Source organism: Rhizorhabdus histidinilytica (genome assembly GCF_900167915.1).
Lineage (GTDB): Bacteria > Pseudomonadota > Alphaproteobacteria > Sphingomonadales > Sphingomonadaceae > Rhizorhabdus > Rhizorhabdus histidinilytica.
In genome coordinates this window covers 57672-169244 of record NZ_FUYM01000007.1, presented here as the reverse complement: position 1 = coordinate 169244, position 111573 = coordinate 57672, and the positions used below count along the sequence as shown (strand labels likewise).

105 protein-coding genes (2 of these 105 running past the window's edge) are annotated in these 111573 nt (G+C 67.9%); 46 read left to right on the top strand and 59 right to left on the bottom strand.

All coding sequences use genetic code 11. The annotated features are described in order from the left end of the window. Together B5X82_RS16380 and B5X82_RS16375 are read left to right on the top strand one after the other, a co-directional pair. A protein-coding gene (locus B5X82_RS16380) for an SDR family NAD(P)-dependent oxidoreductase (RefSeq protein WP_176152598.1) crosses the window boundary here: on the top strand, positions 1–114 show its final stretch. Its footprint begins 675 nt before the window's first position; the window shows 114 of its 789 coding nt (coding positions 676–789); the start codon falls outside the window, past its left edge; it ends in the stop codon at positions 112–114. A 130-nt stretch (positions 115–244) separates the two neighbouring features. Continuing rightward, the gene (locus B5X82_RS16375; RefSeq protein WP_079649252.1) at positions 245–754 is read left to right on the top strand and encodes a nuclear transport factor 2 family protein; all 510 of its coding nucleotides are present in this window, start codon (positions 245–247) and stop codon (positions 752–754) included. Between the two features lie 31 nt (positions 755–785). Here B5X82_RS16375 and B5X82_RS16370 read toward each other — a convergent pair whose 3' ends face one another. The 3 genes from B5X82_RS16370 to B5X82_RS16360 are packed head-to-tail and all read right to left on the bottom strand — an operon-like array spanning position 786 to position 2907. Continuing rightward, a complete protein-coding gene (locus B5X82_RS16370; protein WP_079649251.1) occupies positions 786–1598 on the bottom strand; it encodes an enoyl-CoA hydratase-related protein in 813 nt (270 codons plus the stop codon). Continuing rightward, positions 1595–2392 (bottom strand): enoyl-CoA hydratase/isomerase family protein, encoded by a 798-nt coding sequence (locus tag B5X82_RS16365; RefSeq protein ID WP_223811217.1) that lies wholly within the window; start codon positions 2390–2392, stop codon positions 1595–1597. The genes B5X82_RS16370 and B5X82_RS16365 overlap by 4 nt, the downstream gene beginning before the upstream one ends. A gap of 53 nt (positions 2393–2445) precedes the next feature. Then, complete coding sequence (locus B5X82_RS16360; protein ID WP_079649249.1) at positions 2446–2907, bottom strand: Zn-ribbon domain-containing OB-fold protein; 462 nt, start codon at positions 2905–2907, stop codon at positions 2446–2448. 201 nt (positions 2908–3108) lie between these two features. Between B5X82_RS16360 and B5X82_RS16355 the strand changes: the two genes are divergently transcribed. Beyond that, a complete protein-coding gene (locus B5X82_RS16355) occupies positions 3109–4299 on the top strand; it encodes a thiolase family protein (RefSeq protein ID WP_079649248.1) in 1191 nt (396 codons plus the stop codon). On the opposite strand, the gene B5X82_RS16350 is transcribed toward B5X82_RS16355, so the two are convergent. Beyond that, a complete protein-coding gene (locus tag B5X82_RS16350; RefSeq protein WP_079649247.1) occupies positions 4300–5310 on the bottom strand; it encodes an NADPH:quinone oxidoreductase family protein in 1011 nt (336 codons plus the stop codon). Positions 5311–5525: 215 nt separating this feature from the next. On the opposite strand from B5X82_RS16350, the gene B5X82_RS16345 reads away from it, so the two are divergent. From B5X82_RS16345 to B5X82_RS16300, 10 genes are all read left to right on the top strand, one after another. Beyond that, positions 5526–6308 carry an enoyl-CoA hydratase-related protein gene (locus tag B5X82_RS16345; protein ID WP_079649246.1) on the top strand — a complete coding sequence of 261 codons (783 nt, stop codon included), beginning with the start codon at positions 5526–5528 and terminating at the stop codon, positions 6306–6308. After that, the gene (locus B5X82_RS16340) at positions 6293–7102 is read left to right on the top strand and encodes an enoyl-CoA hydratase-related protein (RefSeq protein WP_079649245.1); all 810 of its coding nucleotides are present in this window, start codon (positions 6293–6295) and stop codon (positions 7100–7102) included. The genes B5X82_RS16345 and B5X82_RS16340 overlap by 16 nt, the downstream gene beginning before the upstream one ends. Continuing rightward, a complete protein-coding gene (locus tag B5X82_RS16335; RefSeq protein ID WP_139385119.1) occupies positions 7099–9282 on the top strand; it encodes a CaiB/BaiF CoA-transferase family protein in 2184 nt (727 codons plus the stop codon). The genes B5X82_RS16340 and B5X82_RS16335 overlap by 4 nt, the downstream gene beginning before the upstream one ends. Positions 9283–9292: 10 nt before the next feature. Beyond that, positions 9293–10093, top strand: coding sequence for an SDR family oxidoreductase (locus B5X82_RS16330; protein ID WP_079649243.1), 801 nt, complete (start codon positions 9293–9295; stop codon positions 10091–10093). A gap of 36 nt (positions 10094–10129) precedes the next feature. Then, complete coding sequence (locus tag B5X82_RS16325) at positions 10130–11605, top strand: aldehyde dehydrogenase family protein (RefSeq protein WP_079649242.1); 1476 nt, start codon at positions 10130–10132, stop codon at positions 11603–11605. Positions 11606–11670: 65 nt separating this feature from the next. Next, positions 11671–12972, top strand: a complete 1302-nt coding sequence (locus tag B5X82_RS16320; protein ID WP_176152597.1) for an aspartate aminotransferase family protein — start codon at positions 11671–11673, stop codon at positions 12970–12972. Continuing rightward, entirely contained in the window at positions 12972–13352 is a 381-nt protein-coding gene (locus B5X82_RS16315; protein WP_079649240.1) for a RidA family protein, read from the top strand. The genes B5X82_RS16320 and B5X82_RS16315 overlap by 1 nt, the downstream gene beginning before the upstream one ends. Next, positions 13346–14386 (top strand): phosphotransferase family protein, encoded by a 1041-nt coding sequence (locus B5X82_RS16310; RefSeq protein ID WP_079649239.1) that lies wholly within the window; start codon positions 13346–13348, stop codon positions 14384–14386. Before B5X82_RS16315 ends, B5X82_RS16310 begins: the two co-directional genes overlap by 7 nt. Before the next feature lie 17 nt (positions 14387–14403). Further along, positions 14404–15708, top strand: a complete 1305-nt coding sequence (locus B5X82_RS16305; protein WP_079649238.1) for an acyl-CoA dehydrogenase family protein — start codon at positions 14404–14406, stop codon at positions 15706–15708. After that, positions 15705–16526: an SDR family NAD(P)-dependent oxidoreductase gene (locus tag B5X82_RS16300; protein WP_079649237.1), complete on the top strand. Its 822-nt coding sequence runs from the start codon at positions 15705–15707 to the stop codon at positions 16524–16526. Before B5X82_RS16305 ends, B5X82_RS16300 begins: the two co-directional genes overlap by 4 nt. A 106-nt stretch (positions 16527–16632) precedes the next feature. On the opposite strand, the gene B5X82_RS16295 is transcribed toward B5X82_RS16300, so the two are convergent. Beyond that, positions 16633–17988, bottom strand: coding sequence for an amidohydrolase family protein (locus B5X82_RS16295; RefSeq protein WP_079649236.1), 1356 nt, complete (start codon positions 17986–17988; stop codon positions 16633–16635). A gap of 198 nt (positions 17989–18186) precedes the next feature. On the opposite strand from B5X82_RS16295, the gene B5X82_RS16290 reads away from it, so the two are divergent. Then, positions 18187–18993 carry an SDR family NAD(P)-dependent oxidoreductase gene (locus B5X82_RS16290; RefSeq protein ID WP_079649235.1) on the top strand — a complete coding sequence of 269 codons (807 nt, stop codon included), beginning with the start codon at positions 18187–18189 and terminating at the stop codon, positions 18991–18993. 22 nt (positions 18994–19015) lie between these two features. Here B5X82_RS16290 and B5X82_RS16285 read toward each other — a convergent pair whose 3' ends face one another. The 3 genes from B5X82_RS16285 to B5X82_RS16275 are packed head-to-tail and all read right to left on the bottom strand — an operon-like array spanning position 19016 to position 21194. Beyond that, a complete protein-coding gene (locus tag B5X82_RS16285; protein WP_079649234.1) occupies positions 19016–19438 on the bottom strand; it encodes a VOC family protein in 423 nt (140 codons plus the stop codon). A gap of 33 nt (positions 19439–19471) precedes the next feature. Then, positions 19472–20272, bottom strand: coding sequence for a crotonase/enoyl-CoA hydratase family protein (locus tag B5X82_RS16280; RefSeq protein WP_079649233.1), 801 nt, complete (start codon positions 20270–20272; stop codon positions 19472–19474). Between the two features lie 37 nt (positions 20273–20309). Next, positions 20310–21194: a crotonase/enoyl-CoA hydratase family protein gene (locus B5X82_RS16275; protein ID WP_079649232.1), complete on the bottom strand. Its 885-nt coding sequence runs from the start codon at positions 21192–21194 to the stop codon at positions 20310–20312. 62 nt (positions 21195–21256) lie between these two features. Here B5X82_RS16275 and B5X82_RS16270 point away from each other — a divergent pair, with 62 nt between their 5' ends. Beyond that, positions 21257–22219, top strand: coding sequence for an NAD(P)H-dependent flavin oxidoreductase (locus B5X82_RS16270; RefSeq protein WP_079649370.1), 963 nt, complete (start codon positions 21257–21259; stop codon positions 22217–22219). Positions 22220–22230: 11 nt separating this feature from the next. Here B5X82_RS16270 and B5X82_RS16265 read toward each other — a convergent pair whose 3' ends face one another. Continuing rightward, positions 22231–23109: an alpha/beta fold hydrolase gene (locus tag B5X82_RS16265; RefSeq protein WP_079649231.1), complete on the bottom strand. Its 879-nt coding sequence runs from the start codon at positions 23107–23109 to the stop codon at positions 22231–22233. A gap of 140 nt (positions 23110–23249) precedes the next feature. Between B5X82_RS16265 and B5X82_RS16260 the strand changes: the two genes are divergently transcribed. Continuing rightward, entirely contained in the window at positions 23250–24107 is an 858-nt protein-coding gene (locus tag B5X82_RS16260) for a VOC family protein (protein WP_079649230.1), read from the top strand. A gap of 6 nt (positions 24108–24113) precedes the next feature. Here B5X82_RS16260 and B5X82_RS16255 read toward each other — a convergent pair whose 3' ends face one another. Next, complete coding sequence (locus tag B5X82_RS16255) at positions 24114–25547, bottom strand: MFS transporter (protein WP_079649229.1); 1434 nt, start codon at positions 25545–25547, stop codon at positions 24114–24116. Between the two features lie 165 nt (positions 25548–25712). Between B5X82_RS16255 and B5X82_RS16250 the strand changes: the two genes are divergently transcribed. Further along, positions 25713–26648, top strand: a complete 936-nt coding sequence (locus B5X82_RS16250) for an SDR family NAD(P)-dependent oxidoreductase (protein WP_079649228.1) — start codon at positions 25713–25715, stop codon at positions 26646–26648. Between the two features lie 9 nt (positions 26649–26657). Here B5X82_RS16250 and B5X82_RS16245 read toward each other — a convergent pair whose 3' ends face one another. From B5X82_RS16245 to B5X82_RS16220, 6 genes are read right to left on the bottom strand one after another with little or no spacing between them, the layout of a single operon-like run. Further along, the gene (locus B5X82_RS16245; RefSeq protein WP_079649227.1) at positions 26658–27434 is read right to left on the bottom strand and encodes an SDR family NAD(P)-dependent oxidoreductase; all 777 of its coding nucleotides are present in this window, start codon (positions 27432–27434) and stop codon (positions 26658–26660) included. 27 nt (positions 27435–27461) lie between these two features. Then, positions 27462–28982 (bottom strand): class I adenylate-forming enzyme family protein, encoded by a 1521-nt coding sequence (locus tag B5X82_RS16240; protein WP_176152596.1) that lies wholly within the window; start codon positions 28980–28982, stop codon positions 27462–27464. Between the two features lie 49 nt (positions 28983–29031). Beyond that, positions 29032–30408: an MmgE/PrpD family protein gene (locus tag B5X82_RS16235; RefSeq protein WP_079649225.1), complete on the bottom strand. Its 1377-nt coding sequence runs from the start codon at positions 30406–30408 to the stop codon at positions 29032–29034. A gap of 11 nt (positions 30409–30419) precedes the next feature. Then, positions 30420–31307, bottom strand: a complete 888-nt coding sequence (locus tag B5X82_RS16230) for an alpha/beta fold hydrolase (protein WP_079649224.1) — start codon at positions 31305–31307, stop codon at positions 30420–30422. A gap of 3 nt (positions 31308–31310) precedes the next feature. Further along, on the bottom strand, positions 31311–31787 hold the full coding sequence (locus B5X82_RS16225) for a nuclear transport factor 2 family protein (protein ID WP_079649223.1): 477 nt from the start codon (positions 31785–31787) through the stop codon (positions 31311–31313). A gap of 10 nt (positions 31788–31797) precedes the next feature. Continuing rightward, a complete protein-coding gene (locus B5X82_RS16220; protein ID WP_079649222.1) occupies positions 31798–32592 on the bottom strand; it encodes an SDR family NAD(P)-dependent oxidoreductase in 795 nt (264 codons plus the stop codon). A gap of 170 nt (positions 32593–32762) precedes the next feature. Between B5X82_RS16220 and B5X82_RS16215 the strand changes: the two genes are divergently transcribed. Further along, positions 32763–34025, top strand: a complete 1263-nt coding sequence (locus B5X82_RS16215) for an MFS transporter (protein WP_176152595.1) — start codon at positions 32763–32765, stop codon at positions 34023–34025. Beyond that, the gene (locus B5X82_RS16210) at positions 34022–34936 is read left to right on the top strand and encodes an NAD(P)H-dependent flavin oxidoreductase (RefSeq protein ID WP_079649220.1); all 915 of its coding nucleotides are present in this window, start codon (positions 34022–34024) and stop codon (positions 34934–34936) included. Before B5X82_RS16215 ends, B5X82_RS16210 begins: the two co-directional genes overlap by 4 nt. Here B5X82_RS16210 and B5X82_RS26815 read toward each other — a convergent pair. From B5X82_RS26815 to B5X82_RS16175, 7 genes are all read right to left on the bottom strand, one after another. Continuing rightward, a complete protein-coding gene (locus tag B5X82_RS26815; RefSeq protein WP_079649219.1) occupies positions 34933–36009 on the bottom strand; it encodes a hypothetical protein in 1077 nt (358 codons plus the stop codon). The genes B5X82_RS16210 and B5X82_RS26815 overlap by 4 nt on opposite strands. 14 nt (positions 36010–36023) lie before the next feature. After that, positions 36024–36959, bottom strand: coding sequence for an SDR family NAD(P)-dependent oxidoreductase (locus tag B5X82_RS16200; protein ID WP_079649218.1), 936 nt, complete (start codon positions 36957–36959; stop codon positions 36024–36026). A gap of 30 nt (positions 36960–36989) precedes the next feature. Beyond that, entirely contained in the window at positions 36990–37973 is a 984-nt protein-coding gene (locus tag B5X82_RS16195; RefSeq protein ID WP_176152594.1) for an NAD-dependent epimerase/dehydratase family protein, read from the bottom strand. 13 nt (positions 37974–37986) lie between these two features. Beyond that, a complete protein-coding gene (locus tag B5X82_RS16190; protein ID WP_079649216.1) occupies positions 37987–39138 on the bottom strand; it encodes a sulfotransferase family protein in 1152 nt (383 codons plus the stop codon). A 33-nt stretch (positions 39139–39171) separates the two neighbouring features. Beyond that, positions 39172–39639, bottom strand: coding sequence for a VOC family protein (locus B5X82_RS16185; RefSeq protein WP_079649215.1), 468 nt, complete (start codon positions 39637–39639; stop codon positions 39172–39174). 19 nt (positions 39640–39658) lie between these two features. Beyond that, positions 39659–40594 carry an NAD-dependent epimerase/dehydratase family protein gene (locus B5X82_RS16180; protein WP_079649214.1) on the bottom strand — a complete coding sequence of 312 codons (936 nt, stop codon included), beginning with the start codon at positions 40592–40594 and terminating at the stop codon, positions 39659–39661. Positions 40595–40706: 112 nt separating this feature from the next. Beyond that, positions 40707–41987 (bottom strand): MFS transporter, encoded by a 1281-nt coding sequence (locus tag B5X82_RS16175; RefSeq protein ID WP_079649213.1) that lies wholly within the window; start codon positions 41985–41987, stop codon positions 40707–40709. Between the two features lie 136 nt (positions 41988–42123). Between B5X82_RS16175 and B5X82_RS16170 the strand changes: the two genes are divergently transcribed. Together B5X82_RS16170 and B5X82_RS16165 are read left to right on the top strand one after the other, a co-directional pair. Beyond that, positions 42124–42882, top strand: a complete 759-nt coding sequence (locus B5X82_RS16170; protein WP_079649212.1) for a FadR/GntR family transcriptional regulator — start codon at positions 42124–42126, stop codon at positions 42880–42882. A 105-nt stretch (positions 42883–42987) separates the two neighbouring features. Then, on the top strand, positions 42988–44016 hold the full coding sequence (locus tag B5X82_RS16165) for an LLM class flavin-dependent oxidoreductase (protein ID WP_079649211.1): 1029 nt from the start codon (positions 42988–42990) through the stop codon (positions 44014–44016). Between the two features lie 55 nt (positions 44017–44071). Here B5X82_RS16165 and B5X82_RS16160 read toward each other — a convergent pair whose 3' ends face one another. Further along, the gene (locus tag B5X82_RS16160; protein ID WP_079649210.1) at positions 44072–44539 is read right to left on the bottom strand and encodes a CoxG family protein; all 468 of its coding nucleotides are present in this window, start codon (positions 44537–44539) and stop codon (positions 44072–44074) included. 287 nt (positions 44540–44826) lie between these two features. Between B5X82_RS16160 and B5X82_RS16155 the strand changes: the two genes are divergently transcribed. Genes B5X82_RS16155 through B5X82_RS16145 form a run of 3 tightly spaced genes read left to right on the top strand, consistent with a single transcriptional unit; the run spans position 44827 to position 48515 of the window. Then, positions 44827–47172: a xanthine dehydrogenase family protein molybdopterin-binding subunit gene (locus tag B5X82_RS16155; RefSeq protein ID WP_079649209.1), complete on the top strand. Its 2346-nt coding sequence runs from the start codon at positions 44827–44829 to the stop codon at positions 47170–47172. Positions 47173–47206: 34 nt separating this feature from the next. Next, complete coding sequence (locus B5X82_RS16150; protein WP_079649208.1) at positions 47207–47689, top strand: (2Fe-2S)-binding protein; 483 nt, start codon at positions 47207–47209, stop codon at positions 47687–47689. Between the two features lie 16 nt (positions 47690–47705). Then, positions 47706–48515, top strand: a complete 810-nt coding sequence (locus tag B5X82_RS16145; RefSeq protein ID WP_079649207.1) for an FAD binding domain-containing protein — start codon at positions 47706–47708, stop codon at positions 48513–48515. Here the strand turns inward: B5X82_RS16145 and B5X82_RS16140 are convergent. From B5X82_RS16140 to B5X82_RS16115, 6 genes are all read right to left on the bottom strand, one after another. Beyond that, on the bottom strand, positions 48512–49876 hold the full coding sequence (locus B5X82_RS16140) for an MFS transporter (RefSeq protein ID WP_079649206.1): 1365 nt from the start codon (positions 49874–49876) through the stop codon (positions 48512–48514). The two genes, B5X82_RS16145 and B5X82_RS16140, sit on opposite strands and share 4 nt — an antisense overlap. Positions 49877–49940: 64 nt before the next feature. Beyond that, positions 49941–52340 carry a TonB-dependent receptor gene (locus tag B5X82_RS16135; RefSeq protein ID WP_176152593.1) on the bottom strand — a complete coding sequence of 800 codons (2400 nt, stop codon included), beginning with the start codon at positions 52338–52340 and terminating at the stop codon, positions 49941–49943. Between the two features lie 153 nt (positions 52341–52493). Further along, entirely contained in the window at positions 52494–52961 is a 468-nt protein-coding gene (locus B5X82_RS16130) for a nuclear transport factor 2 family protein (RefSeq protein ID WP_079649204.1), read from the bottom strand. Then, entirely contained in the window at positions 52958–53815 is an 858-nt protein-coding gene (locus B5X82_RS16125) for an SDR family NAD(P)-dependent oxidoreductase (RefSeq protein WP_176152592.1), read from the bottom strand. The genes B5X82_RS16130 and B5X82_RS16125 overlap by 4 nt, the downstream gene beginning before the upstream one ends. Positions 53816–53852: 37 nt before the next feature. Beyond that, on the bottom strand, positions 53853–54617 hold the full coding sequence (locus B5X82_RS16120) for an SDR family NAD(P)-dependent oxidoreductase (protein WP_176152591.1): 765 nt from the start codon (positions 54615–54617) through the stop codon (positions 53853–53855). A gap of 16 nt (positions 54618–54633) precedes the next feature. After that, complete coding sequence (locus tag B5X82_RS16115) at positions 54634–55500, bottom strand: SDR family NAD(P)-dependent oxidoreductase (RefSeq protein WP_125723868.1); 867 nt, start codon at positions 55498–55500, stop codon at positions 54634–54636. 147 nt (positions 55501–55647) lie between these two features. On the opposite strand from B5X82_RS16115, the gene B5X82_RS16110 reads away from it, so the two are divergent. Next, positions 55648–56334, top strand: coding sequence for a TetR family transcriptional regulator (locus B5X82_RS16110; RefSeq protein WP_176152590.1), 687 nt, complete (start codon positions 55648–55650; stop codon positions 56332–56334). Between the two features lie 23 nt (positions 56335–56357). Here B5X82_RS16110 and B5X82_RS16105 read toward each other — a convergent pair whose 3' ends face one another. Continuing rightward, positions 56358–57596, bottom strand: coding sequence for an acetyl-CoA hydrolase/transferase family protein (locus B5X82_RS16105; protein ID WP_079649200.1), 1239 nt, complete (start codon positions 57594–57596; stop codon positions 56358–56360). Positions 57597–57777: 181 nt separating this feature from the next. Between B5X82_RS16105 and B5X82_RS16100 the strand changes: the two genes are divergently transcribed. Beyond that, complete coding sequence (locus B5X82_RS16100; RefSeq protein WP_079649199.1) at positions 57778–59085, top strand: spinster family MFS transporter; 1308 nt, start codon at positions 57778–57780, stop codon at positions 59083–59085. Positions 59086–59088: 3 nt separating this feature from the next. Here B5X82_RS16100 and B5X82_RS16095 read toward each other — a convergent pair whose 3' ends face one another. The 3 genes from B5X82_RS16095 to B5X82_RS16085 are packed head-to-tail and all read right to left on the bottom strand — an operon-like array spanning position 59089 to position 62053. Then, on the bottom strand, positions 59089–59871 hold the full coding sequence (locus B5X82_RS16095; protein ID WP_079649198.1) for an SDR family NAD(P)-dependent oxidoreductase: 783 nt from the start codon (positions 59869–59871) through the stop codon (positions 59089–59091). Between the two features lie 23 nt (positions 59872–59894). Then, positions 59895–60644 (bottom strand): SDR family oxidoreductase, encoded by a 750-nt coding sequence (locus B5X82_RS16090; protein ID WP_079649197.1) that lies wholly within the window; start codon positions 60642–60644, stop codon positions 59895–59897. Positions 60645–60679: 35 nt separating this feature from the next. Next, positions 60680–62053, bottom strand: coding sequence for an MmgE/PrpD family protein (locus B5X82_RS16085; protein WP_079649196.1), 1374 nt, complete (start codon positions 62051–62053; stop codon positions 60680–60682). Between the two features lie 220 nt (positions 62054–62273). On the opposite strand from B5X82_RS16085, the gene B5X82_RS16080 reads away from it, so the two are divergent. Beyond that, on the top strand, positions 62274–63056 hold the full coding sequence (locus tag B5X82_RS16080) for a DUF2889 domain-containing protein (protein WP_079649195.1): 783 nt from the start codon (positions 62274–62276) through the stop codon (positions 63054–63056). An 8-nt stretch (positions 63057–63064) separates the two neighbouring features. On the opposite strand, the gene B5X82_RS16075 is transcribed toward B5X82_RS16080, so the two are convergent. After that, the gene (locus B5X82_RS16075) at positions 63065–64429 is read right to left on the bottom strand and encodes an MFS transporter (RefSeq protein ID WP_079649194.1); all 1365 of its coding nucleotides are present in this window, start codon (positions 64427–64429) and stop codon (positions 63065–63067) included. Beyond that, a complete protein-coding gene (locus B5X82_RS16070) occupies positions 64426–65298 on the bottom strand; it encodes an SDR family NAD(P)-dependent oxidoreductase (protein WP_176152589.1) in 873 nt (290 codons plus the stop codon). The genes B5X82_RS16075 and B5X82_RS16070 overlap by 4 nt, the downstream gene beginning before the upstream one ends. A gap of 184 nt (positions 65299–65482) precedes the next feature. Here B5X82_RS16070 and B5X82_RS16065 point away from each other — a divergent pair, with 184 nt between their 5' ends. Together B5X82_RS16065 and B5X82_RS16060 are read left to right on the top strand one after the other, a co-directional pair. After that, positions 65483–67162 (top strand): MFS transporter, encoded by a 1680-nt coding sequence (locus tag B5X82_RS16065; protein WP_217699583.1) that lies wholly within the window; start codon positions 65483–65485, stop codon positions 67160–67162. A 148-nt stretch (positions 67163–67310) separates the two neighbouring features. Then, complete coding sequence (locus tag B5X82_RS16060; protein WP_176152588.1) at positions 67311–68159, top strand: SDR family NAD(P)-dependent oxidoreductase; 849 nt, start codon at positions 67311–67313, stop codon at positions 68157–68159. A 58-nt stretch (positions 68160–68217) separates the two neighbouring features. Here B5X82_RS16060 and pldA read toward each other — a convergent pair whose 3' ends face one another. From pldA to B5X82_RS16045, 3 genes are all read right to left on the bottom strand, one after another. Further along, entirely contained in the window at positions 68218–69012 is a 795-nt protein-coding gene (gene pldA, locus B5X82_RS16055) for a 4-pyridoxolactonase (RefSeq protein WP_079649190.1), read from the bottom strand. A gap of 40 nt (positions 69013–69052) precedes the next feature. Next, positions 69053–71500 carry a TonB-dependent receptor gene (locus tag B5X82_RS16050; protein WP_139385118.1) on the bottom strand — a complete coding sequence of 816 codons (2448 nt, stop codon included), beginning with the start codon at positions 71498–71500 and terminating at the stop codon, positions 69053–69055. Between the two features lie 189 nt (positions 71501–71689). Next, positions 71690–73192, bottom strand: coding sequence for an aldehyde dehydrogenase (locus B5X82_RS16045; protein ID WP_079649188.1), 1503 nt, complete (start codon positions 73190–73192; stop codon positions 71690–71692). A gap of 235 nt (positions 73193–73427) precedes the next feature. Here B5X82_RS16045 and B5X82_RS16040 point away from each other — a divergent pair, with 235 nt between their 5' ends. Next, a complete protein-coding gene (locus tag B5X82_RS16040; protein ID WP_079649187.1) occupies positions 73428–74597 on the top strand; it encodes a cytochrome P450 in 1170 nt (389 codons plus the stop codon). A gap of 21 nt (positions 74598–74618) precedes the next feature. Here the strand turns inward: B5X82_RS16040 and B5X82_RS16035 are convergent, their stop codons facing one another. Beyond that, a complete protein-coding gene (locus B5X82_RS16035; protein ID WP_079649186.1) occupies positions 74619–75371 on the bottom strand; it encodes an SDR family NAD(P)-dependent oxidoreductase in 753 nt (250 codons plus the stop codon). Between the two features lie 215 nt (positions 75372–75586). Between B5X82_RS16035 and B5X82_RS16030 the strand changes: the two genes are divergently transcribed. From B5X82_RS16030 to B5X82_RS16005, 6 genes are all read left to right on the top strand, one after another. Then, positions 75587–77167, top strand: a complete 1581-nt coding sequence (locus B5X82_RS16030) for an AMP-binding protein (protein WP_217699582.1) — start codon at positions 75587–75589, stop codon at positions 77165–77167. Between the two features lie 66 nt (positions 77168–77233). Further along, on the top strand, positions 77234–78397 hold the full coding sequence (locus B5X82_RS16025) for an acyl-CoA dehydrogenase family protein (RefSeq protein ID WP_079649184.1): 1164 nt from the start codon (positions 77234–77236) through the stop codon (positions 78395–78397). Beyond that, on the top strand, positions 78397–79242 hold the full coding sequence (locus tag B5X82_RS16020; protein WP_079649183.1) for an FAS1-like dehydratase domain-containing protein: 846 nt from the start codon (positions 78397–78399) through the stop codon (positions 79240–79242). The genes B5X82_RS16025 and B5X82_RS16020 overlap by 1 nt, the downstream gene beginning before the upstream one ends. A gap of 333 nt (positions 79243–79575) precedes the next feature. Further along, positions 79576–80802, top strand: coding sequence for an MFS transporter (locus B5X82_RS16015; protein ID WP_079649182.1), 1227 nt, complete (start codon positions 79576–79578; stop codon positions 80800–80802). A 38-nt stretch (positions 80803–80840) separates the two neighbouring features. After that, entirely contained in the window at positions 80841–82043 is a 1203-nt protein-coding gene (locus B5X82_RS16010; RefSeq protein WP_176152587.1) for an alpha-hydroxy acid oxidase, read from the top strand. A gap of 60 nt (positions 82044–82103) precedes the next feature. Then, on the top strand, positions 82104–82823 hold the full coding sequence (locus B5X82_RS16005; protein WP_079649180.1) for a glutathione S-transferase family protein: 720 nt from the start codon (positions 82104–82106) through the stop codon (positions 82821–82823). An 18-nt stretch (positions 82824–82841) separates the two neighbouring features. On the opposite strand, the gene B5X82_RS16000 is transcribed toward B5X82_RS16005, so the two are convergent. The 5 genes from B5X82_RS16000 to B5X82_RS15980 all read right to left on the bottom strand — a co-directional run bounded on the left by B5X82_RS16000 (position 82842) and on the right by B5X82_RS15980 (position 87629). Beyond that, the gene (locus B5X82_RS16000; RefSeq protein WP_139385117.1) at positions 82842–83573 is read right to left on the bottom strand and encodes an RraA family protein; all 732 of its coding nucleotides are present in this window, start codon (positions 83571–83573) and stop codon (positions 82842–82844) included. Beyond that, on the bottom strand, positions 83574–84017 hold the full coding sequence (locus B5X82_RS15995; protein ID WP_079649179.1) for a VOC family protein: 444 nt from the start codon (positions 84015–84017) through the stop codon (positions 83574–83576). Positions 84018–84041: 24 nt separating this feature from the next. Then, a complete protein-coding gene (locus tag B5X82_RS15990) occupies positions 84042–84443 on the bottom strand; it encodes a RidA family protein (RefSeq protein ID WP_079649178.1) in 402 nt (133 codons plus the stop codon). 14 nt (positions 84444–84457) lie between these two features. Next, positions 84458–85330: a fumarylacetoacetate hydrolase family protein gene (locus tag B5X82_RS15985; RefSeq protein WP_079649177.1), complete on the bottom strand. Its 873-nt coding sequence runs from the start codon at positions 85328–85330 to the stop codon at positions 84458–84460. 61 nt (positions 85331–85391) lie between these two features. Then, positions 85392–87629, bottom strand: a complete 2238-nt coding sequence (locus B5X82_RS15980) for a TonB-dependent receptor (RefSeq protein WP_079649176.1) — start codon at positions 87627–87629, stop codon at positions 85392–85394. A 544-nt stretch (positions 87630–88173) separates the two neighbouring features. On the opposite strand from B5X82_RS15980, the gene B5X82_RS15975 reads away from it, so the two are divergent. The 3 genes from B5X82_RS15975 to B5X82_RS15965 all read left to right on the top strand — a co-directional run bounded on the left by B5X82_RS15975 (position 88174) and on the right by B5X82_RS15965 (position 90682). After that, a complete protein-coding gene (locus tag B5X82_RS15975) occupies positions 88174–89013 on the top strand; it encodes a CmcJ/NvfI family oxidoreductase (protein ID WP_079649175.1) in 840 nt (279 codons plus the stop codon). Positions 89014–89076: 63 nt separating this feature from the next. Beyond that, positions 89077–89904, top strand: coding sequence for a CmcJ/NvfI family oxidoreductase (locus tag B5X82_RS15970; RefSeq protein WP_223811214.1), 828 nt, complete (start codon positions 89077–89079; stop codon positions 89902–89904). 58 nt (positions 89905–89962) lie between these two features. Beyond that, entirely contained in the window at positions 89963–90682 is a 720-nt protein-coding gene (locus B5X82_RS15965; RefSeq protein WP_079649173.1) for a dienelactone hydrolase family protein, read from the top strand. A gap of 20 nt (positions 90683–90702) precedes the next feature. Here the strand turns inward: B5X82_RS15965 and B5X82_RS15960 are convergent, their stop codons facing one another. Then, positions 90703–91257, bottom strand: coding sequence for an Lrp/AsnC family transcriptional regulator (locus B5X82_RS15960; RefSeq protein ID WP_079649172.1), 555 nt, complete (start codon positions 91255–91257; stop codon positions 90703–90705). 323 nt (positions 91258–91580) lie between these two features. On the opposite strand from B5X82_RS15960, the gene B5X82_RS15955 reads away from it, so the two are divergent. The 6 genes from B5X82_RS15955 (at position 91581) to B5X82_RS15930 (ending at position 96259) form a co-directional block, all read left to right on the top strand. Further along, positions 91581–92162, top strand: coding sequence for a TetR/AcrR family transcriptional regulator (locus B5X82_RS15955; RefSeq protein WP_176152586.1), 582 nt, complete (start codon positions 91581–91583; stop codon positions 92160–92162). A 95-nt stretch (positions 92163–92257) separates the two neighbouring features. Then, complete coding sequence (locus tag B5X82_RS15950; RefSeq protein WP_079649170.1) at positions 92258–93349, top strand: hypothetical protein; 1092 nt, start codon at positions 92258–92260, stop codon at positions 93347–93349. Further along, positions 93346–93750: a RidA family protein gene (locus B5X82_RS15945; RefSeq protein ID WP_079649169.1), complete on the top strand. Its 405-nt coding sequence runs from the start codon at positions 93346–93348 to the stop codon at positions 93748–93750. The genes B5X82_RS15950 and B5X82_RS15945 overlap by 4 nt, the downstream gene beginning before the upstream one ends. A gap of 3 nt (positions 93751–93753) precedes the next feature. Further along, positions 93754–94596, top strand: coding sequence for an alpha/beta hydrolase (locus B5X82_RS15940; RefSeq protein ID WP_079649168.1), 843 nt, complete (start codon positions 93754–93756; stop codon positions 94594–94596). A 38-nt stretch (positions 94597–94634) separates the two neighbouring features. Then, complete coding sequence (locus B5X82_RS15935; RefSeq protein WP_079649167.1) at positions 94635–95063, top strand: GlcG/HbpS family heme-binding protein; 429 nt, start codon at positions 94635–94637, stop codon at positions 95061–95063. 38 nt (positions 95064–95101) lie between these two features. Beyond that, the gene (locus B5X82_RS15930) at positions 95102–96259 is read left to right on the top strand and encodes an alpha-hydroxy acid oxidase (protein ID WP_079649166.1); all 1158 of its coding nucleotides are present in this window, start codon (positions 95102–95104) and stop codon (positions 96257–96259) included. Between the two features lie 17 nt (positions 96260–96276). Here the strand turns inward: B5X82_RS15930 and B5X82_RS15925 are convergent, their stop codons facing one another. The 3 genes from B5X82_RS15925 to B5X82_RS15915 form a co-directional block, all read right to left on the bottom strand. Then, the gene (locus tag B5X82_RS15925; RefSeq protein ID WP_217699581.1) at positions 96277–98025 is read right to left on the bottom strand and encodes a CocE/NonD family hydrolase; all 1749 of its coding nucleotides are present in this window, start codon (positions 98023–98025) and stop codon (positions 96277–96279) included. A gap of 73 nt (positions 98026–98098) precedes the next feature. Beyond that, complete coding sequence (locus B5X82_RS15920) at positions 98099–99802, bottom strand: GMC family oxidoreductase (protein WP_176152585.1); 1704 nt, start codon at positions 99800–99802, stop codon at positions 98099–98101. A 101-nt stretch (positions 99803–99903) separates the two neighbouring features. Continuing rightward, on the bottom strand, positions 99904–100494 hold the full coding sequence (locus tag B5X82_RS15915; protein ID WP_079649164.1) for a malonic semialdehyde reductase: 591 nt from the start codon (positions 100492–100494) through the stop codon (positions 99904–99906). 92 nt (positions 100495–100586) lie between these two features. Here B5X82_RS15915 and B5X82_RS15910 point away from each other — a divergent pair, with 92 nt between their 5' ends. Continuing rightward, the gene (locus B5X82_RS15910) at positions 100587–100958 is read left to right on the top strand and encodes a winged helix-turn-helix transcriptional regulator (RefSeq protein WP_079649163.1); all 372 of its coding nucleotides are present in this window, start codon (positions 100587–100589) and stop codon (positions 100956–100958) included. On the opposite strand, the gene B5X82_RS15905 is transcribed toward B5X82_RS15910, so the two are convergent. From B5X82_RS15905 to B5X82_RS15860, 10 genes are all read right to left on the bottom strand, one after another. Beyond that, the gene (locus tag B5X82_RS15905) at positions 100951–101919 is read right to left on the bottom strand and encodes a glutathione S-transferase family protein (protein ID WP_079649162.1); all 969 of its coding nucleotides are present in this window, start codon (positions 101917–101919) and stop codon (positions 100951–100953) included. The two genes, B5X82_RS15910 and B5X82_RS15905, sit on opposite strands and share 8 nt — an antisense overlap. Positions 101920–101946: 27 nt before the next feature. Continuing rightward, positions 101947–102639, bottom strand: a complete 693-nt coding sequence (locus B5X82_RS15900; protein ID WP_079649161.1) for a glutathione S-transferase family protein — start codon at positions 102637–102639, stop codon at positions 101947–101949. A gap of 90 nt (positions 102640–102729) precedes the next feature. After that, positions 102730–104916: a TonB-dependent receptor gene (locus B5X82_RS15895; RefSeq protein WP_079649160.1), complete on the bottom strand. Its 2187-nt coding sequence runs from the start codon at positions 104914–104916 to the stop codon at positions 102730–102732. Positions 104917–105554: 638 nt separating this feature from the next. Beyond that, a complete protein-coding gene (locus B5X82_RS15890) occupies positions 105555–105926 on the bottom strand; it encodes a nuclear transport factor 2 family protein (protein WP_079649366.1) in 372 nt (123 codons plus the stop codon). A gap of 11 nt (positions 105927–105937) precedes the next feature. Beyond that, positions 105938–107149, bottom strand: coding sequence for an MFS transporter (locus tag B5X82_RS15885; RefSeq protein ID WP_079649159.1), 1212 nt, complete (start codon positions 107147–107149; stop codon positions 105938–105940). A 22-nt stretch (positions 107150–107171) separates the two neighbouring features. Then, complete coding sequence (locus B5X82_RS15880; RefSeq protein ID WP_079649158.1) at positions 107172–108608, bottom strand: aldehyde dehydrogenase family protein; 1437 nt, start codon at positions 108606–108608, stop codon at positions 107172–107174. Continuing rightward, a complete protein-coding gene (locus B5X82_RS15875) occupies positions 108605–109726 on the bottom strand; it encodes an alcohol dehydrogenase catalytic domain-containing protein (protein WP_079649157.1) in 1122 nt (373 codons plus the stop codon). Before B5X82_RS15875 ends, B5X82_RS15880 begins: the two co-directional genes overlap by 4 nt. Positions 109727–109745: 19 nt before the next feature. Then, a complete protein-coding gene (locus B5X82_RS15870; protein ID WP_079649156.1) occupies positions 109746–110291 on the bottom strand; it encodes a VOC family protein in 546 nt (181 codons plus the stop codon). A 19-nt stretch (positions 110292–110310) separates the two neighbouring features. Continuing rightward, positions 110311–111369 carry an Ldh family oxidoreductase gene (locus tag B5X82_RS15865; RefSeq protein WP_079649155.1) on the bottom strand — a complete coding sequence of 353 codons (1059 nt, stop codon included), beginning with the start codon at positions 111367–111369 and terminating at the stop codon, positions 110311–110313. A 3-nt stretch (positions 111370–111372) separates the two neighbouring features. After that, positions 111373–111573: the 3' end of an alpha/beta hydrolase gene (locus B5X82_RS15860; protein WP_079649154.1), read on the bottom strand. Its footprint extends 678 nt past the window's final position; only the last 201 of its 879 coding nucleotides appear in the window; its start codon lies beyond the right edge, outside the window; its stop codon occupies positions 111373–111375.

Sequence of the window (111573 nt, the reverse complement as noted above, 5' to 3'; positions counted from 1 at the left end):
TTCCTGATCATGACCGATGGCAACGGGGCCGCCGCCGCGCGCCGGGGAGAAATGATCCGGACCGCGTTCGACCATGCCCTGCGCCATGGACCGGGCAGAGCCGATATTTCCTGAATAGCTGCCAAAAGAGATTGGGCCGCTGCGGGTGGCGAGATCACATTGCCGTCGGTTTCATGTCTCGCCGCAGGGAGAAAGCCGCCGCGAGCCGCGGCTTTCGCGCCACCGAGCCATAGGAGAGGAAAGCATGACGACCGACTATGATCCCGCCGAAGTCGCCGACCGGATGGCGATCAACGACACGATCATCCGCTACACCCATGCGCTCGACGACCATGAGATCGACGTGCTCGACACGGTCTTCACCCCGGATTGTCAGTTCGACCTGACCTCCGCCGGCGCGATGCGCGCGCCGTGGCCCGAGGTGAAGGCCTTCTTCCGTAAGCTGGGCGAGACGGTCAGTCGCGATATGCACATGTTCGGCATGTCGCGCATTACATTCACCGATGCGAGCCGGCAGATGGCCCACGTCAAATCCAAGGTCATCAACCCGGGCGGATCGATCGGCGAGGACGGGCGCGAGCATTTCTACCAGATCCACGGCCATTATGAGGACGTGTTCGTCAAGACCGCCGAAGGCTGGCGGATCCGCGAACGGACCTGGCGCCATGGCTGGATCAGCGGCGACTATCCGCACGCCGAGATGCCGGGATCGGTCCGCGCCGACATCGCCCGCAGGCTCGGCGAGATCGCCTGAACGCGTTGAGCGCCTGGCGCGCCGCTCCGGTTCAGCGACCGGTGAAGGTGGGCGCCCGCTTTTCGCGGAAGGCGATCGCGGCTTCCTTGACGTCCTGCGTCCGGACGCAGCGCGCGCTGTTATAGGCCTCGCGCTCGATCACCGCCTCGAGTCCGCCGGTCTCGGCCAGTTCGAGGTTCTGCTTCATGTAGCGGAAGGCGACGCCCGGCCCCTCGGCCAGCGCTCGGGCCATCGCCATCGCCTCCCCTGCGAAATCGGCCGCGGGCGCGACCCTGTTGACGAGGCCCAGCCTTTCAGCGGCGGCCGCGTCGATCTTCTGGTCGAGGAACAGCAACTCCGCCGCGCGCGAAGCGCCGACCAGCCGGTTGAGGAAATAGCTGATGCCGAGGTCGCCCGACAGGCCGATACGGGCATAGGCGGTCCGCAGCACCGCATCGTCCGCCATGATCCGCAGATCGCAGGCCAAGGCCAGCGTCAGCCCCGCGCCGGCCGCCGCGCCGTTGACCAGCGCGATCGTCGGCTTGGGCATGCGGCTGAGCAGCAGCGTGGTGCGGCCATGACCACGCAGCGTATCGGCGCGCTCCTCGACGGTCTCGGGGACGCTGGCCTTCTCGGCCGCGTCGGCGCTGCGGCGGACATCGCCGCCCGAGCAGAAAGCCCGTCCCGCCCCGGTCAACGCGACCGCGCCGACCGCAGTGTCCGCGGCCGCCTGCGCCACGGCATCCTGGAGCAGATGGTGGAGCTCAGGCGTCAGCGCGTTGAGCCGCTCGGGCCGATTGAGCGTGATGATCCGCAGCCGCCCCTCGTCACGGACGATCAGCTCGGCTTCGACGGCGCCGCTCACCGGAGTGTCCACGGCTTGGATTTCAGGCTGGCGGGGGCCGGCTTCACCGGCGACGTCGCCTTGCTGATCTGGATATACTTGACGGCGTTGCTGACCGCCTGGGCGCGTGGCAGGCTCTGCGCCTCCCACAGCGCGCGCACGCTGCCCTGGGTGGGCAGCGGCTCGCGCGCGGCGATGCTCTCGGCCAGAGCCTGCGCTCGCGGCCACAGGTCCTCGCGGCGGGTGATCTCGGTGACCAGGCTCATCCGCAGCGCGGTCGCCGCGCTGATCCGCTCCTCGTCGGCGAGCAGCACCATCCGCGAAATCTCCTGATAGGGAATGCGCCCCAGCGCGCCGATCGGTTCGACCGACGACAGCTTGCCGAATTTCAGGTGCGGATCGAAGAAGGTCGCCTCCTCCGAGCAGATCGCGATGTCGGCCTCGTTGAGCCAGTAGAAGGCGCCCCCCGCCGCCATGCCGTGGACGGCGACGATGAACGGCTTCCACACGCGGTTGCTCTTGGGACCCAGCCAGTCGCCGGGATCGTCATAGTCGAACGGCGCAGGCTCGGCGCCCGGCGCGCGCCAGCCCTCGCGGATGTCGACGCCGGTACAGAAGGCCTTGCCCTCCGCCGCGCGCAAAACGACGACGCGCACATCCTGGCTGTCGCGCACCGCGGTCCAGAGATTGCGGAAATCCTGGATCATCGCCTGGTTGAAGCTGTTCGCCTTGTCCGGGCGGTTGAGCGTCACGGTCAGCACGCCGCCGGCCAGATCGACGAGGATGGCGGAATAGTCGCTTTGCTGCATGGTCATCACCAATGGCTAAACGCGGCGTGCGACGCCCGAAAGGATGCGAACGACGCCATTCAGGGCAATCGGGCCGCCCTATCCGGGCGCGCATCCGGATCGGGTTCGAACAGCGGCAACCAGACGTCCTCGATATTCTCGAACACCACCCGCACGGGCAGGCCGATATGGATGTCCTCGAAGGCGCAGTTGACGATGTTGGTGGTGAGGTTGAGCCCCGGCTGCTCGACCAGGGTGACGATCGCGACGGCATAGGGTTGCTTGAGGTCGCCCCACCAGGGCTGGCGATTGATCGTCCAGGTCTCGACCGTGCCCCGGCCCGACACCGGCTCGGGCCTCACGTTGCGCGAATGGCAGTTGCGGCAGGCGTCGACGTGCGGATGGATCCACAGCCGGCAATCCTGGCAGCGGGTGATGCGCAGCACGCCGTCCTTGCCGCTACGCCAGAATTCGCCCTTCGGCCCGTCGGCGATCGCCGGCAGGTAGCGGCGTGGCGGCGCGTTGGTCAGCGGTGTCGTCATGGCGGTCGTCCCTTCCTGACCATGGCGCTACCGCGCGCCACCCCTCCTGTCCAATCGCCCCCTTTGACGCGAAACCCCGGGAATCCGGGGTTTTCGCCCCCGACAAGGGGCATCGCGCCAAGATGAGCCCGATCGCGTATGGCCATTCGGCGCAATGATCTGAAAATGAAGGGAAGACGACGGGGATAGCAAGAGGACGCGATGATGGTGATTCGCAACGGCGGGCTGCAGGCGGCGATCACCGGCGTCGGCATGTGCGCACCCGGCCGCGGCACGCCCCGGCCGATCATGGACGTGATGCTCGATGCGGTCGACGAGGCGCTGGCCGATGCGGGACTGACGCTGAAGGACATCGACGGCATCTCCACCTTCCCGCTGCGAGCCTCCTACGAGAATGACTCGCCGATCGACGTCACCCTGCTCAAGGAGACGCTGGGGATCGAGTGCAACCATTTCTCCGGCGGGGTCGAGGGACCGGGGCAGTTCACCTCGATCATGGCCGCTGTCGGCGCGATCCTGTCGGGCCAGGCGCGCCATGTGCTGTGCTACCGCACCCTCGCTCAATATACCCAGCAGCTGATCGATCGTGCGACCCCGGCGAAACCAGGGCCCAAGCCGCGCGTCTCGGGCAAATGGATGTACCATCGTCCGTTCGACGTCATGTCGCCGGTCACCTGCACGGCGATGATGCTGCGCCGGCACATGCACGAGTTCGGCACGACCAGGGAGCAGGTCGCCGCGACCGTGCTCAATTCGCGCCGCAACGCGCAGCGCAATCCCCGCGCGCTCCATCGCGGCCCGCTGACGATGGACGACTATATGAACGCGCGGATGATCTCCGATCCGCTCGGCCTCTACGATTGCGACGCCCTGCTCGACGCTTCGACCGTCATCATCGTCTCGGCGCTCGACGCGGCCAGGGACCTGCGCAAGCCGCCGATCGTGATCGAGGCGATGAGCGGCCGGATCGCCGGGCGCTACAGCTGGGATCAATATGAGCCGCTATGGGGCATGATGGCGCTGGAGACCGGGCCGCATCTGTGGACCCACACCGATCTCAAGCCCAAGGACGTCAAGCTCGCCAATCTCTATGACGGCTTCAGCTTCCAGGCGATGCTGTGGCTGGAGGCGCTGGGCTTCTGCAAGCATGGCGAGAGCGGCCCCTTCGTCGAGGACGGCACGCGCATCGCGCTCGACGGAGAGCTGCCGCTCAACACCGGGGGCGGCCAGCTCTCGGCCGGGCGCATGCACGGCTATGGCCTGCTGTGGGAGACCTGCATCCAGCTTTGGGGCGAAGGCGGCGAGCGACAGGTGCCCAACGCTCCCAAGGTCGGCGTGACGGCGGCCGGCGGCGGCCCGCTGGCGGGATGCCTGCTGCTACGCCGCGATTGATCAGTCCATCAGCAGCACGGTCTTGCCAAGCCCGGCACCCGACGCCGCATGGTCCAGCGCCTCGCGATGGCGCTCGAACGGGAAGGTCGCCCCGACCGGCGCACCGACCGAACCTTCCGCCAGCCATTGCCGGAGCAGCGCCCGGTTCGCCTCGGCGCGCTCGGGCTGTCGGAGGTTGAACTGGCGCACGTCGACGCCGACCAGCATCGCGCCCTTGAGCAGCGGCAGATTGGCCTTGAGCGATGGGATCGGCCCGCCCGCGAAGCCGATCACCAAGTGCCGGCCGTTCCAGGCGAGGCTGCGGAACGCCGGTTCGAACAGCGGGCCGCCGACCGGATCGACGACGATATCGGGGCCACTCCCGCCACAGGCCTCGGCCAGCCGGTCGCGCCACCCGTCGGGATCGGTGTCGATCGCCATGTCGGCGCCCAGCCGCCGCGCGAAATCGCGCTTGGCCTCGCTCGATCCGGTGGCGACGACCCGAGCGCCGAGCCGCTTCGCGAGCTGGACCGCAGCGCCGCCGACTCCGCCCGCCGCGCCGATCACCAGCACCGTCTCGCCGGACGCGACGCCGCCGCGATCGACCAGCGCATGCATCGCGGTCAGCCAGTTGGCGCGGATCGCCGCCGCTTCGGCGAAGGACATCGCATCGGGGATGCGGGCGATCTGCACGGCCGGCGCCACGACATGGTCGGCGAAGCCGCCGCGCACCGACATCAGCGGGATCACCCGCATGCCCACAGCCAGCCCCTCCACCTCCGGGCCGATCGCGTCGATCTCGCCCGCCACCTCGACGCCGGGGACGAAGGGCACCGTCGCGGCGAGCTGATAGCGCCCCGTCGCGTGGAGCGCGTCGACATAGCCAACGCCGCAGGCGCGGACGCGCAGGCGGACCTCGCCCGCTGCCGGCACGGGCAGCGGCTCGCGCTCGATGGCATAGGCGTCGAGCTCGCGCACGGTGCGCGTCCGGACCACCCGGCCCGTCGCGATGATGCGCTCGTCTTCGGGCATCCGTTCCTCCCTTCCGATCTTGTCCGGACGACCATAGCGCCGTGCCGGGAAACCGGTCAGCCGAGGGCGGAAGTATTGCGGGGCATGTCTCCTTATCGGCCGGGAAAAGCCCGGATTATCGCCGAATTTCGCGACCGATCATGGACCATGAGAGGCCCCGCAACTATTGACGGTTCGTCAGTTCCTGTTAGGTCTTGGAGCCAGGGGACGGATGAATGAGAGACTATCAGCGCATTCGCTACGAGCTCGATGACCATGTCGCGACGGTGACGATCGCGCGGGCCGACGTCCGCAATGCGCTCGACAATCTCGCCAATATCGAGCTGGGCCAGGCGTTCGACGATTTCGCCGCCGATCCCGACGCCTGGGTCGCGATCATCACCGGCGAGGGCGACAAGGCGTTCTGCGCCGGCAACGACCTGAAGGCGCGGGCGCGCGGCGACGTGCTGACACAGGACAAGTGGAGCGGCGGCTTCGGCGGCCTCGCCCGCCGGCACGACCTGTTCAAGCCGGTGATCTGCGCCGCGAACGGCAGCGCGCTGGGCGGCGGGTTCGAGATCGTGCTCGCCTGCGACATCGTCGTCGCCGCCGACCATGCCCGCTTCGCCCTGCCCGAGGCGCGGATCGGCCAGCTCGCGGGCGCGGGCGGCGCGCACCGCCTGCCGCGCGCGCTGCCCTGGCAAAGGGCCATGGGCATGCTGCTGACCGGCCGCGACATCGATGCGGCGACCGCCCGCGACTGGGGCCTCGTCAACGAGGTGGTGCCGGGCGAGGACCTCATGCCCGCCGCGCGGCGCTGGGCCGCCGAGCTGGCCGGCCTGTCGCCGCTGGCGCTGCGCGCCGCCAAGGAGGCCGCGTCACTCGGTCTGCACATGCCGCTCGAGGAGGCGATCGGAACCTCCTTCCCCGGTCGCGACCTATTGCGCGCGTCGGACGATTTCCTCGAAGGTCCGCGCGCCTTCGCCGAGAAGCGCCAGCCACGATGGACCGGACGGTGACTGCCGCCGCCGACATCGTCGTCACCCGCGACGGGCCGGTCACGACCTTCCTGCTCAACCGTCCCGAGCGGCTGAACGCGTTCACCGCCGAGATGCATCATGCGCTGCAGGAAGCGCTCGACGCCTTCGCGGCCGACGACGGCCAGCGGATCGGCGTCGTCACCGGGGCCGGCGAAGCCTTCTGCTCGGGCTCCGACCTCAAGGCGATCGCCGAACGCCGCGCGCGCGGCGAAGGGAGGATCGGCCTGCCGCGCTGCGGCTATGCCGGGCTCGTCCAGCGCTTCGACCTCGACAAGCCGCTGATCGCGGCGGTGAACGGCGTCGCGGCCGGCGGCGGGTTCGAGATCGCGCTCGCCTGCGACCTGATCGTCGCGAGCGAGACGGCGCGCTTCGGCCTGCCCGAGCCGCGCGCCGGCTTCGTAGCGGTCGGCGGCGGCCCGCACAGGTTGGTCCGTGAGATCGGCCTCAAGCGGACGATGGACCTGGTGCTGACCGGCCGGCTGGTGGACGCCGCCGAAGCCCGCGCGCTGGGCTTCGTCAACGAGGTGGTCCCTGCCGCCAGCCTGTCCGACGCGGTGGCTCGCTGGGCCGATGCGATGCTGAAGGGCGGGCCGGCGGCGCTGCGCGCCTCCAAGGCGCTGGTCCATCGCAGCATCGACGCACCGAGCCTCGCCGCCGCGATCGGCGACCAGGACGGCCTGCCGGCGATGCAGCGCTGGCGCGCGAGCGGCGAGACGACGGAGGGGCCCCGCGCCTTCGCCGAAAAACGCCCCGCACCGTGGATGCCCGCGTGACGGCGGCGGCGATCGCGGGCGTCCGCGTCATCGACGCCTCGACCGGGCTGGCCGGATCGGTGGCGGCGCTGATGCTCGCGGAGTCGGGCGCCGACGTCGTCAAGGTCGAGCCGCCCGCCGGCGATCCGCGCCGCGGCACCGTCGCCTTCGCCGCCTGGAACCGATCGAAACGCAGCATTGCCATGGATCTGGCCGGCGCCGACGCCATGGCGTTCGGCGAGCTTCTGAACGGCGCCGACGTGCTGATCCATGACGGCGCGCTGCCGCTGCCCGACCTTTCCACACATCCGCATCTGATCACCTGCCGCATCTCGGGCGTGCCCGACGGCTTCGCCGGGGACCTTCCCGCCGACGATTTCCTCGTCATGGCAGCCAGCGGCGCACTGGCCGAGCAGCCCGCGCTGCACCGCGACGGGCCGGCCTTCATCCAGCTTCCGCTCGGCAGCTGGTGTGCCGCCTGGCTCGCCGCGATCGGCATCGGCGCGCGCCTCGCCCAGGTCGCGCGCGGCGGCGCGCCGGGGCCGGTCGACACCAGCCTGCTCCAGGGGATGCTGGTGCCGCTGATGATGCTGTGGCGTCATGCCGAGACGCCGACGCCAGGCTTCGACGGGCGGATCGACAAGAGGGTGCTGCCCTCGATCTTCGAATGTGCCGACGGCGTCTGGCTCCACATCATGAAGAATGCGGACGACACCCCGCTGATGCGGCAGCTGCTCGACGAGATGGGGCCGGACGAAGTGGCGAAGGCCAATGCCGAATGGCCGCCCCATTTCCGCTACACCAACTGGGGCGCCAATGTCCGGGCGTTTCGGAGCCGCCCCAGCGCCGAGTGGCTCGCCGATCTCTGGGCCGCCGACATTCCGGTGCAGCCGGCGCTGCCGGTCGGCGCACTCTATGACGACGCCCAGGCGCGAGCCAACGCCTATGTCGTCGAAGTCGACGATCCCGACCTCGGCCGCGTCCGCCAGCCGGGCTTCCCGCTGAGGATCGATCCGCCCGGCGGGGTCAAGGGCCCTGCCCCCCGCGCCGACGAGCATCGCGCCGCGCTGCTGGGTGAGGCCCGGCCGCGCAAGGCCACGCCGCCGCCGTCCACGGGCCGGCCACTGCTCGACGGCATCCGCGTCGTCGACTTCGGCAATTATCTCGCCGGGCCGCTATCGACGATGATGCTCGCCGATCTCGGCGCCGACGTCATAAAGGTCGAGCCGCTGGCCGGCGACCCGATGCGCGCCAACGAGTCCGCCTTCCTCGGCTGCCAGCGCGGCAAGCGCTCGCTGGCGCTCGACCTGGGCCATGCCGGCGCGCGCGCGGTGATCGCCCGGCTGGTGGCGGGCGCCGACATCGTCCACCATAATCTGCGCCTGCCCGCGGCGCGGCGCTTCGGCCTCGACTATCCCGACCTGCGCGCGATCAGGGGCGACGTGATCTTCGGTCATGTCAGCGCTTATGGCCCGGCCGGCGAGCGATGCTACTGGCCCGGCTACGACCAGCTGTTCCAGGCCTCGGCCGGCTGGGAGCTCGCCAATGCCGGCGAAGGCAACCGGCCGGTCTGGCTGCGCTTCGGCATGATGGACCATCTCTGTGCCATGTCGCTGGCCTATGGCATGCTGCTGGCGCTGATCCGGCGCGAGACCAGCGGTGAAGGATCGCAGGTGGCCGCCTCGCTGCTGGGTGCCAGCATCCTCACCATGGCCGATGTGGCGATGCGGCCCGACGGGACCTTGATCGGCCGCTCCGACCGGCTCGACCGCCTTCAGCTCGGTCCGTCGCCGGGGCGGCGGCTGGCGTCCTGCGCTGACGGCTGGGTCGCCTTTGCGGGGCCCGAGGACAAGGCACCCGACACCGAAGCGCTGGCAGCGTTGCCGGCGCGCGAAGCCGTGGACCGGCTGCGCGCGCGAGGCTTCGCGGCGGTGATCGTCGAGGAGGGCGGCGGGCCGGCTTTCCTGTTCGACGAGGATCATGTCCGCCAGGGTCTCGTGGCCAGCTATCCGCACCCGGTCTACGGCAGGCTGCGACATCCCGGCGCCTTCTGGTCGATGCCCGACGCGCCGCTCACGATCGGCCGCGCGCCGCCGGTGGCGGGCCAGCATGGCCGGGATATCCTGGAAGGCATCGGCTTTTCGGGCGACGATATCGACGCGCTGGTGCGCGACCGGGTGGTGATGCTGCCCGAGACATGAGGACCGATCGATGACAGGACGCTTGCAGGGCAGGATCGCGGTGGTGACGGGCGCGTCGCGCGGCATGGGCTTCTCGATCGCCGAACGCCTTGCGGCCGAGGGCGCGAGCGTCGTGCTGACGGCGCGCAACTTGGACGAGCTCGCCGCCGCCGCCGCGCGGATCGGGCCGGCGGCGTTGGCGATCCCCTGCGACATCGGCGACCCCGCCTCGGTGCGCCGGCTCTTCGCGACCGTGCGGGAACGGTTCGACGGGCTCGACATCCTGATCAACAACGCGGCGCTCGCCTCGCCCAACCCGATCGAGGAGGCGGACGACGCATCGGTCCAGCTCGAGGTCGCGGTCAACATATTGGGCCCGCTCTACTGCTGCCGCGAGGCGATCCCGCTGATGCGCGCGCGAGGCGGCGGCGACATCGTCAACATCAGCTCGGAATCGGTGCGCCATCCCTATCCGCACCTGACCCTCTATGCCGCCACCAAGTCGGCGCTGGAGACCTTCTCCGCCGGGCTGCAGGGCGAGGTCGCCGACGACCGCATCCGCGTCACCGTCTACCGGTCGGGAAACGTCCGCGGCACCTTCAGCCGGAACTGGTCGGACGAGGCGCGGGCGCGGGCGCGCACCGCCGCGCGCGACCGGGGCTTCTATCACCAGTCGGGCGCGCAGATCGAACCCGAGATTCCCGCCGGGATGATCGCCGACCTGCTGGCCCTGCCCTTCGAGGCGCAGGTCGACCTGATCGAGCTGCGCGGCATCCAGCCGTCGAGCAAGACCATCGCCGCGCGCGAGGCCATGGACCCGTCGAAGGTCTAGCCCCCCTCATCCAGTATCCGAAAGGTCGTCCACTCCATGACACTGAAGCTCCAGAACAAGCTGTATATCGGCGGCGCGTTCGTTTCCGGCGCGGCCGGCACCGACAGGATCATCAACCCGGCCAATGAGGACGTCATCGGCGAGGCGCCGGTGGGATCGGTGGACGATGCCCGCTCGGCTGTCGCCGCCGCGCACGACGCCTTCGTCTCGGGCCCGTGGCGGCGCCTGTCCCGGCATGACCGCATCGCCCATATGCGCCGCTTCTACGAGGCGCTGGAGCATCGCAAGGATGAGATCATCGCGATCCTGATCGCCGAGGCGGGCGCCACCGTCTCGCTTGCCAACGGCGCGCAATGGGCGACCGGCATGAAGCATTTCCGCTATTATATGGAAGCGGCGGCGCAGGATTTCACGAAGCTGAGCCGGCCCGAGGTGACTCCCGCGGCCGGCGGCGTCAAATGGCTCGGCACCAGCGTCGTCCGCTACGATCCCGTGGGGGTCGTCGCCGTGATCACCCCCTACAACTATCCCTTCATGCTCAACCTGGTGAAATCCGTGCCCGCGCTGTTGATGGGCAATACGGTGGTCCTCAAGCCTTCGCCCTACACCCCCTATTCCGCGCTGGTCCTGGGCGACATAGCGCGCGAGGCCGGCCTGCCCGACGGCGTGTTCAACGTCGTGACCGGCGGGTTGGACGTCGGCGAGCTGCTGACGACCGACAAGCGCGTGCGGCTGGTGACCTTCACCGGCTCCGACATGGTCGGCGCCGCGATCATGGCGCAGGCCGCGCCGACGCTGAAGCGGCTGTTGCTGGAACTGGGCGGGAAGTCGGCGATGATCGTGCGGCCGGACGCCGATATCGGCAAGGCCGTCAGTACCGGGCTGCGCGGCTTCTCCTCGCATGCCGGCCAGGGCTGCGCGCTCAACACGCGCCATCTCGTCCACAATTCGATCCGGGCCGACTATGTCGCGCGGCTCAAGGAAGCGGCCGAGCGCGTCGTCGTCGGCGACCCCGCCGATCCCAGAACGGAGATGGGCCCACTGATCCGGGCCGTGGCGCGCGACCGCGCCGAGAAATATGTGCAGATCGGCCTCGACGAAGGCGCCAGGCTGGTGACCGGCGGCAAGCGGCCGGACCACTTGACCAAGGGCTTCTTCTTTCAGCCGACCTTCTTTGACGACGTCGCCAATGGCTCGCGGCTCGCCCAGGAAGAGATTTTCGGGCCGATCGCGGCGGTCATCGGCTATGACACGGACGAGGAAGCGATCCGCATCGCGAACGACAGCGACTTCGCGCTCGCCTGCTACATCCTCACCAACGATGCCGGCACCGCCTATGAGATGGCGCAGCAGATCAACAGCGGCCGCTGCGCGATCAACGGCGGCGCGGGCACTCAGCTTTCCGACGAGCCGTTCGGCGGCAACCTGCGCTCCGGCTTCGGCCGCGAGAACGGCATCGAGGGATTGCTCGAGTTCACCAACGCCAACGCCATCTCCTTCCACGCGGCCTGATCGCGCAGCGCGAGCGAGAGATGCCGGGCCGTTGTGCGCCGGCAGCGGAAAGAGGGAGGAAAAGGATGAGCACCGTCACACGCAGGAGCGGGCCTGCGATCCACGACCGATCGGGGGTGATCGGTTACAGCCTGTCGGGCGCCTTCTACCTTCCGCCGCAGGAGACGATCGCGATCGAGCGGGGCGAAGGCGTCCGGCTGATCGACACCGACGGCAATGCCTATATCGATCTGCTCGCGGGCAGCGGGGCGGTGCTGCTCGGCCATGGCAATGCCGAGATCGCCGCGGCGATCGCGGAACAGGCGCGCAAGGGCACCCATTTCTACGTCCTCAACGAACGCGCGATTGAGCTGGGAGAGACACTGCGACGGATCATCCCCTGCGCCGAGGAGATCAAGTTCCTGCCCTCCGGCTCCGAAGCGTCGATGAACGCCTTCCGCATGTGCCGGGCCTTTACCGGCAAGCAGAAGATCATGAAGTTCGAAGGCTCGTTCCACGGCACCAACGACTATGCGATGATGTCCGGCTGGTCGCAGTCGCCTGGCTATCCGGTGCCCAGTGTGGATTCGCTCGGCATCCCCGACGCCATCCGCGACCTCGTCTATGTCGTCCCTTGGAACGACCTGGAGACCACCGAGAAATATCTGCGTGCCCATGCGCATGAGGTCGCCGCGCTGATCTGCGAGCCCGTCCAGCGCACCGTCCCGCCGGTGCCCGGTTTCCTGGAGGCGATCCGCCGCATCACCGCCGAACTGGGCATCCTTCTCGTCTTTGACGAGATGGTGACGGGCTGGCGCATGGCGCTGGGCGGAGCGCAGGAATTTTATGACGTGACGCCCGACGTCGCGATCTTCGGCAAGGCGATGACCAACGGCCTGCCGATGACCTGCATCGCCGGCCGCGCCGACGTGATCGCCGGATCGCGCCCCGCCGGCGCGCCCGCGATCGGCTCGCGGGTCTTCTTCGGCGGGACGCTGAACGGCAATCCGCTCTGCGCGGCGGCAGCACTGCAGGCGATCGCCATCTATGCGCGGCCTGGCGGCCATGCGCATCTGCGCCACATCGTCGGGCAGCTCAAGCAGGGCATCGCCCGCTCGGCGGCACGGTACGGTGTCCCCGTGCAGGTCGTCGGGCCCGACAGCTTCTTCCAGATATTCTTCAGCGAGACGCCGGTCGATAGCTTTGCGGCGCAGCAGGCCTCCGACAGCAGGCTCGGCTACGCCTTCTTCCGGGCCTGCCTCGACCGCGGGCTGATGATGAACAGCAATGCCCGCTGCTACGTGCCGATGGTGATGACAGAGGCCGAGGCCGACGCCGCGCTGGCGATCATGGACGATGCCTTCGCCGCCGTCGCGGCGCTCGGCTGATGGGCCGCGAGATCTTCCAGGGCGATCCGCCGGTGCCCGGCCTTCCCCAGGCCGTGAAGGTGGGCGATACCATCTATGTGTCGGGCACCACCGCTCATGCGGAAGGCCGTGAGCCGTCCCCCGACATGGCGGAGCAGATGCGTGCCGCCTATGCGAAGATCGGCGAGGCGCTCGCCCATTTCGGCGCCGGCCTCGGCGATGTGGTCGAGCAGACCGTGTTCGTCACCGACATGCCGGCTGCGCTCGCGGCCCGCCATGTCCGGATGGAGACCTATGGCAAGGCCGGCGACGGCCTGCCCGCCAGTGCCACGGTCGAAGTCACCGCTCTCGGCCGGCCGGGGCTGATGGTCGAGATCAAGGTGACGGCGCGGCTATGCTGACCGAACGCCTCGACGACGAAAGCCTGCTGGCCGATCCTGCGCCGCTGCGGCCCTGGTTCGACGCGCTGCTGGGCGGCCGGTCGCTGCCGATCACGCTGACCCGCGTGTCCGGCGGCGCCAGCAACAGCCTTTTCCTGGTCCGGCGTGGCGAGTGCCGCTACGCGCTTCGCCGTCCGCCGGCGACCGCCAACGACAGGACCTCGCACGATTTCGATCGCGAGCTGCGCCTCGCCCGCGCGCTCGCCACCACCGACATCCCCCACGCCCGGCTGGTCGGCGGCACCACCGAGCCCGGCTGGATCGGCGGGCCGTTCATCGTGCTCGACTGGATCGACGGCTTCACCCCGCGCGATCCGATGCCGGCGCCTTTCGCGGAGGACCGCGACCTGCGCCGTGCGCTGGGCGACTCGGTGATCGACGCGCTCGCCAGCATCGCGCGGGTCGACTGGCGCGCGGCGGGGCTCGATGGCTTCGGCAGGCCCGACGGTTTCCTTGCCCGACAGGTCGATCGCTGGCTCGCCCAATATGCCCGGAACCAGACCCGCGAGCTGGCCGGGCTCGACGCGCTGACCGACTGGCTGCGCACCAACACGCCGCCGGCGGCGACGACCGGGCTGATGCATGGCGACTACAGCTTCGCCAACGTCATGATCGCCCCCGACCGGCCCGCCCGCGTCGCCGCCGTGATCGACTGGGAATTGGCCACGATCGGCGATCCGCTGCTCGACCTCGGCCATCTGCTCAGCAGTTGGGCCGACGACACGACCGGACCGACCTGGGCCCATTACGTCCATTGGAATCGCGGCTTCCGCAGCCGCGCCGAGGCCGCCGCGCGCTATGCCGAGCGCAGCGGCCGGCCGATCGATCACCTGCCCTTCTACATGGCGCTCGCCCTCTTCCGCCTCGCGGTGATCCTGGAGGGAAGCTTCGCGCGGTACGTCCGCGGCCAGTCCGACAACCCGCGTCACGCCGCGTTTGAAGAGCGTGTTCCCAGCCTGATCGCCCAGGCGATGCGAACCATCGAAAGGGCATGACATAGGAGATCATAGCGATGTGGGATTTTTCCACGGATCCCGAGTTCCAGAAGAAGCTCGACTGGATGAAGCAGTTCGTCCGGGACGAGGTCGAGCCGATGGACCTCGTCTTCAACCGACCCGGCCATAATTTCGACGTCACCGACAAGCGCGCTCTGGCGGCCGTCCGGCCGCTCCAGGCCGAGGTGCGGCGCCAGGGCCTGTGGGCCTGCCACCTGACCCCCGACCTAGGCGGCCAGGGCTATGGCCAGGTCCAGCTCGCGCTGATGAACGAGATATTGGGCGCGACCAAATGGGGTCCGCGCGTCTTCGGCTGCCAGGCGCCCGACAGCGGCAATGCCGAGATATTGGCGAAGTTCGGAACGCCCGAGCAGAGAGCCCGCTATCTGGCTCCGCTGCTGGACGGCGAGATCGTCTCCTGCTTCTCGATGACCGAGCCGCAGGGCGGCTCCGACCCGCGCGTGTTCGAGACCCGCGCCGTGCGCGACGGCGACGAATGGGTGATCGACGGTTATAAATGGTTCTCGTCGCAGGCGCGCTGGGCCTCGTTCATCATCGTCATGGCGGTGACCGATCCAGCAGCCCCGGCCGCCGAGCGCTTCTCGATGTTCCTGGTCCCTGCCGAGACGCCCGGCGTCACGATCGTCCGCAACACCGGGCTGATGGGCGAGCATGAGGATGAGGGCGCGCACGCCTATATCCATTATGACAAGGTCCGCGTCCCGGCCGACGCGATGCTCGGCCAGGAGGGCGGGGCCTTCCACGTCGCTCAGGTGCGGCTGGGCGGCGGCCGCATCCACCACGCGATGCGGACGCTGGGCGCCGCGACAAAGGCCTATGAGATGATGAAGGAACGCGCCGTCAGCCGCTTCACCCAGGGCGGACCGCTGGCGGGAAAGCAGAGCACGCTCGCCGCGATCGCGGACAGCTATGTCGAGTTGCTCCAGTTCCGCCTGCTCGTCCTCCATGCCGCCTGGACGATCGACCAGGGCGATCGCGAGGCGGGCAAGATCGGCATCGGATCGGTCAAGATCATGAGCCCCCGCATCCTCAAGGACATCGTCGGCCGCGCGATCCAGCTGCACGGCTCGCTCGGCGTCTCCAACGAGCTGCCGCTGGGCGGCTATTGGGTGAAGGCGGCGTCGCAGGGGCTGGTCGACGGGCCGACCGAGGTGCACCAGATCGGTCTCGCCAAGCGCATCCTGAAGGACGCGAAGCCGGCAGCCGGCCTGTTCCCCAGCGAGCATATCCCGACCCGCGAGGCGGCGGCGCGCGAGAAGCTGGCCCGCTATATCGCGATGCGCGAGGAGGAATTCGCATGAGCGGGCCGAAGCCGGCGATCGACACCGGCAGGAACGGCTTCAACGGACTGGACGCGGATGAACTGCCCGATCCGTCGAAGCTGTTCGACATGAGCGGCAAAACGGTGCTGATCACCGGCGGCAGCCGGGGGATGGGCCGGGCCATGTCCCATGGCTTCGCGGCCGCGGGCGCGGACGTGATCGTCACGAGCCGCAAGCTCGACGCCTGCGAGGCAGTGGCTGCCGAGATCCGGAGCGCGGGCCGCCGTGCGCTGGCGGTCGCCTGCCATGTCGGCAAGTGGGACGATATCGAACGGTTGATGGAGGCGGCCTATGGCGAATTCGGCCGGATCGACGTGCTGATCAACAATGCCGGCATGTCGCCGGCATCGCCCTCTTCCGACAGCGTGTCCGAAGCGCTGTTCGACAAGATCCTGGACGTGAACTTCAAGGGCCCCTTCCGCCTCACCGCGAAGGTCGCGAAGCGCATGGCCGAGCAGGGCGGCGGCAGCATCATCAACGTATCGAGCCTGTCGGCGATCCGGCCGAGCCCGGCCACCTCGCCCTATGCCGGCGCGAAGGCGGCGCTCAACGCGGCGTCGGTCGCGATCGCGCTCGAATATGCGGCTCGGGGGGTCCGCGTGAACGTGATCGCGCCGGGCGCCTTCGCGACCGACATTGCCCAGGGCTGGGCCGATCCAGAACAGGTCCGCCTGCGCGCCGCCAGCCAGCGCGTCGCCGATCCGCGCGAGATCGTCACGGCGGCGCTCTATTTCGCCAGCGACTTCTCCAGCTTCACGACCGGCGCCAACCTCCGCGTCGACGGCGGCCGGGCGTAGCCGCGTCCCCCGTTATCCCAGCGAAGGCCGGGAGAAAGGAAAGGGGAGAAATAAAAAGCCCCCGCTCCTGCGAGCGGGGGCTCAGTTTACCCGATGGCTACGGGCTTCAGATCAGGCCCTTGCGGCGCTTGCGGCCCTCGGCCACGTCGCCGGCCGTCACCACGGGCACGAAGGTCTTGGCGACGTTGCCGGCGGTCACCGCAGCGCCCTCCTCGGCATATTCGCGGGCGTCCTTGCCGCCTTTCGACTGGACCGAGACGTCGACATGGGTCGCCTTGGCGCGCAGCGCGCCGACGGTGCAGTTCGCACGGCCGAGCTGCGCGACCGGATCGATGCCGTAGAAGCGATAGGCGTTCTGGTGGGTGATCTTGTCGATCACCGTCTCCGGCAGGTCCTTCACATTGTCCCACAGGTCCTCGGCTACGTGCGGCCAGGTGCAGTCCGAATGCGGATAGTCGCATTCATAGGCGATGATGTCCTCGCCGACCGCCTTGTAGTTGTCGCAACCGAAATGGTCGTCGATGAAGCAGGTCAGGAAATGCTCGCGGAACACTTCCGACGGCAGCTTGCCGCCGAAGTCGACGCGAACCCAGGGACCATGGTGACGAAAGGTGAAGTCCGCCCGTTCGAGCATGTAGGGAACCCAGCCGATGCCGCCTTCGGACAGCGCGAACTTCAGGTTCGGATAACGGAGCAGCGCCTTCAGGTGCAGCAGGTCGGCGGCGTCGGTGGCGATCGCCATCGGCATCGCGGTGATCCAGGCGGAGATCGGCGAAAGATCGGAATTGGCCTCCGGCGCAAGGCCGGTGCCGATGTGGCAGTTGAAGACGATCCCCTCGTCATTGGCCAGCTTCCACATCGGCTCCCAGACCGGATCATGGACCGAAGGCAGGCGGTTGCGCGACGCCGGGTTGGCCGGGAAGAAGACCGATCGGCTGCCTTTCTTCACCAGCCGCTTCATCTCCTCGAGCGTGGCGTCGAGGTCCCACAACGGCAGCAGCCCGGTCGGGAAGTAGCGGCCCGGATAGGGCCCGCACCATTCGTCGATGTGCCAGTCGTTATAGGCGCGCATCACCCGCTTGGTGTTCTCCTTGTCCTTGGCGTCCCAGAACCAGGAGCCGTCGAACCCGGCGAAGGTCGGGAACATCAGCGCGGTCATCTGGCCCATCGCGTTCATGTCGTCGATATGGGCTTCGGCATCCCAGACGCCCTTGCGCATCTGGTCGATGTTCATCGGCTCCATCCCATATTCCTCCTTGGGACGGCCGACCACGGCGTTGATGCCGACGGCGAAGGTGCGCTTGTTCTCATGCTCCCACCACCAGGAGGCATTGCCCAGTTCGTCGGTCACATATTGCGGTGCCAGCGCGCGGTGCTCCTTGGACAGATGCCGGTCGAACATCGTCGGCGGCTCGATCACATGATCGTCGACGCTCGCGATCACCATGTCTTCAAGGTTCATGCTCAATCCTCTCCACGGAGTCACCTCTTGATGGACCCATAAATAATGATTCGTCAGTTTTTAGGCAAGCGCGGAATCCGTGCGGTCCATTCGGGAAGCCCCGCCGATGATGCGGCTCTGTTCATATGCTTCCGGGCCACATCGCGCGGCATAACGGCAAGAAGGGCCGACGGGCCATCACAGCCGGAGAACGGAAGCATGAACAGTTCAGTGACGGACCGGATCATTCCCGGCCGCTTCGCGGGCAAGCGGGCGATGGTGACGGGCGGGTCGCGCGGGATCGGTGCCGCGGTCGCGCGGCGGCTGGGCGCCGAAGGCGCGCTGGTCGCGATCGCCTATCGCAGCCGTGGTCACGAGGCGGAGGAGATCGCTTCCGAAATCGCGACGGCCGGCGGCCGGGCCTTCGCCGTCCAGGCCGACATCGGCCAGCCCGGCGCGATCGACGCGCTGTTCGCGGCCTGGGACGAGACCGCGACCCGCATCGCCGGCGACGACCGGCTCGACATATTGGTCAACAATGCCGGCATCGCCTCCGCCGCGCCGCTGAGCGAAATCTACGAACATGCCTTCGACCGGATCTTCGCGATCAACACCAAGGGGCCCGCCTTCGTGTCGCAACAAGCGGTCCGGCGGATGACGCAGGGCGGACGGATCGTGACGATCGGATCGGGCGCGGCGAAACAGCCCGGCGCGCTCAATGGCGCCTATGGCATGTCGAAGGCGGCGCTGCTGGCGATGACCCGATCGCTGGCGGTCGAGCTGGGCCAGCACGGCATCACCGCCAATGTCGTGGCGCCGGGCTATACGAGGACCGACATGACCGCGCACATGCTGGCCGAGCCGCGCTTCGTCGAGCGGCTGGAACAGATCACCGCGCTGCGCCGGATCGGCGAGCCGGAGGACATCGCCGCCGTCGTCTGCTTCCTCGCCTCGGACGACGGCGGCTGGCTGACCGGCCAGTGGATCGAGGCGACCGGCGGCTATAAGCTGGTGCCGCCGGTCTGAACCCGGCGACCGGCCGCCACGGTCAGCCGCCGGCCACCAGCGAGCCGTCCTCGGCCAGCGCCATATTGGGGCTCCACACCACTTCCCAGGACACGCCCTGCGGGTCGTCGAAATAGCCGCTGTACAGCCCGCCATCGCGGTCACGCGGCGGACTCGTGACGACGGCCCCGGCGGCGGCGGCACGCAACAGCGCGTCGTCGACCTCGTTCCGGCTGGCCACGAAGCTGGCGAGCGACGTGGCGCCGCCCCTCGGCACCGCAACGCCGCGCTCGGCCGCGAGATAGCCGGCCGCGAGAAAGACGAGCACCACGCCGCCGGTCCGGTACATCACCGATCCGCTGCCGCCGGTCCGCCATGCGACCCAGCCCAGCCCGTCCTCGTAGAAGCCGCGCACGGCCCCGACATCTTCGACGCCGATCATCACCATGTTCATCGTCGGGCGCATGGCGCTCCTCCCCTTTTTGCTGTTCGTGCCGGTTCAGGCGCCGGTGAACACAGCCGGCCGCTTATCGAGGATCGCGCGCGCGCCCTCATGATGGTCCTCGGTGTGATGCATCAGCCCCTGGGTCGAGGCCGCCAGCTCAAGCATCGTATCGTAGCTGACCGACTGACCCTGCCGCAGCAGGGTCTTGGTGGCGCGAAGCTGATATGGCGGCTGCTGCGCGATCTCGGCGGCGAGCGCGCGGGCACGACCGAGCAGCGCGTCGGGCTCGACGACTTCGGAGACCAGGCCCCATTCGGCGGCCTTCTCCGCGGTGATGACCCGGCCGGTATAGAAGAGCTCGGCGGCGCGGCTCATCCCGATCACGCGCGGCAGGATCCAGGTGCCGCCGTCACCGGGGATGATGCCGACCTTGAGGAAGGTCACGCCGAAGCTGGCCTTGGTCGAGGCGAGGCGGATGTCGGCCAGACAGGCGAGATCGCAGCCCAGCCCGATCGCCGGACCGTTGACGGCGGCGATCAGCGGCACGTCGAGCCCGTGGAGCGCGCGGAGCGCCTTGTGGATATTGCCCCGATAGCCCTCGCGCACCATCGCCGGGTTGCCGGCGAAATTGCCCTCCCCCGCCAGCATCGCCTTGACGTTGCCGCCGGCCGAGAAGGCGCGCCCCTCCCCCGTCAGGATCGCGGCGCGGATGGTGCGGTCGGCGGCCAGCTCGGCGCAGGCGGCCGCGACCGCGTCGCCGTCGCCCAGCTCGCCGAGCGCGTTCATCGCCTCGGGCCGGGTAAGGGTCAGGGTGGCGACCGGGCCGTCGCGGTCGAGGCGGATGATCGAGGACATGATGGACTCCTGTTGGATCGAGGAAGGAAGCGAAGGATCAGCGGAACTGGGGCTCGATCCATTCGGGGAAGATGTCGGGCAGGCCGTCGCTGACCTTGCCGGGAAAGTCGGGATCGCGCTTCTCGAGAAAGGCCGCCACCCCTTCCCGCGCGTCGGCGGTGCCGGCGCGAGCGCGGATCGCGCGGGTATCGGCGCGATGCGCCTCCATCGGATGATCCTGCCCCAGCGCCCGCCACATCATCCGGCGGGTCAGTGCGACCGAGACCGGCGCCGCCTGCCCGGCGATCTCGGTCGCCAGCGCGCGGGCCGCCGGCAGCAGCTCCCCGGGCGGATGCACCGATCGGACGAGGCCGCGCTCGCGCGCTTCCCCGGCCGGCACGATGCGGCCGCTGTAACACCATTCGAGCGCGGTCGAGATGCCGACGATGCGCGGTAGGAACCAGCTCGACGCCGCCTCCGGGGTTACGCCGCGCCGGGCGAAGACGAAGGCGTAGCGGGCCGTTTCGGACGCGAGCCGCATGTCGAACGCGCAGCTGATCGACGCCCCCGCGCCGGCCGCCACGCCGTTGATCGCGCCGATGACAGGCTTGAGACTGCGGAAGATGCGCAGCGTCACCTGCCCCGCGCCGTCGCGGACGATGCCATTGACCGTCACCTTGTCCTCGTCCGTATCGCCCCGCGCCTGCGGATCGAAGGTCGTCGCCCCGCCCGAGACGTCGGCCCCCGCGCAGAACGCCTTGCCTGCCCCGGTCACGATCACCGCGCGTACCGCGTCGTCGGCGTCGGTACGGTCGAAGGCGGCGAGCAACTCGCGCCGCATCGCCGCGTCATAGACGTTGAGCCGGTCGGGCCGGTCGAGCGTGATCGTCGCGACGCCCTCGGCGACATCGAGCTTTATCGCCTGAAAATCCTCGCTTGCCATCAAAGCCTTCCTTCGCGGCCTCCGGCCGCTCTGATACGCCCATGGAAAATTGGGAGATGCCCATGACCTTGCCACGGTTCCTGCAGGATCGGCTGCGCTTGCCGGTGATCGGCTCGCCGATGTTCATCGTGTCGAATCCGCGCCTCGTCATCGCCCAATGCACGGCGGGGATCGTCGGCTCCTTCCCGTCGCTGAGCGCGCGTACGCCCGAGTTGCTCGACGAATGGCTCGACGAGATCGGCGCGGCGCTGGCCGCGCACGACGCCGCCCATCCCGGCCGGCCGGCCGCGCCCTTCGCGGTCAACCTGATCGTCCACCGCACCAATGCCCGGCTCGAAACCGACCTGGCGTTGTGCGAGAAGCATCGCGTGCCGATGATCATCACCTCGCTCGGCGCGCGGCCCGACGTCTATGCGGGGGCGCGGGCCTTCGGCGCGACGGTGTTCCACGATGTGATCCACGACGGCTTCGCCCGCAAGGCGGTCGACAAGGGCGCCGACGGACTGATCGCGGTGGCGGCGGGCGCGGGCGGCCATGCGGGGGCGCTGTCCCCCTTCGCGCTGGTGGCGGAGATACGGCGCTGGTTCGACGGGCCGCTCGCCCTGTCGGGCGCGATCGCGACCGGGGCCGGCATCCTCGCCGCACAGGCGATGGGCGCCGACCTCGCCTATATCGGATCGCCCTTCATCGCGACCGAGGAGGCGAATGCCCCCGACGGCTACAAGCGGATGATCGTCGACGGAACCGCCGACGACATCGTCTACACCGACTATTTCAGCGGAGTGCGCGGCAACTATCTCAAGCCGTCGATCCGCGCCGCAGGGCTCGATCCCGACGCGCTGGCGCCGGGCGACCCCGCGCGGACCAGCTTCGCCAGCGGGGGCGCCAAGGTCTGGCGCGACATCTGGGGATCGGGCCAGGGGATCGGCGCGATCGACGCGGTGGTCCCCGCCGCCGAGCGCATCGGCGATCTCGCGCGCGGCTATGCCGAGGCGCGGGTGCGGATGGGGCTGGCGCCCCGCTAGGGTCCCCGCGCTCATCGGTCAGCCAGGAAATCGCGCATGATCCGCACGAAATCATCGTGCCGGTCATGGTGGACCCAATGCCCCGCCCGTTCGAGCAGGACGACCTCGCCATTGCGGAAATAGCGGGCGCGGCCGTCGACCGCCGGGTTCGACGCCCAGCTGTCGGCACCATAGACCAGCAGGGTCGGACACTGGATCTCCGACCACAGCTCGTCAGGCTGGACGAGCGCCAGATCGGGCGGCATCGACCGGACATAATTGTCGAACTTCCAGCTATAGCTCCCATCCTCGTTGCGGATCGTGCCGTGGATCGTCAGGTGGCGGGCGCGATCGGCGGTCAGGTGCGCATTCTCCGCCTGCATGCGCTTCAACGCATCCTCCAGCGTCGGATAGCGCCGCGGCAGGCGGCCGGACATGGCGTGGCGCGTCTCGATCCAGGCGCGCATATGGTGCGACAGTGGCTGCATGCGCCGTTCGGCGAGCTTCACCGGCGACGGGCCGAGCCCCTCGATCGCCACCAGCTTGACCAGCTTCTCGGGATAGATGCCGGCATAGCGCAGCGCGATGTTGCCGCCCAGCGAATGGGCGACGATATACACCCGCTCCTTGCCCTGGACGCGGATCAGCTCGGCCAGGTCGTAGACGAAGCCGTCCATCGTGTAGCAGCCGTCGACCGACCAGGCGCTGTCGCCATGGCCGCGCAGGTCGGGGGCGATGACATGCCATTCGTCCCGGACCTCGCGCGCGATCCAGTCCCAGTTGCGGCAATGGTCGCGGCCGCCATGCACCAGGATCAGCAGCGGCGCGTCGGGATTGCCCCAGTCGACATAGTGCAGTCGCTGGCGCTGCGAGATGTAGAAGCGCGAAAAGGGCTCCGTACCGTCGGTCATGCTGTGCTCCCTCGCCTTGCCTTCGCACCGCCGCGGGGGATCGACAAGCGAGGCAAGGTGGCTGGCTCTGCAAAGCCCGCATCTCCGTATGCCCGCGCTTTTCGCCGCCGGCCTAGGTCTGCTGCCGAGAGGAGACGGCGATGACGGCCCGCATAGCGATCAGGCGTATCCTGCACACCATCCACGCGGTGCGCGACGTGCATGCCGCCCGCAAGCTCTACCAGGACGTATTCGGCGGCATCGCCTTCGCCGAGCGCTATCATGAGGGCGAGGATCGCGACATGGCGCTGCTCTACGCGGCGAACCACATGATCGAACCGATGGCACCGCGCCGACCAGACGAGCCCGACACCATCTTCTCCCGCTACCTCGCCAAATATGGCGAGAGCCTGCATTCGTTCGAGCTGCGGATCGAGGATGCGGTCGAGGCGGCGAGGCTGTGCCGGGAACGCGGTCTCGATCTCTCGACCGTCTATCCGAAATTCTTCTTCGTGAAGCCGGCATCGACCGGCGGGATCGTCGTCCAGCTCTGCGGCAAGCCGCTGGAGAACGATCCACAGGACTATCGCGGCTGGCGCCCCGACTGGATCGAGGGGCATCCGTCGAGCCTGCGGCGGCTCCACCACATCGCCTGCGTCGTGCGCGACATGGATGCGGCGATGGGCTTCTTCCTCGACGTGCTGGCGGGCGAGCTGATCAGCGACGGGCACATCGCCCACCCCCAGCCGGCCCGACAGGTCCGCCTGATGCTGGGCGACACCGCGGTCGCGCTGATCGCCGCCGACGATCCGGCGAGCGGTCCGATCGGCGCCTATCTGTCGGGGCCGGCCTCGGGCATCTACGCGCTGGTCTGGGAGGTCGACGACCTCGACGCCGCCCGCGCGCACATGGCGGCGATCGGCATCGCCCTGGCCGACCCGCAGCTGGAAGCGGACGGCATCGCTATCGATCCTGCCGCGATGCTCGGCGCGCGCCACGAGTTCCGGCTTTCCGGCTGATGCCGCTCAGGCCGACGCCCGGTGCCGCATGTTCTCCCCGACGTGCGGCGGCAGCGGCCGGATCGCCATCGTCCCCGCGAAGGTGAGCAGCGCGATCGCCCCATAGGACCAGATGAAAGCCGTCGGATCGTGCGGTCCGCCGCCCGCCTCCAGCACATGGGTCGCCAGGTTGAAGCCCATGCCGAGGCTGATCTGCTGGAAGATCGCGAACAGCACCGAGGCGTGACCGATCTCGTCACCCTCCACGTCGCTGTAGGACAGGGTATTCCCGGCGAGGAAATAGGAGGCGCGGATCGCCGCATGCGCGATCATCACCGCGCACATGACGATGATCGGCGTCGACGCGCTGAAGGTGGCGGGCACCAGCGTCAGCACGACCGTCACGCCGCTGCACAACAGCATCAGCCGTCTGAAGCCGAGCCGCCGGATGCCGATCGGACCGATGAAGCGCGAGGCCATCGAGCCGAGCGCGGCGGCGATCATCACCTGGCTCGCCTCGAGCGGCGAATAGCCGAGCCCGAGCTGGAGCTGGAGCGGCAACAGCAACATCAGCCCGCCCAGCGCCACGCGGTGCAGCCAGGTCGAGATCAGGCTCCAGCGCAGGGTGGCGTGGCGGAGCACGCGGAAATCCGCGATCGGTTCGAGCGCGCGCATCGCCTGGCGCAGATAGACGGCGGCGATCAGGCCGACTCCGGCCAGCCCGGCGATCCGCAGCGGCCAGGGATGCCCCGCAAGCGCACCGGTCTCGACCATCGCCATCGCCGCCAGGATCGTCGCGCCGGCAAGCAGGAAGCCGGGAAAGTCGAAGGCCGGTCGCCGGGCCGTGGTCAGCGGCGCCACGAAGCGGAACACCGCGACCATGCCGATCACCCCCACCGGCACGTTGATGAAGAATATCCACCGCCAGTTGGCGAACTCGATCAGCAGGCCGACCAGAGGCGGCCCGACCACCGGTGCGACGATCGCGGGCAGCGTGTACCATGCCATGCCGCGCACCAGATCCTCGCGCCGCACCGACGCAACCAGGATGATGCGCCCGACCGGAGTCATCATCGCCCCGCCGAAACCCTGCAACACCCGGGCGGCGACCAGCTGGGGCACGCTGCCGGCGAGACCGCAGCATATCGATCCGCCGACGAACAGCGCCATCGCGATCAGGAAGACGCGGCGCGCGCCGAACCGGCTCGCCAGCCAGCCCGAGGTCGGCACCAGCACCGCCACCGTCACCACATAGGCGGTGAGCGCCAGTTTGAGCTGGACGATCGAAACGCCGAAATGCCGCGCGATCGTGGGCAGCGCCATGGCGAGCGCCGAGGAATCCATCAAATCCATGAACAGGGCGCTGGCCACGACGATCGGCACCAGCCGCTCGCGCGTCAGCCAGCCGCCAGGGTGTGCCCCGTCCAAATCCGCCTGTTCCGCGCCGCCCTCATCTGTCATGCACGCAGCCTAGCGCGCACCGGCGGAAACGCCCCATAACGGCGCGCTTCGATTGCGGAGCTTTCTCCCCGCGATCCGCTCCTGAAAGCGCGCAAAGCCGAACGGTTCGGGGCGGGCCGGCCGCGCTAGGATGGCGCCGGGACAACGGATCGGGAGGCATCCGGCATGGCGGAGCAAGCAACGGTACATATCCCCGGGCGGACCGCCCTCGTCACCGGTTCCTCGCAGGGCTGGGGGCTCGGCATCGCCAAGGCCTTCGCCCGCCGCGGCATCGACATGGTGGTCACCGGCGCGACCGCGGCCCGCGTCGCCGAGGCCGAGCGAGCGGTCCGCGCGGTAGCGACAGGCAAGGTCGCCGCGATCGTCGCGGACCTCGCCACGCGTGAAGGGTGCGAAACTCTGGTAGAGCGGGCAACGGCGGCGGTCGGCACGATCGAGATCCTCGTCAACAATGCCGGCAAGGTCGAGGCGGGCACCATCCTGGAGACGACCCCCGAGCAATGGCGCAGCGTCATGGCGCTGTCGCTCGACGCCCAGTTCCACATGACGCAGCTCGTCGCCCGCCGGCTGGTGGCGGAGGGCAAGGGCGGTCGCATCGTCAACATGGCGGGCGGCGCCGCCTTCTCCGGCATGACCAACTATGCCAGCCACGCCGCGTCGAAGGGCGGCGGGATGGGCGCGGTGCTGAGCTGGGCGCGCGAATTGGGGCCGCACGGCATCACCGTCAACGCGCTGGCCGGCCGGATCGAGACGGCGCAGTCGCAACCCTTTCTCGACCGCATACGCGCCGAGCTGGTCGCGAAAGGCCTGCCGCCGAAGACCAACCGCGAGCTGGGCTATTATCCGCCCGACGAGCTTGCGGCCGTGGCGGTCTGGCTGGCGAGCGAGGGAGCGGCGATGGTCAACGGCAGGATGCTCCACGCCTCGGGCCCCGAGCTGCAGATCTGGCGGATGGCGACGATCGAGAACGCGATCTACAACGCCGCCGAGCCCTGGACGCCCGAGCTGCTCGATCGCATCGGCCTGGCCGACATGCTCGCGCTCGGCCATGGGCTCGAGCCGCGGCGCCCGCGCGAGCCGATCGTTACGGTCCGCAAATAGCCGCGATCCTCAGGGGTCGGAGGGGACCGGCGACGAAGCCCCGCCATTCACGTCGATCACCGATCCTGTCATGTAGCTGGCGTCCTCGCTGGCCAGGAACACCGCCGCGCCGGCGATCTCGCGAGGCTCGCCGAGCCGCTTCATCGGGATCTTCTTGACGAAATCGGCGACGAACGCCTCCCGCACCGCAACGTCGGGAAAGGTCTTTTCGAGGATCTCGGTGTTGAACCCGCCCGGCGCGATCGCGTTCACCCGGACGCCATAGGGCGCGAAGCTGAGCGCCATCGCCTTGGTCAGCGTCTTGAGCCCGCCCTTCGACGACACATAGTGCGCGCGATTGTGGCTGCCGAAATCCTGCTCGATCGACGTGACGTTGATGATCGTGCCGTCCCGTCGCTCGGCCATGTGCCGGCCGACCATCTGGCTGCACAGGAAAGGCCCCCGCAGGTTGACGCCCATGACATGATCCCATTCCGCCACCGGCAGATCGAGGAACAGGCGCAGCGTGGAGAGGCCGGCATTGTTGACGAGGATGTCGATCCGCCCGAACGCCGCCAGCGCCGCGTCCACCATCTGCCGGACCGATTCCTCGCTGGCGACGTCGGTCTGCTGCGCGACGGCCCTGGAACCTGCCGCCGACAGCTCGTCCGCGACGGCGCGCGCCAGCTCGATGTTCATGTCGGCGAGGACGAGATCGACGCCTTCCTCCGCATATCGCCTGGCGATGGCCTTGCCGAGGCCGCTGGCGGCCCCCGTCACTATGGCGACCTTGCCCTTCAGCCTCATAACCCTCTCCTCTTGCGTGGGATCGCTTCAGCCCTGGAGACCGAGCAGCTTCTTGAGTTCCGGCCGGCTGACCTTCATCGAGATGGTACGCGGCAGCGCGTCCACCACGCGATAGTCGACGGGAACCATATAGGCGGGCAGCGTGCGGCGCAGGAAGGCATCGAGCTCGTCCGGCGCGGGCGCGACGGAGATACCCTCGGGCAGTTCGATCGCGGCGACGGGGACCTGACCCAGCCGAGGATCGGGCCGGCCGATCACCGCCGCGTCGCCGATCTTGGGATGCTGACGCAGCACCGCCGCCACTTCCTCGGGCAGCACCTTGAAGCCGCCGCGGTTGATCGCGTCGTCGGCCCGCCCGCGCAGGAAGATGAAGCCGTCGGCGTCGATCTCGGCGAGATCGTTGGTACGGATCCAATCGGGGCCGTAACGGTCGGACCTGATCTCGACCAGGCCGGTCACACCCGCTGCGGTCGGCGCGAAGCTCTCCGGATCGACGGTGCGGATCGCGACGTCGCGCCGCGCACGGCCGACGCTGCCGCGTTTGCTGTCCCTGAACGCGCGGTGGTCGTCGATCGTCCAGCCGGCCAGGCCGCCGATGAACTCGGCGGCGCCATAGTCGATCAGGATCGCGACGCCGAAGCGGCGCTCGAATTCGTCCTGCACCTCGGGCTCCAGCGGCGCGGTGCCCGACCGGATCGCGATCAGGCTCGACAGGTCGGCGGGGTCGACCTCCGCATCCAGCAGCATGCGGATCATCGCGGGCACGAGGCTGGCCGACTTCGGCTTGTATTTCCGCACCGCCGCCACCCATTCGGGGACGTTGAACTTCTCGAACAGCACGATCGGCCGCGCCTGGTAGAGCGCGAGCAGCAGGCCGAACAGGCCGCCGGCATGGCTGAACGGCTTGAACAGCAGCGCGGGCGAGCGCTTGAGCGCCAACGGCTCTTCCGCCTGTCCGAGCCGCTTCTGCTCGCCCGAGCGGAGCGAGGGAATGAGCACGTCCTGCCCGACAGGGATGCGCTTCGGCGCGCCGGTGGTGCCGCTGGTCAGCCGTTCGAGGACATGGTCCGGCGACGGTTCGCGATGCGGCCCCGGCCCCGGCCGCTCCAGCCCGGCGACGAAGCGGACCGCGAAGGGCGGGCCGGCGATCTCGATGCCGACGCTGCCTGCGGCGCGGGCGGCGTCGACCACGCCTTCGCCCGCCCAGTCGTCGCTATCGCCGATCACCGCCTTCAGCCGCTGTGCGGTGATGTCCTCACGGAAATTGGCGACCGCATAATTGGGCCGCAGCGGCACCACCATGCGACCGTTGGCGACGAGGGCGATGAAGCCCGCCACGGCCGCCGGCCGGTTACGCGCGGCCCAGCCGACCGGCGCCGACCGTTCGATACCCGCCTCGACCAGCAGCGCCTCGATCTCCGCGGCGGCGCGGGCGAGTTCCACCCAACGGATCGACTGCCCCTGATAGTCGACGGCGATCGCATCGGGCTGCAGCGACAGGACGGCGGCGAGCCGCTCGGCGAGGGTCTGGTCGGCATGGTCGGTCATGTCCTGCTCTTGCGCCAGCCGCCCGGCCCCGTCCAATCGGCAAGCACCATCATCCAAGGGCATCGGCCCTAGATCGCGCCTGTCCGACCAGCGCCATCAGATCGCTGCAATCGTCGAGCCGGTCGAGCGCCGCTACCATGTCGACGATGCGCTGCGCATCCCCGTCCGCAACGTGCGGGGCGAGGAGCTCGCGGAACTTGACGAGCAGTTCGTCGAAGCTCGCCGGGTTGAGATGATGGCCGCGCGGGATCGGTTGGTCGTGGGTGAGCACGCGGCCGTCGCGCAGCGCGACGGTCACCCGTCCGCCCAGCTCGGACGCGCCCGGCGCGACCTCCGCCTGTCGCACCTGGATACGGTCGCTGAGATCATGGATCAGCGGATCGCGCCAGGCCGCCGGATCGGAGAAGTCGACCAGCCCGGCCCGCCCGCGCGCGAAGATACACGACACCCCGAAGGCGAGGCTGAACTGCGCCCCGATCATGTCGGACGGATGGATGATCCCCGCGCCGTGCAGGATGGTGATCTCGGCGACGTCGGCGGTGATCCGCGCGATGTCGGCCGCCGCGATGCCATGCTCGCGCCGCAGCGCGTCGGCCGCCTGGATCGCGCCGTGGATCGTGAACACGGCCGGCGACAGCTTGAACATCGTGTCGCGGATGTGGAAGTCGCGCGTCCACAACGCCTCGGGATCGCCGTCGAAGCCGTCGGCGAACACCGGGAAGATACCGCGCTTGCCCTCGAAGATCGTCGACGGGCCGGTCAGCCCGTGTGCGGCAAGCAGCGCCGCCTCCGCCCCCGACCGCGAGGCCGATCCGGCATGGACGCGCTTCACTTCGCCGCCCGACTGGTCATATTCCATCGTGCCCGATGCCTCGGAGCCGGCGATGGCGAGCGCGTGGGTGGTGCGGCCGGCATCGAGCCCCAGCAGCTTCGCCACCGCCCCCGCCGAACCGAACGGCCCCTGCATCTTCATCGGATGCCAGCCGCGGCTGCGCGCCGCCTTGTGGATCGCGCCGCCGCCGAGCGCCATCGACTGGTAGCCGGCGACGATCGCGGTCAGCAGGTCGCGGCCATGGCGGCGGTCGCGCTCGGCGATGGCGAGCGCGGCGGGGATCACCACCGCGCCGGGATGCCCGCACAGCACATGGCTGTCATCATATTCCATGCTGTGGCCGAAGCTGCCATTGGCATAGGCGGCGTAGATCGGCGTCGTCCGCCCGCCGCCGACGATCGTCGCCTCCTCACGCCCGCCGAGCGCCGTGACATGGTCCAGCACCGGGCGGGTATGGGGCCATCCCGCGCCGACGATCTGGCAGCCGAGCTGGTCGAGCACGCATCCCTTGGCACGGTCGATCACCTCGGGCGGGATCGCCGCCGGCTCAAGCCCGGCGATCCAGGCGGCGATGCGCGGGGCGACCGATTGCATGGGCTTCTTCCTCAGGCCAGGGTGGCGAGCAACGCGCGCAGGACAGCGATCAGCGCGATCGGCTGGTCGATCATGACATGGTGATGCGCGTCGGGGATGATGACGAAGGGCGTGCCGCTGGGTGCCAGCGCCTGGTGCTCGGCCCAGATCTCGTCCGACACGGTGGTCGACAGCGCGCCGCGGATGAACATCAGCGGGCAGCCTGCGCGCGGGATCAGCCCGGACAGGTTGCTGCCCAACTCCGTCTTGTGCCGGATTTCCGGATCGGCGCTCCAGCGCCAGCCCTCACCCGCCCGCTCCAGCGCTTCGGCGGCGATCATGTCGAGCAGATAGCGGTTGCGCATCGGCTGGCTGGGCTGCAGCCGGAAGCGGGCGATCGCCTGCTCGCGGCTGGCATGGATGCGGCGCGGCGGCACCGGCTCGGCCTCCGCACCCCAGACGCTGCGCGTGGAAAGCCGGGCGTCGATCAGTACCGCCGCGCGCAGCCGATGACCGGCCGTCGCCGCGGTCAGCGCCGTCAGGATTCCGCCGAAGCTGTGGCCGACCATCACCGGTGCGACCGGCCCGTCGAACAGGCCGGTCTCCTCGGCGACGGCCTGCGCCTCCCGCACGAACAGCTCGGGGGAATAGGCATCGCGCCAGTCGGACCCGCCCATGCCCGACCAGGACATCGCGGTCACCCGGCGGTCATTGGCAAGAAAGGGCGCGATCGGCCGCCACCAGCCCATATGCGCGCCGTTGCCGGTGACCATCAGGATACCGGGCCGACCGCGATCGCCCCAGGCGAGCCATTCGATTCCGGCCCCCTCGACCGAGAGGCGGCCGCGTTCGTGCGGCTGCGCCATCGCCCAGTCGAACCAGTCCGGCGTGTCGGAGAATTCCTGCTCGACCGAGGTCATCCTTCAACCCCCAGGCAGTCCGCGCAAAGGCAGGAAATCCGGCAGGGCGTGCGTCGCCATGGCCGCCCCGCCGGACAGCGGCTGCTCCATGATCGTGGTCTGGCTGCGGCGGGCGAAACGCCAGCCCTCGCCTGTGCGCCGAACCTCGTCCTGATAGACGCCGATCATGTACAGCCAGCCATCGCCGCCGACCGGCTTCTTCAGTTCGGAAAACCACCAGCGCGCGGTCGCGCGGTCGCCGTCGATCTCGACGATGCCGCTGTGGATCATCTGGCAGAGAAAATCGCGCTCGCGCTGCAACCGGCGGTAACGCTTCAGGATCTTCTCGACGCCCTGCACCGGATCGCCATGGCCGGGCTTCTCGATGATCCCGTCGGGGGCGAACACTGCCGCCATGCCCTCCGCATCGCGACGGTTGACCGCGTCGGCGTAGGCGGCGGCGAGGCTGCGGACCGCCAGTTCGTCCTGTGCGTTCTGCATCGTCGTCTCCCTAATGCCGCTTGCCGATCAGCCGGTTGCCGCCCCGGAACCAATAGGCGCCGCCCTCGACGGGCAGGTTGACCCCGGTGATGAACCGGGCGTCGTCGGACAGCAGGAAGGCGACGGCGTCGCCGATCTCGGATGGCTCGGCGAAACGGCCAAGGATGGTGCCGGTCTTCTGCATCGCCTCGACCTCTTCCGGGGTCTTCCCTTCGACCGACTTGCGGAAGGTGGGGGACCAGGTGCTGCCCGGCGTCACCGTGTTCACCCGGATATTATGCTCGCCCACCTCCATCGCGGCGATCGCCCCGAGATGGATGAGCCCGGCCTTGGAGGCGCCATAGCCCCCCGTACCCGGTGTCGCACGCAACCCGGAGACAGAGGAGATGTTGACGATCGCACCGCCGCCGCCCTTGATCATCGCCGGGATGGCGGCCTTCATCGCCAGGAAGGGGGCCTCGCAATTCATGATGAAGTTCAGCCGGAACTCGTCGAGCGTAGTGTCGACGATCCGGCGCCCGCTGAAGCGGCCGGCATTGTTGACCAGCCCGTCGAGTCGGCCGTGCCGCTCCGCCGCCGCGGAGATGACCGCCTCGATCGCGGCCGGATCGCGCATGTCGAGCACGACGCCCTCGGCCGAGCCGCCCGCCGCCGCGATTCCGGCGACCACCGCATCGAGCGCTTCCCGACGCCGCGCGGCGACGATCACATGCCAGCCATCGCGACCCAGCCGCTCGGCGATCGCCTGTCCGACGCCCTGGCTCGCGCCCGTCACGAACGCGACTCGCCTGTCCGTCTCCGCCATCCCTCATCTCCCGCTTGTTCCACTGTTGTTGCCCCACCCGTCCTCCGGCCGACAAGATCAGCGATGGGCCGCATTGAGGACGGGACCTCATAGGCTTTGATGAGCCGATCGCCTGAATGGCGGCACCGGCGGTCATGGCCATGGGAAGGCATTCGCGGGATCAAGGCGCGATGAGCGAGACCTCCCCCCGCGCGATAAGCGGCTTCCGGCGCTGGTATGCGCTGGCGCTGCTGACCGGCATCTTCGCCGCCAACTCGATCGACCGCAACGTCATGGCGGTCGTGCTCGAACCGGTGAAGGCCGAGCTCCAGCTCAGCGACGCGGCGATGGGGACGCTGGTCGGCGCAGCGCACACGGTGGCGCTGGCGCTGTTCGTCATACCGATGGGCCTGCTGGCCGACCGGATCAACCGCGTCTGGCTGGTGTCGGGCCTGGTCATCCTGTGGAGCGCGCTGACCTCGATGGGGGCGCTCGCCAACAGCTATCTGTCGATGCTGCTGATGCGCGCCGGGGTCGGCGCCGCCGAGGCGGGCAGCCCGCCCGCCAGCGTCGCGCTGATCTCCGACATGTTCCCGGCCAAGCAGCGGCCGACCGCGCTCAGCACCTTCTACCTCGCCGCTGCGATCGGCACCGGCACGATCTTCCTGCTGGGCGGCTATGTCGCGCACCATTTCGGCTGGCGCACCGTGTTCATCATCGCCGGCGTACCCGGCCTCCTGCTCGGCCTGCTGCTGCTGACCACGGTGCGCGATCCCCGGCCGCCGGTCCGTCCCGCCGCCGGCGGCTTCGGCGGGTCTGGCCGCGACTTCCGGCTGCTGCTCGCCAATCCGGCGCTGCGCTGGACCTGCATCGGCGGTACGATGGCGTCGGTCGGGCAGGTCGCGGTGTTCGCCTGGTTGCCCTCCTTCCTGATCCGCGTCCACGGCTATTCGCTGATCGACGCCGGACTGGCGACCGCCGCCGCGGCCGGGCTGGGCAAGGGACTCGGCACGCTGTTCTGCGGTCCGCTCACCCGGCGCGCCGCGCGCGACCGGCGGGAGAAGCTGTGGCGCTATCCGGGCGCCGCGCTGATCCTGTCGGTGCCGCTGGTCTGGTGCATGGCCGGCGCCGGATCGGCGGCGATGGCGGCGACGCTCACCTTCGTGCTGGCGATGGCGCTGGGCAGCTGGGCGGGCCCGAGCGCGGCGATCCTGATGGCCGGGGTGGAGACCTCCCGGCGCGGGCTCGCCACCAGTCTCTATCATCTGTCGACCAACCTGATCGGCGGCTTCGGCGCGCTCGCCACCGGCGCGATCAGCGACTGGCTGGGCGGGGGCAAGGCGATCGCTCCGGCGCTAGCGATCACCGTCTCGGTCAACCTGCTGGCGGCGGGCGGGTTGTTCATGGCATGCAGGCGCCTGTCCACGATGCCCGAGGAAGAAGAACAGGCATGATCCCCGCCGCGCTGGCCCGCAACCTGGCCCTTCCAGTGATCGCCGCGCCGATGCTGCTGGTATCGGGGCCCGAACTGGTGATCGCCTGCTGCCGGGCCGGCGTGATCGGCAGCTTCCCCGGCGCCAACGCCCGCACGCCCGAGACGCTGGCGGCCTGGCTCGATCAGATCGGCGAGGCGCTGGCCGACGGCACGTCGGCGTCCTTCGCGCTCAACATCATCGTCCGCGAGACCGGGAGCGAGCGGCTGGCCGCCGAGCTGGCGCTGGCCGAACGGCATCGCATTCCGCTGATCATCACCAGCGTCGGCCATCCCGGCGCGGTCGTCGAGCGGGTCCATGGCTATGGCGGGCTCGTGTTCCACGACGTCGCGACCCTGCGCCACGCGGAGAAGGCGATCGACGCCGGCGTCGACGGGCTGATCCTGTTGACCGCCGGTGCGGGCGGCCACACCGGCAGCGCCAACGGCTTCGCCTTCGTGCGGCAGGTCCGCGCGATGTGGGACGGGATGATCGCGCTGGCAGGCGGCATCGGCGACGGCCAGTCCGTCCGCGCGGCCGAGGTGCTGGGCGCCGACTTCGCCTATATGGGCACCCGCTTCGCCGCGACGCGCGAATCGATGGCGCCGCCGGCCTACAAGGATCTGCTGGTTTCGCAGCGCATGGCCGATATCCTCGTCACCGACCGCATCTCGGGCCTGCCCGCGACCTTCATGCGCGGCTCGATCGCCGCCGCGGGGCTCGATCCCGACGACCTGCCTGCGCCGGTCGCCCGCTTCAAGCCCAACCTGCCCGAAGGCACCAAGCCATGGCGCGACGTGTGGAGCGCGGGCCATGGCGTCGGGAGCATCGACGACATCCCGCCGGCCGCCGAGCTGATCGCCCGGCTGCGGGCGGGATATGTTGCCGCCTAACGGCCGAGGAGGTCGGTGGTCAGCGTCGACCGCTCGGTGTGGCCGTAGACGGTCTCGCCGGCCCAGTCCCACAGCGTCACCCCCTGCCCCATCACATAATCGCCTTCGCGGCCCCAGATGCCGAAGCGGCGAACGTTGCGATCGCCGGTCCGGCCGGCCTGAATGGTGCGCCAGACGGTCGCGATGGTACGGCCGCGGATGACGTGCTCCCGCCCCGCCGCGCGCAGCCGCACAGTGATCGCCTCATCCTTCGGGGTGAGCGCGGTGAGCCAGCCCGATTCGAGGATTTCGGCGGGAACGATCCGTCCCTTGTCGAGAACATAGCCCTCGCTCCAGGCCGGCTCGGCCCTCCCCTCGGGCCCATCGCGGTCGGGGAAGCGTTCGAAGCCGAAGCCACGGCCGCTCGGGAACAGCGCCGTTTGCCAGCTATGGCCATGCCATCCCGCCATCCGCCGTGATCCGCGCCGATGGGTCCGCATCGCCATACCCGACAACCGGATCGGCGCCTCCTGCTCGATCGCGGCCCAGCCGGTGAAGCGGCAGAGCTGCTCATAACGGTCCTCGCCGAAGAAGCTCCTGGCAAAGACATTGTCCTTCATGCCGAGCGTCCCCAGCCGCCACGGCTCCGCCGCCGTCTCGACGTCGATGTGCAGCCGCACCACCGGACGCGATCCCTCGACGGGTCGGCCCCGCGCCAACTCGTCGGCGTCGGACAGCCGCATCGTGCCGAAGAAGTCGATCGTCCAGTGGCGGAAGGGTTCGATGCAGCTCATCACAAGGTTGGAGCCAGCCGGCGCACGCCTGGTGCTGCGGGTGCCATCGCCCCAACTATAATAGATGCGGCCGTCGGGCAGGGTCAGCCAGAAGCGCTCGGCGCGCAGCTCGTAGAAGTCCTGGAAGGCCTCGACATGGGTATAGCCATGCGCGCGGCCCTCTCCGTCAAAGAACCAGAAGGCATGGTTCTCGCCGAACAGCTCGGTGCCTTCGGGCTGCTCCATCAGCGCATGGTCCGCCTCGGGCGGCATGCCGCCGGCCGGATCGAAGTCCAGGGCATCGTCGCGCCACGTCGTCATGCCTCGGCTCCCTTTCACGCCTCGATCGCGTGTCCCAGCTCGCCCAGCATCGCCGCCGAGGCGGTCCACAAGGCGCGCGCCGTCTCACTGTCGGTGGCGTGCAGCTCATAGCCGCGCCAGGCATGCATGCCGGGTCCAGCGACCCGGCACAGGCCGCAATCCTCGAGCACGAGCCCGCCGACCCGGTCGAGTTCCGGGGAGACCGCCGCCCAGACCGAGGTCGCGGCGCCCTGACCCACCGTGCCGAACACCGAATCGACGGTGCCGACCCCACCGATCGCGTTCATCTCAGCCAATCGCTCGGGTGAATGGTGGCGCTGCAAGCCGGTCATGATCGATCCGGGCAGCACCGCATTGGCGAAGATGCCGCGATCGTGCCAACGCCGGGTCGCCTCGACCGCGAACAGGATATTGGCGCTCTTCGATTCGCCATAGGCGACGCGGTGCTGGATCTCGCGGCGGCGCCAGCCGAGATCGTCGAGACGCACAGGCCGCCCCTTGTGCCCCGCCGAGCTGAGCATCACGACCCGCGCGCCACGCACCGACAATCGGCCGAGCAGGCGATGGACGAGCAGGAAATGGCCGAGATGGTTCGTGGCGAAACGCGTGTCGAGGCCGTCGGCCTGGCGCTCGGCCGGCGTTTCGGACACGCCGGCATTGGCGATCAGCAGGTCGATGGCGGGTGCATCCAGTGCATCCGCAAAACGCTCGACATCGGCGAAATCCGACAGATCGAGCGGGAGCAGCCTCGCCCGCCCCCTGCCCGTCTCCTCCACCGCGCGCAACACCGCCGCACCGGCATCGAGGTTGCGCGCGGTAAAGACGACGTCGGCCCCCGCGAGCGCGAGCGCCCTCACCGTCTCCGCACCGAGACCGGAGGAGCCGCCGGTGACCAGCGCCACCTTGCCCCCCAGGTCGGCCTGCCGCGCTATGTCCAGTGCTTCCGCCATGGTCCTCGCTCCTCTCGTCTTGACGGGCTTTCAGGCGATGCCCTGGAAGATCTGGTTCTGCGCGCCCGAGCCATAGGCCCAGTCGCGCTGCGGCAAGGACGGCGCGGCACCGTCGAGCATCTCGTCGAGCAGGCGTTCGAAGCCCTCGCCGAACCCGGTCAGGCACGGGCCCGTGATCGAGCGCCGCTTCTCCGGATCGGAGATGTTGCCGCCCGCGAGGCCCGGCGCCGACCGGACGGTGAAGCGCACGTCTCGGCCGGCGCGCTCGCCGATCCGAGCGATCGTCTCCTGGCTGATCGCGACGTCGTCGCCGCACCAGTTGACGGTCAGCGGAGCGCGCCCGGCCGCGTCGAGCAGCGGCTCGATCTGGCGGATCATGTCCTCGCTGTGGATCGGACTGTGCGTGTCGGTCTCGCCGGGCAGGACGATCTCCCGCCCTTCGAGCACCGCCGCCACCTGCTTGCCGTAGAAGGCCTGGTGCGGCCCGAGCACCGTGTTGAGCCGGGCGATGGTGACCGGCAGGTCGTGGGTCCGCGCCGCGAAACGCGCCATCGCTTCCAACCCGACCTTGCATATCGGGCTGGTTGCCGCCGCCGCCGTGGCGCTGGGTCCCACCGGATCGCCCTCGCGATAGCGATGCCAGGGATCGGAATGGGCCAGATAGACTGCCGTCGAGGAGACGACGAGCGCGGCCTTCGCCGTGCGGCAATGGTTGAGGATCAGCCCGGCACCCTCGACGTTGACCCGCATCGCCTGCTCCAGCGCCTCGCGCGCTGCGCGCATCCAGGCGAAGTGGAGGACATAGTCGACATCGCCGGGCAGTTCGCCGAGGTCACCGCTGTCGAGGTCGGCGGCGCAGGGCCGGATGCCGAGCGCGGCGATCGCCTGGCGGTCGCGCGGATCGGTGAAGCGCGCCTGCCCCCACACCTCATTGTCCCGGGCGAGCGCCGCCGCGATCGGGATGACCGCCTTTCCGGTGACGCCGGTGACGAGAATCCTGCGGTCCTTCAGCATCGCCCTGCCCTCCTCAGTCGCGGCCCGAATGGAACCTGTCGATATAGACGGAGAAGCGATCGACGACCTGCCGCTCGCTGATCCCGTAGCGATCGAGTTGATGGTCATGCTTGCCGAAGCGACCACGCGGCTTCTCCACCAAGCGCGCCGTCAGCTTGGCACGATAGGCATCGGTGAACGGCAGCCCCAGCTTCGCATAGAGCGCCTCGATCGTGCCGGGGATGTCGCGCGAGAGGTCCGACTGGTAGACGTCGATGAACCGATCCTCGCCGATCGTCGCCCGCGCGGCCATAGCACGGTCGCAGGCTTCGGCCTGGAAGGCGAGCTGGGTCGGCCCGATCTCTAGCGGATCGACATGGGCCCCGGCCTGCTTCTCGCGCAGATTGGCCGACAGGCTGCACACCGATGAGATCGATTCGAGCGGATGGCGATGCGACCAGACGAAGCGCGTGCCGGGAAAGACCCGGTCGATGGCGTTGAGAGCGAACAGGTCGGGCGGCAGCTTGAGGCTCCAGAAATCGGCAGCTTTGGCCCATTGCAGCAGCTTCAGCACCTTGGCCAGATACTCGTAGCCAGGCGTCAGGTCCTGCTCCATCATCCAGGCTTCCCAGCTCGGCACCCGATAGAGCGTCGGCAGCTGGAGGTTAAGGAAAGTCAGGCCCATCAGGATGCCGTGCTCGGCGGGGTCGTCATAGTTGTTGGGCAGGATCGCCTGCCGCCAGGGCATCTCCCTGAACGCCTGCTCGAAGGCGGCACGGCTTTTCGCGAGGCGCGGATCGTCATCGCCATGGGCGCCGGCCTCGGGAGGGACGAGGCTGTTGCATTCCCATCGCGGGATCGCGCGCGCGGCGGGGTCCTCCGACAGATGCTGGGCGAAGGCGGTGGTGCCGCTGCGCGGCATGCCGGCCAGCAGCACGACGGGCGCCACTTCCTGTTCGAGCACCTCGGGATGACGGGCGATGAAATCCTCGATGCGCAGCCGCTCGGCAAGGCGCGAGAGGATCAGCGCCTCGGCCTTTTCGACGCCCTCCGGAGTCAGCCGCGCCTCCTCCCGGAGCGAGCGGCAGAAAATGTCCAGAGACTCGTCAAGCGGCGCGTCGCCATAATCGTTCAACCCGGTCTCGGCGCGGGCCCGCGCCTTCAGCTCTTCGGCGTCCAGCGCCATGTCACACTCTCCCCAAGTCCGTTCGCTTCGCGATCAGGCGCCTGCCAGGGCGAACTGCTCCGGCGTCAGCGCCGGGCCCTCGCGCAGCTCGATCAGGATTCCGTCGGGGTCCGACATCATCACCGACCAGGTGTTGCGGGTGCGGCTGACGATCGGATCGGCATGGAAACGGACGCCCTCGACGCTCCACTTCGCATGGATCGCACGGACATCATCGCAGGCGAAGCCGATGTGCGGGCTGCCCACCTCGTTGGCGGGGGAGCCGGTGGTGCGCGCGCCCTGCCCCGCCGTGAACTGGGTCAGCTCCAGGACGAAGCGACCGTCGGTCAGGAAGGCGGCGAGCAGTTCGCCGCCCGCGACACCGGTCATGGATTCCACCACCGCCCCCTTGTGGGGCGCATCGCGCCGCACGACCTTCAGCCCGAAATAGCGCTCGTAGAAGGCGATCGAGCGATCGAGGTCGCCGACCGTCAGGCAGATATGATCGTAGCGCGTCATCATGCCGCTCCTCCTCGGGACATCACGCGATCTCGCGTATCTTCACTTCGGGATGGCGCGCGGCGATCATCCGCTTCATGCCCTCCCGCCAATGGACCCGGCATTCGCAGCCGAGCGCGATGCGCTTGCGATGATCGCCGATCCAGCTCGCCGAGCGCGGCCGGTCGTCATATTCGAAGCGCGGTTCCTTGCCGACCAGCTCGCCGAGGTAACGGACCCAGGTCTCGACCTCGACGCCTTCGTCGCCGCCCCAGTTGATGATCGTCGCCGGCACCGTCGCCTTCTCCAGCAGGATCGGCACATGGCGGGTGATATCGTCCTCATGGATGGGTGCCTGAAACCAGCGCTGGCCGCGCTGCAGCCTGATCGGCTCGTCCGCCAGCAGCGCATCGAGCTGCCGCCCCGGCAGGCCGCCGTCGAAATAGGGCCCGCCATAGGCGACGTTCATCCGGGCGATAACGGTCGGCAGGCCATAGATCCGGCATAGCGAGCGGACCACGCCCTCGGTCGCGGTCTTCGACACGCCGTACATAGGCGCGAAATAGGTGGCCCCGCCGAGCGGCTCGTCCTCGGTGAATACATGCTCGGGATCGGGATGCGCGGCATAGCAGCCCGTCGCCGAAACATGGACGAAGCCCCTGGCGTCCCTGTAGCGCTCCATCAGGAAGGCAGTGCCCTCCGCATTGTCGCGCATCCCTTCTTCCATCGTCGCCGGCTTGGTGTTGGCGGCGGCATGGAAGACATAATCGACCGTCTCCGGCGCCTCCCGGAAATCGCGGGTGACGTAGTCGCCGCGGACGCAGCGGACCCCGGCCGCCTCCAGGCTCTCACGCGATCCGGGCGCGCTGAAGCGGGCGAGTGCGATGATCTCGTTGTCCCCCACCAGCCCGCGCGCGACCGCCCCGGCGAGCTGGCCGGTCGCCCCGGTCACGAGAATGGTCTTGCCGGCAATCGCCATCGGGTCGTCTCCTGTCGGTTCCTGGGCTCGCCGGTTCGCGCGAAGCTCGTCGACGGGATGGTAGGAAGGCCGCCCGATGGCGACAATCTAATTGTTTATATGATTTAACTTTCTACGCGGAGTTATTCGCCGCAATCCGCTGCGCGGCACGCGACGCGCGCCAGAAGTGGAAGGCGGCCCAGAGGTGGAACAGCAGCGTCGCCGCCAGCGCCCAGCGGATCGAATCCGGCGTGCCGATCATGTCGCTGAGCTTGCCGGTCATGAAGGACAGCACGCCATTGCCGATCAGGATCGAGAAGAGTTTGGCGATCGAGAGGACCGAACCCCGCATGTGCGGCTCGGTGAAGCTGACCAGCGTGGCATAGCCAGGGCCGACCACCCCGCCGACGAGCACCGCGAATACCGCCATGGCGACGAGCGCCGCGGTGAGCGTCGGCGCGAGGCACATTGCGACGCCGGTCAATGCGGCAAGCACCGTGAAGGTCGCCGGCACCAGCGCCAGCCGGGCGGATTCGCCGCGCGAGAAACGGTCGGTGACGGGGCCGGCGAGCAGCGATCCCAGGGTCTGCATCAGCCCGATGCCGAGCCCGACCCAGATCGCCGCCCTCTCGGGGGTCAGGCCGTGGATGCGGACCAGGAAGGAGACCGTCCACACCATCACCGAGAACTGCACGCCGGTCGACAGCATATTGCCCCAGATGCTGTGGAGCAGCGGCCGCGACCGCAGGATCCAGCGCGCCGCCACGGCATAGGAGACCGCCCGGCGCGGCCCCTCGGCGGAGGGAGGGTCGAAGCGGCCGCGCTCCGGCTCCTTGCAGGTGAAGACCAGCAGCGCGGCGAGGACCAGGCCCGGCACGCCGGCGATCAGGAACAGCGAGCGCCAGCCGAAATGCATCAGCAGCCAGCCGCCGACCATGAAGGTGATGAACTGCCCGACGGCGGTGCCGGCATAATAGAGGCTGACCGCAGTGCCGCGTCGTTCGCGCGGGAAGAGATCGCTGATCAGCGACAGACTGCCCGGAGAGGCCGGCGCCTCCGACGCGCCGACGCCCATCCGCGCGAGCAGCAGTGCGACATAGTTCTGCACCGCCGCGCCCGCCATGGTGAGCACGCTCCACACCACCGTGGTGAAGGCGAGGAAGCGGCGCCGGTCGAGCCGGTCGAGCAACCAGCCGCCAGGCAGCGCCGCCAGCGCATAAGGGATCGAATAGGCGAAGCCGGTGAGCACCCCGATCTGCGCGTCGCTCAGGTCGAATTCGCGCTTGAGCGGCTCGACGACGACAGAGGGCACGGCGCGGTCGACCGAGCCCATGATGTAGACGAGCACCAATATGCCCAGCATGTACCAGCTGCGTCGGTCGACGCGCGACTCGGCGGTGGAAGAATCGCACATAACCGACGCCTCTCCAGTTTTTTTCTTAGCGTTGTGTAGGAGGGGGTCTTATGGGTGACAAGACCGCCATGCTTGACAAGCGCGGGTTCGACGCCTCCTTCTCAAGACGAACGACAGCGATTTCAGGAACTCCATCGTGCCGCCTTCGGCCAGCAAGCTACGACCCGTGAAACTGGGCGAGAAGGCCGCCAACTATCTCCGCAAGGAAATCGTCGAAGGGCGTTTCAAGGCGGGCGAGAGCCTGCCCAGCGAAACCGAGATGATGGCGATGTTCGGCATCTCCCGTCCCACCCTCCGCGAGGCGATCCGCATTCTCGAGGCGATGGGCCTGGTGGTGATCCAGCGCGGCAAGAACGGTGGCGCCGCGGTACGCCATCCGGCCGTCACGATCACCGCCGCCAACGCCGCCATCTACCTGCAGACCAAGCAGGCGACCCTGCTCGAACTCCAGCGCGCCCGGTCGATGATCGAGCCCGAGCTGGTGCGCGGGCTGGAGGGTCGGATCACCCCGGAGCAGTTCGGGGAGCTGCGCGCGATCCTGGCGCAGGCGCGGGCGGCGATGCACGACGTCGGCGCCTATGTCGGCCGCACCACCGCCTTCCACAGGGTGCTGGTCGGCCTGATGGAGAACCGCGTGCTCGATCTGATCGTCAGCATGATCCACACCATCTACGAACCGATGGTCGCGGCGGCCACGGCGACCAACATGGCGGTCGGCAAGACGGCCTTCCAGCTCGACGTCGCCAGCCAGGAGCATCTGCTCGACCTGATGGAGGCGGGCGACTTCGCGGCGGCCAGCGACTTCTGCCGCTCCAACCTTGCCCGCATCGCCCGCTTCATGGAGGAGAGCGGCGTCGGCAGGGCGATCATCGGCGCACCGGAAACCGACGCTTGATCCGTTCCGGATCGCCGGCCCGACGACATGACTGGGCGAAAAATCATATGAGCCATCCCGCCGCCGTCCGCCTAGTCGCAGGGTCGTCATCCAAGGAGGGACGCCATGCGCTTTGCATTCGGCCACGGATTCTATCCGAAGAAGCTCGACGAATTTAAGCTGCTCAGCCGCACGGCGGACGAGGCCGGCTTCGCGATGGTGATGACCGGCGACACGCCGGCGCTGGTCGGCGACCATTATGTCGGCCTGACCATGATCGCGCTGGAGACCAGCCGGTGCAGGCTCGGCTCCTACATCAGCAACCCGGTCACCCGCCATCCGGCGGTGGCCGCGGCGGGCATAGCGGCGGTCAACGAGATCGCCGGAGGCCGCGCCTATCTGGGCCTGTCGACCGGCGACAGCGGCGTCTACAATCTGGGTGAGAAGCCCGCGAAGCAGGCCGATCTGGAGGAATATATCCTCACCGTGCGCGCACTGCTGGAAAAGGGCGAAGCGACCTATCGCGGCAACAAGGTCCAGTTCGGCTGGTATCATGACCATATCCCGATCTACATGGCGCCCGGCGGTCCCAAGGGCTTGCGCCTCGCCGGCCGCATCGCCGACGGCGTCTTCCTGGAGACGGGCTTCCTGCCCGAGGTGATCGAGGACACGCTTCGCCAGATCGACGAGGCCGCGCGCGAGGCCGGCCGGTCGATCGACGACATCGATATCTGGTGGCACGCCCGCGCCTGCATGGGCAGCTCGCGCGACGCCGCGATCGACACCATTCCGTCGGGACTGCTGGGGATCGGCAACCGCCTCGCCCGGTTCCAGCAGGAGGGCAAGTTCATCCCCGACGCCATCTGGCCGAAGCTACAGGAACTGAAGCGCCGCTACGACTTCATGGGCCACCATGAGACGCCCGGCGCCGCGACGCCGCAGCGCAATGCGGCGATGCTCGACGAGCTGGGCCTGCGCGACTATCTGGCCGACCGCTTCGGCATCCTCGGCACGCCCGACGATTTCGTGGAGCGTATCCGGTCGCTGGAGACGATGGGCATCCGCAACATCGCCTTCACCGCGCTGATGCCCGACAAGCTCGATTTCCTGCACGCCATGCGCGACGCGGTCATCCCACGCTTCTCGATCGACTGAAACGAACAGGGCCGCCTCTCGGGACGGCCCTTTTCCTATCCACGGAGCAGGCAGGTCAGACGCTGGCCGTCCCGTGCCGTTCCTCGATGAGCTGCGCGAACTTGGCGAAGAACTCGTCGGCCAGCTTCTTGGCGACGCCGTTGACCAGCCGTCCGCCGAGCTGCGCCAGCCGCCCGCCGATCACCGCGTCAACGTCGTAGCGCAGCAGCGTGCCGTCCTCCTGCTCGATCAGGCCGACCGTCGCGCCGCCCCGCGCAAAGCCGGCCGCGCCGCCTTCGCCCTGGCCGACGATGCGATAGCCGCTGGGCGGATCGAGGTCGGTGAGGTCGACCGATCCCTTGAAGGTCGCGGAGACCGGGCCGATCTTCACCTTCACCACCGCCGAAAAGCCGCCATTCTCCTTCTGCTCCAGCTCCTGGCAACCGGGAATGCAGGCCTTGAGTGTCTCCGGATCGTTGAGATTGGCCCAGACCGTCTCGCGGCCGGCCGGCAGCACGCTCTCGCCATCCATCTTGAACGCCATAAGAAATCCGCTCCATCGGCTCGGGACGGCTCGTCGCCCCGTCTCCTTCGCTGGCTATCGCGGCACCCGGCCCGCCACAAGCGATCGGCCATACCGAAATCGCCGCCTTTTCGCCGGAAAGGCCCGAATTGAGCGGAATGGGAATCCACTCGGGCAGCAGTTTCCTAAAGGCGGGCGAATCCATCCGGTCGCACCGCGACAAAATTGGGCAGATGGGAATCGCACCCCTATAGTGACCCGGCCGGCATCGACGGCCCGGGCAGCGCCCCGGACAGGGAAGAGGACATATGCGCGAGTTCGGAATAGGCCAGTCGCTGCCGAGGACCGAGGATCTGCGCCTGGTGCGCGGCACCGGCCGCTATACCGACGACATCGCCCCTGCCGGATCGGCGCGGATGTACGTCCTGCGATCGCAGCACGCCTTCGCGCGGATCGGCGGCATCGCGATCGATGCCGCGCTGGAGGTTCCGGGCGTCTTGGCGATCCTGACCGGCGCCGACGCAACGGCCGACGGCCTGGGCGGGTTCACCTCGATGGTCCGTCGCACCGGTCCCGACGGCCAGCCCAATTTCGAACCGCCCTTCGCGGTGATCGCGCGCGACGTCACCCGCTATGTCGGCGAACCCGTCGCCGTCATCGTCGCCGAGACGCTGAACGCCGCGAAGGACGCCGCCGAGCTCATCGAGGTCGACTATGAGGCGCAGCCCTGCGTCGCCGACCTCGCATTGGCCGATGCTCCGGGTGCCCCGCTGGTATGGGAGCAATGCCCCGGCAATCTCTGCGTCCTGACCGAGGTCGGCGACAAGAGCGCCACCGACGACGCCTTTGCCAGGGCCGCGCATGTGGCGCAGGTCGACTTCCGCATCAGCCGGGTCGCGGTATCGACGATGGAACCGCGCACCGCGGTCGCCGAATGGAGCGAGGCGGACCAGCGCTTCACGCTCCACGCCAGCATCCAGAACCCGCATATGAGCCGTGAGCAGCTCGCCGGCGTGCTCGGCCTGCCGTCCCACCGGATCCGGGCCGTCGCGCTCGACGTCGGCGGCGGCTTCGGCCTCAAGGGCGTGCCGCATCCCGAGCTGGCGCTGGTGATGTGGGCGGCCCGCCGGGTCGGCCGGCCGGTCCGCTGGACCTCCGAACGATCCGAGGGGTTCCTGGCCGACTGCCACGCCCGCGACCAGATCGTCCATGCCGAGCTGGCGCTCGACGAGGAGGCTCGCTTCCTCGGCCTGCGGGTCCGGGTGAAGGCCAATTTCGGCGCCTATCTGAGCCTTGCCGGCGTCCATTGCGCACTGGGCAATATCGGCGGCCTCAGCGGCGTCTATGTCCTGCCCGCCATCCATGGCGAGATACGCGGCCTGTTCACCCACACCGTGCCGATCGGTCCCTATCGCGGCGCCGGCCGGCCCGAGGCGTCGATGATGATCGAACGGGTAATCGACGTCGCGGCGCGCGACCTGGGCATGGACCCGGCCGAGCTGCGCCGCCGCAACCTCATCCCCGCCGACCGGATGCCTTATGATACGGGCTTCGTCTTCACCTATGACAGCGGCGATTTCCCGGCGAGCCAGGCCAAGGTCCAGGAGATATCGGACTGGAACGGCTTCGAACGGCGCCGCGCCGGGGCATGGGCGCGCGGCAGGCTGCGCGGCATCGGCATGGCGCATGTGATCGAGATCGCCGCGGGCCAGCTCGACGAGATGGGCGCGATCGAGGTCGACACCAGCGGCGCGATCGCCGTCACCACCGGCATGCAGAACCATGGCCAGGGCCACGAGACGATGTACCGCCAGCTGATCGCGGAATTCATGCACGTGCCCCCCGACAAGGTCAGCGTGCGCGACTGCGACACCGATCAGATTCCTTATGGCTTCGGCACCGGCGGATCGCGATCGGCCGTGGTCGCGGGCTTCCTGCTCGAGACGCTGGCGAGCAAGGTGATCGCCAAGGGCAAGCAGGTCGCGGCGATCATGCTGGAGGTCGAGCCCGACCAGATCGACTATCGCGAGGGCGCCGTCTTCGCCGCGCGCGACAGCAACCGCAGCGCGACGCTGGCCGAGGTCGCCCGCTTCGCGCACCAGCCGATGCACCTGCCCCCCGGCTTCGAGGGCGGGCTGTCGCACCGCCAGATGACCCGGCTGGCGGGCCCGACCTTCCCCAATGGCTGCCATGTCTGCGAGGTCGAGATCGACCCCGAAACCGGCCATCTCGACTTTGTCGGCTATTGGGTGTCGGAGGATGTCGGCAAGGCGATCAACCCGATGATCGTCAAGGGACAGGTCCATGGCGGCGTGGTCCAGGGCCTGGGCCAGGCGCTCGGCGAATATATCCATTATGACGAGGAAGGGCAGCTCGCGACGGGCAGCTTCATGGATTACCAGATGCCCCGCGCGCTCGACATGCCCGCGATCGGCATCGTCAGCAGCGACACGCCGTCGCGCAACAATCCGCTGGGCATCAAGGGCTGCGGCGAGGGCGGCACGGTCGGCGCTCTGCCCGCTGCGATGAACGCGATCGCCGACGCGCTTGGCCCGCTCGGCATCACCAATTTCGACATGCCGGCGACGCCGCAGCGCCTGTGGCGCGCGATCCGCGACGCCGGCGGGATGCCCCATGCGATGGCCGCCGAATGACGGCCGCCATCGCCAACAGGACGGAAGACCGACGATGCCGCTGGTGAACATGACCGTGAACGGCCGCCCCGTTGCGCGGGAGGTCGAGGCCAACACGCTGCTGGTACTGTTCCTGCGCGAGACGCTGCGCCTGACCGGCACCCATGTCGGCTGCGACACCACCCAGTGCGGCGCCTGCGTCGTCCATGTGAACGGCCGCGCGGTGAAGAGCTGCACCACCCTCGCCCTGTCCTGCGAGGACGCCGAGGTCGTGACGATCGAGGGCCTGTCGGACGGCGAAGCGCTGCACCCGATGCAGGCGGCCTTCCGCGAGCATCATGGGCTGCAATGCGGCTATTGCACGCCGGGAATGATCATGAGCGCCGTCGGCATGGTGCGACGGCTCGGCACCGACCTCGATCGCGACACGATCCGCGACGAGCTGGAGGGCAATATCTGCCGCTGCACCGGTTACCAGAACATCGTCGAGGCGATCCGTGCGGGTGCGCTGGCGATGGCCGACCGGCCGGACGCCTGATCCTCGGAGATCACCGATGTATCCGTTCGACTATCATCGCTGCGCCAGCGCCGAGGAAGCCAAGGCGCTTCTCGCCGAACTGGGCGACGGCCGCTTACTCGCCGGCGGACAGTCGCTGCTGCCGATGATGAAGCTGCGTTTTGTCATGACCGGCAACGTCATCGACCTGCGCGACTGCGAGGAGCTGCGCGGAATCGATATCGGCTCGGGTGCCGTCACGATCGGGGCGATGACCCGGCACGTCGACGTCGCCTCGTCGAAGGAGCTCGCCACCGCCCTGCCCGTCCTCGCCGAACTGGCCGGCGGGATCGGCGATCCGCTGGTCCGCGCGCAGGGCACGATGGGCGGATCGATCGCCAACAACGATCCGGCAGCCGACTATCCCGCCGCCTGTCTGGGGCTGGGTGCGACGATCCTGACGACCGCCGGGGAGATCGCCGCCGACGATTTCTTTTTGGGCGTGTTCGAAACCGCGCTGGCGGAAGGCGAATTGGTGACCGGGGTCCGCTACCCCGTCCCCGCCGCCGCGGCCTATATGAAGTTCCGCCACCCCGCGTCGCGCTTCGCGCTGGCCGGTGTGTTCGTCGCGCGGGCGATGGACGGCCTGCGGATCGCGGTGACCGGCGCCGGATCGCAGGGGGTGTTCCGCTGGCACGAGGCCGAGGCGGCGCTGACCGCCGACTTCGCGCCGGAAGCGCTCGACGGCGCCGAACTCGACACCAGCGACCTCAACAGCGACATCCACGCCGACGCCGACTATCGCGGCCATCTGGTCCGCGTGATGGCTGCCCGCGCGGTCAGGAAGATCCTGGCCGCAAACCGCTAGGCGGAGCGCAACCGCCGCAGCGTCAGCAGCAGCATGAGCGCCGCGATCGGCAACAGGGCCAGCCCCAGCGCCTTCATCGGTTCCGGCCCGAAATGCCCACCCAGCAGATAGGCGGTGAAGGGCGCGCTCAGGATCGCGCCGCAATATTGCGCCGTACGGAGCAGGCCGGCCGCCGTGCCGCTGCGGTCCGGCGGCGCGTGGTCGAGCATGCGTTGCTGGTTGACCATGTTGAGCGCGCCGTTGCCGATCCCGAACAGCAGGGTCAGCGCTATCAACCCGGCGAGCGTCGTCGATCCGTCGAGCAGGAACAGTCCGCCGCTCGTCACGATCAGCGATAGCAATCCTGCGATCTCCATCGCGCGTCCCCATGCGCCACGGGTGGGGGCGAGCGAGGCGAGGCTCGACGAGACGGCGACGGGCAGCAGCACCAGCCCCGACTGTTCGATCGGCACATGCAGCCACGCCTGTGCCCATTGCGGAATCGAATAGAAGAGGCAGTAGAGCAGGAAGTTGAGCAGGACGTGATGCGCGTAGGTGCCTGCCAGCGCGCGGTTGGCGATGATCAGCCGAAAATCGATGAAGGGCTCGCGCATCCGCCCCTCGACGATCACCAGCGACGCTGCCAGCAGCGTGGCGGCCACCAGTCCGCCGACATGGACGCCCTTGGCCAGGTTCATCAGGAACAGCATCAGCGCGGTCATCGCCAGGGTGAAGAGCGCGATGCCGGGCAGGTCGAAACGGGCCCGGCTCTCCCGCCGCAGGCGATCGTCGGCCGGCGACAGCCAGATCGCCAGCGCCGCGGTGACGATCGCCAGCGGCAGGTTGATCAGGAAGACCCAGCGCCAGCCGAGCAGGCCGGTCAGCACCCCGCCGAGCGGCGGTCCCACCGCCATCGACGCCGAACTTGCCATCGACAACAGGCCGAGCAGCCGCGCGGGCGGCTCTATGCCGAGATGCTCGGAACGTTGGCGGATCATCACCACCGCGCAGGGAAAGCCAACCGCGGTGCCGAAGCCGATCAACGCGCGCGATGCGATCAGCGTCCAGGGATCGAAGGCGATCGCCCCGAGCACCGCGCCGGCCGCGAGGAACCCCATGCCGCCGAGCAGGGTGCGACGCGCACCCAGCTTGTCCGCGATCCCGCCGAGGACGGGTTGGGCGACCGCCGCCGTCAGGTAGAGCGTGGCGATCAGCCAGGCGGCGATCGCTTCCTGTTGGGGAAAGGCCCGGCCGATCGGCACCAGTGCGGTCGCCAGCATCGCCGAGTTCATCGGGTTCAGCGTCGCCGCCACCAGCAACGGCAGCAGGAAGCGCCGGTCGAAACAAACAAGGGAGGCGGGAGGGGCGGTCCTGTCGGCCATCACCGTCGTTCCGCCCCGGCCCCTGCCCGCCCCGCGCGACCCATGTCGCGCGGGGGCCGGACGATCAGAAGGTCTTGCGCAGCTGTACGCCGAAGGTGCGCGGATCACCCGGGAAGCCGACGTTCCAGCCGAGCGATTCCAGGTTGGTCGCTGCGTTGAGATAGCGTTCCTTGGTCAGGTTCTTGCCGAACACGGCAATGTTCAGGCCGATGCTATCGATATCGTAGGCGATGCGGGCATCGAGCAGCGTGTAGCCCGGCTGCGAAACGCTGGCGTCGTTCTGGCCAAGTTGCGGCCGGAAATTGACCCGGCTGCGATAGGACAGGTTGGCGTTGAACTCGATCGAGCCGTTGGCCACCGGCAGGGTGTAGGAAGTGCCCGCGTTCCAGGTCCATTTCGGCGCCGGGAAGGACAGGTTGCTCAGATCCTGCAGGTTGCCGTTCGCGTCGAGGGCGAAATATTTATCGTATTTGGCCCGGAGATAGGCGGCGCTGCCGTTGATCTGCCATTCGGGGGTGACCTGGGCGATCACCTCGATCTCGCCGCCATAGGGTTTCGCCTTGGCGGCATTGCGGATCAGCGAAACGACCTGGCCGTTGACCGCGTCGCGGATCTGCGCCTGGATGTTCTGGTAATCCTGCCGGAAGACGGCGCCGTTGATGCGCAACCGCCGGTCGAGCAGGTCCGACTTGAAGCCCAGCTCGAAATTGTCGACCACCTCCGGAAGGAAGGGCGTGAAATTGGCGGCGAGCGCCGCTGCGGTCGCGGGCACCGAGCTGGCGGCCTGGATGCTGAAGCCGCCGGCGCGATAGCCCCGGCTGTAGGAACCGTAGACCATCAACTGCGGGATCGGCCGCCAGTCGGCGCTGGCGAGCCAGGTCACCTTCTTGGAAGAGGTCGACGCCGAATAGGTGCAGACCGCCGGATCGATCGAGCCCCCCCCGACGGTGACGAAGCAGGTGTTGCGCGACACCGGCGGCACCGGCGCGTTCGCATAGGAGACGTCCCGGCGGTTGTGCGACGTCACCGCACGATCGTCCTTGGTGTAGCGCAGGCCGCCGGTGAAGCGGACGCCGCCGCCGAAATTATACACGGCCTGCGCATAGGCGGCCTTCGACTTGTTGGTCAGATCGGCATCGACCACCGACGCCCGGCCGGTGTTGACGTAGCTGAGCGCGTTGCTGAACGAGCCTTCGTTGCCGGTCTCCTTGTTGTAGAACAGGCCGAATTGCCAATCGAGGCCGGTGCCGTCGATCGCCGAGGCCTGAAATTCCTGGCTGAAGTTCTTCTGCCGGGTGGTGACGAGCGATTCCTGGATCGCGAAGGGCGTGGAATCGAGATCCTGCCCGTTCGCCACCCGGAGGCGGCGGAGCGCCGAGATCGACTTGAGGGTGACGTCGCCCACCTCATATTCGATCGTCGCCGAGAAACCATAATGCTTGACGTCGTCGACAAGCGGCCCGGTGCCGCTATTGCCGTAGAAGTCACCGCTGTCGCTATACTGGTTGCCCGACCGCGAGAAATAGGTCAGCCACTGGTTGTAGGCCGTCATGCGATCCGCCGCCGACGTCGGATCGAGGCCGAGCTGTGCAGCGATCGACCCCAGCGACCCGGTCGCCGAATTACCGCGCACCAACATCCCGTTATAGGTCAGCAGGACGTTGGTGCTGGTGTTGTTCTGCTTATAATAATCGGCCGACAGCAGGATGTGCAGATCGTCGGTCGGGTCGGCCCGCACCAGCGCGCGGCCGAACCAGGCCCGATCGACGCCGACGTCGACGCCGACGCCATTTTCCCCATAGCCGTCACGATGAATGCGCTGCCCGACGACGCGGACGGCAAGCTTGTCGTCGACGATCGGCAGGTTGAGCGCCGCGACGATCTGCTTGTTGTCATAGGAACCGTAGAGCAGATCGACATAGCCGCCGAGCTGGTAGGTCGGATGCTGGGTGGTGATATTGAGCGCGCCGCCGGTCGTATTCTTGCCGAACAGCGTGCCTTGCGGCCCCTTCAGCACCTCGACCTGGGCGAGGTCGATCATGTTGGAACGCAGGCCGTAGCTGCGCGTGAGCGGAACACCATCGATATAGACGCCCACCGAGCCATCGGTGCTGAGGCGGCTGTCGGCCTCGGTCTGCCCACGAATGGTGAGCTTGGCGCGGCCGCCGGTGTTCTGCGAAGATATGAACAGGCCGGGCGTTACCTTCTGGATGTCGACGACGTCGCGGACGCTGAGACGCTGGAGATTCTCGGCCGTCACCGTGGTGATGGCGATGGGCACATTCTGCGCGCTTTCCGACGACCGGCGCGCCGTGACGACGATGTCCTGAAGGCCCGAGCTGGGCGCGGCGGCCTCCTCGGCGGGTGCGGCCTGCGCAAACGCGGTGCCGGGCGCCACGACGAAACCGATCGCGGTGGCGAGGCGGAGCGCCGATCGCGACGAAAGACAATTGGATTTCAGCATCTTATCTCCTCCCAGGGAAGCAGGCCATTCAGGAATGGGCTTTCGGGACTTTTTTCTTTTTAGGCAGGCCGGCGAACCCGGATGGCCGCCAGTCCAGCAGTCGGAGCCATAACCTCCGGCGCCGGTCCGCATCCAAGACGCGTCTATTGCTATTTAGGCGGACCTGCGAGGACGCCGCCGCAGCGAGGAGCGGCGATCGGCGATCCGCCAGGCGCCATCCTCGAACACGATCTCGTCGCGGAACTCACCGAAGCCGATCAACCGCGGCATGACCCCGCGCCGCGCCGCGAAGATCGCCGTGTGGGTGGCCAGCAGCCGATAGTCGCCGAGGGCGACGACGAAGGGATTCTCGCCGACATGCGTCTCACGCTCCGCACCCGTCCCATGCGCGCCGGCCGCCCAGTTGCGCCGATAGAAGGCCATGATCGCATCGCGCCCCTCGATCACCGGCGCCGCCGTGCCGTTGGAGGTGATCGCCAGCCGCGCGGCGTGCGCCCAGACCTGGGCGAAGCCGGCCTCGTCCTCGGCATCCTTCAGATGCTTGGCCCTGGCGATCAGGTGGCGGGCTGCCTCGCGCTGCTCCGGAGTCGCCTCGCGGGTGCCGGCAAAGGGACCCGTCATGCGCCCTTCCCCCGGCCGGCTTCGCCATAGGCCTGGGTCAGCATGCCGTCGACCGCATGGAGCAGCCGTCCGCCGTCGACCGGGATCACCGCCCCGGTCGTGAAGGAACTCGCGTCGCTGGCGAGGAAGGCCGCGACCGAGGCGATTTCGTCGACCCGGCCGCCGCGCCGCATCGGCAGCCCCGCGATCCGCTCGGCGCCGGCCGCGCTGGCGAACAGCGCCTGGCTGCCGCTCGAGTCGACCATGCCCGGCGCGATGGTGTTGGCGCGAACGTTGCTGCGACCAAATTCCGCCGCGTAGTTCTTCATCATCTGCCATTCGGCGGCGCGGGCGATGGTTGCGCTCGATCGTTCGGTGGTGGCTTCGAACACCGAGCCTGAGCCGATGTAGATCAACGATCCGCCGCCCGCCGCGACCATGTGCGGGATCACCATGTTCGACAACCAGAAGCGGCTCCGGAAGATATAGGTGAGCTGTTCTTCCAGCACCGCATCCGGCGTATCGATCGAGGGGCCGATCCAGGGGCGGATGGTGGGCGAACAGAGCAGGGTCGTGACGGTACCGAACCGCGCCAGCGCGAGATCGACCAATGCGCCCAGATGCGCCTTGTCGCCGATGTCGCCGGCCAGCGCCGCCGCGATCGCCCCACCCCCGCCTCGGCCGCCGAAGCGTGCATTGAGATCGGCCGCGACGGCGTCGAGCGCGGATGCGGTCCGGCTCGTCAGGATCAACCGCGCTCCACTTGCGGCGAAGCGCTCGGCGCAGGCCGCGCCCATGCCCTGGGTCGCGCCGGTGACGATGGCGACGCGGCCCGACAGATCGAAACGGTGGTGGTCGAAACGGTCCTGGCTCAAGGCTTCCTCTTCCATCGCGCGGCGCGGGGCAGATCGTCTATTCGTGCAGATAGGACAGGACGCCGCCGTCCACCTGGATGGTCTGTCCGGTGATATAGCGTGCGGCCTCGCTGACGAGATAGGCGACGATGTTGGAAATATCGGCCGGCTCGCCCAGATAGGGCGTCAGCACGTTGCCGCGCGACTGCGCCAACCGCTCCGGGCTCAGTGTCGACAGCATCCGGTCGCTCTGGATCGTGCCCGGCGCCACCGCGTTGCTGCGGATTCCCTTCTTGCCATAAGCGACGGCGATGTGCCGGCTGAGCATGATCAGTCCCGCCTTCGACGTGCCATAGGCGACACGGCGTCCCGACCGCGGCGGCGCCACTCCCTGGCGCGAGACGATGGTGACGACCGATCCGCCGCCGCCGTCGATCATCGCCGGGATCAGCGCGCGCGAGACGAGCAGGCTGCCGCGCAGGTTGACCGCCATCGTCCTGTCCCAGACGGCGAGGTCGGTCGACAGCAGGTCGAGGTCCCCCGCCACGTCGGTATGCGCGGCGTTGTTGACCAGCGCATCGATCCGGCCGAAGCGGTCGAGCACCGCCCGCGCCATCACCGCAACCGACGCCTCGTCCGCTATGTCGCAGGCGAAGCCCCGCGCCGCGTCGCCGATCTCGCTCGCCCGAGCGCCGGCCGCCGTCCCGTCGATGTCGACGATGGCGATACGCGCGCCGAGGCGGGCACACAGCGCCGCCATGTCGGCCCCCAGCCCTCCGCCGCCGCCCGTGATCAGGACGACCTTGTCCTTCAGGTCCAGCATGTTCCCCTCGTCCCGATCAGCGCCCGGGGCGCTGCCCTTCCATCTGAGTCCAGACGCCCGTCGTCGCCCGCACCCAGCCCGAAGCCGCGAAGGTGCCGCCATCGACCGGAATGATGTCGCCGGTCACATAAGAGGCCATTTTCGAGCAGAGGTAGACGACGAGGTCGGCGCATTCGACATCCTCGCTTTCGCGCAGCAGCGGGATGACGCGGCGCATCTTGTCGTCCTCGTCGGGCGTCGGCACCCGCCATGTCGCCGGATCGACCGGCCCCGACCGGTTGCCGCGCCCGCCGGGGGTGATCGTATGGTCGGGCGCGATGCAATTGACCCGGATCGCATGTCCCGACAGTTCCAGCGCCATCGACTTGGTAAAGCTCACCATCGCCGCCTTGCATGCTGCATAGACCGCGACATTGGGGCCGGCGCGCAGCGCTTCGATCGATGCCACGTTAACGATCGATCCGCCCCGGCCACCCCGGATCATGATCGGCGCGGCTTCCTGCGTGGCACACAGCATGCTGACGAAATTAAGGTCGATGTGGCGTCGCCAGCTTCGCTCGCTCTGCTCCAGGAAAGGCTTGTAGGCGACCCCGCCGACATTGTTGACGAGGATGTCGATCCGCCCGAACGCCTCGTCCGCGGCCGCGATCAGCGCGCGGATCCGGTCGGTTTCCATCATGTCGATGGGGAAGGCCAGCGCCCGCCGGCCGCGTTCGCGCACCCGCTCGGCGGCCTCCTCGCACCGCTCGGGGACGATGTCGGCGATCACCACGTCGGCGCCGAACTCGGCGAGGCGCAGCGCGCAGGCCCGGCCTATGCCGCCGCCGCCGCCCGTCACCACGGCGACCCGATCGGTCAGCAGAATGTCTTCGGGTCCCGCCAAGACACCACTCCTTGCCCTATGCACCGGTTCGATTGACGCGGCGTCGGTTTATCCTAATGCTGAGGGAGCATCGTTCAGGATATCGCGAGCACTATGGCACGGCCGAAACAGAATCTTTATGGGCAAGAAATGGGCAGTAAGGGGATTTTGACCCGAGCCCGGATCGTCGCCGCCACCGCCAACCTGATGCAGCGCCGTCCGCTTCGCGAACTGCGAGTCGCGGAGATTGGACAGATGGCGGCCGTATCTTCGTCTACCTTCTACCTCTATTTCGAGAGCGTGGCCGAAGCCGGCCTCGCCGTCGTCGAGGAAGTGCAGCAAGCGACCCCGGAGTTGATGGCGCTGCTCGCCACCGAGTGGACGGCCGACAATGTCATGGCCAAGGCCAAGGCTTTCGTTCAGGCCTATATGGCGGTCTGGGACACCCATCATGCGCTGCTGCGCATCCGCAACTTCGTCGCCGACGAGGGCGACAAGCGCTTCCACGACGTACGCCGCCGCGCGGTCGAACCGATCCACCTCGCGCTGCAGGAAAAGATCGAGGCGCTCCAGGCGGACCTGCCGCCCGACCAGCGGCTCGACCCGCCATCGACCGCATCGGTCGTGCTTGCCATGCTGGAACGAACGGCAGCGCTCGTTCGCCTGCCGTCCGCGCACAAGGCGACGCGCCCCCGCCAGATCGAGACGACGGCCTTCCTGCTCGCCAGCGCGTTGATGGGCGGCATGCCGCGCGATGTGAAGAACGCGCGCAAGAGCCCGGCGAAACCGGCCGGCCAGCAGCGCCCCGCCCGCCGGCGCGCCCGGCAGGCCGAGGACGGCACGACCGGCGCCTGAGCGCTGCGGCATGGTCCGGGCCGTCAGGCCATGGCCGTGCGCAGCGACCTCCATTGCTCCGCGAGGACATCCCGCATCGTGGGATCGGCGATCGCGATCAGCGCCTCCGCCCGCGCGTCGAGCGAGGCATGGCGCAGATCGGCGACGCCATGTTCGGTGACCACCACGTCCGCGAGGTTGCGGGGCAGCGAGACCGAGGGACTCGACAGCCGCGCGACGATGCGGCTGATCGTCCCGCCCTTCGCCGTGGCGGGCAGCATCGTGATCGACCGCCCTCCCGGCGAGCCGATCCCTGCCGCCGCGAAATCGGGCGCTCCGCCGGCGCCACTGACCGGCCGGCCGCCCTGCCATTCGAGGTTGACCTGGCCGAACAGGTCGACCTCGAGCGCGGAATTGGCGGCGAAGAATCGCTCCTCCCGCCCGATCCGACCGGCGTCGTGCGTCTCGCGCGTGTCGGCGAAGCGGATCAGGTCGCGATCGGCGAGCGTCCGGTAGAAGCCCTCGCTCCCCGCCGCGATGCCGGCGACATGGCCGTCCGACGCCAGCGCACCGCGATCGGCCAGGGCCAACAGTTCCTCGCTCGCCAGGCCGGAGCGCAGGCGCAAGCCGCGATGATCGCCCAGCGCCGCCCAGAGCGCGGCGGGCGCCCCGCCGATGCCGACCTGCACCGCCGCGCCGTGGGGGATCAGCGCCGCGACACGGCCGGCGATCGCCCGCGCCGTCGCGTCGGGCCGTGCGGGCGCGACCTCGACCAGCGGTCCGTCGAGCTCCACCACGAGATCGGCCTCGGCCAACGCGATCGACGAGCCACGCCGCATCGACGGCATGTGTGGATTGACGATCGCGATCCGCTGGCGCGCGGCGTTCCAGGCGATCGGCGAGAAATCGGCCGCGATGCCGAACGACGCGCGGCCCCCGGCATCGGGCGGCGCGACGTGCGCGATCGCGACGTCGAACGCGGCGGCGGCGATGTGGCGCGCGATCGCCGAATAGGCGAGCGGCAGCAGCCGTACCCGCCCTTGCGCGAAGGATTCCCGTGTGGCGGCGGGCAGCATGAAGACGGTCAGGCGCGCATCGGGCGCGAGCCCGGCATAGTCGACGCCGTTCATGCCGGGCAGCAGGCAACTCGTCACCTCGACGCCGCGCAGCCGGTCGGGATCGGCCGCCAGCGCCTGCGCCAGCGCGAGGCTCTCGCCGGTGGCGCCGGGCAGGTAGACGGAAGCGCCGGGCCGGAAACGGTCGAGCAGATCGGCAATCGGCATGCGGCGGCCCCTTCTCCCCGCAGGGTCGTGAGACGCCTACTCTATGACCGCAGCATGGGCAGCCCAAGGAAGAGCTGTTCATGGTTGAGGGATCATAGCCGATAATGGAGCTTTCCTGATGGCTGCGCTCCACGACGGACGGAGATAGCATCCTCGCCGACGCCCCCGAGGACAGGACGCGATGCACGGCTTCGAAGGAAAGAACGACGGCGATGCCGCACGGGGTGCGGCGAACCGCTGGTGGGCGCTCGCGCTGCTGACCGGCATCTATTGTTGCCACACCATCGACCGCCAGGTCATCGCGGTGGTGATGGAGGCCGTGAAGCACGACCTGAAGCTCAGCGATTCCTATGTCGGTTTCCTCGGCGGCATGGCGCATGCGCTGGGCTTCATGGTCACCGTCATTCCGCTCGGCCTGCTCGCCGACCGGGTCAACCGCGTCCGGCTGCTGTCGGGGCTGGTGATGCTGTGGAGCATGCTGACCGCGCTCGGATCGCTCGCCTCCAACGCCCTAACCCTCGCCCTGCTCCGGCTCGGCGTCGGCGCGGCGGAGGGCGGCGGCGCATCCACCGCCACCGCGCTGATCGCCGATCATTTCGCCCCGCGACAGCGCGGCCTCGCCTTCGGCATCTTCTATGCCAGCACCGCGCTCGGCATGGCACTGGTCTTCCTGTTCGGCGGGATGGTGGCGCATGCCTATGGCTGGCGGGCGGCGTTCCTGCTTGCCGGCATGCCGGGCATCGTCATGGGCCTGCTGACCCTGCTGACGCTGCGCGAACCGCGGCGCGGCCAGCTTGACGATGCGGGCCCGGCGCCGAAGCGCACGTCGTTCCGGGCGGCCTTCCGGGCGATGCGCGCCGAGCCCGCCTTGCCCTGGTCGATCGCCGGCGTCACGCTCGGATCGTTCGTCGTCGCCGCCGTATTCGCCTGGTCGGTCTCCTTCTTCGGCCGGGCACACGGCACCGACGTCCGCGACGCGGGGCTGATCCTCGCACTGTCGATCGGCGTGATCCAGGGGCTATGCCTGCCGGTCTTCGGTCGCCTCAACGACCGGCTGTCGCGCGGACGGCGCGATCGCATCCACCTCGTCACGACCTGCGGCCTGCTGGCGAACGTGCCGGTCGAGCTGGCGCTGTTCCTGTCGCCCACCCTGCCGATGGCGATCGCGGCCATGCTGCTGCTGGGCGTCACCACCGCCGCCTGGCTGGGCCAGTGCTTCGGCTCGGTCGTCTCGCTGTCGCCGCCCGAGGTGCGCGGCACCATCTCCGGGATCACCCAGCTCTGCACCAACCTGCTCGGCACGGGGGCCGGCCCGCTCGCCGCCGGGCTGCTCAGCGATGCACTGGGCGGCGGCGAAGCGGGGTTGCGGACGGCGCTGATCGTCGTGGCGCTGGGCAATGTCCCGGCGGCGCTGACACTGGTCGCGGCGACCCGCTGTCTGCGCCGACCGGAAACGGCCGGCGGCACAGCGGTCTCGGCAATCGCCTGACCCTCAGAAGATCGAATAGCCCCCGTCGATCACGAAATCGTCGCCGGTGTGGAAACGCGATGCGTCGGAGGCGAGATAGACGGCGATGCCGCCGAAATCGGCCGGTTCGCCCCAGCGGCGCGCGGGGGTACGCCTGACCACCGCGTCGGACGCGCCGCCATCCTCGCGCGCCCAGGCGGTGCGGTCGGTGGCGATCCAGCCGGGCGTGATGGTGTTGGCGCGGATGCCGTGGCGGCCATATTCGACCGCGATCGAGCGGATCAGCGGCACCATCGCGCCCTTGGTCGCGGCATAGGCCTGGTTGCGCGAAACGCCCTGGAAGGTGGCGATCGTCGAAAGGCCGATGATCGATCCGCCCGGATCGCCGGCGCGAGCCCGCTCGGCCATCGTCGCGGCGGCGGCCCGCAGGCACCAGATCGTGCCTTCAAGGTTGATCGCGACGACGTCGCGCAGCGTGGCCGCATCGATGTCGTCGAAGGGCGTGCCGCGCTTGCCGATCGCGGCGTTGGCGATGAAGCAGTCGACCCGCCCCATCTCCGCGACCGAGCGGGCCATGGCGTCGTCCACCGCGGCGCGGTCGGAAATGTCGAGGGCGATATCGAGCACCTTGGCCCCCATCGCCCGCAACGCCGCAGCGGCGGCGGCATTCTTGTCGGCCTTGCGCCCCCAGATCACGATGTCGGATCCGGCCTGCGCCAGCGCCGCCGCCATGCCGAAGCCGATCCCGCCATTGCCGCCCGTCACCAGGCTGACCTTGCCGGTCAGGTCGAAGGGACGGAACCCCATGGCGGCCGCCTCCCGCGCGTCGGTCAGGGGCGCATCATCTGGCCGCCGTCGACCGACCAGATCTGGCCCGTGACCCAGGAGGCTTCTTCGGACAGCAGGAACAGCACCGTATTGACGATGTCCTGCGTCTGCCCGACGCGTTTGAGCGGCAAGGTGTCGAGCAGCCCTTGCAATCGCTCAGGCGCAACCGATGTGCGGGTCGCCATCGTATCGGTCGGCCCGGGTGCGACCGCGTTGACCCGGATGTTCTGCGGCCCCAGCTCCTTGGCGAGGGCGATGGTGAGGCCGTTCACGCCGAGCTTCGACAGGCCGTAATAATTGCCCGCATACCAGGCAGCGCTCGACGACTGGTTGAGCACCACTCCGCCGCCGCGCGCGACCAGCGCGGGATAGGCGGCGCGCGTCATCAGCAGCACGCTTTCGAAATTCACCGCCATGAAGCGGCGATAATAAACGAGGTCGATCTGCATCCACGGCTCGCGCCGCATGCCCGCGAAGATCGCAGCATTGTTGACGAGATAGTCGAGTCCGCCGAACGCCTCGACCGTTGCGTCGACGCAGGCCTGGCACGAATCCTCCGACGAGACGTCGGTGGCGAGGTGGATCGCCTTGCCGCCCGCGGCGACGATCTCCTCCGCCACGCGCCTGGCGTTGTCGGCGTTGATCTCCGCGACCACGACCGCCGCGCCCTCGGCGGCGATCGCCTTGGCATAATGCTCGCCGATGCCCTGGCCCGCGCCCGTGACGATCGCCACCTTGTCCTTGAACCGCATGATCCGCTTTTCTCCAGAAGATGATGTTGGTTGGCTCAGCCGATCGCCGCGATCAACGGGCCGACCGTCGGCAGCGCATCGACGTCGGCGGCCATCGCCACCACGCGCCGTGCCTGCTCGCCGCTCAGCAGCCCGTCGACGACGTTGAGGAATTTCGCCTCGATGTCGGCCGCGGCCGCCGGGTTGGTCGGATAACCCCGCGGCGCGGGCTGGAATGCTGCCTCGACCGTGCCGTCCCTGAAATGGACGGTGACGCCGCCGCACAGCTCGACCGCGTCGGCGGGAACCTCGATCGCGACCGGCTCCACCCGGCTGGCGAGCGCCTTCAACGCCTCGTCACGCCAGCAGGCGGGATCGGCGAGATCCCGGATCAGCACCCGCCCCTTCGCCACGCGCAGCGCGCAGGCGAAGGCGAGGCTGAATTGCGCGCTCAGCATGTCGTGAGGGTGGACGATCGCGGCGCCGTGCGGGATCGCCCAATCGACGATGCCGCATTCGATCCGCTCGATCTCCTCGGCGCGGGCGGGGCGGCGGTCGAGCACCATGCCGAGCGCGTCGAGCACGCCATGGGTGGTGCCGACCATCGGATGGAGCTTCACCATCGTGCGCAGAATGTGGAAGCTGCCGTCCCAATAGCCCTCGGCATCCTTCGGCTGGCGCTCGGTGAACAGGTTGTGGATGCCGCGCGGTCCTTCGAAGATCGTCACCGGGCCGGTCAGCCCGGCCTGCGCCAGCAGCGCCGCCTGGACGCCCGCGCGCGACGCCATGCCGGCGTGGAAGCGCTTCACCTCGCCGCCCGACTGGTCGTATTCCATCGTCCCCGACGCGTCGCTGCCGGCGATCGCCAGCGCATTGGCGGTCTGCTCCGCAGTCAGGCCGAGCAGCTTGGCGGTGGCCGCCGCAGCGCCGAAGACGCCGCCGATCTTCATCCCGTGCCAGCCGATGTCGAGGGTCCGGCGGTTCACCGGCCCCTGCGACCAGACCATCGCCTGATAACCCGCGACGATCGCGACGAGCAGGTCCCTGCCGCTGGCATCGGTCCGTTCAGCCAGCGCCAGCGCCGCCGGGATCACGCAGACGCCGGGATGGCCGCAGTCGAAATGGGCATCGTCATATTCGCAGCTATGGCCGAAGGTGCCATTGGCATAGGCCGCATAGGCCGCGGTCGCCCGGCCGCCGCCGCCGATCACGCTCGCCTCGGGCAGGGTCGCCATGATCTCCAGCAGCGCGCGCGCCGGTGCCACCTGCGGCAGGGTCGAGCCGAGCCGCGCGACGCCGAGGAAGTCGAGCAGGAGCAGGCGGGCGCGGGCGCGCACCTCCTCGGGGATATCCTCATAACGGAGCGCCTCGATCCAGGCGGCCTGGCGTTCGGCCAGCGTCGGACGCGCGATCGGTCGATGCACTGTCATGATTCCCTCTCCCCGGCCTGTCCTATCATGTCCCGTCGAGCCTCGATCTATATCGAACAGCCGCCGCCACGGCGTGATGGGTTCGGCGGGTTTTAGCCGTCTCCGCCCTGAATGCCGGTTTTCCGGGCCTTTCGCGACAGGCGCGGCCCTTGACGCTCCGTCGACGGCCTCCGATGAAGCTGATCCATGAGCCGCACAGCCAACGCCGAGACCCGCTGAGATGGGCGACGCCTACCCCCGCATCGGCGGCCGGCTCCGCCGGCTGATCGACCTGCGCCGCGAACCCGACGGCGCGGTGGTCGGCTGGCTGGAGGACGACTTCCACCATTTCGGCGTGACGATCGAGCATCGCGACGGGGTGATGACCGACGTGCGCGCGGTGGCGGTGCGGGCGCCCTTCACCACCTGCCCGGCGGCGACGTCCGGCCTCAAGGGGATGATCGGCCACGCGCTCGCCGCCCGCTCGACCGAGATCGGGCGGATGGTGCCGATGCGCCGGCAATGCACCCATATGTTCGACCTCGCCGGGCTGGCGATGGCGCATGCGGCGACGGGCCGGCCGCATCGCCGCTACGAGGCGCTGGTCGAGGACCGCGAGATCGCCGCCTGGGAACAGGGGCATCGCCGGCTGCTGGGCGCCGGCGCCGCGACCCTGCTGCGCGACGGCGTGCCGGTGCTGTCCTGGCAGATCGACCGGCGCGCGATCACCGGCCCCGCTGACTGGGCAGGACAACCGCTGGTCGAGGGGTTCCGTGAGCGCACCGAGGCGATGGACGTCGAGGCGGCCGAGGATGCGACCGTGCTGCGCCGCGCGGTGATGGTCGCCGCCGGCCGCACGCTCGATCCCGATCTCTACCCCACCGCACGCGACCGGGGCCAGAGCGGCGTATGCTACACCTTCCTCGAGGAGAATCGCGACCAGGGGCTGCGCAACTTCGGCAGCACGCTCAACTATGAGGATTCGGCCGAGGGGATGCTGTCGCATCTGGCGGAGCGACCCTGAGGGTTTCGCTACCGCCCCACCTCCTCCCGTGCCTCCACGGCCTCGCGCAGCGCCCTGCGCGCGAAGAAGAGCAACAGGATGGTCGCGAGCAGCGACACGCCCACCACCACCGCGATCGACAGGCCGATCGCCTGCCGGTCGCGGAAGACATATTGCGCCAGGCTGGGCACCAGCGTCGGCGCCAGTGCTAGCCCGAAGATGCCCGAGGACAGCGTCTGGATGCCCATCACCCGCGCGCGCAGACCCGGCGGCGCCGAAAGCTGAAGCGCGGCGGTCATCCCGCCCGATCCGAGCAACAGCACCGACACCATCATGTAGAGTGGCAGGAAGGCCGCCGGTCCCACCCACAGGAAGGTGAGTGCGGTCACCGGGATGCACAGCATGTAGAGGCCGGGGTAGAGGCGATAATGGGCGTCGCGCCGCCCGCCGCGCAGCAGCCGGTCGCTCATCATCCCCCAGCCGATATTGGCGGCGGCGCCGCAGGCCGATCCGATCGCGAGCACCATGCCGACGCGGTCCGCGCCCCAGCCGAAGCCGCGTTCGAGATAGGCTGGCGCCCAGAGCAGCACGGCGTAGCAGGCCGACGACATCAAGCCATAAGCCAGGTTGTGGCAGACGAGCAGCCGGGTACGCGCGCGCAGGAAACGGAGATAGCCGTCGTCCTCGCCCTCGATCCGCGCGACGGCCCTGGGCACGGGTTGCGAAGCGCCGCGATGGATCGCGAAGGCGAGCAGCGCCAGCGGAATGCCTGGCAGCGCCGACAGCACGAAGGCCGCACGCCAGGCCTCGAGATGACCGAGGAAGGGCAGCACCGCTCCGCCTCGCGCGTCGAGCCAGGCGATCGCCCTGCCGCCGACCAGCAGCGCGAGCACCGATCCGATATTGGAACCGGCGAAGAAGATGCTCGTCGCCATGGTGATCCGCCCGCGCGGAAAGACGGCGGCGATCAGCGCGAGCGAGGCCGGAGGCAGGAAACCCTCACCGATCCCGACCAGCGCCCGTGCGACGAAGAGCTGCTCGAACGACCAGGCCAGGCCGGTCGCCGCCGCCGCGAGCGACCAGCCGAGCACCGCGACGAACAAGATCGTCCGCTTCGAATAGCGGTCGAGCAGCCAGCCCGCACCAAACACGCTGAGCGTGTAGAAGATACCGAACGCCGCGCCGACGAGCAGGCCGAGTTGGCTGTCCTGGAGATCGAGCCCCTTGCCCATCGGGTTGACCAGCAGCGCGATCATCTGCTTGTCGACGAAGGACATCAGGTAGAAGAGCAGCAGGACCGTGAGGGTGATCCAGGCCGATGCGGAGATCGGCTCGTCGGTGCCCGCCGGCCTGTCGGGCGGAGACGCGGTCGGGATCGGCGCGGCGCCGCTCACAGCATCAGCATCCCGCCGTCGACCATGATCGATTGGCCAGTGACGAAGCTCGCCTCGGGCTCGGCAAGGAAGGTGACGGCGCGGGCGATGTCGTGGCCGGTGCCGATCCGCGGCACTGCCGACTTGATGAACTCGAACGCCACACCGGCCTCTGCCTTGCGCTTCTCGCGCGAGGCCGCCCGCGCGGTGGCGATCGCGCCGGGACAGACGGCGTTGACGGTGACATCCATCGCACCCAGTTCCTGCGCCAGCGTCTGGGTCAGGCCGACGACGGCGAATTTCGACGCGCAATAGGCGGCGCGTTCGGGAACGCCGCGCTTGCCGGCGCCCGACGCGATGTTGACGATCCGGCCTGCGATCTCCTCGCCCCCGGCGCGGCGCGCGAGCAGGTGGCGGATCACGGCCCGGCTCATCAGGAAGGCGCCGCGCGCGTTGATCCGCATCACCGCATCGAAGGCGTCGATGGGAATCTCCCAACTCGGCCCGCGATCCGACCCGTGCGGGGCACCGGCATTGTTGACGAGGATGTCGACCCGGCCCAACGCGGCGATCGCCTCGCCAACCATGCGCCCGGCGTCGGCCTCATCGCTGATGTCCCCGGTGAGCGCGACCGCGCGCCGGCCCATCGCCCGCACCTCCTCGACCAGGCTGGGCAAGCCGCGCCAGCCGATGGCCGCTTCCGCTTCGCTCGTATCGGCGACGTTGCGCACACCGTCGACCCGCAGGTCCGTGACGGCGACGTCGGCCCCGGCGGCGGCGAGATCGAGCGCGACCGCGCGGCCGATGCCTTGAAGGCGGCCGCAACCGGTCACCAGCGCGACCCGGCCCGCCAACCGGCCGCCCCTCGCGCGTCCATCGCCTTCCGCCATCGCCTTCTCCCGTCTTTCCACCTGCCTATGGAGCCTGGGAGGGGCGCACAATGGATGGCCGGCGGCCCACCATGGGGAAAACATCCCGAGACCGGAGCGGTCCGGCCGCTCCAAGTTGACAATATGTCAGTTATTTCTAGACGGAGGCGCGGGCATCGGTGCCCGGGCTCGGCGGGAAGGACGCGTGGCGGCAAGGAAGGACGCGGACAGGCAGGCATCCGCCATGGGCGCGCCGCTGCGCCAGCGCGCCTTCCGGCGCATCTGGACGGCCAGCCTGTTCTCCAATCTCGGCCAGCAGGTCCAGGCCGTTGCGGCGGCCTGGACGATGCTGCAGATCACCCATGCGCCACATCTGGTCGCGATGGTGCAGACCGCGTCGATGCTGCCGATCATGCTGCTCGCGATCGCGGCGGGCGCGATCGCCGACATGTACGACCGGCGCAAGGTGGCGATCGCCGCGCTCTGCCTCTCCTTCTCGGGCGCGCTGCTGCTGGCGGCGGCCGCCGCGCTCGGGCTGATCTCGCCGGCCGTCATCCTGCTGTGCTGCTTCATCGTCGGCACCGGCCTCGCCCTCTATTCGCCCGCTTGGCAGTCCTCCGCATCGGAAGTGGTCGGACCCGAGGCGATGCCGGCGGCGGTCGCGCTCTATTCACTCTCCAACAACGCCGCGCGCAGCGTCGGTCCCGCGATCGGCGGCGTCATCGTCGCTTCGGCGGGGATGGTCGTCGCCTTCTCGCTCAACGCGGTGCTCTACCTGCCGATCCTGATCGCGCTCTACCTGTGGAAACGGCAGGCCGAGCCGCCGCGCCTGCCGCCGGAGCGGCTCGATCGGGCGATGCTGGCCGGCCTGCGCTACGTCCGCCACGCACCACCGATCCGCCGCGCGATCGGCCGCACCATCACCATGGCGATGGGCACATCGGCGATCTATTCGATGACCCCGTTCGTGGCGCGGCAGATATTGGGCGGCGGTCCGGGCACCTATGGCCTGCTGCTCGGCGCCTTCGGGATCGGCGCGGTCGGCTTCGGCCTGGCGACCGCGCGGCTGCGCGCCCGCTTCCCGATCGAATGGACGGTGCGCGGCTGCAGCCTCCTGCTCGGGCTGGCGCTGCTGCTGATCTCGGTCAGCCGCCACACCCCGCTGACCGCCCTCGCGATGCTTTGCGCGGGCGGGGCGTGGATGGTGGCGATATCGCTGCTCAACGTGTCGGTGCAACTCTCTTCCCCCCGCTGGGTCAGCGGCCGGGCGCTGGCTGCCTTCCAGGCCGTGATCGCCGGCGGCCTCGCGGGCGGGGCCTGGCTATGGGGCCAGATCGGTCAGCAGATCGACGTCGCGACCGCGATCCAGATCGCGGGCGTGGTGATGCTCGGCAGTATCTTCCTCGGATATCTGCTGCCGTTGCCGGTCAGTGCCGCGATCGAGGCGGGGCCGCCGCCAGGCAGCGATCCGGTGGTCAAGCTCGACATCACCGGACGCAGCGGCCCGGTGGTGATCGAGGTCGAATATGCGGTAGCGCCCGAGGATGCGCGGCGCTTCTACGACGTGATGCGGCAGGTGAAGCGCAGCCGCGAGCGCAACGGCGCGTTCGACGTCTCGCTCGCCCGCGACATGGCCGATCCCAGCGTCTGGGTGGAACGCTTCCACTATCCCACCTGGAACGACTATCTGCGCGCCCGCGACCGCCCCACCGCCGAGGATCGCGCCATCCGCGACCGGGCGACCGAGTTCCAGGTCGATAAATGCGAGCCGCGCGTCCGGCGGATGCTCGAGCGGCCGTTCGGCTCGGTACGCTGGCGCGACGAGGCCCCCGACCACGGCCGCCGCCTGCCCGACCTTCCGGTATCGCCACCAGGCAACAGCTGACCGGGCCGCCTGCTTCCGGGAAGGGCGTACCTCAACCCAGCGCTATTCGAATGACGGGACCCCGGAGCCGGCCTGTAGGATGGCGTCCCGCAGGGGTCCGGTGCCGTCGGCAGCGGATCGCCACGGCGAGACAAGGAGGAGGAGCTTCATGAAATTGGCCGGAAAGAGCGCGGTCGTCACCGGCGCCGGGAGTGGTATCGGACGCGGCATCGCGCTGGCGTTCGCCGACGCCGGGACAAATGTGGTGGTGGTCGACATCGAAGGCGCCAAGGCGGAGGCCGTCGCAGCCGAGGTCGCGGCGCGCGGCGTTCGGTCCTCGTCCTTCGCCGCCGATGTGCGCGATCCGGCGGCGGTCGCCGCGATGGCGGACCATGGCTGGTCGGCACTGGGCCGTATCGACATCCTCTGCAACAACGCCGGGGTCTGCCTGACCGGGCCGGGTTTCGATATCTCCGATACCGATTTCCGCTGGCAGCTCGACGTCAACGTCGTCGGCGTATTCAACGGCATGCGCGAGTTCGGCCGTCGCTTCCGCGAACAGGGCGGGCCGGCCTGGATCGTCAGCACCGGATCGCACCATTCGATCGGCGCGCCGACCAAGGGCATCGCCGCCTATGTCGCGTCCAAGCATGCGGTGCTGGGGCTGAGCGAGGCATTCCGTACCGAATATGGCCCCGCGATCGGCGTCGGCGTGCTCTGCCCCGGCATCGTCAACACCTCGATCTGGGATGCCGGACGCAACCGGCCGGCCGAATATGGCGGCAAGGTCTCGGGCGATCCGCGCAACCAGCAGGCGATGCTCGACCTGGGCATGAACCCCGAGCGGGTCGGCCAGCTCGTCGCCGCGGGGATCGAGAACGAGGATTTCTACATCTGGACCCATCCGCAGGATCTCGACCTGATCGAGAAGCGTTACGCGGAAGGACGCGACACGATCACCCGCCAATGGCCCGACGGGCCGACCGCCGAGCACAAGATGACCCCGCACGAAGTCTGAGGAACGGTTTCGTCATCCCGGCCTCGCCGGGATGACGTCCGCGCGGCGGTTGGCGATTTCAGCTATAATGGTAGGGCGCCGGCTTCCACTCCGCCCAACGCGCCGGATCGTGCGAGTAGAACAGCTCGGCGTCATGTTGCTCGGCGAGCTGGCGCAGCCGTTCGAGTGAAGCGAAGGACTGCTTCACGTCGCTGTGCGAGTTGGCGATGATGTTCTCCTCCAGGCTGCGCTGCGTGTAGCAGGCATCCCCGGTGAACAGCATCGGCCGGCGATCGGCCAGTTCGACCATCAGGCTGTAATGGCCGGGCGTGTGTCCCGGCGTTTCGAACAAGGTCACGCCCTTCGCGATCCGGGCATCCCCGGAAATGAGTTCGAAGCGTGGCGTGTATATGTCGTCCGCGCGGTCGGAGACGTCGTCCGCGCCGCTCGCCCCGGACAGGCTGCGGTCTGAATAGCCCATCGCCTCCCACGGCTCGGGATCGTCATAGGCCTCCAGCTCGCACTTATGGCAGATGGTGGTCGCGTGGGTGCAGTGGTGGTTCCCGCCGACATGATCGACATGATAATGCGAGTTGAGGACATGGGTGATGTCCCGCGGCCGGAGGCCGATCAGGTCGAGCTGCCCCGGAACCGTCTGCCGTGCGCTCTGGTCGATGGTCACGAACGGAAGATTCTTCGCGAAGAAGCCGCCGTCATATCCCGTGTCGAACAGGAATCGACCCTCGGCATGATCGATCAGCACGCCATAGGTGGGAAAGCGGAAGGGGCCGCCGGGGCCCCTTCCCCAGAACATCATGTAGCCGTCCATCACGAGCGAGCCGAAATCGAGAAGATAGACTTTGGTCTTTGTCATCGTCGTTATTTTCCATTCGGTGTCGCACGCGATCGATCGCTTAGAAGTTGTAGGTCAACTTCATGCCGCCATAGCGCTTATAATCGCGGAAGACGTAGCCCGAGACGCGCGAGATCGTATTGTCGACGTTGACCCGGCCACCATAATAGAAATTGTTGGTCAGGTTCTTGCCGTAGATCTGGAGCGACCAGCGCTGGTCATCGTCGGCGATGGTGATCGATGCATCGAGCATTCCCCGCGACGGTTCGACCAGGAGCGGATCGGTGTCGACGCGCTGGGGCGAGTCGTCGAACCACTGCCAGCCGATGTTGATCGTCACGCCGACCGGCAGGTTCGGCAGGTCGTTCGTATAGGTCGCGCCGAGATTGTAGCGCCACTTGTAGGAGTTGACGGTCTGCTTGCCGTTCATCGCCTGGCGGTTGTTGACGCAGCCCTGCGCCACCGTCTGTCCGGGATAGCAGGCCACGAACAGTCCGCCCGAATAGCGTGGATCGGCATAGGCGAAACCGCCGTCGAGGGTGAGGCCATCGGCAACGCGCGCGCGCGCCTCGAACTCGACGCCGTCGGTCTTGACCGCGCCGGCGTTGATGAGCTGCGTCACCGTCGCGTTGGCACCGGTGAGCTGTACCACCGCCTGCTGCAGGTTGCGCACCTTCTGCTTGAAGAAGTTCAGGCTGTACTGGACGTTGCCATCGAACAGCCGGCCCTTCGAGCCGAGTTCGAAGCTGGTCGCGATTTCAGGTGCGAGCAGCGGGGAATAGGTCGCGGTCGGGTTGCCCGAGCCGCGCGACACGTCGGCCGCCGATCCCTTGTAGCCGCGATTGTACGAGAAGTAGAAGTTGTAGTCGGTCGTCGGCTGCCACTGGATGCCGGCGCGGCCCGAGACATTGTTGGTCACGCGGCCGATCTGGTAGTTGATCGCGCCGGTCGGCGCGAGGTTGGGCCGGGCGGTGGCGACGTCGATCGCCGGCTGGCCGTTCGGTCCCGGCAGGATCACCGCGCCATAATTGGCGGCGACCGCGCCGAAATAGCTCACATTATCATATTTGAGCTGGATCGATTCATGGGTGTAGCGCGCGCCCGCGAACAGCGAGAGCGTGTCGTTGAGCTTGAACGTCACATCGCCGAATGCCGCCCAGGTGTCGTCGTCGATGCGATAGTTCAGATAGGTCGCATTGTAGAAATAGGTGCCGGCCAGCGCCGGATTGCGCAGCACGAAGGCGCCGTCGAAGATGAACGGGGTCACGCCCTCGCCGCGATCCTTCAGCGTCTGGTAGAAGAAGCCACCGACCACATCGAGCCGCTCGTCCGAATAGTTGGCGCGCAGCTCCTCCGAGAAATAGGAGACACGCTGCGGCTGGCGCGGCGTATCGGTGCTGACGTACATCACCGGATAGCGGGTCGGATTGGGCGAGAAACCCTTGCCGATGAGGAAGCCGGCCGGGGTATTGTCGACATCGCTGAGATTGTCGTCGCGGAAGTCGCGATAGCCGGTGATCGACGTCACCTTGACCCGATCGTTCGCCTCCCAACCCAGCTCGCCGGTGAACGAATAGCCGCGGCTGCGGTCGAAGCTGATGCCGTCGGTCGCCATCTTCACCACGCCGGGCGTCGGCGTGAAGCCGAGCGCGGCGATCTGCTGTGCGCCGATGCCGGTGCTCGGCACGATGTTCAGCGCCTGGCCGAAAGTGCTGTAGCCGTGGCGATAGTCGGCGCTGAGCTTCGCCGTGACCGTGTCGGACAGGTCGAGGTCAAGCTTGGCCGCGAAGCCATAATTCTCGAACCCGTACTGGTCGGCGCCGGTGCTGAGGTTCTTCACCAGCGGATCGAGATGGCGATAATAGCCGTTCAGGCGCAGGCGGGCCCCCTGGCCGAGCGGCGCGTTGATCATGCCGCGGATCAGATATTCCTCGTCGGTGGTGGCGCCGCCCTCGATATAGCCGCGGAAATCGTCGGTGGGACGCTGGGTGACGATGCTGACCACGCCCGCGGTCGCGTTCTTGCCGAACAGCGTGCCCTGCGGACCGCGCAGGATCTCGACCCGCTCGATATCGCCCAGATCGCCGAGGAATTCGCCGGGGCGCGCCAGCGGCACGCCGTCGATCACCATCGCGGTGCTCTGCTGGACGCCGCCCTCGGACGAGGCGGACGAGATACCGCGGATCAGGAAGCCGCTCGAATTGGCCGAGAAGCCGCCGGTGAAGGCGACCGAGGGCGAGGCCTTCACCAGCGACGGCGTATCCTCGATCACCTGGGTCTTGAGGGTGGCCGCGCCGACCGCCTGCACCGAGACGGGAACACGGGAGAGCGACTGCTCGCGGCGCTGCGCGGTCACGACGATGTCGGCGAGCCCCCTGTCGTCGTCCGCGCCGGTCGCGGCATCGGCCGCCGCCGGAGCCTGCGCCTGTGCCGGCGCCGCTACCATCGCCAGCGCCAGCGCGGAAAGCGAAGCGGAAAGACCCCATCCATGCGGGTGCATTCTCGTCATGTTGAATATTCCCCTACCCAAGGTTGCGGCCCGCAGGGATCATCCTGCGACTTTATCTAGTCTTTTGGCCCATCGATGGTTTTACAGAGGCCGTTCACCGTTCGTCGAGTTCGGCCCCGCAGCCATTAGGGTACAAATCACCGCAGTCAGCCGAGCCTTGGAAAACGGGCTTTCCGCGCCTCCCCATTATTATTCCACGCGTGCTTCGGCCGTCCGCATCACATAGGGATCGCTGACCTGCCGGAGCGTGCTCATCACCACCGTCTTGACCTGCAGATAATCCCTGATCGCGTCGACCCCGCCCTCGCGGCCGAGCCCGCTGCGCTTGTAGCCGCCGAACGGCAGGGCATGGCCTCCCATCCGATAGGTGTTGATCCAGACGGTGCCCGCCTCGACCTGCTCGGCCAGGCGCAACGCCCGGCCGGCGTCCTGTGTCCACAGGCCGGCGGCGAGGCCGTAGGGGCTGTCATTGGCGATCGCCAGCGCCTCCTCCTCGCCATCGAAGGGAATGACCGACAGGACCGGACCGAACACCTCCTCGCGCACGATACGCATGCCGTTGTGCACGCCGGCGAGCACGGTCGGTCCGACGAAACGTCCGGTGAGCTCCGACAGCCCCGGCGCCTTGCGTCCGTCGAGCGCGAAGGACGCCCCTTCGGCCTCGGCGATCTCCAGATAGGCGAGGATCTTGTCGAGCTGCGGCCGGGTCGCGATCGGCCCGATATTGGTATCGGGCGACAGCGGATCGCCGAGCCGGGCACGCTTCGCGACCTCCACGAGCTCAGCGACGAACCGGTCGTGGATCGATCGTTCGAGCAGCAGGCGCGATCCTGCAATGCAGCTCTGCCCCGCCGCCGAGAAGATGCCGGTGACCGCGCCCATCACCGCCGCCTCCAGGTCGGCGTCGGCGAAGACGATGTTCGGCGACTTGCCGCCGAGTTCGAGCGTCGCCGGCTTGAGCGCGCTCGCCGCGCCCTCATAGATGCGCTGCCCGCCCGTCTCGGATCCGGTGAAGGCCAGCTTGGCGACGCCCGGATGCGCGACCAGGGCGGCGCCCGCCTCCGCGCCGAAGCCGGGCACGACGTTGACCGTCCCCGCCGGCAAGCCCGCCTCGTCACAGAGCCTGGCGAGTTCGATCGTCGCGGCGGAGGTGAATTCGGACGGCTTCACGACGGCGGTGTTGCCGGCCGCGAGCGCCGGCGCGAGCTTGTTGGCGAGCAGCAGCAGCGGCGAATTCCACGGCGTGATCAGGCCTACCACGCCAAGCGGCTCGAGCCGGGTGAAGCTCAACAACCCCGGACGGTCGAGCGGTATCTGCATTCCCTCGACCTTGTCCGCCAACCCGGCGAAATAGCGGTACCAGCCGGCGACCGCATGCATCTGGGCGCGCATCTCGGCCAGCAGCTTGCCATTGTCGCGGACCTCGATCGCCGCCAGCCGCTCCGCGTCGCGCTCGATCAGCGCGGCGAGGTCGAACAGGCGGCGGCCCCGCCCCGCTCCGCCCATCTCGCGCCACGGGCGGCGTGCCGCCTGCGCGGCGGCGACCGCGGCGTCGATGTCGCGCGCGTCGCACCGTGCGACCGTGCACCAGTCGGCCTCGTCGAAGGGATTGTCCGAGGAGAAGGTCGCTCCGCTCGCCGCGGGCACGGCGCGCCCCCCTATCCAGGCGTCGAAATGGGGCAGCTCGCTCATGGGGTTAGACCTTTCGGGATGACGATCCGCGGCGCGCGATGCGGCCGTCGGTACGGACGTGGTATTAAATGCCGGCACGAGCCGCACCGGATCGATTCTGCTTCACTTGGGAGAAATCGCCAAGACTGCCGCCAAACCGGTTCCTTGGCACGCGCGCCCGGGGCTGGCATCGATCTGCCCGGTTGGCGATCGCAGACCGCTCAGGCGGCGCAAGCAATGGGAAGAGGAAGCAACGATGCGCGCGCAGGTCGATTTCGACTATTATGCCGTGAAACCCGTAGGCGGCGACATCCAGCTCGGCTGGAAGACCTTGCATGAAGGACCGGACATGTTCTGGACGCCGCGCAACGGCGGCCATTGGGTCGTCACCCGCGCCGAGGACATCTACGACATCTACCGCGACGACGAACGCTTCTGCACCGAGTTCGTCGCGATCCCGAAGGAGGAGGAGCGCGAACGCAAATTCGCGCCGGCCGAACGCGACGGCGCCGAGCATCTCGATTTCCGCAAGGCGATCATGCCGCTCTTCTCCCCCAAGGCGATCGGCCTGCTCGAGGAGAAGGCCCGGACGATGTCGATCCGGCTGATCGAGGAGATGAAGCCGCGCGGCCATTGCGACTATGTCGCCGATTTCGCCGCCAAGCTGCCGATCGCCATCTTCCTGTCGATGATGGACCTGCCGCTGGAGGACCATAAGCTGCTCGCCCCGCATGTCGATGCGATCGCGCGCAGCCCCGACCATGCCGCTATCTCGCGCGCGTTCAACACGATGATCGACTATCTCGACGGCAAGATCGCCGAGCGCGCCGCGCGGCCGGGGGACGACGCGCTGAGCCATCTGATGCGCAGCCGGATCAACGGCGAGCCGATCAGCCGCGACGACCTGCTGAGCCTGAGCGCCAACGTCATGTTCGCGGGCCTCGACACGGTGGTCGCGGGATTGAGCTTCACGGCGCGCTTCCTGGCCATGCACCCTGACCATCGCCGCGCGCTGTCCGGCGATCCGGAGAAGATTCCAGACGCGATCGAGGAGATATTGCGCCGCCACGGCATCGCCAATCTCGCGCGCACCGTCCGCCATCGTACCGAATATAAGGGCGTGGTGCTGGAGCCCGGCGAGATGATCCTGCTGCCGACCAGCCTCTACGGGCTCGATGAACGCCGCTTCGACGATCCGCTGTCGGTCGACTTCGATCGTTCGGACAAGCGCCACGTCGCCTTCGCGGTCGGCAGCCATCGCTGCGTCGGCTCGCATCTCGCGCGGATGGAACTGCGCGTGGCCACGACCGAGTGGCTCAAGCGGATTCCCGACTTCGAGGTCGCCGATCCCGACGGCGTGGTCGCCCGCTCCGGCCGGCTCAACACGCTCTCGGCGCTGCCGCTGCGCTGGCCCGCCGCGAACTGACCATCCTTCGGCGACGGCAGGCTAGATTCGGGTCAGCGCGCCGCCGGAGACGAGAATCGTCTCGGCGGTGATGAAGGAGGCATCCTCCGACAGCAGGAAGCGGACCGCCCTGGCGACGTCGTCGACCTGGCCTAGTCGGCGGACCAGCTGCACCTCGTTGACATAATGGTCGCGGCGCTCCTCGGGGAACAGCCGCATCGCCGCTTCCGACGCGACGAAGCCCGGCGCGACGCCGCACACGCGGATGCCGTCCGCCGCGAAGTCGCGCGCGAGCGCGACGGTCAGGCCGCGCACCGCCAGCTTGGAGATGCCATAGGCGTTCTCGCCCTTGTACGCCGCCATCGACGCGATGTTGACGATCGCCCCGCCGCCCCGCGCGCGCATCGTCTCCCGGCAGGCCTTGGCGCAGTGGACCACGCCCAGCACGTTGACGTCGAGTAGCCGGCGCCAGTCCTCGACGGGAAGCTCGCTGACCGGGCGGACATAGCCGGTAAGATGGAGCCCGGCATTGTTGACAAGGACGTCGATGCCGCCCAGCCCCGCCCGCACCTCCGCGACCGCAGCCTCGACCGAAACCGGATCGGCGACGTCGCAGGCGATGCCGACGGCCTTCTCCGTCCCGCCGATCGCAGCCGCCGTCGACCGCGCCGCCGCGGCGTCGATGTCGGCGATCGCGACCGTCGCACCCGCCGTCGCCAGCGATCGCGCGATCGCTTCGCCGATGCCGGTGGCGGCGCCCGTCACCATCGCGACCTTACCCGTGAAATCGGCCATTCGGCCCTCCTCCTCGCTCTGCACGCCGGCTCGAATGGATGAGGGCGGCGGCGATCGGCCAAGTCGGCGCATCCTCCTTTCAGGGCATTCTCCCCATAGACGCGCCTCCGTGCGGCTTGCGGACGATGCTGCCGCTGCCGTATAAACTGACGAATAATCAGTTTGGAGGGGCGGTAGTGACTTACCCTGTTTGGTCGGCGGATGTTCGGGAGACGGTGACGGAGGTTCTGCGGCGCAGCGCCGAGCGCTATGCCGACAACGTCCTGCTCGACTTCACCGGCGACACCTACACCTATGGGGAAATGGACCGCCGTTCGACCCGGCTGGCCCATGGCCTGGCCGCGCGCGGGGTGAAGCGCGGCGATCGGGTGTGCAGCCTGCTCGATTCGAACGTCGATGCGATCACGCTGTGGCTCGCGGTCAACAAGCTCGGCGCGATCAATGTTCCGGTGAACACCGCCTACAAGGGGGAATTCCTGCGCCATCAGTTCGACGATGCCGGCGCCGAGCTGTTGATCGCGGAGGCCGATTACGCCCGGCGCGTGATCGAGATCGAGAAGGAGCTTCCCCGTGCGCAACGCCTGCTGGTGCGCAGCGGCGGCGAGCCGCTGCCCGCTTCGGACCGGCTCGCCGTCGAGCATCTGTCGGCCGCCTATGTCGAGGACGAGACGCCGATCCCCGACGACAACAAGCCCGGCGACCTGTGCATGCTGATCTTCACCGGCGGTACCACCGGGCCGTCGAAGGGCTGCATGATCTCGCACAACTATGCCTGCAACCTGGCGCGCCAGGTGCTCAAGCGCGAAAACAGGAACGAACGGACCGTCAACTGGACGCCGCTGCCCTTCTTCCACATGAACGCCGTCGCGGGATCGATCCTGTCGTGCATGATGGTGGGCGGCCGGGTCGCCGTCTTCCCGCGCTTCTCGGTCTCCAAATTCTGGGACGATATCGAGCGGTCTGGCGCCACCATCGTCAACCTGCTCGGATCGATGCTGACCTTCATCGCCAACGCCCCCGACACCGAGGCGTCGAAACGCTGCTTCGGACAGGTGCTCGCCGTGCGCGGTTCACCCTTCCCGCCCGATATCCAGCAGAAGTGGCGCGACCGGTTCGGCGTCACCTATACCGGATCGAACACCTACGGCCTGACCGAGGCCGCCCGCGTCACCAGCCTGCCCGATGGCGAGCCGGCTCCGCCGGGAAGCTCGGGCAAGCCCAATGAGGATTTCGACGTCCGTATCGTCGACGAGGACGATCAGGAGCTGCCCCCGGGGGAGGCCGGCGAGATCATCATCCGTCCCCGCCATCCCGACATCATGTTCAGCGGCTATTGGAACCGGCCGGAAGAGACGCTGAAGATCATGAAGAACATGTGGCTGCACAGCGGCGACATCGGCAGGATGGACGAGGAAGGCTTCTTCTACTTCGTCGACCGCAAGAAGGATTATCTCCGCCGCCGCGGCGAGAACATCTCGAGCTTCGAGCTGGAGAACACCTTCAAGAAGCATCCGCACGTCAAGGACGTCGCCGTCCATGCGGTCCTCGCCGAGACAGAAGACGAGGTGAAGGCGACGATCGTCCTGAAGGACGGTGCCATGATCACGCCCGAGGAGATGTGCAGCTGGTGCGTCGACCGCGTACCCTATTTCGCGGTGCCGCGCTTCTTCGAGTTCCGCGCCGACTTGCCGCGCAGCCCGGTGGGCCGCATCCTCAAATATCAGCTGCGCGACGAGGGCCGCACCGCCGGCACCTGGGACCGCGAGGAAGCCGGGTTTGAGCTCAGCAAGCGCTGAGCCCGACCGGCCGCCTGCCATGAGGAATCCCGACATGTCAGCCTGCATGTCGCGAAGGAGATTGCGATGATCGGCGCCCAGGACCAGAGCTATCCAGAGATCCGCGAGGCCGTTCGCCGCCTGTGCGCGGACTTCCCCGGCGACTATTGGCAGCGGCTCGACCGCGACCGCGCCTATCCCACCGAATTCGTTCGCGCGCTGACCGAGGCCGGCTTCCTGTCGGTGCTGATCCCGGAGGCCTATGGCGGCTCGGGCCTGGGCCTGCAGGCGGCGACCGCGGTGCTGGAGGAAATCCATCGGTCGGGCTGCAACGGCGGCGCCTGCCACGCCCAGATGTACACGATGGGTACCGTGCTGAAGCACGGCTCGCCTGTGCAGAAGCAGAAATATCTGCCCAAGGTCGCCTCGGGCGAGATCCGCCTCCAGGCGTTCGGCGTGACCGAGCCGACCGCGGGTACCGACACCACCCGCATCCGCACCTTCGCGAAGCGCGTCGGCGACACCTATGTCGTCAACGGCCAGAAGATATGGATCAGCAGGGCCGAGCATTCGGACCTGATGGTGCTGCTGTGCCGGACCACCCCGCGCGAAGAGTGCGCCAAGCCGTCCGACGGGATGAGCGTGCTGCTGGTCGACATGCGCGAGGCTGTGGGCAAGGGCCTGACGATCCGGCCGATCCGCACCATGCTCAACCATGCGACCACCGAGCTCTTCTTCGACGACCTGGAGGTGCCGGCCGAGAATCTCGTCGGCGAGGAGGGCAAGGGCTTCCGCTACATCCTGTCCGGCATGAACGCCGAACGCGTGCTGATCGCATCGGAATGCATCGGCGACGGCCGCTTCTTCATCGACCGCGCCGCAGCCTATGCGAAGGATCGCTCGGTGTTCGGCCGGCCGATCGCCGAGAACCAGGGTGTCCAGTTCCCGATCGCCCGCGCCCATGTCCAGCTTTCCGCTGCCGCCGAGATGGTGGACAAGGCGGCCCGCATGTTCGACGAGGGGCTTCCCTGCGGCACGGAGGCGAACATGGCGAAGATGCTGGCGTCCGAGGCGAGCTGGTATGCCGCCGACATGTGCGTCCAGACCCATGGCGGCTTCGGTTTCGCCGAGGAATATGACATCGAGCGCAAGTTCCGCGAGACCCGGCTCTACCAGGTCGCGCCGATCAGCACGAACCTGATCCTCAGCCATGTCGCGACCCATGTGCTGGGCCTCCCCAAGAGCTTCTGATGGACCCGCAGCGCTTTGTCGGACGGCGGGAGGTCCTGCACGACCTGGTCGATCCGGCCCGCATCGCACGGCTCGCCGCGACGCTCGATCACGCCTCGCCGCCATGGACGCCGGGCATCGCGCCGCCGCTGGCGCATTGGCTGTGCTTCCTGCCCGATGCGCCGCAGGGGGCGATCGGCCCCGACGGTCACCCGCGCCGCAGCGACAGCGGACTGCTGCCGAACGTCGACCTCCCCCGTCGGATGTGGGCTGGCAGCCGGATCGGATTCCATTCGGACATCCCGATCGGCGCGAGCATCACCCGCACATCCACCCTCATCGCGGCGACGCCCAAGACGGGACGGTCGGGCGCGATGCTGTTCGCGACGGTCAGGCACGAGATCGCCATCGACGGGGACGATGCCCCGGCGATCGTCGAGGAGCAGGACATCGTCTATCGGGAGGCGCCGCCGCCCGGCCCGTCGCAGGCGCGGCGCGCGGCCGATCCGGGCGAGGCCGACCCGGTGGTGCGAACCCTGATCCCCGACGCCGTACTGCTGTTCCGCTATTCGGCGCTCACCTTCAACGGCCACCGCATCCATTATGATCGCGACTATGCCCGCGACGAGGAGGGCTATCCCGGCCTCGTCGTACAGGGGCCGTTGCTGGCGACGCTGCTGATCGACCATCTGCTGCGGCAAAAGCCTGCGGGCCGGATCGTGCGCTATGGCTTCCGCGCGCAATCCCCGCTGTTCGACGGCGAGCCCCTGACCCTGGGCCTGAAGCGGGATGGCAACCAGACTGCCCTGCGCGCGATCGGGCCGGCGGGTATCGTCATGACCGCCGAAGCGGAGATCGCCGGCTGAGCCGGGGAAGTCCGCCGATCAGGAAGGCCCGCCATTCCTTCCGGGCGGGCGCCCCATCTTCACTGTCTATTGCGGCGGAAAAAGCCAGATCGACAGCAGAGCAATGGGGCATCAACACAACCCTGAATTCAGGTCAGAACTCGCTTTTGTAGCGGCATCCTGCAAATTTGCTCTCTAAATTTGGCCTGAGGAACAAATTTCGCGAAACAAAAACGATTATAAATCTTTATTGACTCGATTTTGCGCTTGCGGCAGACAGTCGCTCATGCGGCATGCGGCGCCCGGGGATCGTCTTCGGAGAAGCGTGCCCGGCATCCATTGGGAGGGCGGCACATGGACGCGAGCAAGCGCGGCTACGAAACCGGGCTGATCGCGTTGCTCTGCGCGGCGGTGGGGATCGTCAATATCGACATGTTCGGCATCAATTATCTGATGCCGGCGATCCGACCCGCCCTCCAGCTGACCAACGTGCAGGTCGGCGCGCTGATCTCCAGCTTCTGGGTGACCTATGCCGTCTCCTGCTATCTGACCGGCCAATGGATGGACCGGATCGGCCGGCGCAAGCGCATGCTGGTCCTGCTGCTCGTCCTGATCGGTGGTGGCTCGGTCCTGGCGGGCTTCACCCGGAGCTTCGTCGCACTGCTCGCCGTCCGTATGCTGATGGGACTGCTGGAAGGTCCGCTCCTGCCGCTGGTCCAATCGCTGGTCGCGATCGAATCCGCCCCCGAGCGCAAGGGCCTCAACATGGGCATCGTCCAGACGTTCGGCGCCAGCCTGCTCGGCTGGCTGGCCGCCCCCATCGTGCTGGCCTGGCTCGCGGCCCATCATGGCTGGCGGACCGGCTTCTTCCTCGTGATCGGTCCGGCGCTGCTCTGCGCCGCCGCGGGCGCCCTCTTCCTTCGGGAGCCCCCCGCCGCGGACGTGCCGGCGCAGGATCACGGTCCGGGCGGCGTGCGTGACCTGCTGGGAATCCGCAACATATGGCTGTGTGGCCTGCTTTCGGCGCTCGCCATGGCCTATCTCGCCGTAGGCGCTGCCTTCCTTCCGTTGTACGCCGTGCAGATCCGCCATATGGATGCCACGGCCATGGGCCTGCTGATGAGCGTGCTGGGCCTGTCCAGCCTGGTGCTGGGCATCGTCATTCCCGCCCTGTCGGACCGGTTCGGGCGAAAGCCCGTGGCGATCCTGGCCAACCTCGTCGGCATGCTCTGCCCGGCTGCGATGATCGGCTTCGACGGCGGCACGCCGCTGCTCGCCGCGCTGATGTTCGTGGGCTGGGCCTCGGCCGGAGCGAGCACCCTGTATTTCGCCACCATTCCCGCCGAGAGCGCACCGATGCGCCTGATATCGACGGCGATCGGGCTCAACATCGGCGCCGCGACATTGCTCGGCGGCGTCGTCGCACCGACCGCCGCCGGCTGGCTCGCGGACCGCCACGGCGTGGGCGCGGCCCTGGCTCTGGTGGCGGGTTGCGCCGGCGCAATGGCTCTCCTGACCTTCGCACTGAAGGAGACGGGGACGGCTCGTCATATCGGCGGGCCCCGGCTCGCGGCATCATGACGCCCGGCCGGCCCCCTTCCCCAGGATCGCGACGGCCGATGTTCGGTTTCCCTCCCTCGCTCGAGACCATGCACAACATCGCGGACTTCGAGGCCGCGGCGCGGCGCCGGCTTCCGCGCGGCCTGTTCGACTATATCGCGCGGGGCGCGGAAGATGATCGCACGCTGCGCGCCAACCGGCGCGGCTTCGAGGAGATAGGCCTGCGTCCGCGCATCCTGGCGGACGTCAGCCGTCGCCGGCTTGATGCCCGGATTCTCGGCCGCGATCATCGGTTGCCGCTCGGTATCGCCCCAACCGGCCCGCCCGGCTTCCTCTGGCACAAGGGAGAGCTGGCGTTGGCCCGCGCAGCCGCTGCCCTGGACGTTCCGCTGGTCCTGTCGTGCGCCGCCACCGTTCCGATGGAACGGGTGATCGAGGCCGGTCATGGCGCCAAATGGTTCCAGCTCTATATGAGCGGCGATCGGGCGCTGTCGCTGCGCCTGATCGAGAAGGCGCGCCGCACCGGCTTCGACGCGCTCGTGCTCACCGTCGATTCGATCGTCTCGCCGAACCGCGAGTTCGCCGCGAAATCGGGCTATACGGTGCCGCCGAAGGTCACCCCGCGCATCGCCCTGGAGGCGATCGCCAGCCCGCGCTGGCTGATCGGCACGATCGGTCGGTACATGCTGGACGGCGGGCTGCCGACGATGGTCGACTATCCCCTGCCGGATCCTGCCGACCCAATGAAGGGAGGCGTTCCGCTCAAGGACGACAGCATCAGCTGGGAGACCCTGGCGGAAATCCGAGCGCTGTGGCCCGGCAAGCTGATCGTGAAGGGCGTGCTCGATCCCCGCGATGCGGTCGCCTGCGCCGATGCGGGGGCCGACGCCATGATCGTGTCGAACCATGGCGGCCTGGTGCTCGACGGTGGACTGGCGACGATCGAGGCGCTGCCCGCCATCGCGGCCGCGGTCGGTCCGCGCCTGGAAATCTATCTCGACGGCGGTATCCGGCGCGGGTCGGACGTGATCAAGGCCCTCGCGCTCGGCGCCAAGGCGGTCTTCCTCGGCCGGGCGCTGCTCTTCGCGCTGGCGGCTTTCGGCGAGACCGGCGTGGTCCGCGCGCTCGAGCTGCTGGGAAAAGAGATCGACCGAACCCTGGCGAGCATGGGTTGCTCCAGTCTCGACGAACTCGACCGGAACCATGTCGTCCTGCCGGGCGAGCGCTACGCGGTCGCACCATTCGATCCGCGGGACGGATAGCCACTCCGCCATGGCGTAAATCCGCGCCGATAGAGGCATCATCGAAAGAGGAAAATCATCATGATCACGCTCTATGCGGCGGACAGCCCGAACGTCGTGAAGATCCATCTCGCGCTCGAGGAGATGGGACTTGCCTATCGCACGGTTCCGATCGACGTCATGGCAGGCGAGACCTTCGCGCCCGACTTCCTGCGCATCAATCCCAACGGCAAGGTTCCGGTGATCGTCGACGAGACGGGATCGACAGGGGGCCCGGTCACGATCTTCGAATCCGGCGCGATCCTGATCTACCTTGCCGAGAAGACGGGCATGTTCCTGCCGACCGATGCCGTCGAACGGTATCAGACGCTGCAATGGCTCATGGTGCAGATGAGCGGCCTCGGCCCGATCCTCGGGCAGTTCGTCCATTTCCGCCTCTTTGCGCCCGTACCGGACGATTACGCCCTTTCGCGCTACACCACCCTGACCCGGCGGGTCCTCGACGCCCTGGAAACCCGGCTCGGCGACGCGCCATGGCTGGGCGGGAGCGACTATAGCATCGCCGACATGGCGACCTTCCCCTGGATACGTCCTCTCGCCCGCCTGTTCGGGCCGGAGATCGACGACGACTATCCTCGGCTGACCCAATGGGTGGAGAGGATAGGGGCAAGACCCGCCACAGCGCGCGCTCTCGACGCCGTCGAGGCGGTCGGCCGCCTCACCACCCCACCCGGCGAGGCCTCCCCCGAAAATCGCGACAAGGTGTTCGGACGGGGTGCATATGCCCGGACGCCGGCCTGACCGCCGGCCGGCAGTGCCTTACCCGTTCGCTTCCTGCCACAGGCGAAAGGCTTCCAGGGAGGCTTCGCTGGCCGGGAACATGTCGAACAGGCTCGCACCACGATCGATCCGTTCCGCCGCATAATCCTCGTAGGACGCGGCGGCCACGGCTTCGCACGCCACCTCCGCCGCGATGTCGGCGGGTATCGCCACGACCCCGTCGGCATCACCCATGACGATGTCTCCAGGATAGATCGCGACGCCCGCGCAACCGATCGGGAGACCGACATCCACGGGGTGCAATGCCGCCGGCGACGCGCAGGGCGCGCTTTCGCGCTGATAGGCCGGCAGACCGGCTGCCGCAATTCCGGCGGTATCGCGGAAGCCGCCATCCGTGACCATGCCGGCGCATCCACGCACACGGAGCCGCCGCGCCATCAGATCGCCCGCCGACGCCGCGCGGGTCGACCCCGCGTCGATGACGAGGACGGCGCCGGGCGGACATTCCTCGACGGCGCGACGCTGGACATTGTCGGGCCGCGCCAGCCACGCCATCGTGTCGACATCCTCGCGCGCCGGAATGAACCGCAACGTGTAGGCGGGACCCGCCATCACGCCCCCGCCCGGCTCGATCGCCCGAACCCCCGACAGGCATTGATGGCGAAACCCCCGGCGCAGGAGGATGGCGCTGACCGTGGCGACGCTGGTCTCACGCAACATCTCCGCCACCCCTCCCGCAGGGTCCGTTTCGACCGTGGCGATGGGCTCCATCTACTGGCCCTTCAGGAAAAAATCTTCCTTCCTGCCGTTATCCTGCGCATCGATGTCGGACTGGCGGGTTTCTTCGGGCGGGAAGATCAGCTCGACCGAGACGCCGTTCGGGTCCTTCATGAAGAATTGCGTGTTCCCGAAGCCGGGCAGGACGACCACCTTGTACGCGATCCCGGCGGCATCCAGCCGGGCCCGGATCTGCTCCGCCCCGCTGCTCGAGAAACTCACATGATGGAAATAGCCCGACCGGGCGGGGGCCTGCCCCTCCTCCAGTAGCATGACATGGACGGTCGGCTTGCCGTTCTCGCAATAGAGCCACGCCCCCGGGAAAGGCAGTTCCGGCCGATAGCCCTCGGTCAGCCCGAGCAGGCCGCAATAGAACCGGCTGGTCGCTTCGAGATCGTTGGTCTCTATGGCGTAGTGATCGACATGATGCAGGCCCATGGCGGTTCCTCCAGGCGAAATGAATCAGCGGTTCGGCAGGCCGACGACGGCCTCGATCTCGACCAGTATCTCGGGCAGGGCGAGAGCCTTCACCCCGATGAGCGTGCTGGCCGGTCGGTGCGCGCCGAAATAGCGTTGCCGAACGGGATTGATCAGCGTGCGATGCTCGACGTCGATCAACAGCACGGTGACCTTCAGCACATCGGCAAATCCCGCTCCGGCCGCGGCGAGGATCGCCTCGAGCGACTGGAAGATGGCCTCGGTCTGCCGGACGACATCGCCCTCGCCGATGATCGCGCCGGTCGCGTCCAGGGCGACGACGCCGGAAACGAACAGCAGGTCGCCGAAACGCACCGCATCGGCATAATGGCTCAGGGCGGGCGCGGCGCCCGCCACGTTGATTTCCTCGCGTTGCTGCGCTGTCATTCTCGTCCTTCCTCTCAATGGTTTGGGGCTTGTTCGGGGACGAAGCGGTTCTCGATGAAGCCCAGCCGGTCGACCTCGCAGCGGACCACGTCGCCGGGCCTCAAATAGGTCGGCGGACTCATGCCCAGGCCGACTCCGGCGGGGGTGCCGGTGAAGATCAGGTCGCCGGGTTCCAGCGTCATGACCTGGCTGAGATAGGCGATCTGCTGCCAGATGCTGAAGCACATCCGGCCCGTATCGGCGGCCTGCCGCCGCTCGCCATTGACCGTGCAGCGGATGCCCAGTCCGTGCGGATCGCCCAGCTCGTCGGCGGTGGTGATCCAGGGGCCGAACGGCGCATGGGTGTCGAACGACTTGCCGAGCACCCATTGCGGCGTGCGCATCTGCCAGTCGCGCGCGGAAACATCGTTGCCGACGCAATAGCCGAAGACATGGGCGGGTGCGTCGCCCTCGCCGATATGGCGGCCCCGCTTGCCGATCACCGCCACCAGCTCCACCTCATAGTCGGTCTCCGCCGCCGCGCGGGGCAGCTGCACGTCGGCATAGGGACCATGGACGCTGTTGACCTGCTTCGAGAACCAGACCTGGTGGACCGGTGCGGCAAAATCGGTCTCGTTGATGTGATCGACATAGTTGAGGCCGATCGCGAGGATCTTGCCGGGTTTCGGCAGCGGCGCGAGCAGCGCCTCGCGCGCGTAGCTTCGCCAGTCGCCATCCGCGGCGGCGCCCACGGCATCGCGGAGCCGGGGAGCGAAACCGTCCCAGCCGTCGATCAGCGTGGCGACGTCGCCCGGCGCGCCGGGCAGGAGATCGGCCACGGGCAGATAGCCCCTTTCGGAGACGACGGCCGCCACCGGGCCGCCGATATTCAATGTCGCGAGCTTCATGCGATGCCTTCCATCGAAGCCTGTTCCGGACGCCGGCCGGCAGCGCAGCCGGCATCCACCTTCAAAATTTGTAGCCGAGCGTCAGGCCGTAGGTCCGCGGGTCCTCATAATAGGCCTGGACCGGCGACCCGAGCAGCGGCGAGCTCACATAGCTGTTGCCGACCACCGTCTTGTCGGTGAGATTCTTGACGAACAGCGAGCCCGACCAATGCTCGTCCCCCGACGTCCAGTTGAGGAACAGGTTGATCTTGCTGTTGGCCGCCTGGCTGACGATCGAACGGTTGAACGGCGTGAAGTAGACGCGGTCGCGCCACGCCAGTTCGCCGCGCAGGGTGAAATCGCCGACGGTGGTCGGCATGCTATATTGCGCCCCGACGAAGGCGGTGAAGTCAGGCGACTGGGACAGGCGATTGCCCGACAGATCGAAGGCCGGCAGACCCGTATCGGGATCGACGGTCGTGCCGTCACCGAAGGTGCGCGCGGGATCGCCGCTGACATAGTCGTCGAACCGCGCATGGAGCCAGGAGCCCGATGCGTTGATCTCGAAACCCGGGAAGGGGTTGGCGGTCAGCTCAGCCTCGAGGCCGTAGATCGTCGCCGTCGCCGCATTTTCGAGCGCCAGCACCTGTCCCGCGATCTTGCCGATCTGCAGGTCCTTATAGGTGTAATGGAAGCCCGCGAGGTTGATCCGGAGCCGGCGATCGAAAAGCGTCGACTTGATGCCGCCCTCGAACGCGTCGACCTTTTCGGGATCGACGGGGTTCTGGAACTGGCCGAGATTGTAGGTGCCGGCCTTGAAGCCTTTCGACCAGGACGCATAGAGCAACAGCTCGGGCGTGACCTGCCAGTCCAGGCCGAGGCGGGGGGTGAAGGAATCGAAGCTCGCCTTGTCCCGGCGGCTGGCGAGCGGCAATGGCACGGTGGGATCATAGGGTGTCGTGAAGTCGAAGAGGAACAGGTCCTCGTCGCGCTTTCTCTCATGGCTGTAGCGGGCACCGACGGTCAGGCGGACATCGTCGACGACCTCATAGCTCGACTGGCCGAACAGTGCATAGGCGTCGGTCTTGATCGTACCGCCGAAGAAGGCGCCCTGGACGTCGGTACCGGGAAACGGGAAGCCGACGAGGAAATTGTTGAAGGGGATGACCTGCGCGCCATAGTCCTTCTCGTGGAAATAATAGGCGCCGACCAGCCAGGTGAGTCGGCTCGTCTGACCCGACAGCTGCAATTCCTGGCTGATCTGCTCGTCGCGTTCGAGCTGGGTGATCGAGGCCAGGGGAGCGCTGGTGGAATCGAGATCGGTGAGGGTCGTGTAGCGCGTGTTGCGATAGGCGGTCAGCGACCGGAATTCGATGCCGCCGCCGAGATCGTAGCTGAGCTTGGCCAGCCCGCCCCAGAAGCGGGCGCGGTTGCTGGGCGAAACATCGGTGTCGATATCGCGCGGACCGGACGCGACGGTGCCTCCGTAGACCAGGCCGAAGGGCTGATAGGGAACGCCCGGCGCGGTCTCGCCGGCCGCGCCGGCATAATGATAGCTGCCCGAACTGTCGTTGCGGCGATAATAGTCGCCGGTGAGCTCCAGTTCGCCGCGATCGCCGAGATCGAACAACAGCTTGCCGCGCGCGGCGAAGCTCTTCAGGTCGTCGATCGGCTTGCCGGTGAAGAGGTTCCGGCCATAGCCGTCGCGGTGCTCGGCCTGGAAGGCGACGCGCGCCAGCACGCCTTCGCCGGCGATCGGGCCGCTCACCGCGCCCTCGGCCAGCGTCCGACCATAATTGCCTACGGTCCCGCGCAGATAGCCGGAAACCTCCCGCGTCGGCGCGCGGGTCGTCAGGTTGATCGAACCGCCGGTGGCGTTGCGCCCATAGAGGGTACCCTGCGGCCCGCGCAGCACCTCGACCTGCTCGATATCGTAGAAGCTGGCCAGCGCGGCGATCGACCGGGAGACGAAGACACCGTCCATGTGGAAGGCGATGCTGCCCTCCGCGCCCGGCGAGAGGTTTTCGAGGCCGATGCCGCGCAACGCGATCTTCGCCACGCCGAGCTGGGGCCCGAGATTGAGATTGGGAACCGAGGCGACCACCCCGGCAAGATCGGTGATGCCCGAGCGATCGAGCTGGGTCGAGGTCACCGCGGTGATCGCCAGCGGCACCTTCTGAAGCGGCTCCGCGCGCTTCTGGGCGGTGACGACGATGTCTCCATCGCCCTCCCCGCCGGTCTCGGCCGCGGCGGCCGGCGCCGCGAGAAGGGCGAGCAAGGCGCCCGATACCAGAAGTCCGGATTGGATATGCCGTTTCATAGAGGAGAGGTCCCTTTCTGTGCGATCGCCCTCCCTGAGCGATCGGCGATCGAGCCATCTTCCCGACGTGCGACCGGCCGGCTCGCGGCCGACCCGTCGGCCGGTCCGCAATGGCGATCGCACTGGATGATACTGTTCCCGTATGACGGCTCTGGCAGCATGATGGGGCGGCAGGGGCGGTAATTTCATTCACAAAATTAGCCGGATCACGCCGTCGGCGGGTTATGAAGCGACCGCGATCGGAACCCTGCGGGAAACAGCTTTACCCGGATCGCGTACCGGCCGCTGTGCCGGGGTCCGACGACGCTGGCGGCAAGGCCCCGGCAATCGGGCGCATCATCACCCGAGCACGGGAATCGCGGCGCGGAGGAACGGGTAAAATCCTTACCCGGGATGCGTCCATTCCTTGCCGATCATGACAGTCCGCACCGGATCGCGGCCCGATTAACGGAATGATCTGACCCGGCGATGCGCGATAGCAATGAGGGGCGGAAGATGGCGGGAAGCACGATCCCGCCCGCCCCGTTTTTTGGAGAGCGCATCCATGTGCCCATCGGCCGACATCCAGACACGCAGCGGGGAACGGTCCACGACCGCGCGGATCAACTATCTGGCGGAAACCGACATCCGTCCGGAGGTCTGGAACGAGGATTTCTCGCGCAATATCCTGCCGCTGGTCCCGGTCGATGTCCGGATCGCGGACGGAAGAACGCTCGCCGATCCGCCGAGGCTCGACAGGGAGGGCTTCGCGCTGCTGCCCCATGAGACGGCGGTCGCGGAACTGGCGAACAACGTCGAGGCGTCGGAACCCTATCGTCGCGCCCTGCAGGACATGCTTCTCGCGGTGACCGGTGCCGACCGGGTCGACATGGCGGCGAACAGCGTGGTGCGCCGGGCGAGGCCGCCGGGCGAGGCAGACCATGACAGCGGACTACCGGTCCCCTTCATCCATTGCGACTGTTCCGAGGCCGGGGTCTGGTACATGCTCGAATGGGCCTATCCCAAGGCCCCGGACCGCAAGATCGCACGGGTGGCGCTGTTCAACCTCTGGCGGCTGCTATCGCCGGGACCGACCGATCTTCCCCTCGCGGTCTGCGATGCCCGTAGCGTGGCGCCGGGCGACGTCGTCGCTGGAGATTCGCGCTTCCTGACCTCCGGCATATCGTTCGAAAGCGGCTTCGTCCGCGCCAACCCCGATCATCGTTGGGTCTATTTTCCGGACATGCGCACGGACGAGGTGCTGGTCTTCAAGCAATATGACAGCGACCGACGCTTCGCGCTGCAATGCCCGCACACCGCCTTTCACGACGCAAGCTGTCCGCCCGGCCCGGCGCCACGGGTGAGCATCGAATCCCGCGCGGCCTGTTACTGGTTCGCGGACTGATCCGCCCGCCCTCCTTCATGCACGCCCGCCGACGAGCGCGGCGCCTTCCGAGGAACGATGCACATGACCGACCCTTACCCACGACGCCGATCGGTGGAGGCAGACCTCAACTATATCGATGACCGGGACGGCGTGCGCCCGCAGGTCTATAACGAGGATTTCACCCGCAACGTCCTGCCGCTGCAGGCGGTCACGGTTCCGATCGAGGATGTCGGCGACCGGAACCCGCCGCCGCGCCTCGACGTCGAGGGTTTCGCGCTCGTCGCCCATCGCAGCGCAGTCGATGACCTCACCGGTCCCGCGCCGTCCTTCGAGGACTACCGGGCCGAGCTCAAGGCCTTGCTCGAGACGCTGATCGACGCCGACCATGTCGAGATGGCGAACGCCAGCCCGGTCCGCCGCAGCGTGCCGGCGCACGAGGCCGATCTCGACAACGGTTTCCCGGTGCCGATCGTCCATGGCGACATCACCGCCGCAGGCGTGCCCCATATGGTCGGCTGGGCTTATGGGCCGCCGCCGGCCCGGCCGGTGAAGCGGATGGCGCTGTTCAACTTCTGGCGTCTGCTCTCGACCGGCCCCACCGACACGCCACTGGCGGTCTGCGATGCCCGCACCTTCGAAAAGGCCGACGTGGTCGCCGGCGATTCCCATTTCCTGACCGACGGCTTCACCTTCGAGGCGGTCTTCGTCCGGCCCAATCCCGGGCATCGCTGGTGCTATTTTCCGCGGATGACGAGCGGCGAGGTGCTGATCTTCAAGCAATATGATTCCGATCCGGCCTTCCCGTCGCAGGTACCGCACAGCGCGTTCACCGACACCTCCTGCCCGCCCGGCGCGGAGCCGAGGATCAGCGTGGAATCGCGCGCGATCGCCTATTGGTTCGCCGACTGACGTGCGCCGTCCGCCCGTGCCCGGCCTCCATCCTTCCCTTCATCGATCGCGACGGGACATGCCGATCCGACGACAGAGCATCGAATATGATCATGCGGGGTGCCGGATGACCGGCTACCTGGCCGACGGGAGCGACGCGGCCGGCACCGCGCCCGGCGTGCTGCTGGCGCATGAGGCGCCGGGGATGTCGCCGCTGATGCGCCAGCGCGCGGACAGCCTCGCCGATCTCGGCTATGTCGCCTTCGCGCTCGATCTCCACGGCGCCGTCGACTTCGACCAGGCCGAGTCCCGGCGCCGCCATGCCGAGCTGATGAAAACGCCCTTCCTGATCCGCGACCGGGCGATGGCGGCGCTCGCCGTGCTCACCGACCAGCCGGGGATCGACCCCGGAAGGGTCGGCGCGGTGGGCTTCTGCCAGGGCGGGATCACGGTGATGGAGCTGGCGCGTGCCCGCGCGCCGATCCGCTGCGCGATCGGCTTCCATCCCGGCCTCAGGCGCCCCGCCGGGACACCTCCGGGGCCGATCGACGCGCGTGTCATGATGCTCGTCGGCGATGACGACCCGCTCGCCCCACCCGAGGATCGCGCCACCTTCGCGGCCGAGATGACAGCGGCCGGCGCGGCCTGGGAAATGCACCTGTTCGGCGGGGTGCAGCATGCCTTCACCAATCTGGGCATCGAACGGCTCGGCATGGCCGGCTTCCATTACGACGCGCGCGCGACCAGCCGCGGCTGGGCGATGATGCTGGACATGCTGGAGGAGACGCTGGCGCCCTGAAATCGCCGCGGCCACATGCCTCAGAGCACCGGGAGCGCGCTCGCCTCTTTCACCCGGGTCATCACGACGCCGGTGATGACCTCGCGTACGCCGGGCAGCTGGGTCAGCTTCTGATAGAAGAAACTCTCATATTGCGAGATGTCGGGCACGATCATCTTCAGGATGACGTCGGTCCTGCCGAGCAGGATCGAGCATTCGAGCACTTCGGGGAGCTTCTGGACCTCCTCCTTGAATGCCTTCATCTCCTCGGCATTATGGGTAGCGAGCTTGACCGTCGCGTACAGCATGACGTGCAGCCCTATGGCGTCGGGATCGACCAGCCAGATCTGCCGCTTGAGCACGCCGGCGTCGCGCAAGCGGCGTACCCTCCGCCAGCAAGGCGGCGGCGTCATGCCAAGCCGGTCGGCGAGTTCGCTGATCGACAGCGAACCGTCCTCCTGGAGTGCGCAGAGGATCGTCTTGTCGATGGCGTCGAGTGCGATCGCGGCGGGGCGTTCGGCGCGCGGCTGAAACTCCGCCACCTTGCGCAGGCTGGACATTGTCGACGCCAGACGGTTGGAAAGATGTTCGGCCATCGCGCATCCTCGTACCACAGGTCGCCCAACGGCACGGGCGCCGGCCACCCATGTGGCAGCCACGAGAGCCGATGGCAATAAAATGAATCATATTCTCTATTAATGATGGCTGACAACAGGCAGGCGCACGATCCCGACGCGCCCTTCATATCTAAGGGAACGACCGTGCCGACGGAGCCCCCCGGCAGCGCTAAATCGAGCCGTTCAAACCGAAATCTTGATCGGCTTTATGTGACCAACCTTGCCAACCCGTCCTCCCATGACTAGCAACGACGGGCATGTGCGCGGCAGCGCCGGCAACGACAGGGACAAGGGCGGACGCCATGGTGCAGGTAAAGAAGGAAGCGGTACGTCAGCGGATCATCGAGACCGCGGACCGACTGTTCCACCAGAAGGGCTTCATCGCCACGACGATCGGGCAGATCGCCAAGGACGCGCAGATGGCGGGCTCAGCGATCTACGTCTATTTCCCGTCGAAGCTGGACATCGCCCTGGCCATCTTCGAACCGCGCATCATCGCCGAGATGGACGTGACCGAAAAGGCGTCGATGCGGATCAAGGACAAGCGGGCGCGGCTCGCCTATATCCTCAAGCGCCTCTGGCACGACATTCCGCTGCAGAACAATAATTACTTCAACAACCTGATCCAGGCGCTGGTGATCTCCAGCAACGACGAGAACTACAAACCGACGATATTGCTGGAGATCAAGACGCGCATCGGCGCGATGATCGGCACCTGCCTGTCGCCCGAGCGCGCGGCGGCGTTCGACATCGATGCCTTCACCCAGCTCGCGGTGATGGCGTTCGACGGCTTCGTTATCAACGGCCACCTCAACCCCGCCGAAGTCGGCAGCGATCGCATCATCGACCTGACCTGTTCGATGATACTGGGCGGTGACGGTTGACCACCACCCCCGACCACAAGAGAATATAATTCGTTATTGACCCGCCCGATCTGGGAGGATAGGCAAATCGTCACGCTGACACGAAGGAGTCGAACGTGACGGAAGAGCTGAATCCAGCCGAGCTCCCTTTCCTATTCCGTGAAGAACTGCGGCTGTGCCGGGTGACGGAAGGCACGCAGATTGTGCTCGTCACCGATCTCAATACGCGTTTGGATTATATCCAGGCAGCCTTCGCCGCGGCCGATGACCTCGGCGCGCGCATCTTCGAGGTCAAGATCTCCAAGCCCTTCCACCCGGTCATGATCGCCAGCCAGGGCGGCGGCGACACGCTCGCTTCGCTGCCCGGCGCGATCCAGGCGATCAATTCGGCCGATCTGGTGCTCGTCTTCCACACCGCGCTCGGCTCCCCTTGGCTGCAGGAAGCGCGCAAGCGCGGTGTGCGTTTCCTCCTGATCCTCGACGGGCCCGACGAACTCAAGCGCCTGATGTCGCCCCCGGGCCTGAAGGAAGCGCTCATCTACGCGCGCGACCTCACCCGCAACACGCGGGAGATGCACGTCACCAGCGATGCCGGCACCGACTTCCGCGTCAGGCTCGGCGAACTCGATACGCTGTGCCAATATGGCTATGCGGATGAGCCCGGCGTGGTCGACACTTGGGGTGGCGCGCACTTCTCGACCTGGCCCGATCCGGACGGCAGCGAGGGCATCGTCGTGCTGAAGCCGGGCGATGCCTGGATCCTGCCCTATGTCCGCTATTTCGAAGGCGAGGTCCGCCTCACCGTCGAGAAGGGCTATATCCGCGACGTGGCGGGCAGCGGCTCGGACGCCAGGCTGATGCGGCAGTTCTTCAGGGCGCACCAGAAATCGCCCGACGACCTGCGCCCCTATGCGATCGCACATCTCGGCTGGGGCCTCAATCCGAACAGCTATCTCGACCAGATCGCGCTGCACGGCGCCACGACGACCAAGATCATCAGCCACACCCGCGCCTGGCCCGGCGTATTCCTGTTCTCGACGGGTCCCAACGACCAGGGCGGCGGCACCAACACGACGCCGGCGCATCTCGATCTTCCCATGTTCGACTGCTCGGTGGCCTATGACGGCAAGCTCGTCATCGACAAGGGCGAGGTCGTCGATCCCCGGATGATCGTCCAGCCGGCGGACGACCTCCGGATCGCGGCATGAGCCGGAGCGGTTCCTGGGGAGTGCCAGCCGGCCTCCCCGACCCTTCCGGCCCCTATTCGCTCGCATCGGCCACGCCCGAAGGACTGATCCACACCGCCGGCCTCGTCGCTCTGGACGCCGCCGGCACGGTGGTGGGGAAGGACGACGCCGCGGCGCAGACTCGCGAGATCTTCGCCCAGGCGCGCACGATCCTCTGCGCCGCCGGCGCGGCGCTCGCGGACGTCGTCTTCGCGCATGTCTTCGTGTCCGACATGCGGCACTATGAAGCAATCAACGCAGCCTATCGCGAGGCTTTCGCCGAGACCGGCCGCCCGCTCCCGCCGCGTTACTGCATCCGCGCCGATCTGGTGAAGGACTCCCTGCTCGTCGAGATCGCCTTCGTCGCCAGGAAGGGCGGCTGAACGATGCTGATCCAGGACTATCCCCCGCAGGAGCCGCCTACCGAGACCCTCCTCTTCCTGCACGGCCGGCTGATGGTGTTGGCCGAGGGGATCGAGGGCGAGGAGCATCGCCATGGCGACGATCCCAGCCAGTCGCTGATCGTCTATCCGGCCCCCGAGCCCGGTGGCCCGGTGCTCATCTTCATGCACGGCGGCGGCTGGACCAATGGCTACAAGGAGGAGATGGCCTTCCTCGCGCCCGTGCTGAACGCGGCCGGCTTCACTTTGGTCAGCAACAGCTACAGGCTCGCGCCGAGGCATGTCTTTCCGGCCAATGCCGACGATGCGGCCGAAGCGGTGGCACGGACATGGCGGCTCGCCGAACGATATGGCTATGACCGCGACGCGATCTTCATCGGCGGCCATTCGGCCGGCGGGCACCTGGCGGGCCTGTTGGCGGTGACCTCCGACTGGCAGGCGGCACGCGGCCTTCCCGGCGACGTGATCAAGGGCTGCCTGCCGATCTCGGGCACGTTCGATTTCACGCCGGGATGCGGCCTGTCGATGCGGCCGCGCTTTCTGGGGCCCGAGGGCCGATTCAACGAGGTGAAGGCGAGTCCGCTCTTCCGGCTCGGCGAAACCGCTCCGCCCTTCCTGATCGCCCATGGCACCGAGGACTTCCCGCACCTGATGGTACAGGCGAAGAAATTCGCCATGGTGCTGCGCGCGCGGGGATTGGCGGCGGAAACCGTCGAGGTCCCGGACGCGACCCACGGCACGGTGCTGCTGATGGCCGCGGAGACCGACAAGCCCTGGCTGCCGGCGGCGACGCACTGGATGCGTGCAGTGCTCGGCCGGCGCGCGTAAGCCACAACACCCACAGCTCCCTTTTCCAGGATCGAACCATGGCCACCATAGCGCTCGTCGACGCCAACACGATCATCGAAACCGCCTTCGCCCGGGCACAACAACTCGCGCTCAAGCCCCTGACCGTGGCGGTGCTCGACGCAGGCGGGCACCTGGTCGCGCTGCAACGGCAGGACGGTTCGTCCAACCTGCGGGCCGGGATCGCGATCGGCAAGGCCGGTGGTGCGCTCGCGCTGGGCGTATCGAGCCGCAAGATCGGCGAAATGGCGATCGAGCGCCCGACCTTCATCAATGCGCTCGTTCCGATCGCGCCATCCGGGATCGTTCCCTCGGCCGGCGGCGTCATCGTCGTCGATGGCGATGGCCGGACGATCGGCGCGGTGGGCGTGACCGGCGACATCGCGGACAATGACGAGCTCTGCGCGCTGGCCGGGATCGCCGCGGCCGGGCTGGCGGCGCAAGGCTGAGAGCCCGCGGCACCAGGCCGACGCCGGAAACGCCGACCATGCAGGCACATCGTATCCACGACATCGCCGACCTGCGCCGGCGGGCCGCCCGCAAGCTGCCGCGGCCGATCTTCGACTATATCGAGGGCGGCGCCGAGGACGAGCTGGCACTGCGCGATTCGCGCGCCGCCTTCGATCGCTATCGCTTCCTGCCTCGCATGCTGACCGACGTCTCCTCGCCCCATATCGAGACCGAGCTGTTCGGCCGGCGGCTGCCCTTGCCGCTGATGTTGTCCCCCACAGGCCTGACCCGGCTGTTCCACAAGCGCGCCGAGCTGGCGGTGGCCGAGGCCGTCCGCGATCTGGGGCTTCCCTATTGCCTGTCGACGATGGGCACGACGACGATGGAAGAGTTCGCCCAGGCCGTTCCCGGGCCGCGCCTGTTCCAGATCTACATCTTCCGCGACCGGGGACTGACCGAAGAGTTCCTCGACCGTGCCAAGGCGGCGGGCTATGACGGCCTGGTCCTGACCGTCGACACGGCGGTCGCCGGCCATCGCCAGCGCGACCTGGTCAATGGACTAAGCATCCCGCCGCGCCTGACCCTGCGCGGCTTCCTGGGCTTCGCCACACGGCCCGCCTGGTCGCTGCCCGCATTGCTCGGCCGCCCATTCGAGTTCGTCAACGTCGCCCATCGCGCGACCGGCGCGCAGGATGGCGACACATCGCTCCACGCCTATGTCGCGGACCAGTTCGACCGCAGCCTGACCTGGGCCGATGTCGAATGGCTCGCCGCACGCTGGAGCGGCCCGCTCGCCGTCAAGGGCATATTGGCGGCGGCGGATGCGCGGCGCGCGCTCGACGCCGGCGCCGACACGGTGATGCTGTCCAACCATGGCGGCCGGCAGCTGGAATCGGCAATGGCGCCGATCGACTGCGTCGCCCCGGTCGCCGACGCCGTGGGCGGGCGAATGAAGATCGTCTGCGACGGGGGCATCCGGCGCGGCCGCGACATCGTCAAGGCGCTGGCGCTGGGCGCGGACGCCTGCTCGATCGGCCGCGCCTATCTCTATGGGCTGGCGGCCGGCGGCGCGGACGGCGTCCGCCACGCCATCGAGCTGCTGCGCAGCGAATATGAGCGGACGCTGACCCTCGCCGGCATCGCCGACCGCGCCGCCCTAGGTCCGGAGCTGCTTCGCAGGGCGGGCGGCGCCTGACGACACCGCCCCGTCGGTCATGCCTTCGGGATGATCGGCAGCAGCAGATAGGAGGCATGGTCGCCGCCACTGTAAAGCGTCGTGACCCCGCCGAAGATGTCCGCCGGCCGGTCGGCGGGCTCATCGTGCAGCATCACCGAACTGCCCCGCTGGGAAACGCCGTAGATCTGCGGCATCGGCTCGGGCAAGCCATGGTCGAAATCATGACCGGAGACGGTCAGCTTCAGCCGATATCCTTCGGGAACGACGATGCAGGTCGGCCAGATCTCCACATCGAGTTCATAGATCGAGCCCGGTTCGAGCGGCTGGACTTCGTCATGGGTATGGAACGGCCGCCAGGGCAGACTGCGCGCGGGGTCGAGCTTCCGGTGAGAGGCACGCAGCCAGCCTTGGGTCAGGGGAACGTTGGGATCGACCGCGCCGACGAACAGGACCTCCTTGTCGTCGGGATCGAACAGCCGCAGCGTCAGCAGCAGATCGGCGTCGATGGTCGAGGAGGCGACGAACAGCTTCGCCGCGACCGGCCCGGTGATTTCGGTCTCTCGCGCGAAAGGCGCGGTAGCGAAGATCAGCTCGTCACTCGTCGCGCGGAACGACGCCTCGGCCGGCGCCCCGCCATTGTCGCTGGGGGCCAGCCCCTTGTCCGCCGCATCGAGATAGAAGCGCGTCCATTCGGTGCGGGCGAGCGGCCATTCCGCCTCCTTGCGCTTCCGATAGCCGTCGACGTGGCGGATCTGGAGCTGCAGGGGCGGCTCCCGATCCCAGCCATTGTCGATCCCCTTCAGGAAATGATCGAAGAAGCGCCGCTGCAGATCGACGCCATAATCGGTGTAGAACTCGGTCCAATGCTCCAGGCCGTGCATCTCGAGCCATTTCCGTTCCGACCCGGCCCGCACATAGCCGTCGACATTGCCGCGGAGATGAACGCCCATGCCGCCCCAATTGCCCATCGACAGCACCGGCACCTCGATGCGCGACAGGTCCGGGATGCGTGCCTCGAAATATTCGTCAATCAGCGGGTGGGCGAGCAACGTCGCCTTGATGTCGATGCGGTTGGCGGCGAGTTCGGCCTCGTCGAGCGTCTCGGGACCGCCGATCGGCGTGCCAGCGAAGCGGCTGATCCGGCCACGCTCCCCCAGCCCATATTGCACGTTGAGCACCTGGTTCGGATACCAGCGGATCATGAAGCTGCTGAGCATGCCGCCATGGCGGACCAGGTCGCGGTAGAAGTCCGTGAAACCTTCGAACGGGCAGATCGCCGCCAGGTGCGGCGGCCGCAGCGCGGCAACCTGCCACTGGTTGGCGGCATAATAGGAGATACCGAGCAGGCCGATCCTGCCGTTGCTCCATGGCTGCCCACCCGCCCATTCGATGCATTCGTAGAAATCCTGTGTCTCACGGGGCGAGAAGAAGTCGATGACGCCCGGAGAGCAGCCCGCGCCGCGCGAATCGACGCGTATGCAGATATAGCCGTTGGGCACCCAGCGCTCGGGGTCGGCGGTCTCGAAGTTGAAATAACGGGTCGAGCTCTCCCGGGCGACCTCCGGATGGTCGCGCAGCAGGCCCGCGAAGGCGCCGGGGAAACCATCCTCGAAATGAAGACCCTTGGCATAGGGGCCGTGCGTCATCAGGACCGGATGGCGCCCTTCCACGATCGGGCGATAGATGTCGGCCCGCAGGAAGCCGCCGTCCGACAGCGGGATCTCCACGTCCCAGTCGATCCGCATGCCGTCGACGATCTCGCTCTTGCGCAGCCTGACACTCATATCTTGCTCCTTTCGACGATTCTCGATCGCTTTTACTCAGCCGCCTCGCCGGCCGACGCCGGGCTCGGGACAGTCACGCTCCAAGGGCGATTTCCGCGCCGAGCTTCTCGGCGATCATCAGGGTCGGCAAATTGGTGTTCCCGCGGGGCACCGTCGGCATGATCGAGGCGTCGACCACCCTCAATCCGCCCACGCCCCGCACACGGCCGCCAGGATCGACCACTGCTCCCAAGTCATCCGCCGCCCCCATGCGACAGGTGCTGCTGTGATGGCCCGACGCGCCGACATATTCCCTCGCGATGGCCGCGAGTTCCGCGTCGGATGCGCTGGCGATCGCCGCGGCACGTGGACCGGCCGGCATTGCCCGTTCCAGCAACCCGCGGCTCGCGGGCAGCAGGTCGTAGAGGCCGGCCGCCAGGCTGCTCAACGCCAGGTTCATCGGGGTCGGCCGGTTGAGGCGACGCAGCCGCGCGGAGAATTTGACCGCGAAGAAATTGGCGCCGAGCGCCATGAACTCGGGCGATCGTGCGATCCCCGCCATGTCGCGCAGGCTCCGGATCGTCCTTTCGAGATCGAGCGGATGCGAGAGCAGGTTGAAATCGACCAGCGGTGCGGCGAGCGGATCCGGGGAGCGCAAATCGACCGTTCCACGCGACGCGGGCTTGAGCAGATAGCTTTGCAACGCACCGAGCGCGACGCCGAGCGGATGGTTCGCGGTGCGATTGAGGCACAATATGTAGAGGTCCGAAACCGGATTGCCCGATCCCGAGGAATAGCGGACGCAATTGTGGACCAGCGAGATCGCGCAATTCCGATCGCGCGCGCGGCGCGGCAGGAAGGAGGTGAGGAAGATCATCGGATGATTCTGCAGGTCGCGTCCGACGCCAGGGCTGTCCGCGATCAGCTCGATGCCCAGTTCCCGTAGCCGCGCGGCGGGGCCGATGCCCGATTTCATCAGCAGCGCTGGCGACAGCAGCGCGCCCGCCGACAGGATCACCTCCCGGCACGCCCGGAAACGCACGATCCCGCCGCGGTCGAGGCGCGCGTCCACGGCCACCGCACGCCCGGCCTCGACGACCACCCGCAACGCCGCCGCACGGGTGACGATCCTCAGATTGGCGCGGGCGCGCACCGGCGCGGTCAGATAGCAGATCGAACTCGACTGACGACGATCCGCGGTCTGCGCGAGCGGCAAGGGAAAGAGCCCGTCCCTGAAATCGCCGTTCATGTCGCCGATGAACGGAAGGCCCCGGCCGGCGGCATGGTCCGCCAATGCGCGCGACAGCGGCGGCCAGCTCGCGCGCGGGTTGCGCCGGATGGTCACCGGCCCGGCATCGCCGTGAAGATCATCGGCGAAATCGAGATCCCGCTCGACCTTGCGGAACCACGGCAACACCTCGTCCCACGACCAGCCATGCGCGCCCTGACGCGCCCATCCGTCATAATCGTCGGGCAGGCCCCGCAGCGACAGCATCCCCATCAGGGAGGAGCCGCCGCCGAGGATGCGCGCCTGATGGGCGGACCCGACGTCCCCTTCCGACCGAAGCTCGACGGCGGGAACCGCCCAGCGATAATTCGGATTGAGAGCCGAATCGGCGTGGATCGACAGGATGTCGGCCGGCTCGTTCCCAGGTTCCACATCGTCCCCGGCTTCGAGCAGGAGAACCCGGGCCGAGGGATTCTCGCTCAACCGCGCGGCCAGCACGCATCCCGCGGTGCCGCCGCCGACGACGACATAATCATGGACGCCGTCGTCGATGCGCCGCTGACCGTCCATCGCCTGCCCAACTCCCCGCATCGTCCCGCCCGGCTGGGTGGTGAAGCCGTCAACAAAAGCCTATAAAAGAATATAATTCACTATTGAGACTTGGCAAGCGTTCAAATGATGCGGCTGACCTCGTCGAAATCGAAGCGCGGCGCGCGCGGATGGACCGCTGCCGGATCGCCATAGCCGAGCGTGGTGATGAAATTGACGCGGACATTCCCTTCCGGAAAGAAGGCGGCGTTGACCCCCTCCTCGTCGAACCCCGACATCGGGTTGGTCGCGAGACCCAGGAGGCGCGCAGCGACGATCAGGTAACCCGCTTGCAGCGTCGAGTTGCGGAAGGCGGATTCGGCGATCAGCTTCCGGTCGTCTCCATACCAGCTGCGCGCGTCCACATGCGGGAACAGGCGCGGCAGATGGCGCAGGAAGTCCAGGTCCATGCCGAACACGCCGACGGCCGGCGCGCCACGGACCTTCTCCGCATTGCCGGGATAACAGAGATCGGCGAGCCGCCCTTTCGCCGTTTCCCCGATGCACCACACGACCCGAAGCGGCTGCTGGTTGGTCGAGGTCGGCCCCCATTTGTAGAGGTCGTAGAGCGCCCGCAGCACGTCCTCCGTCACCGCGCGATCGGTATAGCCGTTGGCCGTCCGCGCTTCGCGGAAAAGCCGATCCTTCACATCGTCCAGAGCCAGTTCGCTCATCGTCAGACCTCCACCGGTTAGGGATGACGCGAGCTAGGAACGTTGGTATTCTTTGGAAAGTAGGCACCTTTTGTATACCAGGATATTCGGTCATGGCGCGATCCGAGGCTTCTCCTGTCGAGCATCCCGGGGAAGCCTGTCCCCTGTCCGCCTTCGTCAACATCGTCGCCGGCAAATGGGCGATCCCGATCCTCTATCGGCTGATCGTCACCGACGGCCCGATCCGTTTCCGCGAGCTGCAGCGCGCCGCGCATCCGATCACCCAGAAGGAACTGACGAAGCAGCTACGCCTGCTGGAGGCGCGCGGCCTCGCGATCCGGACCGTCTATGCCGAAGTGCCGCCACGCGTCGAATATGAGGCGACGCCGGTCGCCCGCGAGCTGATCGGTGCGCTCGAAGGCCTTGCCGACTGGGTTCGCACCCATCGGGACAGCTTGGCGCCCGGACCCGCGCGGCTCACTTGAAACGGGCGCGGTCGTGCGGCTGCGCCAGCCATTCCTCATAGCCCTGCGGTCCGAGCGGGATGATGCCCGACGGATTCCATGATTGGGCATAATAGCCCCGCACGATGTGACGGACGTTCACCGTCTCGGCCACGCCGGGTTGCTGATAGATGTCGCGCAGATAACCCGACAGGTTGGGGAAGTCGGCGAGCCGCTGGCGATTGCAGCGGAACAGCGCGTGATAGACGGGATCGAAGCGCAGCAGGCTCGCGGCGAGCTTCCAGTCGCTTTCGGTGATCCGGTCGCCGTTGAGATAGCGGCTCGCACCCAGTAGCGCCTCGGCCCAGTCGAGCGTGTCGAAGATCGCCGAATAGCCCTCCTCATAGCCCTGCTGGGTCGCCGCCGCTCCGGCACGGTAGACCGCGTTGTTGAGGCCCGCATAGATACGGTCGTTCTTGGCGTCGATCTCGGCACGCAATTCGGCCGGATAATAGTCCTGCCGGGCGTCGGTGAAGGCGTCGAAGGCGCCGTTGAGCATACGGATGATCTCGGAGGATTCGTTGTTGACGATCCGCCGCGTCGCCTTGTCCCAGAGGACGGGAACGGACACCACGCCGCTATGGCCCGGATCGGCCGTCGTATAGGCCTGGTGAAGATGGGTGAAGCCTTCGGCCTCGTCGATCGTCGCACCCGGCACTTCCGTGCCGAAGCGCCAGCCCTCCGCCCGGCCGTCGGGAATCGCGATGGTCATCCCGATCACGCCGTGCAGGCGCTTGACGCTGCGATAGACGATCGTGCGCCACGCCCATGGGCATTGCAGCGACACATAGAGATGATAGCGGCCGGCCCCGGCCGGATAGGCTGACGTCCCATCGACGGTCACCGTATCGCGGAATAGCGTGGGCCGGCGGACGAATTCGCCCTTATCGAGCTCGATCGTCGAAAGGTCCGATACCCACTGACCGCGGATCAGCTGTCCCATGGCGCTCGCTCCACCCTCGTCATCGCTTCATCGCGCGCGGTCGTCGCGCGCCAGGTTCTGCGGAAACATGATCCGCCGCGTCTCATCGTCGATGTCCGTCTTGTAGGGATACAGCGTCTCCAACCGCCGCACCCGCGCCACCGCCGGCCGCGCCTCGACCTCGTCGAGCCAGCGGCGAATGTTCGGCGCCCGATCCCAGGCGTCCTCGCCCAGCAGATAGGGAAGCGACGGCGCCCAGCCCCACAACGACATGTCCAGCGCCGTATAGTCCGTCCCCAGCAGATACCGCCGATCGGCCAGCCGGGCCTCGACGATCGACCAATGGCGGTCGGCTTCGAAGGCATAACGGTTGGCGGCATAGGGCTGCGGTTCGGGCGCGTGATGGCGGAAGTGCACCGCCTGCCCCGAAAAGGGGGCGAGGCCGCTGGCGATGAACAGCATCCAGGACAGGAACTCGCCCCTGCGCACGACATCGTCACCGGGGCCGAACAATCCGGTCCTCTCGACCAGATGGAGCAGGATCGCGCTGCTGTCGAAGACGACCACGTCGCCATCGACCAGCACCGGCACCTTGGCGTTGGGATTGAGGGCCGTGAACGCCCGCGTCTGATGGGCGCCGCGCAGCAGGTCGACCGGAACGATCTCGTGCGCGACCCCGGCCTCTTCCAGAAAGAGGGCGACCTTGAGCGGATTGGGCCTCGGACAGAAATAGAGCTTCATCGTCCCTCCCCATCAGAGGCGGATGGAGGCGCCCGCACCGGCGCCTCCCCGACCACCTTCGCCATGGCGGGGCGACACGCCCCGGCCGGCTCAGAAATTGCCGGTCAGCGTCACCCCGAAGGTGCGTGGCGGCGAATAGAAGGTCTGGTTCACGGCCGTCGCGCCGACATTGGCGAAATAGGTCATGTACCGTTTGTTGGTCGCATTCTTGATGAAGAAGAAGGCGCTGTAGCGGCCATCCCCGTCGCGATAGCCGACCTGGCCGTTCACGACCGTATAGGCGCGCTGGATGTCTTCGCCATAGGCATCGACGGTCGTCTGCACCCGCTGCTTGCCGGTGAATTGCACCTCGGGCGCCAGGAAGACCTCGCCCGAGCCGACCGGATGGCGATATTCGGGGGCGAGGCGAAGCTGATATTTGGGCGCACGTCCCAGCGGTTTGCCGGAGAAGTCGCGGTTCGCATCGGGACGGAAGTCGAGATATTTGGTGTCGAGCAGCGTTCCCGAGAAGGTCAGGTCGAAATTCGCACCGAACCGTGCGAGGCCTTCCGCTTCGATACCATAGACCCGCGCCTTGCCCGCGTTGACCCGCGAGCAGCAGATGCCGCCGGGCGGGGTGATCGACAGCTGCTGGTCCTTGTAGACGGTGTAGAAGGCCGCGGTCGACAGGCGCAGATGATTGTCGAAGGCGCTGGCCTTGAGGCCGGCCTCGTAATTGTCGACATATTCGGGCGCCACCGGCCGGGCGATCTGGCTGGTGTTGGTGATGAAGCCGACATCATATTCGCCCGAGCGATAGCCGCGGTTGTAGGATGCGTAGATCAGGGTGCCTCGGGCCGGCGTGAAGTTGAGGCCGATCCGATAGCTCGGCTTGGTCCAGCTTGCCTTGCCCGACAGGTCATAGCTAGCCGGCACCGTGGGCACGAAATTGCCCGTGCCGATCTGGCGGATCTTCTTGCGGTCGTTGGTCAGGCGGATGCCCGCGAACAGGTCGAGCCGGTCGCTGAAGCGATAGGTGCCGTCGACGAAGCCGGCATAGCTGGTGCTGCGCTCGACGAAGGACTGGTCGAGCCGCGTCGTGATGCCCAGGCCGAGGAAATCCGCGAGCAACGCGCCGTCCTGCTTCTGACGGAAGAAGCTGGCGCCGATCATCCAGGTGAACGGCCCGTCATCGGGCGACGCCAGGCGCAGCTCCTGGCTGATCTGGTGCCCCTTCGACAGATGGTTGGTCTTGACGATGTCGAACGGGGATTCGTCGGCGTCGAAGCGATAGTCGCCCTTGGAATGCAGATAGCCGGAGACGCTGGTGAGGGTGAGATCGCCGAGCTCGACGTCGATGTTCAGCGTCGCACCATGGTTCCGGACCTTCGACGGCGTCGGCTGCGCCGCCACGATGTCGATGTCGGCCGGCGGGACATAGCCGGTCACCCGGTTCGATCCGTCCGGCCGCGGGGACCCGTCCACGTTGACCCCACCCGGATAATAAGCCACGCCGTTGGTCGTCGACCGGTCGAAGAACAGCTTCAGATAGGCGTCGACCCCGGCATCCTTGTAGCGCACGCCCAGACGCCCGGCCCAATCGTCGGCATCGTTCAGATGCTTGCCGGTCAGCGTGTTGAAGCTGTACCCGTCGCTGTAGCGGCGGACGCCCGACACGCGCACCGACAGCGCGTCGGTCAGAGCGGTCTGCGCGCCGAGCGACACGTCATAGGTGCCGTATCGCGCGACGGTCAGGGCACCATTGGCGGCGGTGGTACCGTCCGGACGCTTCGAAACGAAGTTGATCGCGCCGCCGGTGGAATTCTTGCCGTACAGCGTGCCCTGCGGTCCGCGCAGTACCTCGACCCGCTCGAGATCGAAGAGCTGGCCGAGCTTCGACGTCGACAGGTTCAGCACGACCTCGTCGAGATAGGTCGCCACGGTGGTCTCGACATTCTTGTCGAACGAGGCTGCGCCGACACCGCGCAGCGTGATCTCCGGAGCCGTGTTGCCATAGGAGGTGGTGACGTTGAGGCTCGGCGCGACCGAGGCGATATCCACGAGCGTGGAAATGCCCTTCTGCTGTAGCGCCTCGTTCGTCAGCGCCGTGGCCGCCACGGGGACGCTTTGCAGCGTCTGAGCGCGCTTCTGTGCGGTGACGACGATATCCCCCAGCCCGTTGCCGTCCGCCGACATGTCGGCCGTTGCCTGCACCTGAGCCGATGCGATACCGCCCTGCATCGCCAGGCAGATGCAGACCGCCACGCCACACAGCAGGAATTTGCGCCGCTCCGTCATATCTCGTCCCCTTTTCTCTCTCCAACGGGGTCCGGATATGCCCGGCTATCCCGTCTCCCTCTGACCGACGAGAGCAATAGTGAGAAATGCCAAAGCGCATGTCAATAGCGAATGATATTCTTTAAAAGAAAGAAAATCCAGCACCTATATCCAAAATTAATGTAAAATTATCAATATCTTAACATGAATATTCCAGTTTCCTAAAGGAATGATTGCTCGGCAATGCGATTTAAGCGCTCAGGCTTGAACGCCTAACCCGATGCGGCCGCCCATCGAATGATACAGGCTCCGACCGGACCGACCAGTGACAGGAAACCGATCGCTGACAACAGCCCCGCCCCGACCACCACACAGCCAAGCTTCAAGGCAAGTTGATCCGGGCCAAAGGGATAGGTGCTAAGCGCGCCGACCAGCAACGGCCCCGTACCTGCGCCGACGCCCACCGAATTGGCCTGCCTATACAGGCCGATCCCCGGAGGAGTGGCTCGGCTATGGCAGGCTGGAGCACGTCATTCTGATGACTGCGCATTTGCGGCAGGCGTACGAGGAAGGCCAGCCCATGCCGAACCAGATGGGGAGCGTCATCGCAAATACCCGCCTGAGCCGGGACTGCGCCCAGCCTCCCATGTTCCGCGTGATCAGGCCTGCACCTTCACGGCCGACCAGGCGAAGAGGCGCGGATCGGCGTCACGGTAGATGGCGGTGTAATCGAGCCGGTTGAGCAGCAGCCCGGCTGTGCGCATCACCTCGACGTCGACCTGGCCGAAGATCGCGGTGAAGCCCGGCTGCGGCGAGACGGTCCGGCCGACCAGCGTTACCTTCCGATAGCTGCGCTCGCCGCTGGTGATCTTGCGGATGAATTCGGCGCGATCCTCCACCATGCCGTTTGCATGGGTGTAATGGAGGTCGTCGGCGAGCACCGCGTTCAGCTCGGCGATGTCGCTCGCCGCCATCGCCCTGAAGCGGCGATCCTCCATGGCGAGCGCCTGCGCGGCGAAATCCTGTGACATTTTCTGGTCCTTCATGCTGCGGCGGGGCGGTGGCGCCGGAAGGGCGCGGTCTCGATCAGGAACAGCGCGATCAGCGCTGCAAGGACGGCGCAGGCCGCCTGGATCATCATCACCGCAACGAGGCCATGCCCGTCGCCGGCGAAGCCCGCGACCACCGGCATCACCGCGCCACCGATCACCTCACCCACGCCCATGACGAGCGCCATCGCAGTGGCGAGCTGGCCGGGCGAGGTGGATTCGGCGGGGATGGTCGCCATGAACAGCGGTAGCGTGCCGCTCGCCGTCCAGCCGAGAAAGAGCAGCGGCGCGAGGGCCCATGGGTCGAGCCCCGAAAAGGTCGTCGCCAGCGGCGGCACCACACCCAGGCTCGCGAACAGCACGATCGCGGGCTTGCGGCCGATCCGGTCGGAAAGACCCGGAACGAGGATGCTGCTCACGACGGCGAAGGCGCCGAGCACCGCCATCAGGCCGCCCATCGCCCCGGGTGCGAAGCCGTTCCCCTGGACGAACTGTACCGGCAGGAAAGCCCAGCCGAGGATCGTCCAGGCGAGCATGCAGCAGGAGATCAGCATGCACAGCAGCAAGTTGCGCGAGCGGAGGAGCGCACCCCAGTCACGCGGCGCCCCGGCATCGATCTCGATCGCTGCCCGACGTTCCGGCTCACGAACCAGCAGCAGGATCAGCACCGCCATGATCAGGCCCGGCAGCCCAGCGACGAAGAAGCCCGCGCGCCAGCCCGCCGTCTCGGCGATCGCGACGAGCAGCGGCGGCGCGATCATCACCCCGACGAGATTGCTCCCGAAATTGTTCATCAGCCCCATCAGCAGGCCGCGCCGTTCGGGCCGCGCCTCGTCCGCGACGATCGCCTGCGACAGCGGCAGGATCGGCCCTTCCGCCGCACCGAGCGCGAAGCGGATCAGCAACAACGACAGGAAGCCGGTCGCGAAACCCGAGGCAATCGACAACAGGCTGAACGCGATCGTCGCGATCAGGACGATCCGCTTGCGCCGTCCCGTCCGATCCGAGACCGAGGAGAAGATCATCCCCGACAGCGCCCAGCTGAGCGCGGTGGCGCCCGCGAGCAACCCGATCTGGCTCGTCGCCGGCTTCAGGTCGGGCGCCACGAACGGCATCATGTAATTGAGCGCGTTGCGGTCGAGGAATACGAGTCCGAAATTGAGACTCAGCAGGGCCGTCAGCACGAATTCGTCGTTGCGGCGCATATTCCCTCCCTCGTCGCGCCGCTCAGGCGTTCACGTAGATCGTCTTGGTTCGCGTGTAGAACTCATGGGCCGAGAAACCCTGTTCACGCGGGCCGAGGCTGCTCGCCTTGGTGCCGCCGAAGGGCACGTGATAATCGACCCCCGCGGTGGGCGCGTTGACCATCACCATCCCCGCCTGCGCGCTGGCCTTGAAGCGGCTCGCATGGGCCAGCGAGCTGGTGACAATGCCTGCGGACAGGCCGAACTCGCTGCCGTTCGCGACCGCGATCGCCGCGTCGAGATCGGGGACGCGCACAACGCTGGCCACCGGGCCGAAAATCTCCTCGCGGTTGACGCGCATCTCGGGGCTCGTCCCAGTGATCAGTGCGGGTGCCAGGAAATAGCCGTCGGTGGCGCGGCGCACACGCTCGCCGCCACAGGCGAGCCCGCCGCCCTGTTCGACTGCGATCGCCAGATAGGCTTCGATCGTGGCGCGTTGCTCTTCGCTGGCGACCGGGCCGATCTGCGTGTCGGGATCGAGCGCATGGCCGACGCGCAGCTTGGCCATCGCGGCGGTCAACGCCGCGACGAAGCGGTCATGGATGCCATCGGTGACGATCAGGCGGCTCGACGCGGTGCAGCGCTGGCCGCTGCCGAAGAAGGAGCCATCGAGCGCAACGGCCACTGCGCGGTCGAGATCGGCATCGTCGAGGACTACGAGCGGATTCTTGCCGCCCATCTCCAGCTGGATGCGCTTGCCATGTGCCGCGGCGGCGACCGCCAGCCGGCGCCCCACCCCGGTCGATCCGGTGAAGGACAGCCCGGCGACGCGCGCATCCTCGGCCATCCGCCCGGCGACCGCACCCGGCACGAAGACCAGGTTGAACAGGCCGGGCGGCAGGCCCGCCTCCTCCAGCACGTCGGCCAGGGCCGATGCGATCGCCGGGGTGATCCCCGCCGGCTTCAACACCACGGCATTGCCGAAGGCGAGCGCCGGAGCGGCCTTCCATGCCGGGATCGCGATCGGGAAATTCCAGGGCGTGATCAGGCCGACGATGCCCAGCGGCTCCTGCCGCGTCGCGACGTCGATTCCCGGCCGCACCGATGCCATGGCGCGGCCATGGAGACGCAGCGCCTCGCCACCGAAATAGCGCAATATACGCGCCGCGCGCATCACCTCGCTCTTGCCCTCGGCGAGGGTCTTGCCTTCCTCCCGCGACAGCAGCGTGCCGAGCTCGCCAGCGCGCTCCATCAGCAGCGCCGCGGCGCGATCGAGTATGTCGCCGCGCGCTTCCGGGGATCGCGCCGCCCAGTCGGGCTGCGCCGCCGCGGCGGCCGCGATCGCCCGGTCGAGCAGCGCCGCATCGCCCTCGGGCGTCGTCGCGACCAGATCGGACAGGTCCGACGGATTGCGGCTCTCGATCGCCGCGCCGCCACCGATCCGCTCACCGCCGACGCGGTGGGAAAGCACGATCGTCATTCGGGGTTGGGCACGACGGTGAAGTTCGAAAAACCGCCATGGCGGTTCTCGATGCCGGCGAGCACGTCGTTGATCTCTTCCAGCGGATAGGCGTGCTGGCGGAAGACGTTCATGTCGAGCGTGCCGGCGCGGATCATCTCGGCCATGTCCTGCCCCTCGGGGGTGGTGAACCACACCGAACCGTGGAAGCTCTGGTTCCAGTCCATCATCTTGTGGACGTTCATCGCCACCGGCTCGGCCACCGCGCCGACGTTCACCAGCTTGCCGGTGCGGCGGAGCGTGCGGAGGACGTCGCGCATCTGATCGGCGGTGCCGCCGGGCCCGACACAGTCGATCGCCAGGTCGACGCCTTCGCCGCCCGTCATTCCGATCGCCCAGTCGCGCACCGGACCGTCGAGGGTCGAGTGGGTGAAGATGCGCTGCGGCGCCAGCCGGCGCATCTCGTCGAGCAGTTCGCGATTGCGCGCGACCGCGAGGATGCGGGTCACACCCATCGCCAGCGCGCACAGCACGGTGGGCAGGCCCAGCGTGCCGGTCGCGCCATGGATCAGCGTGGTGACGTTGGGCCCCGCTCCGCCCTTCCGCAGCGCCGAATAGCCGGTGCCGGTGTAGCCGAGCCGTGCCGCCTGCTGGAAGCTGACATTGTCGGGCAGCACCACGCAGCCATTGGCCGGCGCCAGCATATATTCACAGAAGCCACCGAACGGATAGCGATCGAAGGTGGCCTGCGCAGTGGGCGAATAGCCGAAATAGCCCTGCAGGATCATCGAGCTGCACCCGGTCGGGTTGAGCGCGCGGCAGGCGCTGCACGTACCGCATTGGCGACCCGGATTGACGTAGACGCGGTCGCCGACCTTCAGGCCGGTGACATGCTTGCCGACCTCGACGATGACGCCGGCCGGATCGAGGCCGAAGGTCGCAGGCAGGCGCGGCAGCGGAAGCTGCGGGAACCAGGTCGACCAGTTCTTGAGGACGTTGCCGAGATTGGGGACGATCCCGCAGGCATGCACCTTCACGACGACGTCGAGCGCCTCGGGCCGGGGCGTATCGACTTCCTCGATCACCATCGGCGCGCCGACATCGTACATTCGCGCCGCGCGCATCTTCGACGGGACCATCTTCTCTCCTCCTGCCATCTTATCGGTTCGGGCCGAGCACGCCGCGCATCGACGCGACATAATCCTGGCGGTCCATGCTGCCGGGCAGCCGCTCGATCAGCGCCCGCGTCTCGGCCAGGATCTCCGCGTCGCTCTTGTTCAGGTCGAGCGGATCGGCGCAGGGCTGGGGCGTGTGGAAATCGGTATCGAGATAGATCTCGATGCGGTTCATCTCGGGATCGTAGAAATAGATCGACCAGGCATTGCCATGGTTCAGACCGATCATCTCGGTTGCGCCGTGCTTCGCCGCCAGCGCCTGCACGTCGCGCAGCTCGGCGAGCGAGGCGACCTTGAAGGACAGCTGCATCACCGTGCTCGGCGTGTCCGCCCGACGACCGGTCGACAGCACGACCTGATGGTGCTGATCGGCCGATCCGCTCATGAAGACGAGCTGGTTCTTGAACACCGCGCCGACGCCACGGTCGGTGACGACCAAGCCGAACACATCCGCGTAGAAGCGCTCCATCCGATCGATGTCGCAGACGAAGATGCCCAGATGGGCGAGCGCAGGCCTGATCGCCGACATTGATATCCTCTCTACAAATTCAATCGGTCGCCACGTCGCGGCCTTGAAAGGCGGCGGGGACCGCCACGCCGAGCCGCTCCGCCACGTCGTTCAGGCGCCGGATCGTACCGGCGGCGACGGGGATGCCGTGGACGGCCCGACCATCTTCGGTGCGATGGCCACGCTCGCCGGGCAGCAAAACCTCGTCGGTGCCCGGCGCCGGCTGCAGCCCATGGATCGCGTCCGCCAGTGCGCCGACCTGCTGCAGGAAAGCGGCGCGCGCACCGAAGGCGGCGGGATCGATCGCGAGCACCATCCCGTTGAAGCCGCCGCCCTGGTCACCCGACAGCGCGGGCGCGATGTTGGGATTGCCGGCCAGCAGGCTGCACAACACCTCGATCATCAGCGACAGGCCGCTACCCTTGGCGCCCGCCATCGGCAGCACCGCGGCGACCTTGTGCGGATCGGTGGTTTCGGCGCCGTCGGCGTCGATACCCCATCCGGTCGGGATCGCGCGCCCGGCATCCCTGGCCGCCATGATCTTGCCCAGTGCCACCGCGGCGGTCGACATGTCGAGGATGATCGGCCGCCCGCCCGCGGGCACGGGCACGCCGATCGCCAGCGGGTTGGTCGAGAGCGCTTCGCCCTTCGCGCCGAAATAGCTCATCAGCGGCTTCGACGCGGTCATGGCCAGGCCGACCAGTCCGCGTTCGGCAAGTTGCTGGACGAAATAGCCGATCGCGCCGGCGTGCGACGTGTCGCGCACGGCGCACCAGCCGATCCCGAAGCGCGCGGCGAGCGATGCGGCCTCCGCGACGGCGCGGTTCATCGCCGTGGCGCCGGGCGCCTTGCCGGCATCGAGCACGCAGACCGCTCCGGCGCGGCTGACCTCCCGAAAAGCGAAATCGGCGCGGACGAGCCCGGTCTCGAGCATCTCGACATAGCGCGGGATGCGCAGCACGCCGTGCGAGTCGATCCCACGCAGATTGGCCCAGACAAGCAGGTCAGCCATCTCGCCCGCCTCGGTCTCGCCGAAGCCCGCCCTGCCGAGCAACGCCACCGCATAGGCCCTCAGATCATGTGCCGCGATCGTCGCCATCCGTCACTTGCCCAATGGAGAAGGGAAGAATTTGTCGAGCCAGCCCTTCATCATTGCCCTGGTGCGCGGCGCATCGGCCGGCGCGAGCGGGAAATGCGCGGTCGTGTCGATCAGCATGAGTTCGGTCGGCTGTCCCGCCTTCTCGAACATGCGCACGGACTCGATCGTGGGCGTGATGATGTCGTTGGCGGTGTGGAACAGCAA

What these genes read in the sequence shown, in the direction of transcription:
- B5X82_RS16180 (WP_079649214.1), bottom strand. Translation starts at nt 40,594, where the DNA reads ATGGCGATTGCCGGCAAGACCATTCTCGTGACCGGGGCGACCGGCCAG.
- B5X82_RS16120 (WP_176152591.1), bottom strand. Translation starts at nt 54,617, where the DNA reads ATGCTGGACCTGAAGGACAAGGTCGTCCTGATCACGGGCGGCGGCGGA.
- B5X82_RS16100 (WP_079649199.1), top strand. Translation starts at nt 57,778, where the DNA reads ATGCACGGCTTCGAAGGAAAGAACGACGGCGATGCCGCACGGGGTGCG.
- B5X82_RS16320 (WP_176152597.1), top strand. Translation starts at nt 11,671, where the DNA reads ATGAGCACCGTCACACGCAGGAGCGGGCCTGCGATCCACGACCGATCG.
- B5X82_RS15940 (WP_079649168.1), top strand. Translation starts at nt 93,754, where the DNA reads ATGCTGATCCAGGACTATCCCCCGCAGGAGCCGCCTACCGAGACCCTC.
- B5X82_RS16345 (WP_079649246.1), top strand. Translation starts at nt 5,526, where the DNA reads ATGAGAGACTATCAGCGCATTCGCTACGAGCTCGATGACCATGTCGCG.
- B5X82_RS16360 (WP_079649249.1), bottom strand. Translation starts at nt 2,907, where the DNA reads ATGACGACACCGCTGACCAACGCGCCGCCACGCCGCTACCTGCCGGCG.
- B5X82_RS16070 (WP_176152589.1), bottom strand. Translation starts at nt 65,298, where the DNA reads ATGGCGGAAGGCGATGGACGCGCGAGGGGCGGCCGGTTGGCGGGCCGG.
- B5X82_RS16045 (WP_079649188.1), bottom strand. Translation starts at nt 73,192, where the DNA reads ATGAGCGAGCTGCCCCATTTCGACGCCTGGATAGGGGGGCGCGCCGTG.
- B5X82_RS15905 (WP_079649162.1), bottom strand. Translation starts at nt 101,919, where the DNA reads ATGGGACAGCTGATCCGCGGTCAGTGGGTATCGGACCTTTCGACGATC.
- B5X82_RS16300 (WP_079649237.1), top strand. Translation starts at nt 15,705, where the DNA reads ATGAGCGGGCCGAAGCCGGCGATCGACACCGGCAGGAACGGCTTCAAC.
- B5X82_RS16290 (WP_079649235.1), top strand. Translation starts at nt 18,187, where the DNA reads ATGAACAGTTCAGTGACGGACCGGATCATTCCCGGCCGCTTCGCGGGC.
- B5X82_RS16090 (WP_079649197.1), bottom strand. Translation starts at nt 60,644, where the DNA reads ATGCGGTTCAAGGACAAGGTGGCGATCGTCACGGGCGCGGGCCAGGGC.
- B5X82_RS16275 (WP_079649232.1), bottom strand. Translation starts at nt 21,194, where the DNA reads ATGGCAAGCGAGGATTTTCAGGCGATAAAGCTCGATGTCGCCGAGGGC.
- B5X82_RS16150 (WP_079649208.1), top strand. Translation starts at nt 47,207, where the DNA reads ATGCCGCTGGTGAACATGACCGTGAACGGCCGCCCCGTTGCGCGGGAG.
- B5X82_RS15880 (WP_079649158.1), bottom strand. Translation starts at nt 108,608, where the DNA reads ATGACGATCGTGCTTTCCCACCGCGTCGGCGGTGAGCGGATCGGTGGC.
- B5X82_RS16220 (WP_079649222.1), bottom strand. Translation starts at nt 32,592, where the DNA reads ATGGCGGAGACGGACAGGCGAGTCGCGTTCGTGACGGGCGCGAGCCAG.
- B5X82_RS15935 (WP_079649167.1), top strand. Translation starts at nt 94,635, where the DNA reads ATGGCCACCATAGCGCTCGTCGACGCCAACACGATCATCGAAACCGCC.
- B5X82_RS16240 (WP_176152596.1), bottom strand. Translation starts at nt 28,982, where the DNA reads ATGACCGACCATGCCGACCAGACCCTCGCCGAGCGGCTCGCCGCCGTC.
- B5X82_RS16325 (WP_079649242.1), top strand. Translation starts at nt 10,130, where the DNA reads ATGACACTGAAGCTCCAGAACAAGCTGTATATCGGCGGCGCGTTCGTT.
- B5X82_RS16340 (WP_079649245.1), top strand. Translation starts at nt 6,293, where the DNA reads ATGGACCGGACGGTGACTGCCGCCGCCGACATCGTCGTCACCCGCGAC.
- B5X82_RS16280 (WP_079649233.1), bottom strand. Translation starts at nt 20,272, where the DNA reads ATGTCCTCGATCATCCGCCTCGACCGCGACGGCCCGGTCGCCACCCTG.
- B5X82_RS15875 (WP_079649157.1), bottom strand. Translation starts at nt 109,726, where the DNA reads ATGGTCCCGTCGAAGATGCGCGCGGCGCGAATGTACGATGTCGGCGCG.
- B5X82_RS16210 (WP_079649220.1), top strand. Translation starts at nt 34,022, where the DNA reads ATGATCCCCGCCGCGCTGGCCCGCAACCTGGCCCTTCCAGTGATCGCC.
- B5X82_RS16095 (WP_079649198.1), bottom strand. Translation starts at nt 59,871, where the DNA reads ATGGGGTTCCGTCCCTTCGACCTGACCGGCAAGGTCAGCCTGGTGACG.
- B5X82_RS15990 (WP_079649178.1), bottom strand. Translation starts at nt 84,443, where the DNA reads ATGACAGCGCAGCAACGCGAGGAAATCAACGTGGCGGGCGCCGCGCCC.
- B5X82_RS16000 (WP_139385117.1), bottom strand. Translation starts at nt 83,573, where the DNA reads ATGGAGCCCATCGCCACGGTCGAAACGGACCCTGCGGGAGGGGTGGCG.
- B5X82_RS15900 (WP_079649161.1), bottom strand. Translation starts at nt 102,639, where the DNA reads ATGAAGCTCTATTTCTGTCCGAGGCCCAATCCGCTCAAGGTCGCCCTC.
- B5X82_RS16050 (WP_139385118.1), bottom strand. Translation starts at nt 71,500, where the DNA reads ATGACGAGAATGCACCCGCATGGATGGGGTCTTTCCGCTTCGCTTTCC.
- B5X82_RS16270 (WP_079649370.1), top strand. Translation starts at nt 21,257, where the DNA reads ATGACCTTGCCACGGTTCCTGCAGGATCGGCTGCGCTTGCCGGTGATC.
- B5X82_RS16175 (WP_079649213.1), bottom strand. Translation starts at nt 41,987, where the DNA reads ATGTGCGATTCTTCCACCGCCGAGTCGCGCGTCGACCGACGCAGCTGG.
- B5X82_RS16085 (WP_079649196.1), bottom strand. Translation starts at nt 62,053, where the DNA reads ATGACAGTGCATCGACCGATCGCGCGTCCGACGCTGGCCGAACGCCAG.
- B5X82_RS16040 (WP_079649187.1), top strand. Translation starts at nt 73,428, where the DNA reads ATGCGCGCGCAGGTCGATTTCGACTATTATGCCGTGAAACCCGTAGGC.
- B5X82_RS16195 (WP_176152594.1), bottom strand. Translation starts at nt 37,973, where the DNA reads ATGCTGAAGGACCGCAGGATTCTCGTCACCGGCGTCACCGGAAAGGCG.
- B5X82_RS16015 (WP_079649182.1), top strand. Translation starts at nt 79,576, where the DNA reads ATGGACGCGAGCAAGCGCGGCTACGAAACCGGGCTGATCGCGTTGCTC.
- B5X82_RS16260 (WP_079649230.1), top strand. Translation starts at nt 23,250, where the DNA reads ATGACGGCCCGCATAGCGATCAGGCGTATCCTGCACACCATCCACGCG.
- B5X82_RS15910 (WP_079649163.1), top strand. Translation starts at nt 100,587, where the DNA reads ATGGCGCGATCCGAGGCTTCTCCTGTCGAGCATCCCGGGGAAGCCTGT.
- B5X82_RS26815 (WP_079649219.1), bottom strand. Translation starts at nt 36,009, where the DNA reads ATGACGACGTGGCGCGACGATGCCCTGGACTTCGATCCGGCCGGCGGC.
- B5X82_RS16190 (WP_079649216.1), bottom strand. Translation starts at nt 39,138, where the DNA reads ATGGCGCTGGACGCCGAAGAGCTGAAGGCGCGGGCCCGCGCCGAGACC.
- B5X82_RS16350 (WP_079649247.1), bottom strand. Translation starts at nt 5,310, where the DNA reads ATGCCCGAAGACGAGCGCATCATCGCGACGGGCCGGGTGGTCCGGACG.
- B5X82_RS16295 (WP_079649236.1), bottom strand. Translation starts at nt 17,988, where the DNA reads ATGAACCTTGAAGACATGGTGATCGCGAGCGTCGACGATCATGTGATC.
- B5X82_RS15920 (WP_176152585.1), bottom strand. Translation starts at nt 99,802, where the DNA reads ATGGACGGTCAGCGGCGCATCGACGACGGCGTCCATGATTATGTCGTC.
- B5X82_RS16330 (WP_079649243.1), top strand. Translation starts at nt 9,293, where the DNA reads ATGACAGGACGCTTGCAGGGCAGGATCGCGGTGGTGACGGGCGCGTCG.
- B5X82_RS16305 (WP_079649238.1), top strand. Translation starts at nt 14,404, where the DNA reads ATGTGGGATTTTTCCACGGATCCCGAGTTCCAGAAGAAGCTCGACTGG.
- B5X82_RS16135 (WP_176152593.1), bottom strand. Translation starts at nt 52,340, where the DNA reads ATGCTGAAATCCAATTGTCTTTCGTCGCGATCGGCGCTCCGCCTCGCC.
- B5X82_RS15895 (WP_079649160.1), bottom strand. Translation starts at nt 104,916, where the DNA reads ATGACGGAGCGGCGCAAATTCCTGCTGTGTGGCGTGGCGGTCTGCATC.
- B5X82_RS16375 (WP_079649252.1), top strand. Translation starts at nt 245, where the DNA reads ATGACGACCGACTATGATCCCGCCGAAGTCGCCGACCGGATGGCGATC.
- B5X82_RS16185 (WP_079649215.1), bottom strand. Translation starts at nt 39,639, where the DNA reads ATGATGACGCGCTACGATCATATCTGCCTGACGGTCGGCGACCTCGAT.
- B5X82_RS15960 (WP_079649172.1), bottom strand. Translation starts at nt 91,257, where the DNA reads ATGGCCGAACATCTTTCCAACCGTCTGGCGTCGACAATGTCCAGCCTG.
- B5X82_RS15925 (WP_217699581.1), bottom strand. Translation starts at nt 98,025, where the DNA reads ATGAGTGTCAGGCTGCGCAAGAGCGAGATCGTCGACGGCATGCGGATC.
- B5X82_RS15975 (WP_079649175.1), top strand. Translation starts at nt 88,174, where the DNA reads ATGTGCCCATCGGCCGACATCCAGACACGCAGCGGGGAACGGTCCACG.
- B5X82_RS15865 (WP_079649155.1), bottom strand. Translation starts at nt 111,369, where the DNA reads ATGGCGACGATCGCGGCACATGATCTGAGGGCCTATGCGGTGGCGTTG.
- pldA (WP_079649190.1), bottom strand. Translation starts at nt 69,012, where the DNA reads ATGACAAAGACCAAAGTCTATCTTCTCGATTTCGGCTCGCTCGTGATG.
- B5X82_RS16250 (WP_079649228.1), top strand. Translation starts at nt 25,713, where the DNA reads ATGGCGGAGCAAGCAACGGTACATATCCCCGGGCGGACCGCCCTCGTC.
- B5X82_RS16060 (WP_176152588.1), top strand. Translation starts at nt 67,311, where the DNA reads ATGAAATTGGCCGGAAAGAGCGCGGTCGTCACCGGCGCCGGGAGTGGT.
- B5X82_RS16130 (WP_079649204.1), bottom strand. Translation starts at nt 52,961, where the DNA reads ATGACGGGTCCCTTTGCCGGCACCCGCGAGGCGACTCCGGAGCAGCGC.
- B5X82_RS15890 (WP_079649366.1), bottom strand. Translation starts at nt 105,926, where the DNA reads ATGTCACAGGATTTCGCCGCGCAGGCGCTCGCCATGGAGGATCGCCGC.
- B5X82_RS16230 (WP_079649224.1), bottom strand. Translation starts at nt 31,307, where the DNA reads ATGACCTCGGTCGAGCAGGAATTCTCCGACACGCCGGACTGGTTCGAC.
- B5X82_RS15955 (WP_176152586.1), top strand. Translation starts at nt 91,581, where the DNA reads ATGGTGCAGGTAAAGAAGGAAGCGGTACGTCAGCGGATCATCGAGACC.
- B5X82_RS16310 (WP_079649239.1), top strand. Translation starts at nt 13,346, where the DNA reads ATGCTGACCGAACGCCTCGACGACGAAAGCCTGCTGGCCGATCCTGCG.
- B5X82_RS16245 (WP_079649227.1), bottom strand. Translation starts at nt 27,434, where the DNA reads ATGAGGCTGAAGGGCAAGGTCGCCATAGTGACGGGGGCCGCCAGCGGC.
- B5X82_RS16140 (WP_079649206.1), bottom strand. Translation starts at nt 49,876, where the DNA reads ATGGCCGACAGGACCGCCCCTCCCGCCTCCCTTGTTTGTTTCGACCGG.
- B5X82_RS15915 (WP_079649164.1), bottom strand. Translation starts at nt 100,494, where the DNA reads ATGAGCGAACTGGCTCTGGACGATGTGAAGGATCGGCTTTTCCGCGAA.
- B5X82_RS15985 (WP_079649177.1), bottom strand. Translation starts at nt 85,330, where the DNA reads ATGAAGCTCGCGACATTGAATATCGGCGGCCCGGTGGCGGCCGTCGTC.
- B5X82_RS15945 (WP_079649169.1), top strand. Translation starts at nt 93,346, where the DNA reads ATGAGCCGGAGCGGTTCCTGGGGAGTGCCAGCCGGCCTCCCCGACCCT.
- B5X82_RS16365 (WP_223811217.1), bottom strand. Translation starts at nt 2,392, where the DNA reads ATGACCATGCAGCAAAGCGACTATTCCGCCATCCTCGTCGATCTGGCC.
- B5X82_RS16235 (WP_079649225.1), bottom strand. Translation starts at nt 30,408, where the DNA reads ATGCAATCGGTCGCCCCGCGCATCGCCGCCTGGATCGCCGGGCTTGAG.
- B5X82_RS16145 (WP_079649207.1), top strand. Translation starts at nt 47,706, where the DNA reads ATGTATCCGTTCGACTATCATCGCTGCGCCAGCGCCGAGGAAGCCAAG.
- B5X82_RS15980 (WP_079649176.1), bottom strand. Translation starts at nt 87,629, where the DNA reads ATGAAACGGCATATCCAATCCGGACTTCTGGTATCGGGCGCCTTGCTC.
- B5X82_RS16165 (WP_079649211.1), top strand. Translation starts at nt 42,988, where the DNA reads ATGCGCTTTGCATTCGGCCACGGATTCTATCCGAAGAAGCTCGACGAA.
- B5X82_RS16215 (WP_176152595.1), top strand. Translation starts at nt 32,763, where the DNA reads ATGAGCGAGACCTCCCCCCGCGCGATAAGCGGCTTCCGGCGCTGGTAT.
- B5X82_RS15870 (WP_079649156.1), bottom strand. Translation starts at nt 110,291, where the DNA reads ATGTCGGCGATCAGGCCTGCGCTCGCCCATCTGGGCATCTTCGTCTGC.
- B5X82_RS16035 (WP_079649186.1), bottom strand. Translation starts at nt 75,371, where the DNA reads ATGGCCGATTTCACGGGTAAGGTCGCGATGGTGACGGGCGCCGCCACC.
- B5X82_RS16080 (WP_079649195.1), top strand. Translation starts at nt 62,274, where the DNA reads ATGGGCGACGCCTACCCCCGCATCGGCGGCCGGCTCCGCCGGCTGATC.
- B5X82_RS16155 (WP_079649209.1), top strand. Translation starts at nt 44,827, where the DNA reads ATGCGCGAGTTCGGAATAGGCCAGTCGCTGCCGAGGACCGAGGATCTG.
- B5X82_RS16005 (WP_079649180.1), top strand. Translation starts at nt 82,104, where the DNA reads ATGATCACGCTCTATGCGGCGGACAGCCCGAACGTCGTGAAGATCCAT.
- B5X82_RS15965 (WP_079649173.1), top strand. Translation starts at nt 89,963, where the DNA reads ATGCCGATCCGACGACAGAGCATCGAATATGATCATGCGGGGTGCCGG.
- B5X82_RS15970 (WP_223811214.1), top strand. Translation starts at nt 89,077, where the DNA reads ATGACCGACCCTTACCCACGACGCCGATCGGTGGAGGCAGACCTCAAC.
- B5X82_RS16255 (WP_079649229.1), bottom strand. Translation starts at nt 25,547, where the DNA reads ATGACAGATGAGGGCGGCGCGGAACAGGCGGATTTGGACGGGGCACAC.
- B5X82_RS15885 (WP_079649159.1), bottom strand. Translation starts at nt 107,149, where the DNA reads ATGCGCCGCAACGACGAATTCGTGCTGACGGCCCTGCTGAGTCTCAAT.
- B5X82_RS16285 (WP_079649234.1), bottom strand. Translation starts at nt 19,438, where the DNA reads ATGCGCCCGACGATGAACATGGTGATGATCGGCGTCGAAGATGTCGGG.
- B5X82_RS15995 (WP_079649179.1), bottom strand. Translation starts at nt 84,017, where the DNA reads ATGGGCCTGCATCATGTCGATCACTACGCCATAGAGACCAACGATCTC.
- B5X82_RS16025 (WP_079649184.1), top strand. Translation starts at nt 77,234, where the DNA reads ATGATCGGCGCCCAGGACCAGAGCTATCCAGAGATCCGCGAGGCCGTT.
- B5X82_RS15930 (WP_079649166.1), top strand. Translation starts at nt 95,102, where the DNA reads ATGCAGGCACATCGTATCCACGACATCGCCGACCTGCGCCGGCGGGCC.
- B5X82_RS16265 (WP_079649231.1), bottom strand. Translation starts at nt 23,109, where the DNA reads ATGACCGACGGTACGGAGCCCTTTTCGCGCTTCTACATCTCGCAGCGC.
- B5X82_RS16010 (WP_176152587.1), top strand. Translation starts at nt 80,841, where the DNA reads ATGTTCGGTTTCCCTCCCTCGCTCGAGACCATGCACAACATCGCGGAC.
- B5X82_RS16315 (WP_079649240.1), top strand. Translation starts at nt 12,972, where the DNA reads ATGGGCCGCGAGATCTTCCAGGGCGATCCGCCGGTGCCCGGCCTTCCC.
- B5X82_RS16225 (WP_079649223.1), bottom strand. Translation starts at nt 31,787, where the DNA reads ATGCAGAACGCACAGGACGAACTGGCGGTCCGCAGCCTCGCCGCCGCC.
- B5X82_RS16160 (WP_079649210.1), bottom strand. Translation starts at nt 44,539, where the DNA reads ATGGCGTTCAAGATGGATGGCGAGAGCGTGCTGCCGGCCGGCCGCGAG.
- B5X82_RS16200 (WP_079649218.1), bottom strand. Translation starts at nt 36,959, where the DNA reads ATGGCGGAAGCACTGGACATAGCGCGGCAGGCCGACCTGGGGGGCAAG.
- B5X82_RS16105 (WP_079649200.1), bottom strand. Translation starts at nt 57,596, where the DNA reads ATGCCGATTGCCGATCTGCTCGACCGTTTCCGGCCCGGCGCTTCCGTC.
- B5X82_RS16020 (WP_079649183.1), top strand. Translation starts at nt 78,397, where the DNA reads ATGGACCCGCAGCGCTTTGTCGGACGGCGGGAGGTCCTGCACGACCTG.
- B5X82_RS16355 (WP_079649248.1), top strand. Translation starts at nt 3,109, where the DNA reads ATGATGGTGATTCGCAACGGCGGGCTGCAGGCGGCGATCACCGGCGTC.